Source organism: Marinomonas pontica (assembly GCF_026191375.1).
Classification (GTDB): domain Bacteria; phylum Pseudomonadota; class Gammaproteobacteria; order Pseudomonadales; family Marinomonadaceae; genus Marinomonas; species Marinomonas pontica.
Genome location: NZ_JAODTL010000051.1, coordinates 1 through 87,811, shown reverse-complemented (window position 1 = coordinate 87,811; position 87,811 = coordinate 1). Strand labels below are relative to the sequence as shown.

Below are 87,811 nucleotides of genomic sequence, written 5' to 3'. Positions count from 1 at the left end.
CATAAACTCCCCTTCGCAAGCTCCACCTCTGGCTGACAAGCAGGATACGCAGAACACTTCCTGCCCTCCAAAACACCTGCAGCCACCAACAACTGCGCACCATGACACACCGCCGCCACAGGCTTGTTGGCATCAAAGAAATGCTTAACCATAGCAACGACAGCTTTATTCAAACGAAGATACTCAGGCGCTCGCCCACCGGGAATCACCAAGGCATCGTAATCTTCCGCCTTGATATCCGCAAAAGTCGCATTCAACGCAAAACGATGCCCCGGCTTCTCCGTATAAGTTTGATCGCCTTCAAAATCATGAATCGCCGTCGCCACCGTATCGCCAGACTTCTTATCTGGACACACCGCATGCACCGTATGACCCACACTCATCAACGCCTGAAACGGCACCATAGTTTCGTAATCTTCCGTGAAATCACCCGTGATCATTAAGATTTTTTATTAGACATGACACCTTCTCCTGTTTTGATTAAAACGTCCTATGTTGTAACAGCTAGAGAAAGCAAAAAGGTATTAATGGGTTATTACATTGAACCCTTACCCTTTTGGGAACCAAAAACCGTAGGTCTGATGAGACGAGGAACGAGGCGTGATCTGACGCTGAAAGCGAAGCTTTCATCTTGTAAGTCGTGCTTTGATTCCGCTCGATGGAACAGAGCTAAGTCCCTTCCCCTTTTGTCTTCCAAGGGGAAGGCGGAGGATGGGGTTGTTCTTTAACACCACTCAAACGCTCTGTATTCCCAGTCATTCCCGCGAAGGCGGGAACCTATTTCCTCTTTGGCACCACTCAAACGCTTTGTTATGAGTCCCCTTGAAACACGCACTGAACCTTCTTGACATTAAACCCGATACTTTCGTAAAACTTGTGCGCATCAAGCCTCTTTTCGTCACAACGTACTCTGAACTTACCTAAATTTTTAGCTTGAGCATATTGAACTAATGCTCGACCAACACCGTGACCGCGACTTTCAGGGGAAACAACTAAACCACCAATTTCAAAAAAGTTGTCAGATGCAAGACGTCTAGCATAGAAAAGATGTAGCCAACCAATAATTTGACCTTGCCACTCCGCTACAAATACTTGGTCTTGAGTAGAATGGAGCAATTCTTGGAGTTTTGTGGTGGATTCAGTGGAGGATAACTGAGAATAGCCAAGGTGTTCTGAGACTTTATTGATACCGCTGGCATCCAATTCTGAAGCTGATCTGATGATGTATTCCATTTGACGTTTCCTCATAGATTATAACGCCGCGCTCACCTATAAACTGGGAGCGCAGCGAGTAATTTATCCGCATGCCACGCTTTGTTATCTTTTGAACACTTCCGCACCAAGACTTAATCTCGTATTTTCTTCCAAATCGCTTACAAACAATTCCCAATCTCCCTTTGCCACCCTCTTCTGACAGTATATCGAAGCCATTCGCATAAAACCTTCAGTGACAACTTGAAGGTCTTTAATAAATTGATCCATCTTCTCCTCGTAACTATTACCATACGATAAGAAGATCGAATCTCTATAATTCGCTTTACCCCGATAGCGGAATGCCTGAAAGAGGAAATTTACTTGTCCCCTCCTGAGCTCATTGTCTCGTAGCTCTCTTGCTGCTTTGGTTCTGAAGTTATCAACTTTAAGGTCTTTGAACTGTTTCGAACTCTTAATGCGCTCTTCAGCTTCCCATTTTCTATAGTCGGCTGTGCCACTCAAGTAGCTAATGCAGGCGCCCTTCGCATCGTCTAAGCCTTTAGCATATGTATTTAAATCAATTTTATTGCCTTTGCGTAATTCACTAATTTTTTCGTCTACGTCTTTCTTAACTAGAGTTGAAAGATAAAGATTAAACGGATAGACGAGCAGACTTTTCTCAGCGAAATCGACGTGCCAAGCTTTTGCTGTTGCAGTATGTGTTTCTTGTTTTGATCCTGAAGATGCCGCAACCATAGCACTTGCAGCAAAGTAGGTGGCGTAGTACCAAGAAATAATCGCGGATCGACAGATATCATATTTATGAGTTACATCTGAATCTAGCGCATTTAAGGATGCAAGATTGTGGTATGCCATTAACATATTTTCAAAGACTATGGTGTCCGACAACTCATTCCGAGCACGTCTTTGCACCTTGCCAAAGACTAACTTTATCCCTTCATCTGAAAACTCATTGCTATTAATAATTTCGGCTAATGCCCTCATCCAATTGATAGTACCCTGGATGGCAAAAGTTGGCTTAGGTTGATCCTTTGCCTCGAAAAGCCTACTTAACAACCATTGTGGCATTGCACTTCCTTAAAAATATAACGCCGCGCTCACCGGCGAGTAAGTTGGTGCTGTTTTTCTGCCTTTTCTCTTAGCAAAAACCGCGACAACTGTATCAATTCTGCGTCCAGCAATCTGTTATGTTTTTTATTTAACCCACTAATTTCTTTGACATATTGTAGCCAGAAATCGTAAAGCCAATTTCTTGGTACAGAGCTAATGCTTGTTGATTTTGATAAGCAACTCTAAGCTTAATTTGATTAATATCAGCAGAAACCAAAAGTTTTTCAAGTTGGCTGATAGCTTTTTTTCCATAACCATTACCACGGTATTCGTCTGCAATATAGAAATCGTAAATGAACGTTGATACATCACTCGATTTGATAGAATGCCACAGATAACCAATAACTTTTAAAGAATTAGCCGAATCTATTTCGATACACATTAAATCATGTTCGTTGGTCTCAAGACCATTTGGAAAACGTCTAATTAGATTTTGATGAGCTAAATCAGTGGCGATTTCAATCGAGTGACCATTATTTTGAGCGATTTCTTGGCTATAATCAGCGATAAAATAATCGCAATAAGCAGGATACTCTTCAACTCTCATTTTCCTTAGGTTAATCAATTAAATCTCCAGATTACGTTGAACAGTGATAGAAACATGACGCTTCAAGCAGAGGCACCAGCTTCGCTGGTGTCCTGCTGGCTTGATTTGTTATGTGTTTTGGTTAGACTCCTGCCAATACTCAAAGCTTCCTCGAATATTTTTAGCATTTTTTCAAAGGTATCTAGCGTAGCTCCAGAACTAAAAGCTCCGTCAGGCTTAATATCTTGAACAACTGCGTCGATTAATTGATGGAAAGTGATAATTTCAGACGCTTTGCCATTTATGATGACACCAATATTTTTGCAGTTATCTTGATACACCCTCGAATAGTGAGGAGGAACATCTACAATCAAAGTGCATAATACGCCTTCTGGCTGTGTTCTCAGGTAGGTTACTGTCTCTTCAATGGCTAAGAGGTAACCTCTATGATCAATAATTTCTACAAGAGCTTTTATTTCTGCTAGAAGACAATTTTCGATTTGCCTGGAAAAGTTCACATCACGACGTTTTTCCATAATCCAAGTTGGGAAAAATGAGGCTATTGCACCAGCTACCGCACCACCCAGAGCGGCATAAACAGGAAGCCACTCGTTTGGCTTCGAAGCCGTTATTTCATTAATAATTTTTAAAGTTTCAGCTAAAGACTGTACATCTTGAGGCGACACGTTTAACTCCTTACATATAACGCCGCCATAATCCTCGCGAGCGTCAGGCGACCGTAGCGAGCGAATTTAATGGTCTTGTTATAGGTCTTATTATAGGGCGGGTTCACTTCATTGAGGAACTGGCACTGCAGATTCTAATTCTAAAATTTCTGAATACAATGTAATTAAGTGTTCGATAGTCAAATCTAATATCGGTTCATACATGAAAGAGTTAAGGTGAATATTAGAGCTAACAGTAATACTAACCTTCTCAAGGGTTCTGATAGCTTGACTATCAGGCAATTCTTTTGTATAGGATTTTATTAGAGCACCAAACTGATTCATTGATTCACACCAATAAGTATCATCAGATTTTATTTTTCGTATTTCTTCGATAAGAAAAACTTCAGCTCTCATTCTAATAGCTATTGACAAAACCACTTTATCTTCTAAATTAAGCCCCTCATGGTCAGCTCTATCTTTAATTTCATTTGCTTTAACAAACAATAACTCTTTGAAAGAGCTTGCATCGTAAGTCGGGTAATTTGTATTAAATAAGCGATTATAGATTTCATAATAATCACCGATAGTAATTTGATCTGTATCTTCTTTCCAGTGCAATAGACTAGTAAGCTTTAAGTAATCAGGATCAGCCTCACCTTTAATATATTCAATTAGATTTCTTGTAAAAGGTACTGTCGCGCAAAGGATAAAATCACTATTATTTATGTTTCTTTTCCACTTTCCGATAAAGTAGTTTTTAATACCTTCAGCTTGAGAAAACGCTATACCATTTTCAGTTCTGCTAGCCATTAAACATCTTTCACGATGAACAAAATTATTTGCCAAAGTTCTAAAGAAATCAAAATTATGAGTCAGAATTAACTGTGAAAAATGTTCAATTTTAGAGATATCTTCAAGGTATTGAACAATAGCATGCTTATTTTTGTAGTCGAAAGAATCTGCAACGTCGTCAATAATAAAAATGGTCTCTGCTGATTTTCTTTTTCTATCTTCGACTTCAAAGATAAAATTTAGAAGATAAAGTGCGCGTTTCTCCCCTTGACTTAAAGACTTTATTTCGCTTCTAGTACAGTCTATTTGATCATCACCATCTTTGAATGTGAACTTTAATTTTGCTTTATCTCTTCCTAAAGCAGCTTCAACTTGGTTGAATAATGATAAAGTAAATGGCATATCGACAAAGCGATTATTAAAAAGCTCTATAGCTTTAGACCAATTCGGAGCTTCTTTAGCAGCGTCCAATTCAATTTGACGTAACTCAGCTTGATTGACAGAAAAAGCCTCTAGGAATACGTCAGAATCTGGACTGTTTTGAACATAAAAAGCCCATAGACACCTCTTGAACTCTACTTGCTTCTCAGGCTTTGTATTTTGTAAAAGCAAATCAACTTCCGTTGCAGAAATATTTTCCAACAATGTAATTAGCGCTTGCGTTTGTGCGTTCTTAGCTAAGTTGCTTCTTAATTTTTTAAGCTCAGCATCACTGTCGATTGACTCATGTACAATCCTCATTTTTTCTTGGAGCTCTTCATAATCAATTGAAGAATTATCACCTTTTAGATGAACTTTATGCCCACCGGCAAAGTACCCTTGTTTATTTAAGGTATTAAATGAAGTATCAGCTTTTACAGGGTTAAAAATTCCGCGAGTATAAATTGTTCCTGCTTGATCAAAGAGTTCTTGATACCGTTGATTAAACTCATTGGACTTTGATAAAAACTCAGAACTCTCTAATATTGAAATAGCTTTAGGGTCAAATATCTCATTATAAATAAAGCTTTCTAGGTCTTCGCCAATGACAACTCCTTTTGCTAACTCTATTGCCTTTGAGAAATCATCTGTTTGAAAGTCATTTTTCAGTATATTTTCGATATCATCTTTTTTTATTTTTGACTTTTTCTGGAGCGATGTTTCGAGCTTTGATTTCAACTTATTAATATCTGAGACTAATGAGTCATATCTAGCTTTACTTTCCTGATTAATAAGAATGTTCGTTACGGCTTCGTTGTCGGAGCTAATTTCTATTTCAGATTTAAGAACGTATATTTTTTCCTTTTGTATATCGATATTATCAACTTTAACAATACAAGTAGGCTGGCGATTAAAACGTTCTTCATTTGGCTGGTCATCTTTTGATAAAGCTTCAAAAGTTCTAGAGAACGATGTTTTCATCAGTCCATTTGGAGCATAAATTGAGTAAGCTTTAGCTTTTCCTCCGGCACTCGAAAAATCAAAAGTTTCATCTAATGAAGAAATACCATAACAGTTTTTGAGGTATACTTTTAGGCTATCCATAACACATCCTTTTAATTATTCACCAAGACCGAATTTATCACCCAGCCCTATAACACCTAAAGCACGGGCGGTAAAACCAGAGCAAAGCGGCGGTTTTGACGTCAAGTAATTTTACTTGTTAGCTATACGCCGCATACCCTGCGCAAATGCATACAATGAAGAAAGCAACTCTTGAAGTTGATTGTTAATTTCTTCATGGCTTGGTTTCCACTGAAACTTACCATTTTTATCTGTGGTTTGACCTAAAACTAGATCATTAAGGCTTCCCATGCCTCCGCTACCCGAAAGTATAGTCTCAGCACAGCGCTGGTACTCACCACCATCAAATGCAGCCAAAGCCTTTTGAAAGAACTGTGACCAACGACTTTCATCTTTCTCAAGCAACACAATTATCAGAATTAGATCTTTTCTAGTTTTATCGTACATAACTTCCTTCAGGCAGCTAACACCCGCGTAATGAGCTGGTTTGGAGCGCCAGCGGAAAACCAGTCCCAATTGACGCGTTTGCTAGCTTTTGCTCAATAATACTCTTCATAAGGGTTTTCATTTTCCAGTTTGGAAAAGCAATCTTTACACAGAGCCTTATAGCTTTCCCAGCCCTTCATATTACCAAAATCTACTTGCTCAAGGCCTTCCTCAAACTCAAGAGCCTGACAATGCTCACATTCAACAACTGGCTCAGAATGACCACATAAGTAACAAGTATCTGTACCATCGTGAATTACAAATGTATCTTTTTTACAAGCTGGACATTCCCATACCTCATCATCTGGAATTTCTTCAGCGACCATTCGTTCGGAAGCTCTGTTCTCTAGCTCTTCGATATAGCTATCAAGATTTAGCAGCTCTGAATGGAGTTTAGGAGGAAGTAGAGAAACAATATCTGAATCCAAATGATCACGACAAAACGATGTATAAAAACCAACAAGACTCACAAAGTTAGACTTAATTTGCTCTATCGAAAGATCAAACTCAAAATGAACAATTTGATTTCTAAGCTCAGATGCAGTCCTAATGCACTTTACATCAGGTTGCTTTAAATTAACTTTCGATATTTTTTCAAGCCTTTCAATCGCCAGGCCCAGATCTACTGTATGCTTCGGCTTATCTATGTTCGAATAAACAAATATTTCATTGGTTCTTCTCAGGCGCTCTTTTAAGCTAGTTTCGATTGCTTGCACTAATAGCAGTATCGCAAATTTCCATTTGTCTTCGTCTGATTCGGCCTGAATTGCCTTATTCACAGACTCCAAGAAAAAGCTTATTGAGTTTTCTAGAAGTGTCATTTTTAAATTAGGCACTTAATCTCCAAAGAAAGCTAACATCTTAATAGTCCGCACGCATGTTTAAACATATTTAAAACCTTCTTAATATCCTTGTAAGCCTCTGACTTTAAAGCCATTAATAGAGATGCTAGCAAAAATCAAAACCGGAAAAACGAGCATGCGTGTTTTTTCATTTATCCACTGCGCGTTATTTCCTAAAAAAGAGCACACGGTAGATCCTTATTCATTGATATTAGGAAACTTTTTTACTTTCTACCAGTACAAAACGCGCACAACAAGTTTATTTGAAATGGCTAAACTCGCAAAAATGCGTTTATTTCAAAAATAGACTGTATATACAGTCATAATCAGCTGATTGTCGGCCTAAAGGCGCGACCTACATGTGAAAGCTTCGCTTTCAGCGTCAGATCACGCCTCGTGCCTCGTCTCATCAGACCTACGTTCTTTGGTGGCTCACTATGAAGCCCAAAAAAATAACCCCATTCTAATCCCTTGAAGAAAGGGGAAGAAACTCAACCCCGCTTAGCTTTTGCTGAGTTAGAGACTCTAGTCTTTCTTAAGATACCGCCCTCGCGGTTCGTCACTTTCATGCAATACCATTTCTGAATGCAAAAATTCGGCAGCAGCGGCGGAGTCTTTTACCTTGACCGCGCTGCGTTCCAGCATATCCGCTTCATAGGCGGCTAATACACTGTGACGAATGCCCTTTTCACGCCAACCGGACGAAGACCAGCAACCTTTAGTGATCTCTCTGGCCAAGGCTAATGCGTCTAATAAGGCCTGATTCGCGCCCTGCCCTTTGAATGGGCTCATTGGATGTGCCGCATCGCCAATCAAGGTGGCTTTGCCAGCCAGGTTAAAATCCGCCGGTGTTAGCAATGCTCTATCGTACACAGGATAACCTGACACCATGGATGCATGAGTCGCGGTCATTATTTGAGGAATGGGATCATGCCATTGAGTTCTGCGACACGCTTCTTCTTTAAGGGCTTGTGGCCCTTGGGCGTTTAGTTGCTTGGCCTCATCTTCTGACATGGGAAAGCTCAACTGCCACATCACAGAATCTGCGGTGTACGGCATAATGTAGATTCGCTCATTGCCGTTCGCGGTCTGAAATACCGTAGCGGAATCCAATAAATCACTTTCCATACCGTCGAGATCATTCAATGGGCAAATGCCTAAGATAACAATGCAACCCAAATAGCGTAACGGGGTGTTCTGTTCACCAATCAATTGCTTGCGCACTGCGCTACGAATGCCATCGGCACCCACCACCAGATCGGCCTTCGCGTGTTTTCGATCATGGCCAACTTGGAACGTCAGATCCACCGCACCATCCTCCGACTCTGTAAAGTCGATTAACTGATGATTCCATTGAACAAGGTCCTGATCGCCGAGCTGCTCTAGCAGGACAGATCGTAACGCCTGACGAGCAATGTGCACGTTGGTTCGCTTTGCTGCACCGGATTCTGCCGAAGCCAACCATTTCCTCATGCCCCATTCAGCAACCACTTTACCTTGTGTGGTGTGAACAAGATGACGAGTGGAAATAACACCTTCTTTTAAGACAAAAATCCCCAAGCCTTCAATTGCCTTACTCGCCTGTTGCAGGGTTAGACCATAACCTTGGGAGCGCTCATTAAAGCTGCTGTCGCGTTCGTATAATGTGAAAGGAATCCCTCTATGCAAGCACGCCACCGCCAAGGCAACGCCACCTATGCCGCCACCAATAATCGCGACATGAGGGTAATTGTCTGTGTTAGCAACAGGAAATGAAGCGCTGGAAACCAACCCAGACCCAGCACAATGCGAACACGACTCAAGATGCCCTTTGGGGCGGTCAGGAGCCTCACCATCGCCGTTTGATTGTTCAAACGCGTCCAACGCTTTTTGGTAATTCAATCGCACTTTTTTGCGCAACCGGCGGCTTTTTTTACCCCGCCCTTTGCAATCAGGGCACGCTGCCCAGTACGAATTACTCACCAATATGCCAACCATTAGTAATCGGATAACGGCGATCACGCCCAAAGCCGCGCGCTGTAATACGCACACCCGTTGGCGATTGACGACGTTTGTATTCATTTACGTCAACCAGACGAAGTACGCGATACACGGTATCTCGGTCGAATTTATTGGTCGCCAAAATAGCGTCTGCGCTTTGGTCTTCTTCGATGTACATGCGTAAAATTTCGTCGAGCACATCGTAGCTTGGCAAGGAGTCTTCGTCTTTTTGATCTGGCGCCAATTCAGCAGAAGGCGGTCGTGTGATGACGCGTTCAGGAATAACGTAACCCAAGGTATTGCGGTAACGGCAAAGTTTGAAGACCAAGGTTTTGAAGACGTCTTTTAACACGGAATAACCACCAACCATGTCGCCATACAATGTGGCATAACCCACCGCCATTTCACTCTTGTTGCCTGTGGTGAGCACCATGTAGCCTTTCTTGTTAGAAATCGCCATTAGGGTCACGCCACGAGTACGCGCTTGTAGGTTTTCTTCTGTGGTGTCTTTGCCGTAGCCTTCGAATTCTGGGGCTAACACGTCGGTAAAAGCAGACACCATGGATTCAATGGGTAAAACGCTGTATTTCACGCCTAACAAGTTGGCCTCTTCTTCGGCGTCGTGCAAGCTAATGGACGAGGTGTAGGTGTAAGGCATCATTACTGCCTGTACACGATCAGCACCGATGGCATCGACGGCCACCGCCAAAGACAAAGCAGAATCAATACCACCGCTCAAACCCAGCACAATCCCTTTAAATCGGTTCTTAGTAATGTAGTCACGCAAGCCAAGCACCATAGCTTGGTACACGCTGGCTTCCACACCCAAGGCAGGAGCAATCGCGCCAGCGACAGGCTCGACCTTGTTAGGCTGGCTGTCATCAACGATCATATCAATGCAATACAAACCCGCTTCAAACCAAGGCGTTTGCATGATTTTCTCGCCTTTGGCGTTCACCACAAAAGAGCCACCTTCGTACACCAATTCGTCCTGCGCGCCCATGTAGTTCACATAGACAATTGGCAAAGTCACTTCGGTCGCACGCTGGTGAAGCAAGGCTTCACGCTCGCCCATTTTTTCAATGTGATACGGCGAAGCATTCAAGTTAAGAATCAGTTCAGCGCCCGCCGCTTTGGCTTGTGCGATAGGCTCTGGATGCCAAATGTCTTCGCAGATACTGAGGCCGACTTTGACCCCTTTAATGTCGACAAGTCCCGCTTCACGGCCTTCGCTAAAGTAACGTTTATCATCAAATACAAGGAAATTCGGCAGCTTTTGCTTAGCGTATTCCACCAGCAATTGACCTTGATAAATCACACCCGCGCAGTTAAATAATTCGCCATCAATACGTCGCGGGTATCCCACCACAACATAAATGTCACGAACTTCGGCTAATATCTTCGCCAATGCAGATTCAATACGTGGGTCTAAACTGGCGCGCAACAATAAGTCTTCTGGTGGGTAGCCCGTTAAGGTCAACTCAGGAAAAACCACCACATCGGCACGTTCGTGATCGCGGGCTTGATTCGCCGCATCTATAACGGATTGGGTGTTTTTAGTGATGTCACCGACCAGCATATCCAGCTGTGCCATTGCAATTCGTAATGTCATACAGTTGCTATCTCATGAACTCTGTTAGAATATGCCCGTTATTGTCTGGAATAACCCAAGCTAGGTAAAGTGTATGATCGTACGTTTGATCGTTTTTGTTGCTATTTTCTTTATTGGATGGTGGTTATACCGCCAATTTATCGCGTTTAAACGCAGTCAGTCGCCAGCGGAAGCCAAAAAACAGGATTCGACTAAGCAACACGAGAATCAGGAAAATATGGTTCGCTGTGAAGAATGCCAAACCTTTACACCGCGCTCCCATGCCATTCATGACCAAGAAGCGCGTCCATTTTGCAGTGCTGAACATTTGAAAGCCTTTAATCAGAAGCACTGACCAGCCGTTCGAAAGCAAACGATTTTCTTGCCACCACCAGCAGCGATACTGTTGCTGGTTTTGTGTGGCGCAGAGTCGATAAAAAGTGGCCGAACTCTCATCTTCATCTGGCAACGACTCATAACGTTCCCAACGATAACGCAAAGATGCGTCACCACTTTGCCAAGTCTGCTCTGAGAGATGACTTGCAAATCGCAAAACCCAATACATTCGCTAAGCACGGATAATGCAAAACTGGGAGACAAAACCAAGGCTTTTTGAAAATCCGCCCATAGGCTTTGCTCCTCGGTTACCTCCGCTACGTGCCCCTGCCACAGATAAGACGCCAATTGCTTTTCTTGGAAACTGCATAGACAAGCTCGACAGCGCAATAAGCAATGCAATAATAGGCAATGAAATCCAACCCTGCTGTTGCCTTCTTCGCCGCACTCTACCTTGATTCCTCACAGACAATGCCATTCTTCATCGACCTCCCTTTCAAAACCGCTACTGACTTTACAACACAACAATATGATTACCGACGCCCTGACAAGGCGAGGAATAGCGCCATATATCCCCTCTCATGGAACGATACTCTTGTTCAATCAACGTACTCGTTTCGAGCTTGCAATCGTCCATTCGATACAAGTACTCGACCCACAAGCCTCGTAATTGCGTCACTGGAAACGCGCCATATTGAGTGTCCAGCGTATCAACCATGCCATTACCACTGTTGTCCAATAGCGGGAAAAACGACAATCGCTCAATACCATTCCACAACTCCAATGACGTACCGCTCACGTCAGGGGTCCGCCAAAGTGCTTTCCTACCTTGCATTCCTTCTGACAAGTACCAGTAAAAGCCGTCTTCGCTTTCAATAATGCCAGACTGACCAATGACCAGATCGTTTTCCAGTTTGATCACACTTTTTCTGGCGGACGTACTAAATACTTGCCCCTTTACATTCGATTCGCATGACGCAAAGCTAACGTTATCACCCGCGTTCCAATGGCAATCCAGAGTGACATCAAGAGGGTTTTCTCGAACGGTTGTCGTTCCTCTACACAAGCCATAATCCACTCCCATTAACCAGTCTGATGTTTCATCGACATCGCGAGCCGCCAAGCGTGATGGTGCGGACGTCCCTGAACCAATCATCACTAATAGCGTTGCATCAATACGACAACTCGCCGGTCTCAAACGCGCCCACTGCGCCTGAAAATGCGCATCAATTGCCGCCTTAATGGCGCGTTGATCTTGATGTGTTTGCGCTAAAAGGTGTCGCTCTTGCATCTGGGCAAATGCCGTTACCAACAAAGGAAGAAACAGAGCAATTAAAGCACACACCACCAGCAACTCGACCAACAAACTGCCCTGTAATTCACGAATCCGTTTCATTGGCCATCCTCTTCTGCAAGTGCGAAAGCCGTCGAATCTGGAAGAAAATGCAGGGTTGCATAAAACCAGTGTTGCAATTGGCTCCCCGTGCATTGCAGGCAATCTGGGTAGTCAATTTTAACGGACGCTGGTGTCTCCTCTAGCCAAGAGACCGAGCCAACCAATTGCGTCATCGCGGCTTGCTTTAATGTGTTGTCATAACTCTTGCGCCGTTCTTCTGCCCGTTGAACAGACTGCCATTGTCCTTGGGTTTGCTGCTGAGACACTCGCAATACCACGGCAAACAATACCAAACACAACATCACTTCCAGCAGAATCCACCCGCTTTGTCGGGATTTAGAATGAATAGACAATCTATGCAAGAACGTCATTCGCACGCTCCTTCATCTATGGCTTTGGGGTCAGTCAGATAAAAACGGCCGCTTTGATTCAAAATTAAATCCGCCTGCCAGTCACCCAGACAAAGCTCAAAGGTGCCATTTTGATAACTGGATAAGCCGTTAGAGTGAAATTCTATTTGCTGTTTTTTCGCAGGAAAGCCACGCCATGAAACCCTTAATGCTTTATCAAAAGCCATCTGGCGAAACCACTTTTTTACCCTGTCGTCTTCTAGCAAATTCGGGGTAACAGGCTCCGTTTGATAAAGTGAAAACCCTGAAGACCAAACGCCATCACACGTCACACCACCGCACAAAAAACTGGCCTGGCCGCTGATCACCGCCAGCTGTCGCGCTTGAGTTAACGCCTCACCCAAGCGCTTCATCTCGTTTTTGAGCGTTTGCTTGTCTTGACCGGATTGACTCACACTAAGAAACTGCATCGAACCGACGTGCGCTAAGATGCTCAAAATGACGAGCACGCACATCAACTCCAGTAATGAAAAACCGTGAAGACGGTTCATTGACAACCTCCTTGTTGCTTTGTTGAAAATGGGCATCCTTGCCCACTCGTTATTTTTTACAGTATGACTTAATTCGAACGCACGACATAATTCAAACAGGCTACTTAACTGGAACCCTCTATAAACCACTGATTTATATGATTGGCAATTTGTCTGGGCTTTTGAAACGGCAGCGAATGGTCGCAGGCGCTCATGGTTTTATGCTGCCAAGCTGGGTTCTGAACACTCAACAAGTCATAATGTTGCTTTAGAGCATCATGACTTAATTCTCCCGAAAACAAAAACACCTGTTCGGACGCATCAATCATAGCCTGACGACGATGTGGTTCGTTCGCCATCAGAGCAACATGATCCGTCACCGCATCCAACGCATAAGCAAACCCAAACGGTCGATGAGCAAGACGAGACTGCGTGGTGGCTTCTGCCACAGGGTGTTTGCGACGGTTTGGCGACACACCGTCCATAAAACACGCCACACCCAGTTCCACATCTCCCGTGTCACGGATCAATTTAGACGCATTACGATACTTTTGGCGAACATCCATCAGGGTGGACAAGTCTTCACGATCTAACGATGCTGGCTCTAATAAAGCCATTCTTACTGGTTTTTTGCCTTGCAGGCTACGCTGATGATTCAAATTCAACGCCACCAGCCCACCAAGCGAATAGGCGACCAAGTCAAAATCGTCCCATTTGACATGAGCCAGCAATGCTTCCACTTCGCTGGTCAATTCGTCAATCGATACGGCGCCTTCTTCCCCATGATGATGAAACGAGTCCCCCATGCCTTTTAAATCTGGCACAAGCATCCAACGCCATTGCGTAAAATACGGCATCATAGGAGCAAAAGTGATCTCCCCTGCCACCCCCGCACCGTGCAACAAAATACAAACACGATCGGTTTGTGCGTTGGGATTTTCATACAAACGATAGGCAACACGCGCATTGGGCAAAGAAAGAAAAAAACGTCAGACACTTTGTAATTAACCTGTGAGGACCCTTATTAAAAGAATACAATGCTTGCTCTTCGCAAGAATGCATATTTACACCTTTTCACGATGGCGCCAAAAGCACCGCCGAGGAAAGCGATCATATTACTAGGTATTGGAATAAATGTCAGAAATCAAACAGGTTAATCTCCCTTATCAGACATCATTACTGTCCTTCTTTTCTGCGGTACGCGACTTACCTTATCCCGCTTTACTCGACAGCAATCATGAGCATTTCCCTGATACCAACTTCGACATTTTAGTCGCCAACCCACTGGCTCGTATTCATCCTAAACACAGCGGCCAGCCCATAACCTGGTACAGCAAACCACGTTATGAATTGAGCGACACACACAATCCAATGACCTTGCTAAACGAACTCATGAGTCTAATTTGCCAAGAACCTTGGGCGCAATCTGCCCCAAAAGACTTGCCATTTATCGGCGGATTATTGGGGTATTACGGGTACGAAAGTGGTCATTTTGTCGAACAACTTCCTGACACCGTCAACCACGACATTGACTTAGAAACGCTCAATCTTGGCTTGTACTCATGGGCGGTGGTCACAGCCCATCAAACCAAAACCACTCAGCTAATTATTTCCCCTTGGTGCGACCAAACAGAAGTGGCCGACTTAATCAACCGCTTCACCAGCGCGTGTGATGATGTATTGGTAAAACACGAACTCCACCACGCTCATAGCTTCGCATTAAACACGCCCTTTACATCAAATATGACAGAAGCCGACTACGCGCAAAAATTTGCCTCTGTGCAAGCTTACATTCAAGCGGGTGATTGTTATCAAGTGAATTTAGCGCAGCGTTTCTCTAGCACATACCAAGGCGACACCTTCACCGCGTACCTCGCTTTAAGAAACGTCTGCCCAACGCCGTTTTCGGCGTACCTGCAACTGTCGCCAGAGCAAAGCTTGCTGAGCCATTCTCCAGAACGTTTTTTGCTGTGCGATCAAGGCCGAGTGGAATCCAAACCAATCAAAGGCACGGTAGCGCGCGGCCGCACACCGGAAGAGGACAAAGCCAATGCTGATTGGCTATTGGCCTCGGAAAAAGACCGAGCAGAAAATCTCATGATCGTCGACTTACTGCGCAATGATTTGGGTCGTACTTGTTTAACGGGCAGTATCAAGGTGCCTAAAATTTTCGCCTTAGAAAGCTACGCCAACGTGCATCATCTGGTTCTCACAGTTGAGGGGCGCATTGATCGAGCCGATCAAGCCATTCGAGTTTTTCATCAAAGCTTTCCCGGTGGCTCCATTACAGGTGCCCCGAAAATTCGTTCCATGGAAATCATCGATGAGCTAGAGCCACACGAACGCTCAGCGTATTGCGGCTCCATTGCCTACTTCAGTGCCAATGGCCAAATGGACTCCAGCATCACCATTCGCACCTTAGTGGCGGACCATGGCAAGCTGCATTGTTGGGCTGGAGGCGGTTTAGTCGCCGACTCTAAATGCCAAGAAGAATATCAAGAAACCTTTACCAAAGTGGGCAAATTAACCCATACTCTAGAACAAGACTTTTTTGAAATAGGCCGTATCATGTCTGACATAGAGCAGTTTTTAAATGCTCCCCCCATAGATTTAAGTTTGGATGACATTCGTGCAGCATTAGACAAAGAACCGTATGCTCAACAAATTCATAACCCCGACGAGGAAATGTTCCCCAGCGGTTATGACTTGCATTATCGGTCGGCAGCGGTACTTATACCGATTTGGCGCGAACCTGAAAACGGAGAACTGTATGTGCTTCTCACGCAGCGCGCGTTGCACATGCGTAATCACCCAGGGCAAATCGCCTTTCCTGGTGGCAAACACGACCCAGACGATGCCAGCATCCAATACACCGCTTTACGCGAAACCTTAGAAGAAGTTGGATTATCGCCTGACTGTTTTGACCTACTGGGAGAACTCGGTGAGTATTGCACTGTCTCTGGCTACTGCATTAAACCCATCGTTGCCGAAATGACACGCCGGAGCGAACTTAGCCTGTGCGAAGACGAAGTGAAATCCGTACATTGGGTACCATTACGTCACCTACTGACGCCGCAAAACTACCGATTTAGAAAAAAGAAACTCGACACCATTTCACGTGGCTACTTCGAAATAAACTACGAAGAAATCCGCATTTGGGGGGTGACCGCGGGCATTTTATATGGCCTTTACCAAACGCTCGCCAAACACATTCGTTAGGCACGTTTTCAAGCATTATAAGGTTAGTGTTCTTTCGTCTTTTCTTTCAGCGCTGCAAATTGTTATGGTACAGCTAACGTAACTTAGAACAGGGTAAATTATCCTATGTCAGCATTTGATTTAGCGTCTTTTATTGCCAACAACAAAGAAGACGAAGCGCAAAAGATCATCCATAACGCGATGAAAGAATTCGACAACATCGCCATATCCTTTAGTGGCGCAGAAGATGTTGTCCTGATTGACATGGCTGTCAAAGCCAAAAAAGACATTCACGTGTTTTCATTGGATACTGGCCGCCTTCATGCGGAAACGTATCGCTTTATCGAACAAGTTCGCAAACACTACAAAATTAACATCGACATCCTTTCTCCAGACCGTGAAGCTCTAGAAAACTTCACTCGCGAAAAAGGCTTGTTTAGCTTTTTCGAAGACGGTCACAAAGAATGCTGTGGAATTCGTAAAGTGCAGCCGCTCAAGCGCAAATTAGGCACTCTTGATGCGTGGATCACCGGACAACGCAAAGACCAAAGTCCTGGCACACGCAACGTGTTGGCTTTTGCCGAAAAAGACAGCGCGTTTAGCACCAACGAAAAAGACCTATTTAAGTTTAACCCTCTAGCAAACTGGTCTTCAGAAGACGTATGGAACTACATCAAAATGTTTGACGTTCCTTACAATGAATTGCATCTGAAAGGCTTTACCAGCATCGGCTGCGAGCCTTGTACTCGCCCTATCTTACCGAATCAACACGAACGAGAAGGTCGCTGGTGGTGGGAAGAATCTGAACACAAAGAATGTGGCTTACACATTGGAAATCTCATCCCAACAGCGCAGCAATAATTCAATATCCACAAAAAGCGCCTAACGACATGATTTAGGCACTTTTTGTTATTAAAATGTCATCCTCTGTTTTACTGTCTAAATGGTTTTGCCACGATGCCATAAAACCGTCATAACAGGCCTCCAACTCCTTAATATGTTGTAGCAAGACTTCTCCCGCTGGCGTCATATCTGTTGAACGACCATGCCGAATCAATAGCGGTTCACCCAACCCACGCTCTAACTTTTGAATGTGTTGACTCACCGCCGGCTGCGTTAGCCCCAACTGCTTCGCGGTTTTGGTAAAACTGCCCGTTTCAACCAAGGCTTTAAAGGTAATGAGATGTTGTGTGTTAAGCATAAAGATTCCTTATAGTAGACGTCATTATGCCCAAGGCTTTTTCTACGAACATTGACCTATATCGTGTTTTCGTGAAAGACTCAGAATTATTGATATTAGTGGATTATGAGCATGGCAAACGCACAAGACGAGATGTTACCTTGGCACGAAAGACAATCCGGTCATCAAGAATCCCGCGACAACGACTACCGCACCCCTTACCAGCGGGACAGAGCGAGAATCATTCACAGCGCCGCCTTTCGTCGTCTGCAGTCCAAAACCCAAATTCTCGCCATTCGACAAAACGACTACAGCCGTACACGCCTCACTCACTCTTTGGAAGTTGCCCAAATAGGCAATGGTATCGTCCACCAGCTCAAACACAGCTCCCCTGCTGATGCCAGCTTTCAGCCTTGGCTCGCGGAAGACGCCTTGATTGAAACCATCTGCCTAAGCCACGACATCGGGCACCCTCCTTTTGGTCATGGTGGTGAAGTCGCACTCAATTACATGATGCAAAGCAATGGTGGTTTTGAAGGCAACGCACAGTCCCTCAGAATCCTGGGTAAGCGCGGTTCTTATTCGCCTACCTATGGCATGGACGTCACACGCCGTACGTTATTGGGGATTTTAAAAATACCCCGTCTTGCACGCCAATGTTGTGGGTAAATACCCAGAAAAACCCGCAAACTTTCGCCAATTCAAAGCATCAAATTGGGCACCGCCGAAATGCGTTTACCAAGAAGAGCAAGACTTACTAAACTGGATCATCGAGCCTTTTAGCCAAGCCGATAAAAGCTTATTACAAGAAGTAAACCAAACCGAACCAGATGGCCACGCCAAAGCCAAACACGCCAGCTTTGACACCAGCATCATGGACCTAGCGGACGACATCGCCTATGGCGTACACGACCTAGAAGACGCCATTGTCCTAGGCATGGTCACCAAAGACATGTGGCTTGAACACCTAGAGCCCAAACTCGCCGCATTAGCGTCACCCTTTTTAGCCGAAAACCTAAACGACATTCGCACCCAACTGTTCAGCCGCCAAAGCCACCTACGAAAAGAAGCCATTGGCAGCCTAGTCAGCTGGTTCATCACCTCTTGCCAAGTGATCGAAAAAACACAATTTGAACACCCATTGCTGCGTTTCCAAGTTGGTTTACCAGAAGGCCAACGCCAAGCACTCAACCTGCTAAAGCAATTTGAAATGCAACACATCATCCAACGTCCAGAAGTACAAATGCTCGTCTACAAAGGCCAGCAAATGCTACTGGAAATGTTCGAAGCTTACTCCGCCGATCCAAACCGATTGCTACCAAGAGAAATCGCCAACGAATGGAGAAAAAGCCAAGAACGCGAAGAAAACGGACTGCGCATCATCTGCGACTACATGGCCTCCATGACCGACGACTACGCAAGCCGCATGTACAATAAGTTGTTTGTTCCGAGCTTAGGATCCGTGTTTGAGCCAATGTAGTTTTGCCCCTCCCCTTTTGTCTTCCAAGGGGAGGAAATAAAGAACTAAAACTCTCTTCCCATCAAAAGCACGTCTTCTTTAATCTGCTCGTTCTGGGCAATATTCGGCAGCTGTCCCCATTGGTCAAACCCTTGGCGTTTGAAGAAGCCTTGGCTGTTTAGGTTACTGGCGTAGATGTAGGCGACAAGGTGGGTGAACCCTAGTTTCAGTCGGTTATTTTCTAGGTGTTGAAATAGCCGCGCGCCAATGCCTTTTCCTTGTTGGTTTGGTAGGACGTAGAAACTGACTTCGCATGCGGTGTCGAAGGCGGGCAAGCCGTAAAAGGGTTCGACGGAACACCACGCAATGACTTCACTCTGCTCTTCTAGAACAAACAGAGGGTGTTGTTCCGTCGCACTTTCCAACCAGTCGATGACATCCAGCAAGCCAATGTCATGCTGGCGCTTGCCCGTAATGGCAAAAAGGTCACACTGTTGGAATATGTCTAGTATGACAGGGGCGTCGTCTAATTCGGCTAGACGAACGCCCTTGCTAGTGTGAAATGACATGTACGCGTTAGCCTTGCTCTAGCAAACGACGCAGGTCAATGATCGCGGTATTAGCGCGAGAAATATACGACGCCATGACTAAGGAGTGGTTGGCCAAAACCCCAAAACCGCTACCATTCAAGATGAAAGGCGACCAGATGCTGGATTGCGTTGCTTCTAATTCACGAATAATTTGACGCAAACTAACCAGCGCATTTTTGTCTTGTAAGGTGAAGAAAAAGTCGACTTCCACCGCTCGAAGTATGTGAATGAGTGCCCAACTGGTTCCTCGTGCTTCGTAAAAAACATCGTCCACTTTTGACCAAGGCGTGCGCACGTAACGGGTATTTTCATCTGATTCCAGTTGTGGTTTGTCTTCAATGACGCTGGCAGACAAACGCTGAGACAAGCTACCTAAACGCGTGTTCACATCGGACAACCAATCTGACAGGTTATCCGCACGAGCGTAAAATTGCGCTTTATTGTTTGATGGACCCGCTAATCGATCAAGGTATTCCATCAACTCTTTGTTACCGCGACGATATTCGCTTTCACTGGAAGGCAGCGCCCAACTTTTGGTGTCAAAGTTAAACTGCGGTTCAGCAATTTTTAAGTTCACGTCTTCTGTCGACTGGGACTGAGAACGGCTAAATTCTTTACGAAACGCTCTGGCCAAATCGCGGGATTGCACAAGCGCACCAAACTCCCATGCTGGCATGTTGTCCATGAACACGCCCGGCGGAAGAATGTCGTTGCTAATAAAGCCACCCGGTTTATCCAACAGTGTTTCAACAATACTGTGTAAGGTGCTGGCTGTGGTGTAACCCACAACCAATTTTTTACTGTTATTCAAATACCCACGTTCCGCCGCTTTTTCTTTCGCGGTAGCCACTACATCAAATTGATCTGGCTCGTTGCTCCAGTACATACCTAGAAAGCTAAGCAAAACAGCAGCAACGATTACCACAGATGCGGCTATTTTCCCCATGCTGGAGAAATTAATAAAGGACGTTAAAACGCGAAACTTATTCGTTAACCATGACATTATTGAGCCACCTTAATCTTGTTGTAATTCGACCATGTAATCGGCGCGATGATAGGTCATCGCTCGCACACGAAACTCTGTTACTCGGCTGTTAATTATTTGATAAATTAAACGCGCTTCTTTGTCGTTCGGCCAATAAATAGCAAGCGACTGATTGGTCTTTGACACTTCATCTATAATAGGCTGGATCTGCGCAATTATCTCGTCTTCACTTAAGCTAAACAGCATTTCTGGTAACCTGAACTGACCTGCCTTTACGACGCTTTCTTCCGTTGTATCCGTGTCACTGCCTGTTGGTTCGCTGCGTTTTTTAATGGCAATGCGGGCGGCGTTTTCTCGCCTGGCTTTCAAGTCACTAATACGAGAATCCATCTCAACAATGGTTGGGTCTTCTGGGTTTACGGATCGCGCAGAGTCAATATAGCGTGCTGCTTTTGAATATTCTCGTCGCTGCGCGGACTGCCAAGCCCATTGCGTATACACATCAACAATGGCTGAAATTCCTTGAATAGCACGATAGTTACCCGGATCTCGCCCTAACGCCGCTTGAAAATACAAATTGGCGTTGTCTTCCACTGGCGTCAAAAGACGTTCGTCAGTCAGCGCACTTTCGCCTTGCTCAATCAACTGTTGTGTCAAGCGCTGTGCTGGCGTAAGCATTTTTTCTACACGAACTTCTGCTAAAGGTTCGCTCTCCAACTCTGCGGGCGACTCAGCGGGCAAATCTGCTGCTGTCGCATCGTTACCCGATGATGTTGGCTTGTTTGTTTCTGCTTCTTGTATTGGTGGTTCTTGTCGTGGCTGCGTGTCTTTTGCAGTTTTTACCGTTTGCTGACACCCTGTCATGAAAAGCACAAGAATGAGAATTAAGATTCGGTTTTTACTCAATTTTTCCCCTTGAGATTGGCAACTTTAAGGTAGGTTGGTAGTCTACACCCTCACCTTTATCCTAGTGAAATAAGAATTTACGCTTTCTATTTCCTACTCAATACGATTATACATTTATGCGCTTTATTGCTTTTTTGTTGCTACTGACATTTCACAGTGTTTCTCAGGCTTTTACGTTTGGGGCGACCTCGGCGTTTTCCAAGCCCGATTTTTTGCCCGTTGACCAAGCTTTTCAATTGTCCGTATCAGCACCAAAAGACGGTAAATTGATTGCCAGCTGGCAAATCCATGACGGTTACTATTTATATCAAGAACAGTTTGGTTTGTCTGGCATAGGGGCCGATAATCTACACTTTTCACCTTTCCCTTCCGGTGAAACAAAGCAAGATCCTTATTTCGGTACCGTTACCGTTTATCGAAACACATTAACACTTCCCATTTACTATGACATTACCTTGCCAGTTGGGACTCAGGTTAATGCGTTTTTATCGTATCAAGGTTGCGCTGATAAAGGATTATGCTATGCCCCACAAAAAGTGCCCGTTCAGTTTACCGTTCCTGCGCTATCCCCTTCGTTAGAAAAATCATTTGCCGGCCGTTCAGCCTCAAACAAAACAACAGCAGAGAGTTCACTTTCAGGCAGTTTACCTTCAGACAACCAGCCTTCTGACAATTTGTTTTCTGACAACTCATCGACAAGCCGCCAGTCAGCAGGCTTTGACGATGCACAGTCCATCAGCGACAGAATTGTGTCTGGCAGTCTGTTGTCTACCATAGCCCTGCTGTTTGGGCTGGGGCTGCTGTTATCGTTAACACCTTGCGTATTGCCTATGATTCCTATCGTCAGTGCGATAGTGGTCGGAACCCGTCATTCTAGAGTAGGCGCCTTTTATTACAGTGTGGTTTATGTGCTTGCTATGGCATTAACTTACTCAGCCATTGGCGGATTGGTTGGTCTGTTTGGCATCCAGCTTAACCTTCAAGCTCACATGCAAAACCCTGTTTTATTGATTGTCAGTGCCCTCGTTTTTGTTTTGCTCGCGCTGGCGATGTTTGGCGTTTATGAACTGCGACTGCCCAGCGCGTGGCAACAACGCCTGCACACAGCAAGTGCTCCTGCAGCGGGCAAATGGAAATCGACTTTGAGCGTATTTTAGCGGGCGTGTTGTCGACTCTGGTAGTTTCCCCCTGTGTTTCGGCGCCATTAGCGGGCACCTTGCTTTATATCAGCAGTCAGAACGAGGCTTGGTACGGCGCTGCGATGCTGTTTGTTATGGCGATTGGCATGGGAACACCCTTGCTGTTGGTCGGATTATTTGGCCCTAAAGTACTCCCCAAAAATGGTGAATGGCTTCACGATATCAAAATACTGATGGGGTTTGGCTTGCTTGCCATGGCTGTGTGGCTAATCACTCGCTGGCTTGATTCAAGTAGCCACCTTTACTTGTGGAGCTTAGTGGCTCTTGCGTGCAGTGGCTATTTTATACATCGTGCATGCCGAGTGGCTTCGCATCCTGTCCGCTGGTTTTTGGCATTGGTGTTTTTTGTTCTTGGTTGTGTTGAATTTATTGGCGGGGCGGCTGGCAATGATAAGCCTCTACAACCCTTGAAAAATGTATCTTCCCCCTCAACTACATTAGAAGAAGCGGTTGTTTTTGATGCCACTATTACCAGCTTGAGTGAGCTTAACGCGCTAGTGACTCGCCAAGATCCGCGCCCTATCGTATTGGATTTATACGCCGATTGGTGCGTCAGCTGCAAAATATTGGAAGAGATGTTTGCATCGGATGATGTGCGCTCAAGACTCGACAATGTTCAGCTCGTTCGTGTCGATGTCACTGAAAATTCAACCGAGAACCAAGCTTTAATGCAGACATTCCGCCTGTTTGGGCCACCGTCTTTGGTTTTCTTAGACAGCAATGGAAAAGCCCGTGACGCGCTGACGTTAATGGGAGAACCCAGCAAATCGTTACTGCTTAGGCGCTTGGACACTATTTTGCTAGAGAAACCGTAAGACATTGTTAAGAAGTTTACAAGAGATTAAAAAACAATCAGAGCAAACATTTTTCGGTTTTTTTGCCGCATAACTGGACAATATCCTGCTTTTTACCGATAATTTCGCGTTACAAGCTTTTACAATTTCGATTGTACTGAAGCCCTGCTCACACAATACCGTGAGCAGTACACCAAGTTATAATAATCAGTGAATGTCATAATCACTGAACCACTAAATACAGACAGAAGAGAGTAATCATGGACATTCGTAAAATCAAAAAACTAATCGAGCTTTTAGAAGAATCTAACGTCTACGAGATTGAAATCAAAGAAGGCGAAGAAGCTGTTCGTATTAGTCGTGGTGGTGCGCCAGTTCAAGCACCTATGATGACCGCTCCTGTAATGGCTGCACCTGCGGCGGCTCCAGTAGCAGCGTCTACTGCAGCACCAGAAGCGCCAGCGGCTATTTCTGGTCATACAGTTAACTCTCCAATGGTTGGTACTTACTACAAGTCTTCTGCACCAGGTGCTAAGCCTTTCATTGAAGTAGGCCAAAAAGTGAACGTTGGCGATACTATCTGTATCGTTGAAGCGATGAAAATGATGAACCAAATTGAAGCCGATAAGTCTGGCACAATTGGCGCTATCCTTGTAGAAGACGGCGAACCAGTTGAATTCGACCAGCCTCTTATTACTATCATTTAATCCAACGCAAAGGTTTCATCATGCTCGATAAGGTATTGATTGCTAACCGAGGCGAAATCGCGCTACGTATTTTACGTGCGTGTAAAGAACTCGGTATCAAAACCGTTGCGGTTCACTCTAAGATTGACCGTGACTTACTCCATGTGCGCCTTGCAGACGAATCTATCTGCATTGGGCCAAACCCATCTGCTCAAAGTTATTTGAACATTCCAGCCATCATTAGTGCGGCCGAACTGACAGATACTTCAGCGATCCACCCAGGTTACGGCTTCCTTGCTGAAAATGCGGACTTCGCAGAGCAAGTTGAACGTTCTGGCTTTACTTTCATTGGTCCAAAAGCAGAAACCATTCGCCTTATGGGCGACAAAGTGTCTGCTATCAAGGCAATGAAAGAAGCGGGTGTACCTACGGTTCCTGGTTCTAATGGCCCAGTGCCTTCTGATCCAGAAGAATGTATCCGTGTTGCAAACGAAATCGGTTTCCCGGTTATCGTTAAAGCCGCAGCAGGCGGTGGTGGTCGCGGCATGCGCGTTGTTCACAACGAAGGCAGCCTTCTAAAATCGATCAGTATCACGCAATCTGAAGCTGGCTCTTACTTTGGTGACAGCACGGTTTACATGGAAAAATTCCTACAAAACCCACGTCACGTAGAAGTACAAGTGTTGGCCGATGGTCAAGGCAATGCGGTTCATTTATACGATCGCGACTGTTCTTTACAACGTCGTCACCAAAAAGTATTGGAAGAAGCACCAGCACCAATGCTGAACGAAGAATCTCGCCAAGCGTGCTTGAAAGCGTGTGTTGATGCTTGTATCAAGATCAACTACCGTGGTGCGGGCACATTTGAGTTCCTTTACGAAGATGGCAACTTCTACTTCATCGAGATGAACACTCGTGTACAGGTAGAGCACCCAGTGACTGAAATGGTCACAGGCGTAGACATCGTAAAAGAGCAGTTGCGTATTGCCAGCGGCTTGCCTTTGTCTTTGAAACAAGAAGACATCAAGCTAAACGGCCACGCAGTTGAGTCTCGTATCAACGCAGAAGACGCGAAAACTTTCATGCCTTGCCCAGGTAAAGTGGAGTATTTCCACGCACCAGGCGGCATGGGTGTTCGTGTCGATTCACACCTATACAGCGGCTACTCTGTACCACCGACGTACGATTCAATGATTGCAAAAATCATTTGTCATGCGCCTGATCGTACTGCTGCTCTAAAACGCCTTTCTGGCGCTCTAGATGAAACTTTCATCGACGGTATCAAAACCAACATTGAGCTTCAAAAAGAGCTAGTAAATGATGCTAACTTCATTGCTGGCGGCGTTAACATCCATTATTTGGAGAAAAAACTCGGTCTTTAATGTCCGCAGTTTTGCCCCTAGTGAACACATAATTCACTAGGGGCAATCATTTTCCTCTCGCCTCTCGCTCCAAGCTTCGTTATTCTATTCCTGTTTGTTTATTGTTGGACTCCACTTTATGCCTTGGCTTCAAATATGTATCCATACCACGCCTGATCACGTCCCGGCTTTCGAAGACACTCTTTTAGAATGTGGTGCACTGGTTGTCACCTTTGAAGACGTTCATGATGATCCGGTATACGAACCTGACCTGAACACAACACCACTTTGGAAAAACACCAAGGTCACTGGGCTTTTTGAAGCCGATGCCGACATTGAACACATCCGCCCTGTGATTGAGCACAAAGCCGAATCCATCCATGAATCCGATATCGACATGAAAATTGAGATACTCGAAGACAAAGACTGGGAACGAGAATGGATGGACAGCTATCATCCCATTCAGTTTGGTGAGCGCCTTTGGGTATGCCCAAGCTGGCGTGAAGTACCCGATCCAAACGCGGTAACCCTGATGTTGGATCCTGGTTTGGCTTTTGGTACCGGCACTCACCCAACAACGGCCTTGTGTTTACAATGGTTAGACAGCATCGACTGCCAAGACAAAACCATTATCGATTATGGTTGTGGCTCCGGCATTTTAGGCATTGCGGGACTATTGCTTGGCGCCAACAATATGGTGGGAATCGACATTGACCCACAAGCCGTTCAAGCAACAGAAGCCAATGCGCAGCGTAACAACATTGACCCAAAACGCATTGAAGTCAAACTTCCGCCATACGAATCTGAACTACAAGCTGACATCGTTGTCGCCAACATATTGGCAGGCCCACTTGCTCATCTTGCACCGACTATTTCCGCTTTAGTAAAAAACGGTGGTCAATTGGCGCTATCTGGCATACTGGCCAACCAAGCTCAGGAAGTCGTTGAAGCCTATCAAGAATGGTTTACGATTGACTCGATTGCTGAAAAAGAAGAATGGGTACGCATCGTTGCCACAAAGCACGCATAACCCCGTTTAGAGATGTTTTAATAAGGAAGATGACACCCCATGGCCAATAGCTTTATTACTCGCTGCCCCAAATGTTCGACTGCATTTCGTGTAAGTGACGAGGTATTAAGCATGGCCAAGCGCAAAGTCCGATGCGGACAATGCTTCCATATTTTTGATGCTGGAAAACTGACCAACCCGTCGGAAACAGTGCAAAAAAACCAAGAAAGCCGAACTACGGTTTCAGCAACCAAAGAACACGCTCTCGCAAACACCCTAACAGAAACAGAGCGCCCCCTGTCACCGCCTCGTAAGCAAAATACCATCAATGAACAATTTTCCCCTACTGACGATGTCGTGAACCCAGATTGGCTACACACTCTTTTCGATGACGAGGACCTTTACCCACTCGGCGAGAAGAAAAAGACCACCCCAACACCATCCAACAAAGTCGAAGAACCAAACAACGATGACACACGGCCGTTACAGGCAAACAATAAGCCAGCAACAGCCGAGAGCACCGCTGAAGCAGCGCCAAAAATAGAGCAACCAAGACAGGCAGAGACACCAAAACAGAACCAAGCCTCTAACCAAAACGAGCCTGCTCCATGGGAAGTGGAACTGGCTGAAGTGGAAGCCGCGTTAAAATCATTCTCCAATACCTCTAAGACGACACAAACGCCACCAACACCAACAAATCTTACTGCCATGCCTAAAGCGACAGCACCAGTTGAGCCCACAATGCCAGCCCAAGAGCCGGACTACATGGTCGCATTACACTCTTTGGCTCAAACAGCGTCAGAACAAGCGCGCCCGTCTGACATCAAAAGTCAGCATTCAATATTGGAACAGCTGTCAGCGCAACAGAGCTTAGCACCACTACTGGGCGAATCCGAACCCGCATCACACAAAAAGAAGTCACACCCTTGGCTGTGGTTTTTCGCATCATTATTAGGCATCGCCATCCTATCAGCACAAGTTGCTATGCACTTTTTTGACGAAGGTAGCCGCTCATCCAGCTTCCGACCAATCTATCGAACATTGTGCTCCTACACTGGATGCACGCTCCCTGGGTTTGAGGACACAACAGCAATCACTATTCAGCATGTGCGCATCCAAAGTCACCCCACATTGCCAAACACCTTACTGGTCAATGCCATCATCACCAACACCAGTGACTTTTCTCAGCCGATGCCAAAAATCGCACTGGAATTTTTCGACCTTAATGGCCTCCCCGTCGCGGCACGTCTCTTTGCGCCAAACGATTATTTACATAAAGACTTCCTAGATATTACCTATATGCCACCAAACACCCCTATTCATTTGGTGATTCCAATCCAAGATCCGGGCGCCCGCGCCGTCACACATCAGCTAAGAGCCTTCCCTTCAGACACGCGCTCCTACTAGTTTTGCGGACTTTTATCACTAACCGATAAAAAAGAACAAAAAATAGTCAGTTTTTAGTCTGTCAAGACTTCAAAAATGGCGATTGCCTAGGTATTATTCACGCCCGCTCGACACTGTCGACGATCTTTAACATTCAATCCAGTATTCAGGAACATCATGGCATTTGCTATTGGCCCATATTGCGTTGACAAACCTGTTATTCTCGCGCCCATGGCCGGTGTAACAGATCTGCCTTTTCGCCGCCTTTGCCATGACCAAGGTGCAGGTTTAGTCGTATCAGAGATGGTTACTTCTGATGTTCGCCTGTGGAACTCGACTAAAAGCCGCCATCGTTTAATACACGACGCTGAAGTCTCACCGAGATCCGTTCAAATCGCTGGTGGTGACCCAAAAATGATGGCTGAAGCCGCTCAACAAAATGTTGAACTCGGCGCGCAAATCATCGATATCAACATGGGTTGTCCCGCAAAAAAAGTATGCAATAAAGCCGCAGGCTCAGCATTACTAAAAGATGAAGCCTTGGTTCGTGACATACTGGAATCGGTTGTAAATAGTGTTTCTGTTCCTGTCACTCTAAAAATCCGCACTGGATGGAGTCTGGATCAGAAAAATGGCCTTACTATTGCCAAGATGGCCGAAGATATCGGCATTAAAGCTCTAGCAATTCATGGACGAACGCGTGAATGCAAATTCCAAGGCCAAGTTGAATACGACACGATTGCAGAGATTAAGCATCATTTGAGCATTCCCATTTTTGCCAATGGGGACATCAAAGACGCCGAGTCTGCTAAATTTGTGAAAGATTACACCAATGCCGATGGCATTATGGTCGGTCGAGCCGCGCAAGGAAGACCATGGATTTTTCGCGAAATAAATCACTATCTACAAACAAACGAATTGTTAGCACCTCCATCTTTATCTGAGGTGAGACAGCTGGTTATCAACCATGTGAACGCCTTACACCAATTTTATGGTGATTATTTAGGCGTGCGTATTGCGCGCAAACACGTTGGTTGGTACCTGCAAACGTTAGCGGATAAAACACAATTTCGCAGCTTGTTTAACCGTATTGATAATACGCAAGAACAACTTGATAAATTGGAAGAGTTCTTTGTTTGTCAGTAGACAAACGAACCTTACACTTAATGTGATGAACATCAAAAATGAAGATTTAGATCACTCTTCCCTATGATAATCAATGCTCATTAATAAATGGTTAGCTTTAAAAATAGAAGGTCATTCTGTGGTAGAACAAACTCATACACATACGTTTCAAGCCGCTTCTTCAGAGCAGTCACAAACCCTACGTGACAATGTTGAAAAAGCCCTACAAAACTATTTCGCTCATCTTGATGGGCAGCCAATAACAGACTTATACCAGTTAGTCTTAGCCGAGGTTGAGGCGCCTTTGCTAGAGTCTGTCATGAGCTACACAAAGGATAACCAAACAAAAGCATCCACCATCCTTGGTTTAAACCGAGGAACACTTCGTAAGAAGTTGAAGCAATACGGCATGCTATAAGCACAAAGAAAAAAGGGCGAATTCGCCCTTTTTTTCGTCTTACCTTCCCCTTGTTTATTTAGTGTTAAATTAATTGCGAGAACCATGATGGCAAATCAAAATACAGTAACTCCTATCAAAAGAGCGTTGATCAGTGTTTCCGACAAAACAGGCATTGTCGAATTCGCGCGCGAATTAACCGCTCACGGTGTTGAAATTCTTTCAACTGGTGGAACTTACCGCCTTTTACTTGACAACAATGTCGCCGCAACCGAAGTTTCTGACTACACAGGCTTCCCTGAAATGATGGACGGCCGCGTTAAAACATTACATCCGAAAGTGCACGGTGGCATTCTTGGTCGTCGTGACATCGACGGCGCCATCATGAAAGAACACGGCATCGAAGAAATCGATATGGTCGTCGTGAACCTTTACCCATTCGAAGCGACCATCGAGCGCCCTGATTGCGACCTACCAATGGCGATTGAAAACATTGACATCGGCGGCCCGACCATGGTTCGTTCCGCAGCGAAAAACCACAAAGACGTAGCCATCGTTGTGTCTCCGTCCAACTACGAAGGCATCTTGGCCTCTCTTAAAGCCGATGGCGGTTTGACGTTCGAACAGCGTTTTGACCTTGCGGTGAAAGCATTCGAACACACGTCTCACTATGATGGCGCTATTGCCAACTTCCTAGGCAAAAAAGTCGAAGGCGGCAGCGAAGATTTCGCACGCACCTTTAACCTACAATTCAACAAGCAAGAAGAAATGCGCTACGGTGAAAACCCACACCAAAAAGCCGCTTTCTACGTTGAAGCCAACCCTAAAGAAGCGTCTATCAGCACAGCCAAACAAATCCAAGGTAAAGCGTTGTCTTACAACAACATCGCTGACACGGATGCGGCTCTTGAGTGCGTAAAAAGCTTTGATAAGCCAGCGTGCGTGATCGTGAAGCACGCCAACCCTTGTGGTGTGGCAACGGCAGCAACTCAGCTTGAAGCTTACGACCTTGCTTTCCAAACTGACCCAACATCTGCCTTTGGCGGCATCATTGCGTTCAACCAAGAGCTAGACGCTAAAACCGCTCAGGCGATTGTTGATCGTCAATTCGTTGAAGTCATCATTGCGCCAAGCGTTAGCAAAGAAGCCGCTGACATCGTTGCCGCGAAGCAAAACGTTCGTCTTCTTGAGTGCGGCCAATGGTCAAAAGACAAACCAGCCGCACTTGATTACAAGCGCGTTAATGGTGGCTTGTTGGTTCAAGACCGTGATGATGGTGTTATTACGTTGGACGATCTTAAAATCGTTTCTAAACGCCAACCTAGCGAAGAAGAACTAAAAGACCTATTGTTTGCATGGAAAGTGGCTAAATTTGTTAAGTCTAATGCCATTATTTACGCAAAAGCGGAACAAACGATTGGTGTGGGCGCTGGCCAAATGAGTCGCGTTTACAGTGCTAAAATCGCAGGCATTAAAGCCGCTGACGAAAACCTAGAAGTGGTTGGTTCTGTGATGGCGTCTGATGCCTTCTTCCCATTCCGTGACGGTATCGATGCGGCCGCACAAGCAGGCATCACGGCGGTAATTCAGCCAGGTGGTTCTATGCGTGATGATGAAGTCATCGCTGCCGCGGACGAAGCGGGCATGGCAATGGTCTTCACTGGCATGCGTCACTTCCGTCATTAAAAGCATCGTCATTGATAAACCGTGGTTCATTAAGCCAACGTTTTATTAGTTTGTTGTCAGAGGCTTTTTCGGCCTCTGACTTGCAATACAAAGGATTAGATAATGAAAGTTCTTATTATTGGTAACGGCGGACGTGAACATGCTCTCGCATGGAAAACCGCAGAATCTAACCAAGTAGAAAAAGTCTTTGTTGCCCCAGGTAACGCAGGCTCAGCCACTGAAATCAAAGTAGAAAACGTAAACATCGGCGTGACTGACATTGCCGATCTTGTGGCTTTCGCGAAAAAAGAAAGCATCGATCTGACGATTGTTGGTCCAGAAGCGCCTTTGGTTATTGGTGTGGTTGATGCGTTTGAAAAAGAAGGCTTAGCGATTTTTGGCCCAACCGCAGCCGCAGCACAATTAGAAGGCTCGAAAGCGTTTACCAAAGATTTCCTAGCTCGCCACAACATCCCAACCGCAGCTTACGGCAACTTCACTGAGATCGAACCTGCTGTTGCTTACATCAAGCAACACGGCGCTCCGATCGTGGTGAAAGCGGACGGATTGGCGGCAGGTAAAGGCGTTATCTTGGCACAAACCGAAGCCGAAGCCATCGAAGCCGTTGAAGACATGCTACAAGGCAATTCTTTTGGCGACGCGGGCAGCCGTGTTGTTATCGAAGAGTTCCTAGTTGGCGAAGAAGCCAGCTTCATCTGCATGGTAGACGGCGAGACTGTTTTGCCGATGGCAACGAGCCAAGATCACAAAGCGCGCGACAATGGCGATAAAGGCCCGAACACAGGCGGCATGGGTGCTTACTCTCCTGCCCCTGTTGTAACGCCAGAAATTCATGATCGCATCATGAATGAAGTCATCATGCCAACAGTTAAAGGCATGAACGCGGAAGGCAACCGTTACCGTGGTTTCTTGTACGCTGGTGTGATGATTGCCCCCGATGGCACGCCAAAGACTCTAGAATACAACTGTCGTTTTGGTGACCCTGAAACACAACCTATCATGATGCGTTTACGCTCTGATTTGGCGCAAATGTGTCTTGCTGCAGTCAATGGCAAGCTAGACACCGTTGAGCAGACTGGGACCCTCGCGCTAGTTTAGGCGTGGTTCTTGCGGCTGGCGGCTACCCAGCGGATTACCCAAAAGGGGATGTTATCTCTGGTTTGGATACGGTACTTCCTGAAGGCCAAAAAGTTTTTCAAGCAGGTACAGCATTAAAAGACGGCCAAGTTGTGACTAATGGCGGGCGTGTCCTTTGCGCTGTTGCTCTTGGTGATAGCGTTGCCGAAGCACAAGCAGCGGCTTACGATGTTGTGAACACATTGTCTTGGGACAAGGTGTATTTCCGTACCGACATCGGCCACCGCGCCATTGCTCGCGAACTAGAAGTAATCACTCTATTTCGTAAGATAATGCGGTTGCGCTCAATAGCAAACAGCTAACAAAAAGGCCTCGAATGAGGCCTTTTTTGCATCGCATCGCACGACAATATGCGTTAGTTACTTTTTCAGCTGCGATTCTTTTTTGTCTAACCAAGCTTTAAATAAACGACCTAACTCCAAAACCAACAGCCCAAAAATAACACCAGCAACCCAATCTAACCCCAGCACAAATCCCAAGCTAGCAATCATTCCATAACCATACATGAGATTCGTTCGTGTCGTGGGCTTTGACTGCCTTGCAAACCAAGTGACCCCTAATAGCACTATGCTAAACCAAACATAATACTCCACCAAAATTGGATATAGCATTCGATCCCCTATCTAGTTAATAATGATAGCCTTTCATAGTATTCTCTTAGGCTAATGTTTTGTTTTATCGATTGATTTTACTCTTTATACTCAGTATCGCCAACATAGCATGGGGCTCAAATACGCTCGCCATCATCGATGATACTCACGATACCGCCAACATCAGTCAGAGTGGCACCTACTTTATTGATCCAGAACAAAATCTTTCGTTCGAGACCATCTCCTCCGATCTCTATGCCAAAAAATTCCGCCCCATTAATCGTGATTATCTGCAGTTCGGGATGGTTAAAGGGAACATCTGGATTCGTACCGACATCGCTATTCGAACCACCAACAACCTCCCTGTTCTACTTGAAGTCAATTCACCAAGGCTCCAATACCTAGACCTTTATTTGCCGACCTTGTACGAGGGTCAGGTTCAGGCTGAATTAGGCGGCGCAAGACCTTACAGCAATAAGCCGATTAAATCCCCACATTATGTGTATTCTATTCCCACCAATACTCCTCCGGTGTTTACGGTGTATATGAAGCTGTCCTCTAAATTGCCGATTAACGCCAAGATTGAACTGAAAACCCTGTCAAAGATAAGCCAAGACAATCAGAATGACCTCACGGTCACGGGGATATTGATCGGTATACTGCTGACCTTGTTTATCTGCAATATTTTCTTTTTTATCAAGACCACCCACTTCATGTATTTAATTTACAGCTTTTTGCTTGTGGGCATTGTGGTGCTGCACCTCTCCATTCACGATCAGGTGTCGCAGTTTTTTCCGGATCAAACCAACATCCAAGAACGTATCTATAACCTGTCCGCGCTGTCGTGTTTGTGCGCGATTGTGTTTTTCTCACGCTTATATCTGGATACCCAACTGTATCTTCCGCGTATGGACAAACTCTTAATCGTTATTGGCTCTATCAATGCAGTTTTTGCCATGCTGTTCACGATTATGCCGAGCGACATCAACATCCTGGTACTTTCCATTATTGTGGTCACAACACTGCTATTTTTGACCGTCCATGCGGTGATCGCTTTTCTAAAAGACATCCCATTTTCTGGCTACTATCTCATTGCTCGATTGACATTACTGACAGGGCACTCTGCATGGATCATGTCCGTTTATGGCATCATCCCCAGCTCAACTCTATTCGAATGGGGACTAACCATTACCATCATTCTAGAAGCCATGATTCATTTCTCTGGCATGATAGTGCAGACCACGCCGCTCATACAAAAGCACACTCAGAAAAACAAATACGGTCAAGTCGAAATGATGGATCTTTTATCGGACATATCAAATCGACTGCGTCGCCAGATCAATATTATTGGTGGGGGGCTATCACACCTTGAACAAGCTGCGACATCCAATGACACAAAACTGTTTTTGAACAGCAGCATTACGGCCAACAACAATCTAAAAAATGTCATCGAAAGGATCGACCTTCTTAGCGACATCAAAGACAATACGCCCCCAGATCAGCTCTATCCATTGCAGTTAAACCAGCTCATCGACAACGCCTACAACACGATTCAACGTTTAGACCAAGACAACACCTTGCTGGAAATTAACATGCACAACGTTGAGCAAGTTGAAGTCCTGCAAGATGCGGCGATCCTACAGCACGTTATTGAATGCCTTATCCAAGAGTTTAAACACTTCACCGACCAGACCTTAACGCTCGACATCATTCGTCACGACGCCAATCGTGATGGCATGACATTGTTGGAAATTAGCTGCAGCCCAATCCCCTCGCGGATACAAGAAACACACAGCTTTGATCTTGGTATGCACTACATTTCATTGCTCATTAACTATTTAGAAGGCGAAGTAAACACCAATGAAAATGAGCGTCGCATAACCGTTAAGATTCCAATCAATGTACACATTCGCCCATCGACAAACGACCTAATACAACACCATTTCGATATTATTGTATTTGGCCAGATGGACGATGACCTGCAACGCGCATTGACCATTTTGCAAACTCACGCTAATCGCATTGAACATCTCACTACACTGGAAAACTTGCTGGACTATTTGGAACTACCTGAGAAAAGAACAACAGGATCCATTATCTTAGTCTTTGACAATGGCGGTCACATTCCTCATATCACTCAGCAGAGACTGATGCCACTCATGCGCACAGAAGACCAATGCTTGCTGATCAGTAATAATGTTAAAATGTCGCTAGACTACGCGAGAAAATTGGGCTTCGATGGTCTGCTGCCTTGCTCTGAACTGGATACCCAACTGGAGCAACAGCTGCTTCGACTTATTCAGAAAGGGGATCGTCTAAGAAACACATCCTTGTCAAGGGTCAATCCTTTACGCAAAACACCTTGAAGCCACACAACGAACCCTGAATAATACAAACAAAAGGAGAGGATATGGACTGCTTATTCTGCAAAATAGTAAACAAAGAGATACCCGCAACGGTGCTTTATGAAGACGACGATGTGATCGCTTTCGAAGACATCATGCCGCAAGCACCACATCACTTCCTTGTCATACCTAAACGCCATATTAGCACCTTAAATGACCTAACCGACGCAGACGCGCCCGTTGTTGGCAAATTACAAATCACGGCTGCCAAGATAGCGAAACAAAAAGGCATCAGTGACGCGGGTTATCGCGTCGCAATGAACTGCAATGAAATGGGTGGTCAAACTGTGTATCACATCCATATGCACGTATTGGGTGGCCGCGCTATGACTTGGCCTCCAGGTTAAACAAGAGGAACCACAATGATCTCTTTTCTAGACAAAGCTGTATTACAGTTTGATCGCGCGTTACAAACGTTAGTGCCCCATGCTGCCAACGCATCACGCCCGTCTCCTGCTGTTGCATTTGAAGAAGCGAACTTAACAACACAAGAACGTCGTCATTCTTCTGGCCTTATGCGCATCAACCATACGGGAGAAGTGTGTGCCCAAGCTCTTTACGCAGGGCAAGCCACCACAGCGAAACTGCCCGCTGTTCGTGAAGAAATGGAACACGCCGCCGACGAAGAAATTGATCACCTTGTGTGGTGTGAGCAGCGCCTTTATGACCTTGGTAGTAAACCCAGTATGTTGAACCCTCTGTTCTATGGAGCGTCTTTTCTGATTGGTGCAGGCGCAGGTCTCATTAGCGATAAACTTAGTTTGGGCTTTGTGGCAGCCACCGAAGACCAAGTCTGCCTGCACTTACAGAAGCACATGGCGACCTTGCCCGTAGAAGATGAAAAGAGCAAGGCTGTCTTATCGCAAATGCACATTGATGAAGCCAAACACAAAGCCATGGCACTCGATGCTGGCGGATATGAATTTCCAAAACCCATTATGGCCATCATGACCCAAATATCCAAAGTCATGACCACTTCAACGTATCGGATATAATCATGAACAGAGACCTTCAATCCATTCGCCGCGACTACCAATTCGATGATCTTCTAGAAGAGCATGCAGGCAACGACCCGCTTCCCTTGTTTGACAACTGGCTAGAAAAAGCCATTGAATCGTGCCCTGATGACCCAACCGCGATGATTCTAAGCACCGTTGGAAGCGATGGATGGCCTCATTCTCGCGTGGTGTTGTTAAAGCAACGTAACGACGCTGGCTTTTCTTTTTTCACTAATTACGACAGTGAAAAAGGCCAACAATTAGCACAGAACAACAAAGCCAGCATGACCTTCTTTTGGCCCGCTCTCCTCGCCAAGTTCGCATTGAAGGCACCATTGAAAAAGTATCACGTGGCGTTTCAGAAGCGTATTTCGCAACGCGTCCACGAGGCAGTCAGCTGGCCGCCAGAACGTCAAAACAAAGTGCCGTCATTGCCAGTCGCGATGAGCTACAGCAAGCCTTCCAAAAAGAAGAGCAGGCATTTGACAACCAAGAAGTACCTTGCCCAAGCAATTGGGGCGGCTACATTCTCAAACCGCGTTTCATTGAGTTTTGGCAAGGTCGTCCAAGCCGCCTACATGACCGCATCTGTTTCACACAAGAAAACAACAGCTGGGTGAGATCCCGCAAAGCCCCTTAATCTTAAATCAGTTAACCGCGGGCCATGCTTAACAAGCATCTAAAGCAGGAGCCGAAAAGTCAGGCTTATTCGCTCCTCTTTAATCGCTTTTCTTTTTGGCAAAGCATGCTGCCACAATACCTGAGTAGACGCTGACATCACCAACCAACTGCCGTGCTCTAACTCCACACTATGCTTAATTTTATGGTTCGTTTTCAAACGAAACAGAAAAAGGGCGACTTACTCCCAGACTCAGCATGGCGACAACGGGCGCTGGCCCCAACACTTTTTCATTGTCCGCGTGCCATCCCATATAGTCTTCACCATCTTGATACCAATTGAGCAACACAGAATTAAACGCCTGCTGAGCAACACGCTCCGCCTCCTCTTTTATCGGCAATAACCACTCAGGCCACCCAACACCATCATGATCTTTTCCAGAGTAGCGGTAACACACACCTTTATCCGCGACAAAAGCCACCTTTCTCGGGACGGCAATATCTCGACCAAACATGGGCAATGTTTCTCTTTCCCAGGGGAGTAAAGCCTTTAGCGACAACATAAGAGGCGGCAGACTTGAGCTAGAAAATGAGTATCGGTATGATGGCCGAGCTTTAATCACACTATTTCCTTTGGATTTCAATGCAGTCAATCTCCAACGAACCAAGCAAACGCAGCCTATTTCTCGATGTTTATCGAGGCTCTGCAGTTCTATTGATGATGATATTCCACTTTTGCTGGGATTTACGGAACTTTGGCTTTATGTCATTTTCCATTTACGACCCATTTTGGGTGTCTTTCCGAAGTGTCATTCTGACATTGTTCCTAACGGCCATTGGTTGGTCTACCTATTTAGTGTTGAATAAAGCCAAATCTCCCTCTTTTTGGAAGCGTGATATCAAGCTGTTTGTATCGGCTGGTGTTATTTCTTTGGCGACCTATCTCGCCGTTCCCGACCAATGGATTTATTTTGGCATACTCCACTTTATTTTTATTGCCTCGTTGATGATAAGACCCTTTTGTAAATGGCCTATTTCATCGGCTCTCATAGGCGCTGTTATTGTCTTGATTTACCACTTCACCACTTGGCTGTCTTTTCCAAACGCGTTCTCAACCATGACTCAATATATTTCACTCCCTCAAAGGACGTTAGACATCGTCTTCCCTTTTCCGTGGATTGGCGTTGTGTTGATGGGCCCTTTATTGGGGTATTTGAATTGGCATAAGTTTCCTGTACCAAACTTTTTTGGCACACATGTTTTGGCTTTTATGGGCCGTTACGCACTGCCAATATATCTGCTTCACCAGCTGGTCTTATTTGCACTGGTTGCCACGTTCAAAATGGTGCTCAGTCATTTTTTCTGATCACTTTTCGTGCGTTCGTCTAGGTTAGTTTTTTTCATCAAAAAATAGATAAAAATAGCATTTATGGCCTTGCCAATTGCTGACTTTACGCTTTTTCAGGCAAGTAAAGTAAGTGACCACTTAGCTATTATTTAATTCTCATTTTCGAGTTTTTTTCAAGCCTTGATTTTCACCTTAATGAGCACTATTGTTCGTTACAGATCACCGACAAAACACTACATGTAGTGTGTTAGTTAAAAAACACACACTACATAGAGTAAATCACCTCTTTTTTACAATGCACTAATGGGAAGTTAAGGCATGAGCACTCTCACAGTTACTAAGCGTAACGGGACGACCGAAAACATCAACCTAGAAAAGATTCACAAAGTCATCGCATGGGCTGCTGAAGGGTTAGACAATGTCTCTGTTTCCCAAGTTGAATTAAAAGCACGAATCCAATTCTTCGAAGGCATCCGCACAACCGACATTCACGAAACTTTAATCAAGTCTGCTGCGGATTTAATTTCTGAAAACACACCAGATTATCAATATCTTGCTGCTCGTCTGGCTATTTTTCACTTGCGCAAAAAAGCCTTTGGCGACTTTGAGCCACCACACCTGTATCAGCACGTAAAAAATCTCGTTGAACAAAAACGTTATGACGCTCATCTTCTTGAAGACTATACAGAAGAAGATTTCAACGAATTGAACACGTTTATCGATCACTCTCGTGATATGGATTTTTCATACGCTGCGGTAAAACAGCTCGAAGGCAAATATTTAGTACAAAACCGAGTGACGGGCGACATTTACGAAAGCCCTCAGTTTATCTACATCTTAGTAGCGGCTTGCCTGTTTGCAGGTTACGACAAAAAAGAACGTCTGAACCTAATCCGTCGTTTCTATGATGCCGTTTCTAAATTCAAAATTTCACTGCCTACTCCGATCATGTCTGGCATTCGTACACCGACTCGTCAGTTCAGTAGCTGTGTATTGATTGAATGCGGTGACTCATTAGACTCGATCAACGCCACCTCCAGCGCAATCGTTAAATACGTCAGCCAACGTGCTGGTATTGGTGTAAACGCCGGCGCTATTCGTGCGTTAGGCAGCCCGATTCGTGGTGGCGAAGCCTTCCACACAGGTTGCATCCCTTTCTACAAACACTTCCAAACAGCGGTAAAAAGCTGTTCACAAGGTGGTGTTCGTGGTGGCGCAGCAACGGTTTTCTACCCAATTTGGCACCTTGAAGTTGAAAGCTTGTTGGTTCTTAAGAATAACCGAGGCGTAGAAGAAAACCGCGTTCGTCATTTAGATTATGGCGTGCAGTTTAACCGTTTGATGTACCAGCGTTTGATCAAGGGTGGCAACATTACGTTGTTCAGTCCATCAGACGTACCAGGCTTGTACGATGCCTTCTTTGCTGACCAAGAAGAATTTGATCGCCTGTACACCATGTATGAACAAGATCCTTCTATCCGCAAGCAAACGATCAAAGCAACTGAATTGTTCACTCTGTTTGCTTCAGAGCGTGCAAGCACGGGTCGTATTTATCTACAAAATGTGGATCACTGTAATACACATAGCCCATTTGACCCACAAGTTGCACCAGTAAAACAAAGTAATTTGTGCTTGGAAATTGCGCTTCCCACTAAACCATTAAACAGCATCGATGACAAAGAAGGCGAAATCGCACTATGCACCTTGTCGGCATTCAACCTTGGCGCTCTTGAAAACCTAGACGAGCTTGAAGAGCTAGCAGAGCTTATCGTGCGCGCCTTGGACAGCTTATTGGATTATCAGAACTACCCTATTGCCGCCGCTCAACGCGCAACAGAACTTCGTCGTACATTGGGCGTTGGCGTGATTAACTATGCGTATTACTTAGCGAAAAACGGTGTTAAGTATTCTGACGGTTCAGCCAACGAACTGACGCACAAAACCTTTGAAGCCATTCAATACTTCCTATTGAAAGCATCGAACAAATTGGCGAAAGAGTTTGGCCCATGTTTAGCATTTAACGAAACGACTTATTCCAAAGGCGTTTTGCCAATCGACTCTTACAAGAAAGAAATCGATAATGTGGTTTCTCCAGAGCTTTACTACGATTGGGAAGCATTGCGTTCAGAGATCGTGACTCATGGTCTGCGCAACTCAACACTGACCGCATTGATGCCTTCTGAAACGTCATCGCAAATCAGTAACGCCACCAACGGCATCGAGCCACCTCGTGGTTTCGTGTCTGTGAAAGCCAGTAAAGACGGCATTCTGAAACAGGTTGTGCCTGAGTTTGAACGCCTGAAAGACAGCTATGAATTGCTTTGGACCATCCCATCCAACGATGGCTATTTGCAACTTGTTGGTATTATGCAGAAATTCGTAGACCAAGCGATCTCTGCAAACACCAACTATGACCCAAGCAAGTTTGAGTCTCAAAAAGTCCCTATGAAGGTGATTTTGAAAGATCTACTTACCGCTTACAAATTGGGTGTAAAAACACTTTACTATCACAACACACGTGATGGCGCGGATGATAAGCAGGAAGACATGGACGATTGCGCAGGCGGTGCTTGCAAGATCTAACCTTCTCCCAGTGAGATACTACAAAGCCTCATGACGATGAGGCTTTGTGATGTTGATTGCTTTAACGAATACAATATCTATTAATAACTAAGGCATGTTTATACGATTAATCATGCCTTTCGCTTTTGAGGAATATCCTGAGACATGAGTTACTCGACTTTTAACCGCAAACAGTTCGATAGTACAAAAGAACCAATGTTCTTTGGTGAAAATGTCAACGTTGCTCGCTATGATCAGCAAAAGCATCCCATCTTCGAAAAACTCATAGAAAAGCAATTGTCGTTCTTCTGGCGTCCTGAAGAAGTAGATCTTTCAACCGACCGCAAAGACTTTCAACGCCTAGAAGCCCATGAGCAACACATTTTTCTTAGCAACTTGAAGTACCAGACCCTATTGGACAGTGTTCAAGGTCGATCTCCAAACGTTGCGCTTTTGCCCATCGTATCGCTTCCTGAATTAGAAACATGGATCGAAACCTGGTCTTTCAGTGAAACCATTCACAGCCGCTCTTATACGCATATTATTCGTAACATTGTGAACGATCCGACTAAGATCTTTGATGACATTGTGACGAACGAAGAAATCACCAAGCGCGCAGACAGCGTCTCAATCTACTACGATCGTCTGATTGAAATGGTAAACATCTACAACACCATGGGCATGGGTACGTTCGACATTCCGGGCAAAGGCAGCATCGAAATATCAATGCCTAAGCTAAAGAAAGCCCTTTATCTCACCATCGCCTCTGTTAACGTATTGGAAGCCATTCGCTTCTACGTCAGCTTTGCTTGTAGTTTTGCCTTTGCAGAGCGCACACTGATGGAAGGTAACGCAAAAATCATTAAATTGATTGCTCGCGATGAAGCATTACATCTAACTGGCACACAACACATGCTAAACCTGATGGCCTCAGGAAAAGACGACCCAGAAATGGCAATCATCGCAGCAGAATGCCAAGATGAAGTACGTCAGATCTTCATTGAAGCGGCTGAGCAGGAAAAAGAATGGGCGACGTATTTGTTTAAAGACGGCTCCATGATTGGTCTTAACGCTCAAATTCTAGGCCAGTATGTGGAATACATTACAAATGTTCGCATGCAAACCGTTGGCCTTGACGCTCACTTTGCCACTAAGCACAACCCAATCCCTTGGATCAACGCTTGGTTGGTCAGTGATAACGTTCAAGTAGCACCACAAGAAGCCGAAATCAGCTCCTATCTGGTTGGCCAAACAGACAACAGCTTAGACGATTCAGACTTCGATGACTTCGATCTCTAAAACCGCTACAAGCGATAAAGCAGAGCAAGTACACCGCGTACTATTAGGTAAAAAACAAATTCTGGTGACAGAAGATGAACCTTTGTTAGTACAACTTGAACAAGCGGGTATTCACGTCGAATATCAGTGTCGTGAAGGTTACTGCTCTTCTTGTTCTATCAAGCTTTTATGGGGAAACGTCAGTTATCCGTTTGAGCCACTTGCTTGGGTGCAAAGCGGCTATTTATTAGCCTGCTGCGCCATCGTAAAAAGCGACATTGAAATCGCCTTTTTCGACTGACCCTCGATTAACGAACATCGCCGCCTAACGTACGGTAACCCGCGTAAATTCGTGTTGCCGTTGTTATCCAGCACATCGCAGCAAATACATACGCCAATATTGAAAAGCCATATGGAAAGGCACAAATCAACAGTAAAAAGACAATCGTTTCCGTCCCTTCCGTTAAACCGCCTAAGAAATACAGAGATTTACGACCATACTCCAAGCGCTCAATATTCCGCTTTTCAGCCATGATAGCGAATGCCAAAAAGCTGCTCCCCGTTCCCATAAATGCAAAAATCAAAAAGCTGGCTGCCAACGCATTCTCGGCCGGATCCATTAAAGCAAAACCAAAGATGACCGCCGAATAGAAAATAAAATCCAAGGTAATGTCCAAATACCCCCCTAAGTCGGTGGGCCCTTGCACTCTAGCAACCGCACCATCTAACCCGTCCATTAGCCGGTTGATGACCACCAACGCCAACGCCAACGACATGTCACCAAAGTACAGCGCGGGTATTACCATCATGCCAACCACGAAGCCAAACAGCGTAATCCAATTGGCCTTTACACCCAATTTATCTATCGCTATTGCCGTCAAACGCAGTGGCTGCTTTAGACTCTTAATAAAAAATGTATCTAACATTTAAACAACCCAATTCTATAAAGACGAAAGTTTCAAAGACTTGTTACAATACAAACAATACTCTTTTTGAACGCTAAGGTTTATATGATTCACGCAAAACAATATGGTTCATCTGGACCAAATCTTATTGTTATTCATGGTTTATTCGGTAATGCCGACAACTGGCATTCTATTGCCCAAAGCTTGGCCGAACATTTTACAGTTTACTGCGTAGACCTTCCCAACCATGGGCGATCAGACAGCATGCCTGACGCCACCTACCCTAAAATGGCGCAAGCGATTCTTGATTGGGCAACTGAACAAGGTATCGATACCTACTACTTGCTTGGCCATTCCATGGGCGGAAAAGTGGCCATGCAAATGGCCGCGATGGCTACGGCAGAACAAATAACAAAACTGGTCGTGGCCGACATTGCGCCAGTTGATTATTCGGCAAGCCACACAGACATCTTGGCGGGCTTAAGCAAACTAGAACAGACAGTATTACATTCCAGAAAAGAAGCCGATAGCATACTATCTGACTATGAAAGCAGCGTTCCCGTTCGACAGTTTTTATTGAAAAACTTAGTAAGATCAGACCAAGGTTATGCGCTTGCCCTGTCTGTAAACAACATTGCTGAAAGCTACGAAACCATTTTAAAAAAGCCAATCATTAAAGCGACCATCAATATTCCGACACTGTTTATTAAAGGCGAGCATTCGGACTACATCATCACCGACTACCAAGACGCTATTCTGAGTATCTTTAAACAAGCAAGCGTCAAAATCATCCCGGGAACAGGTCACTGGCTGCATGCTGAAAAACCAGTACCATTTACCGGTTTAGTCGAGACGTTTTTTACAATAATCAGTCACATTGCGCGTCGGAACAAAGGCCATATTTGTCTTTTAGGTAGGATGAAGAAGGCAATACAATACCATGTGACTTAATGAGATAAGGGTTAAAACTTACTCTGAGCTTGTTTGGGTAGGCAGGGGCTAATACCCCCTCACCAGACAACCAAGAAACAATGTGTCCTGCAACCGCGTCTAACTTAACGTCACTATCAGAATAGATGGCAAACAGAGAGCCAGCTCGGACAAAGGCAAACGAAGGGCCTATCATCACCTGCTGCTTATGGAACAGCAGCTTCAAGATATCTTGCGCATTACCCTCTTTATAAAGCTCGGTATCAACCAATGAAAAAATCATGGTAGAACCTTCCAAAATAAAGTTCACCGCCTTTAAAACCGACAAACGATCCACATCCGTTTTTAGAAAACGGAACTCGAATCCGTGCATGGCCGCTTGTGTTTCCATGTCTTGCTGATCAATTAAAAGGTTATCACTGTACAGTACTGCCAAAGGCTTACGGTCAAACCAAACCCCCTCTAACAATGACAAACGCTTTTCTATGGGGGCGCCAGAGAACACGGCGCTATTAGGCACATCACATTGCGACTGAATATTAAGATATTCTTCTTTACCGATAAACACCGCAACCACGGCGCCTTTTGATGTCACCGAACAGACTTGGCGAAAGCTTTCGTCCCCGATAGTTACGACCAGATCGCTTTCTTTTAATGATGCAACGTTTTGTAAAAAGACCGACTGACGAACAGGAGCAATCACGGTATCCATGGGCAACAATTTAGAAAGCTGGAACGTTAGAGATCGTACCGAGCTTTCTTCAGTATTGTGTACCACATAAATCGCCGCAGGTGCATTCATTGCAACCAACAGCAGAACCATCGAAAAAATCCTTTTCACGCTTCCATTAGTCCAAATTAGAAAGTGATATTGGAGAAGACATAGTAAAACGTGTCTTCATCCAAGTTATTGTGCCTATTTACCAAAGCATTACCATCCAAACGTGTTTCCACTCCCAACCCCATTGTCGCTTTGGAGTAGCCGCCCAACGATAATTTACAAGATACCCACGCATTCAGAAACTCATAGTCTCGGCTGTTTAACGCCTCACCATACCAATAATAGCCATTAATAAACCATTGCTCTGTTAATGGTAGACTTGCGAAAAACGACGTCATCACAGGAGACGTTGAATCCAATAACCGTTTATTCTCAGTTTGGGTATCTTGATAAGCATAGGTGAAACGTGTCATTGCGCCAGAACGAAAACGCCAATCTAATTCAAGTTCCGCTCCAGTGATAATCGCATCTTCAGTCACACCCTCTTCTAACGCGCCATCAACGCCAAAGGATAAGTCTCCATCAAAGAAAAAATACTTTTGACTTAACACCATGTCGCTAACATCGTCACGGTACAACTTAACATCCAATGACAAGCCCTGAGTTGGCCAATAATGATAATAGCCCATTTCATAAGACGTGATTTTTTCTTCACTTTCGCCTTCATCAGCATAAGTTGTATAGGAACTTTCGCCAGAAGATAAAACATAGTGCCATTTAAAAAACTGGTCGGACAAATCCGGCGTACGCACCGCCTTTGATGCGTTAAAGCGAATAGACTCTCTCTCTGATAACTTGTAAGTCAGGCCCAGTTTCGGTGATAGAAAGGTTCCTCCCATTTGGGTATGCTCTAACATCGCTCCCGTGTTTAATACCCAACTGTCCCCCATCCGATACTCAATGTTAGAAGAAATACGAAATATTTCATCACTGACCTCACCGGAAAAGTAATGCTCAGACTCCGCTTCGTCCAAACGATACCCAAGTGCTGAGATCACACGCAAATCTTTTGAAGCTTCCCAAGTACTTTGGACTTCTATGTCTTGTCGCGTTTCGACTAAATCCACATCATACGACTTATATACATCACCTGAACTAACCCCCTTAAAGAAATAGTAGTAGAACTCTTTTGAGAGTAAGGCCTCATGATGCTCGTTTTGCTCAGACTGATCGTAATAGTACTGGACCTTTATTTCATGATCGGACGAAACCTGCTTACTGTAACTCAGCTTAATATGCTCACGATCCGTTTCTTGTACTGGATCATTTATATCGTAAGAAGGGTATTCGGTGTGATAAACCTCTGGGTCTGTATTGGCCTTTAAATGACTCGCACCGATGTCCAAATCAAAAAAACTGTTGTACGTTTCTCTCTGAATAAAAACGTTCCCCATAGTGGAACCATGTCCGTCATGGCGATCATCCCCATCCACATCGGTATCAAAGCCGTGCACATTATTGGTAGACGCAGATGCACGATAACTCCAATCGCCATTCAAGCCACTGTGCTGACCATACAACCGATAATCACCACGAGAACCAGAATATGCCGAGATACTGTCTCCTAAGGTTTCTAACGGGGATCGAGTGATAATATTCACCACCGCAAAAAAGGAGTTGATACCATAACTGGCGGCATTGGGGCCTCGATTGACTTCAACCCTCGCCACATCTTCAATATTCAAAGGCAAAGATGTCCATTCAACACGCGCTTTACCAGCACTGTAAACCGAACGGCCATTCACTAACACTTGAATACGACGATACTCTTCTAATTGCGTACCATGGTAAGAAACAATTTTTTGACTGGACGCTTTATAAGGAAACACCGCAAAACCAGGGACAAACTGCAGTAAATCTTCGACATACTGCATATTCAACCGACGGATAAACTCCCCATCCAAAACCGACAAGGTAGAAGACACATCTACCCTTGGCTGAGCAATCTTAGACGGTGTAACCACCATCGGAATACTGTCAAAAAAACCATCGTAAGTGTCCAACTCTGCCCCTGTAAACGAAGACAAGCTGTCTAATTCAGCCAACACAACCGAACTAAACGACACAGAGAACACCAAACAAACCCAACGCATCATAGAGACTTCAACCTGTACCCATCAGCCAAATAAGTCCCTAATATTCGTACTTCTTCCGAAAAAAAACGCAATTCTTCCAGTGCCGATTGCATCGCCGCTGATTGAAAATGCGCCTCCACGTCAACATAAAACTGCGTCGCAGTGAAATTCCCATTCACCATGTAACTTTCTAACTTAAGCATATTTATTCCCTGCGTCGCAAAACCGCCCATTGCCTTATACAAAGCGGCCGGAATATTGCGAACACGGAACATAAAAGACGTAATATAAACGCTGCCTTCTTCAAGAACAGGCATCTTTTGTTGGCGAGCAAACACCAAAAATCGAGTTGTATTCCCCACAGAGTCATTAAAATACGTTTTCAGTACCTTTAACCCATAAAGTTCGGCCGCCAATTCTGACGAAATAACCGCCAAACCAGGTTCATCAAACTCAGCAATGTGCTTTGCAGCTCCGGCCGTGTCATACATGGCCTGACTTTTCGCCCCCAGCGCTTTGATATTATTATCGCATTGCGCCAGTGCCTGAGGATGGCTACCGATTCGAGTAATCTGTTCCAAGCCCATAGAATGCCTGGCGATCAAACAATGGTTAACGGGCTCAAAATGCTCTTTTACCACATACAACTGAGTTCGTTTTAATTCTCTGTAAATTTCTTCTACACGTCCCGCCGTTGAATTTTCCACAGGAATCATCGCGTAATAAGCATCGCCCCGTTCAACCATATGCAAAGCATCGGCAAAGGTGGCGCAATGAACACTGCTCCAGTCAGGAAAAGTGTGTTTACAAGCAAGATGCGAATACGCACCCGGTTCACCTTGGTAAGCAACGACCTGCATTGCATCAAGAGTTAAGTGTTGATCTGGCATAGTGGCATCGTTTCTGTGGTATATTTCGCTAACATTAACAAATAGGCGTCATTATTTACATAAAAATGACACTAACCTGCACGTCAAACAGACAAGAAATCATGAAAAAAGCGTTCATTTTGCTCGTAAAAGGCTATCAATATTTACTCAGCCCATTACTGGGAAACAATTGTCGTTTTTACCCTAGCTGTTCCCACTACATGATCCAAGCAATCGAACGATTTGGCATTGTTAAAGGGGTGTATTTAGGGGGGAAAAGGTTGTTGAAATGCCACCCATGGCACGAAGGCGGAATGGATCCAGTTCCACCTTGTTCATGCACACAAGACAAAACACAAGATCCACATCATTAGACTAAGAAGCTGCGGTCATTTGTAATTTCAAATCACTCGCAACTAACACGGCCTGCGTTCTATTGTTAATTCCAAGTTTGCGAAAGATAGCGGTGATATGTGCTTTGACCGTGGCCTCAGAAATAGACAGCTCATACGCAATTTGCTTATTCAGCAAACCTTCATGCAAATAGCACAACACCTTATATTGTTGAGGCGTTAATTCGGCGACTTTATTTTGCATAGAAAGGTCTGGCTTAGGATGGTCTGCGACCAACTGACTGAAGATCATCAGGTAGCCAAATATCCCCAGCCAAAATAGCGTGAATGGCTTGAACGTAGGTCGCAGGCTCACTGGTTTTGGGAATAAAACCCAGCGCACCAGCATCAATAACCTTGGCCACCATCTCGCTGTCTTCACTGCCCGAAATGACTGCCACTGGCACATCTGGAAAGTCTTTACGAATCCGAATCAAACCATAAAGATCACCACTGCCAGGCATGTTCAAATCCAGCAAGAGCAAATCAAGATCTTCCAAGTGCCCTAAACACTGCAAAGTCGAATCCAAATCATGGGATTCGACTATGGCAATTCCCTGTATTTCAGCCCGTAATGCGCCGCTAAGCGCACTACGGAACAGAGGATGATCATCCGCGATAACAAGTGAAATCACTGCCTATCCTTTTAAACTGTGTGAGCGATCACACATTTAAACGGTTTTCGATTAAATCATCAACCACACTTGGATCTGCTAATGTACTTGTGTCACCAAGCTGATCATGTTCGTTGGCGGCAATTTTACGCAAAATACGGCGCATGATTTTACCTGAGCGCGTTTTTGGTAAGCCTTTGCTTGCCCACTGAATCAGATCTGGTGTTGCGATCGGCCCAATTTCTTGACGAACAAACTGCTTCAACGACTTGGTTAATTCTTCATCTGGGATCACCCCAGCCACCGCACTAACATAGACATAAATCCCTTGCCCTTTTATGTCGTGCGGATAACCCACAATAGCCGCCTCTGCCACCGAAGGGTGAGCCACCAAAGCGCTTTCGATTTCCGCTGTGCCCAATCGATGGCCAGACACGTTTAAAACATCGTCCATTCGGCCAGTAATCCAGTAATGGCCATCCGCATCGCGGGAAGCACCGTCACCCGTGAAATACATGCCATCAAAAGTACTAAAGTAGGTTTGCTCGAAGCGCTCGTGGTCGCCATACACAGTTCTTGCCTGACCCGGCCAAGAATCCGTAATAACCAAACCACCTTCCACTAACACTCCTTGAGCGTCTTGCAAGACGCCCTGAGCGTCAACCAAGGCGGGCTGAACACCAAACAACGGCCCTGTACAAGAACCAGGTTTAACATCACCTTGCACAATTCGTGGTGTCATCATCATGCCACCAGTCTCGGTTTGCCACCAAGTGTCGACAATAGGACAAGAAGAGTTACCAATTTCACTGTAATACCAAGACCATGCTTCTGGGTTAATTGGCTCGCCCACACTGCCCAAAATTCGCAAAGTGTCTCGCTTACTGGATCGTGTTGCTTCATCGCCCTTAGCCATTAGCGCTCGAATAGCCGTTGGTGCGGTATACAAAAGCGTCACACCAAATTTGTCCACTACGCGGCCAATGCGACCTGAATCTGGGTACGTTGGCACGCCTTCAAACAAAATACTCGTGGCACCATTCGCCAACGGACCATAAACCATGTAACTGTGGCCTGTAATCCAGCCCACGTCGGCGGCACACCAGTAAACATCATCGGCTTTAAGATCAAACACCAACTCGTGAGTCAGGGAAGCGTAAACCAAATACCCCCCGTGGTATGCACCACACCTTTTGGTTTGCCTGTTGAACCAGAAGTGTAAAGAATAAACAGTGGATCTTCTGCGTTCATTGGCTCTGCTGGACATTGCGTGCTTTCATTGGCCACTTCTGCAGCCCAATCCAAATCACGCCCTTCAAACCAAGGCACGTCTTTTTGGGTGTAACGATACACAACAACGGATTCAACCGATGGACACGCATTGTTATCTAACGCCATATCAACATTGTGTTTCAGCGGAATAGTGTTTCCCGCACGACGACCTTCGTCTGCGGTAATCACCAGCTTCACTTCACAATCGTTCAAACGATCCGCGATAGCGTGAGCAGAAAACCCACCGAAAATAACAGAATGAATAGCGCCGATGCGAGCACAAGCCAGCATACTGTAAACGGCTTGCGGAATCATTGGCATGTAGATAGCGACACGATCGCCTTTTTTGATGCCTTTACGTTTTAAAAGGTTGGCTAAACGTGCCACTTCGTCATGCAGGGTTTGGTAGGTGATCGCGACTTTTTCATCGCTTTCTTTGTCACCTTCGCAATAGTAAGCGACTTTGTCAGCGGACGTTGCCAAATGACGATCGATACAGTTGTAAGCAACGTTCAATTCGCCATCTTCAAACCATTTAATGCTGACTTCGCCACGTTTAAATGAGGTGTTTTTGACTTTGGTGTAAGGTGTAGTCCAATCCAAAACGCTTACCAACCTCGCCCCAAAACGCATCTGGGTTTTCAATCGATTCTTGATAGCGTTTTTCAAATTCTGCTTGACTCACATTGGCATTTTTTGCCGCCTCATTTGAGGTTGCGCTATATAATGACTTCATAACCCGCTCCATTGTTAAATTTGTTATTCGGATGCTGAACTACTATAACCTGACAGACTTGCCAATCTATTCCACTTTAGTCTTATGACAAAAAAGACCTTAGGAAAACCGTCCGGCCTTTACAAAAAATGGCAGATGTATTTGCTGTTTTTTTGTTGGCTCGGACCACGCTTCTCGGATAATTGGCGACGCATTCAATAAAAAATCATCGCCGTGCTCCTGTATTCGCAACTGAGAAGCTGACCACGTTCGGATAAAATCCAATGTTTGCGTGACAGACCAATGACAATTTAATTCAAACTGCGGCACGTCAATAAGTTCTAATGGAAACTCAATGTCACGGTACTGATTCCACAACAAGCGACTCTGCGGAGGCCAATAAGGCGCAAGATGAGGCAGCACGGTTTCGGCAATGGCTTTGTCTTCGGCATCGCCAACTTGCAACCAGTTATAGCCCCAACAAACAAAAATCCCCCCCGGTTTTAGCACTCGTCTCAGTTCTGCCCAAAACGCATCTAAATCAAACCAATGCAGGGCATGCGCCACACACACCACATCAAAATAATGATCGGGGTAAAGTGTTTTTTCCGCTGGAAACACCTGATAATTCACCTTGCGATGAGGCGTTGCCGCCGTCACTTGCGATTCGCTGATATCAGACGCCTCAACACGGTCGAAATACGCAGCAAGATCAACGGATGCTTGGCCAGTACCGCATGCACAATCCCATACAACACTGGAAGAAGGCACTTGTTGAGACAACCAATAATACAACTCGGCAGGATACATGGGTCGAGTTCGGGAATAACTAATCGAAGATTGTCCGTCAAACGTGCGCATAGAAACCTCTAATTCCAATTGCATTTTCACCTCAACAACGTCATTAAAGGCTTCAAATCATCCAACACCATTGTTTCAGCTAAGCTCACTGGATAACACCCCATATTGATCGAGCACCTGACGAGCCTGCTCAACACCCTTTACCCGATGCGCCTTCATGCCTAATGACAACGCCGTATCGATATTAACCTGATTATCATCAATAAAAAGAATCTGCTCAGGCGCAACACACAAGCTACGAATAACATGAAGGTAAATGGCTTCGTCAGGCTTAACAAACCCCACTTGATGAGATGCATAATAACTGTGAAACTTCCCCGCCAACCCCATTTCGTCCATGAGCCTTGGCCAATGCGCCGCGTTCGTATTCGACAAAATTGCACGATGGTACTCAGGCTTCACTGCATCGACTAAAGCCAATGCTCCAGCAAACAAGCCTTTTGGCCATGCTTTAAACGTCGTTTTAAAAAGCGCTTTGTCGGCATTACTGCCCACTTCTGTTAACAAGTCTTCTGCAAATTGATCAAACGAAATATTGCCCGAATCAAAGGCCGCGACAGACGGTGATTGTAACCATTTCAGCCACACATCGGATTCTTCACCATGCGTATTCAACATAGCATGCATTTCAGAAACATCACCCAAATCCACCAGCACATTGCCTAGATCAAACAGTACAACACGAATTACTTGTTCTTGCTTCATTATTTTCTCACTTTGAACCATCGGCAATATTTTGCTCACACAAAAAAAGAGAAGTGACAAAATAGCATGTTAAACGGTATTTTTACTCGCTTACATCATAAGCAATTTTTTGCCGACAAAGAAACGTCAACAATAAGCAATAATTTGCGCAAAAGTATGTAAAAAAGTAAGAATAGAAACAGACTAAAAATAAAAGCATTAATTTTCAATGAGTTATATCTTTGGCACGATAATCGCTATAGATTAACTTAACCAACCCCACCAATAGGAGAAAAATAATATGAAATTGGGATTCGTTACTAAAGCCATTCTTTCTAGTGCTACTGCTGCAGCAATTGCGTTGTCAGCAACAGGCGCCTCTGCGGCGGACAACCGCAATTACATTCTAGCAACAGCATCCACTGGGGGAACGTATTATCCCGTTGGTGTTGCCATTGCGACACTGAGTAAAGTGAAGCTGGAGCCAAAATTCGGTTTATCCGTGTCTGCGATTAGCTCTGCAGGGTCCGGTGAAAACATCAAATTACTCCGCGAGAACCAAGCTCAATTTGCCATTCTACAAGGCTTATATGGTGCATGGGCATGGGACGGCGAAGGCCCATTTGAAAGCTCAGGCAAACAAACTGAGCTGCGCTCTGTTTCCATGCTGTGGCAAAACGTAGAACACTTTGTTCTAAAGTCCGATCTTGCCAAAACGGGTACGGTTGCGGATCTAAAAGACATCGAAGGTACGAATCACAAATTCTCCATTGGTACCAAAAACTCAGGCACAGAAGGTTCTGGTCGTCAGCAGCTTAAAGGCCTAAACATTGATCCAGACAAATTCGCTTTGGCTTATATGGGTTACGGTGCAAGCGCCGATGCCATGCAAAACGGCAACATTGATGGTATGAATACTCCAGCTGGTGTTCCAGTAAGTGCCGTCACAAGACTCTATGCGTCCATGGGCGATAAAGTGAAAGTTCTGGATTTTACTGACCAACAAATCAAAGAAGCCAATGGCAGCTATGATTTATGGACACGTTATGTGATTCCAGCAAACACTTACTCAGGCCAAACAAAAGACATCAACACCGTCGCTCAGCCTAACTTCCTAGCCGCTCGTGCTGACCTATCGGAAGACGATGTGTATGAGTTGACTAAGTCTTTGTATGAAAACTTGTCTTACCTAAGTGCGATTCATAAAGCAACGTCTGTCATGTCTATCGAAAAAGCCATTGCAGGCCTTCCTGTGCCACTTCATCCAGGTGCAGCACGTTACTACCGTGAACGCGGTATTAACATTCCGGCTCGATTGATCGCAAAATAACACCGCAAAACGGTGTCAACGCGCCGTACCTTGTACGGCGCGCCTCTCTTTCTTTGCACAACTTGTTTTTGTACGCATTTAAGGTAGCTTGTCTATGACTGCTTCGTCGCAACCCACCGCCTCTAAAGAGGTAAACCTTGATGATTTTGAAACCAAATACCGTACCGGGACTTGGTTAAATCGTTTGGTGTTTACCATTTCTATATTTTTAGCTGTTGCTCATATTTACATCAACACCATAGCAACATTGCCGGAACTCTGGGTATCTGCTTTTCACTTTGCTGGATTCGGAGCCTTATGCGCCCTGCTTATTCCTGCCCATCCAACCTGGCAGAATAGCAAAATAGCCATGTTTTTTGACAGTGCCATCGTATTGGCTTTGATCGGCATGGTGCTGTACATCGTTTTTTTCGAAGACGCCCTTTACGCCAGAGGCGTCACATTTAATACGGCCGATTGGATCGTCTCCAGCATTGCCGTGTTGTTATCATTAGAGCTTATCCGTCGCACTAGCGGTTGGTTTATCCCCTTTCTGATCGTCGTCGCATTGACCTACGTTGTGTTATGGGGAAGCTGGCTTGGCGGCATGTTTAACTTCCCTGGATTAAGCATGGAAACGCTGCTGTACCGCAGCTTCTTTAGTACCGACGGCATGTTTGGCTCTATTTCCCGAATCTCATGGAGCTTTGTCTTCATGTTCATTTTATTCGGTGCCTTTTTAGTGAAATCTGGGGCGGGTGACTTCATTATTGATTTGTCTCGCTCTCTCGCCAGCAAAATGATTGGTGGGCCAGGCTTTGTGGCCGTATTGGGATCAGGTCTTATGGGCTCGGTATCTGGCTCTTCGGTTGCTAACACCGTTTCTACTGGCGTTATTACCATCCCATTAATGCGCAAAGCCGGCTTTCCTGCACGTTTTGCGGCAGGTGTAGAAGCCGCCGCGTCAACGGGTGGACAGCTCATGCCGCCAGTCATGGGGGCTGGCGCGTTTATCATGGCGTCTTACACTCAAGTATCTTACGTTACCATCATCAGTGTGGCCGCGATTCCTGCGCTTTTGTACTTCTTGTCTGTCGGCTTTTTCGTCCGAGTTGAGGCTAAGCGCAGCAAAGTCATCGCGACAGAAAGTGATGACGCCGTGAATATGTCACAAGTGCTGAAAGACGGCTGGCATCACATTGTTCCGCTGACTGTACTGGTCACTTTATTGGTACAAGGTTTTACACCGACTTATGCCGCTGGCATCAGTATCTTGGCGGTAATAGCGGCGTCATTCCTTTCTCGCAAGCACCGAATGGGCCCAGCAGAAATTCTTGATGCAATGGCGCAAGGTGCCAAAAACATGTCAACCACTGCCGTTTTATTGGTTGGAATTGGTTTAGTGGTTAACGTCATCAGTACCACTGGTGTGGGCAACACCTTTTCATTATTGATCACCAATTGGGCTGGCGGAAGCCTGTTCTTCACCATTATTTTAGTGGCCATCGCGTCGTTAATTTTGGGAATGGGATTGCCTGTCACGGCGTCTTATATTGTATTAGGTACCTTGTCTGCTCCTGCCTTGTTCAATTTGATTGCCGAAAGCCAGCTTTTAGAAATGATGTCTTCCGGCAATCTACCAGAAGCGGCGAGCGCTATTTTCATGTTGGTGGACCCTTCTGCCATCGCCACTTTGGCGCAAGGCATGCCGATGGAACAAGCCCAAACGTTGTTAGCGCAAGTTCCTAATGACTTTAAAGGCATGTTAATGGATCAGGCATTGGGCGCTCAAAGCGTGGCGATGATTTTGGTCACTGCACACATGATCATCTTTTGGTTGTCCCAAGACAGTAACGTCACACCACCCGTGTGTTTAACCGCGTTTGCGGCCGCTGCTATTGCCAAAACACCGCCAATGCTAACGGGCATGACGGCGTGGAAATTGGCGAAAGGCTTGTACATAGTGCCATTATTAATGGCCTACACGCCTTTGATTGGTGGCGATACCGAAACACTCCTGCGTCTTTCGTTCTTTGCCATCTTTGGAATGTATGCACTTGTGGGCGCGATGGAAGGCTATCTAGAAGACAAAGTGTCTATTCCGACTCGTCTCGTACTGCTGATAGCATCCACTATGATGCTGTGGCCCAACCTTGATTTGTGGATTGAATGTGTTGGTTTGGTGTTGTTCTTAGCGGTCTTTATTAAGGGTAATAAGTCCTACAAAAAGAGCCTATAAAAGCATTCTGATAAAGCACTAATAAAGACACTTATTGAGACACAAAAAGGATTCTAAAACGCAAAACGGCCTACCTTGATTAACAAGATAGGCCGTTTTTTATGCCGATTGTAAACGTCTAAATATTGGCTTAGGTAAGCGCTTATTCCGATACTTCTGACACATCTGAATCAAGGCCATCATCTAATTCTAGCCTCGCATCAGTACCGGAAAACTCCGCCTTTGTACTCGCCATCATGCTGATCCACATAGACACATTCGCATCATAATCACGACGCTGATTCTTTGGAATGGATTGCGTTGTCGGAATGTCCGTGGTCATTGGGTTTACAGGTCTGCCTCGAATGTGAAGCTCATAATGAAGGTGCGCCCCTGTGGTTCGGCCTGTATTACCCGACAATGCAATCACTTGACCACGTTTAACCTGCTGACCTTTTTTCACCAAGATTTTACTTAGGTGCAAAAAGCGCGAGCCATAAGGCCCCGTGTAATCAATAACAATGTATTTACCCGCGTACTTATGTGTCGCCACCCGCGTCACCACACCGTCACCCGTAGCAAGCACCTCTGTACCAGATGGCGTTGCCAAGTCGACACCATTATGTGGCGCTGGGTGCCCCGTGATTGGGTGCAAACGGTTGGCATTAAACGGAGAACTAATACGATATTGTTTGCGGGTTGGCCAACGCAATAAAGCCGGCGTTAGGCTGTTACCTGACTCATCATAAAAACGCCCATCCGAATGCACAAACGCACGATAAGTTTGGCCTTTTACCGTAATTTCCAGTGCTTCTAATTGATCTTCACCGACTTTAACGCCATCGATACTGCCTTTTTTGACAACAAAATCAAACGCATCACCGGCTCTAAGGTCTTTGCGAAAATTCACTCGCCCTTTTAAGACATCGTTAATGATTAATATATTAGTATCAGACAGTCCGGCTTTTTTCGCAGACAAATAAAAGTTGCCGACAATTTTGCTGTGTACGGCTTCATGATTGTAGGTAATTGGCTTAATGTGCTCTTCATAGCTGTAGCCGCCATTATCATGCTGTACATAAGACACGCTTTTACTGATATCCAATCGGCGAGTCAACTCGACCAAGTCGCCATTTTCATCCAATTTGAACGTGAATTTATCATTTGGTAGCAAGGGTTCGAGCACTAAATACTCTTGATCGGCTTCTAATACCGCATACAAAGATTCTCTCGGCAGACCCAATCTTGCAAAAATACGCGCCAACGTATCACCCGATTTGATCACATACTCAATAGACGGTAGTGGCGCAGGAACCGCTTCCACATTTTGCAAGGGGTCTGTGGTGATTAAGGAATCATAATCATTGTCTTCGTCGGTATTCGCGCTTACAGGGGGTAACTCGATTGGCGCTGGGGTCTCTATATCGACACTGGGTAGAACATACTCTTTGGGATTTTCTGTTGGCGACACAAGCGATCGGTAAACAAACAACAGCACAACAAAGGTAGCAAAAATGATCGATAACCAAGCTCGCGGGCCAGATAAAGCCCAACGCGAGAGGCGTGTAATAAACTGCATAAATAAAAAACTCATTAAACAAAAATGGTTCACCAAGAACCTGACTATGCACTACCGCTGTAGGTCGCACACGTTCTCAATATATGACAAAAACAGAACCACACTTTGTCTCATGTGCCATTTCCTTGCCACTGCTGGAGTGCAAATAATCACAGTCCATACTTTTTTCGCCTGCGGTTTTTCGAAACCAATACGAAACAAGCATTGAAGCTAATTTTTTTCGGGCAAGAATACGGTATTTCAAACTCTAAAGAAATACTTAGTCCATTGAAAACCGTCTATGAAGTGCTTCTTTTATAAGCAAACGACATAACGTTCAACGACAGGTCGTTTTCACGCACTTTATTGGAGCAAAATGGATAGACGACCCTATCGTCTCTCCGTACTATAAAGCTCACTTTTTAAGAGCCGAATGCTATAACATGTCTTTTTCGCCCTTCTCATTTCCCTGCTTCCAACCGCGAACATTCGCACGCGGTGATGAGCAAAGCCCCTCTGGTGTTGCTGAGTTAGTGGAAGAAATGCCTTTAGCCATCAGCATAAATGGCATAGCTCACGCCGTGATGATGGTTACTCCCAACCATCTGGATGCGTTTGTGGTAGGCCTTGCCTGCAGCGAAGGCATTATTGAAGACATCAATGATGTCCGAGACATAGAGATTGAAACGACAAAGCTTCAAGCAAATATAAACAGCATGGCTGTCGACCTCATCATTAGTCCTAGGCGTTTTGCGCAATACAAACAAAAGCAACACGCGCACCTAGGCGCAACAGGCTGTGGGATTTGTGGCGTAGAGTCGCTTTCACAGGCTATCCCAACTCTGCCCATGTTAGCGCCATGCGCCCCTATTAAAACGTCAATACTGGCGTCTTTAAAGTCGCATTTATCCACCTACCAAACATTAGGAAACAAAACCGGAGCCGTTCACGCCGCGTTACTGATCGCGCCAAACGGCAACCCCATACGGTGTATGGAAGACATTGGCCGCCACAATGCCCTTGATAAGGTCATTGGCTATGCACTCCAACAGCGTTTAGACTTGCATGATCACAGCGTTTTGATGACAAGCCGATGCAGCACCGAACTGGTTCAAAAAGCCGTCCGAGTCGGCCTATCACGATTGATTCACCTAGCATCGCCAAGCACTCTCGCGGTCAGTTTAGCCCAACATTACGGGCTCAACTTAATCCATTTGCCAAAGCAAGATGTCCCAAGAGTGTTTGCCGCGTCGACCCAATTAAAAGGAACACACCATGAGTAAAAAGACCGATTTTTACACGCCCTACAAAGGCCCAGCCGGTGGTTGGGGGGCCTTACAAAGCACAACAAAACATTGGCTAAAAAGCGAGAACGCCGTACGCAATATTCATACTCTGTTAAAAACGAACCAGCCTCATGGTTTCGATTGTCCAGGCTGTGCTTGGGGTGAAAAACACGATCCAGCTAAAATCCGCTTCTGTGAAAACGGCGCCAAAGCGGTTAACTGGGAAGCGACATCTCGTAAAGTCGATGCGGCTTTCATGGCTGAGCACAGTGTCACTTGGCTAAACTCCCAAAGTGACTATTTCCTTGAATACCAAGGCCGACTCACAGAACCAATGCGTTACAACCGAGAAACAGATCACTACGAAGCGATCTCTTGGGAACAAGCCTACAAGCAAATTGGCGATACGCTTAAAAAACAAGCCAATCCAGACACTGTGGCGTTTTACACGTCTGGACGCGCCAGCAACGAAGCCGCATTCTTGTATCAACTTTTTGCGCGCGCATACGGCACAAATAACTTCCCTGACTGTTCAAACATGTGTCACGAAGCCAGCGGTTATGCCTTAACAAGCAGTATTGGCATTGGCAAAGGCACGGTGGAAATTGACGACTTTGAACACGCGGATGCGGTCTTTGTTTTCGGGCAAAACCCTGGGACAAACCACCCACGTATGCTCGAGACCCTAAAAGAAGTGGTGCAGCGCGGCGCGCAACTATTAAGCTTCAATACCCTACACGAGCGCGGTCTAGAACGCTTCCAGAATCCACAAAACCCGATCGAGATGCTCACCAATGGCTCCAAGCCAACCAATACGGGATACTTCTGCCCTAAAATTGGCGGAGACATGGCGGTGGTGCGTGGCATGGTTAAAGTACTTATCGACCTAGAAGTAGCCGCGCAACAAAAAGGCGAAGCGGTTTTTGATCACGATTTCATCAAAGAACACACCCAAGGTTTAGACGCCTACCTTGAACAAGTAAAACAAACACCTTGGCAAGACATCGTCGATCAATCGGGCCTTAGCAAAGAAGACATTACTCACGCTGCCAACGTCTATGCAAAAGCAAAAAGCGTCATTCTGACATGGGCAATGGGCATTACTCAGCACCATCATTCTGTTGCGACCATCCACGAAATGGTCAACTTGATGGCATTACGTGGCAATTTAGGCAAACCGGGCGCGGGTGTTTGCCCTGTTCGTGGCCACAGTAATGTGCAAGGTGATAGAACCATGGGCATTAACGAACGCCCTTCTCAGGCGTTCCTTGATGCGTTGGAAAAACGCTTCAACTTCACACCACCACAAGAACACGGTTTAGCGGTTGTTGATACTATTCGAGCAATGCGTGATGGCAAAGTCGGTGTCTTTATCGCCCTAGGTGGTAACTTCGCTGCAGCAACCCCCGACACACAAGCCACAGAGCATGCCTTAAAACAATGTGAGTTAACGGTACAAATAAGCACCAAGCTAAACCGCTCTCACCTAATCACTGGCACCGAGGCGATCATATTGCCCTGCTTAGGTCGTACTGATATCGATCATCAAGCAAAAGGACAGCAAAAAGTCACCGTAGAAGATTCTTTCAGCATGATTCACGCGTCTGGTGGCGTATTAGAGCCATTGAGCAAAGAACAGAAATCTGAACCAGCCATCGTTGCAGGAATCGCCGCAGCGACGCTAGGTAACTTCCCTATTGATTGGCACGAAGTGGTCAGTGATTACGACCTTATTCGTGAACACATTGCCGCAGTTGTACCTGGATTCCACGACTTTAACCAACGCATTTTGCAAGATGGTGGGTTCTACCTAGGCAACAGCGCACGGGAAAGAAACTGGAAAACACCAGCAGGTAAAGCGATTTGCCATACACATACGTTACCAGCCTCCATTTTGCCAAAACGTGCGCAAGATCTACTGACAGACAAAACCATGATCATGCAAACATTGCGTTCTCATGACCAATACAACACCACGATTTATGGCATGAACGACCGCTACCGTGGCATTAAAGGTGAACGCAAAGTGGTGTTTATTAACCCCGCAGACATCCAGCGTCTAGGCTTCGAAGAAGGTCAAAGCGTAACACTGCGTTCATTATGGGATGACGGCGTAGTTCGCAAAGTGAGTGGTTTTAAACTGGTGCCGTACAGCATTCCTGCAGGCAACATCGCGGCTTACTATCCAGAGACAAACCCATTAGTGCCGCTAGACAGCCATGGTGAATTCAGCAATACGCCAACCTCAAAAAGTATTGCCATAGAATTAGAAGCGTACGAAGAAGAAAACAACGGCATCGCTGTCGCCGCCGTTTAACCTTCTCTTTAAGTAATACTACCTTGTTTGTACGACACTTCCTCGGAAGAGGTAGTGTCGTTAAAGGCCGACCTACAATATCGACGGCATTCGTTTGGCGACAGCCTCCTTCGGGGGAATGACAAGTTATTTACACTGTAAGCGGCAGAAAATTCACCCTAATAGATGCAAATAAAACACGGGTCAATGACGCCACATCACCGGAAAGAAAAGCACCAACACAGTGAAGTATTCCAAACGCCCTAAGATCATCGCAAAACTCATCAACCAAGTGCCAGTATCGCTTAGCGGCGCGAAGTTACTCCCCAGCTCAGCAAACCCTGGACCCAATACATTGAGGCAAGCGGCGGTCGCACTTAACGACGCCATAAAACTCATGCCCGTCATCATTAGTAATACGGTAAACAAAACCGTCACCATAGCAGCAAGACACATAAAACCCATTACTGAGTGACGCACATCTTCGCTGATGGTTCGCCCCTGAAACTTCATCGCAAACACTCCATTGGGGTGCACCAATCGCTTCACTTCCAGACCAATGGATTTCACAGAAATTATATTGCGGATCACTTTATTACCACCCGCCGTAGACCCAGCACAGCCACCAATATAGCCAACAAAGATCAAGATAATGGACGTGACTGCTGGCCAAGCACCAAAGTCCGTTGCCGCAAACCCTGTGCTGGTAATAAACGAAATGACATGGAAAAAAGACTGGGTTATGGACACCCAAAAACCGTCTTCAGAATCCGTTTGAAAAAGAAACAGTGCCAATAAAAAAGCGATAAATGCCACTATTTTCAAGAAGCCTCGCGTCTCTTCGTCTTGCCAATACAGCGTCAAACGGCGTGCAATATACACCCGATAATGCAGCGCAAAGTTGATGGCACCAAGCAGCATAAACACATTGCATATCCACAAAATAAGCGGGCTATTAAAATAGCCCATACTGGCGTCATGGGTGGAAAATCCACCAGTGGATACCGTTGTAAAGCTGTGTCCAATCGCATCGAACACCGACATTCCGGCAGCGTAATAACTTAACGCGCACAACACCGTAATGGCTAAGTACACCATCCATAAATAGTGTGTGGTACTGGAAACTCGAGGAGACAGTTTCTCGTCTTTAATCGGGCCCGGCGTTTCGGCTTTCAATAATCGCATACCACCAATGTTTAGCATCGGCAGAATCGCCACCACAAAGATCACCACACCCAAACCGCCCATCCATTGCAAAAACTGACGATACATCAAAAAAGTGGGTGGCATGTCATCGAGACCAGACAACACAGTAGCGCCCGTTGTAGTTAAGGCACTGATGGATTCAAACACCCCATCCGTAAACGAAATGTGCGTTACAGAAATAATAGGAATGGCGCCCAACACCCCAACAGCCAACCAGGTCAAACTGGCAAACAGCATGGCTTCGCGGGTATTGACGGAAGGCAGAGCGTACTTTCGAAAACCAAGCAAAATGACCAAAGACACCGAAAAGGTAAGCAAAGCGGGAATCGCAAAGGCACGACCAACATCGTCTTTAAACAACATGAAGGATAACTCGCCGAAGACAAATTGCACCACGCTCATCCACAAGCATGGCATCGTCAACAAACGCATCACTAATAACGGGCGAATCATGCGCCGTCGCCGCTCCTATAAAAAGCCACAGAGGATAAAAAACATCTGAAGTGCCGCCATAACCCAACCACATAAATGGGTTAGAACGCCTTCACACACTATAAAGTAATCAGCGGCAAATTCTAAACGTTTCGTTAGTCCAAACACACTCCTTTTGAAACGGTTGTTTTGTAAACAATATGGACGAATTACGCACCTTGTGCTTTTATTAAACAAAATAACAATAAATCAACATCGCATAAAAGGAACCATCATGGACACAGTATTCATTATCGACGTCTTTCACCTAACAGCGCTGGCCATCACAATCAGCTGCTTCTTATTCATCAGTGGCAAACGCATCATTGAGCTTTGCTCTCAAACCCATTCCAATAAATAAAAAAACCGAGCCTAAAGCTCGGTCAATACCACACCAAGGAAGGTTCGTTTTCCCCGTTACAACTTGCTAGTCATCTCCGGAAGTACCTCAAAAAGGTCCCCTACCAAGCCGTAATCCGCAATTTGAAAAATAGGCGCGTCTTCGTCTTTGTTCACCGCAACAATCACCTTAGAATCTTTCATGCCCGCCAAATGTTGAATTGCGCCAGAAACACCAAACGCCATGTACAAATCTGGCGCGACAATTTTACCTGTCTGCCCGACTTGCAAATCATTGGACACAAAACCTGCGTCCACCGCCGCACGTGACGCACCAACCGCCGCACCGAGTTTATCGGCTAACGCCTCAACCAAAGCAAAGTTCTCGCTACTGCCCACACCGCGACCGCCAGACACAATACGAGCGGCACTCGCAAGATCAGGGCGCGCTGATTCCGTAATGTCATCAGATTGCCAACTCGACAAACCATTACTTGCCACAAAAGCGACCGTCTCCACAGCGCAAGCTTGATCGCTATGTTGAGTGGTTTTATCAAATGACGACGCCCGTACTGTGATGACTTTTTTAGCATCCAATATTGTGACCGTCGCGATCGCATTACCGGCATAAATCGGGCGCTTAAATTGATTTGGGCTCAATACCGCACAAATATCCGATACCTGTCCCACATCCAACAGCGCCGCGACTCTTGGCATAAAGTCTTTCGATTCTGAATTTGATGGCGCAACAATATGCGAATACTGTCCCGCTAAATGCAACACCAACTCGCTCATCGGCTCGGCCAAGGCTCTTTCATAAGCATCAGAACTGGCGCAAAGCACCTTGGTAACGCCCAATAAGTTGGCCGCATCGCTGGCAATCAATTCCACATTGTTGCCCGCTACAAGTACATGTACGTCATTGTTCATCTCATTTGCTGCGGTCAACGCGGATAAAGTTGAAGGCGAAAGCGCACTGGAATTGTGTTCTGCAATTAATAAAGTCGTCATTAGATCACCTTCGCTTCGTCTTTCAATTTACCGATCAATTCGTCCACCGACGTCACCTTTACACCCGTGCTGCGAGTGGTTGGCGCTTCCACCTTGTCTAATTGGCAATGGGATTTTATCGTCACACCCAAATCCGCCAAAGACAGCGTTTCTAACGGCTTACGTTTGGCCTTCATGATATCGGGTAATTTGGCATAGCGCGGTTCATTAAGACGTAAGTCTGTCGTAACAATGGCGGGCAATGTCAGTGCGACCGTACGTAAGCCACCATCAATTTCGCGAGTCACAAACGCTTTATCCCCGTCGATCACCAACTTAGAAGCAAAAGTCCCTTGCGGACGCTTCGTTACCGCCGCCAACATTTGCCCCATTTGATTATTATCCGAATCAATCGATTGCTTCCCCAAAATAACCAACTCCGGTTGTTCTTTATCAACCACCGCCGCAAACGCCTTCGCGACATTTAATGGCTCAACCTCTGCATCAACGTCAACCAAAATGCCACGATCAGCCCCCAACGCCATGGCATTACGAAGTTGCTCTTGGCTTTGTGTTGTACCGACGCTCATGACAATCACTTCTGATGCCAGGCCCGCTTCTTTAAGGCGTACCGCTTCTTCAACCGCAATTTCACAAAATGGATTCATTGCCATTTTTACATTGGTTAAATCCACATTACTTTCATCCGCTTTCACACGCACTTTGACGTTGTAATCAATGACACGTTTAACACCCACTAAAATTTTCACTTTCTCACTGCCCCTTATTTTTAGACTCTTGTTTTTCACTGCGGCGCATCATCTTCATTTTGATCTCATCTGGAATGGGCTTAGCTTTAAGAACACCTTCCGCATTATGGCAAGCCCAAACGCGTTTTTCCGTACACTCTACTGCCAAGCCCCCTTCATTAAACAACCGATGACGAACCCCAAAGCTGGCTCGACCAACCTCAGTAAACTCACTTTCGATCGTCACGTTGTCGCCGTATTTTGACGGCTTAAAAAACTGCGATCGCGTGTCTACCATAGGGAAGCCAACGTCGTTTAATTCGTCACGAATGTGTCGGAGGGTGTACCCCATCGCCTCAAACAAGGCGCCCGTGGAGGCGTCAAAAAACGTAAAATATCGAGGGTAAAACACAATGTCCGCAGGGTCACAATCCCCCCACTCTATGCGCACTGACCGTTCATTTTTAAACATAGTGGCGCCCCTCGTTTATACGCTGATAACCAAATCCGACAGTGGTTCTTGGTACAGTAATTCTATTTGGTCTTCACGATGCGCTTGCACAGCCCGTTGGTTCAATGACCCCTTGTCTGTCACTTCATGGGCATCAATGCTGGGTGGCACCGCTTGCAATAAAATACGCTGCACCACGGTTGAGCTGCCGGTACTGTTCTTAGCAAATTCAACCAGCTTTTGTTGGAAAGCATCACGAACCGCAGAATGCGCGATCATCTGCTCATTTGTTTCCACCAGATCGTGCGGCATAATCGCCTGACAATGCGCCCAATCAGGGAATACCAACGCGGTGATATAGCCTCGGTTGGTTCCACACAACACCACATCTTGAACAAAAGGCGCAAACGAGCTGATCAACTTAGCGCGCAAGGTGCCAGCGCTTACCCAAGTGCCACTGTCTAATTTAAAATCTTCTGAGACACGACCATCAAAACGGAAACCGCGCTGCGGAGCGTTTTCGTCAAGATAGGCAAAGGCATCACCTAAACAGTAGTAACCTTCTTCATCAAACGCCTTCGCCGTCAATTCTGGCTGACGCCAATATCCCGGCATGACGGTTTCGGCTTTCACTCGTGCTTCCAACTTCCCTTCATTAGGAACCAATTTGATCGATACTCCCGGTGCAGGCACACCGATAACACCAGAAGTGGATTCTTCGACAGACGCAAACGTTGCTGATGGCGCGGTTTCAGTACAACCTAACCCAGTCAGCATCGGAATTTTCTTGCCCGTGTACTGAATCGCCAAAGCATCAAGGTCGTCCCAAATATGCTGAGCCAGCCCTGCGGCCGCAAAGAAAGTGAACTGCAAACGTGCAAAAAATTTCTCCGCCAATTCTTGATTGGCTTTTAGATTTTTCACCAATAACTCAAAGCCTTTTGGTACATTGAAATACACGGTTGGCGAAATTTCGGCTAAGTTTTGCAGGGTTTTAGCAAAAAGCTTTTCAGTCGGTTTACCGTCATCTAGATACAAGCTGCCGCCGTTGTACAAGGCAATACCAATGTTGTGGTTGCCACCAAAAGTGTGATTCCAAGGCAACCAGTCCACCATGATCGGCGGCTGATCTTTCAAGAATTGCATCACTTGATGAATCATCACTTGGTTCGCACAAATCATCCGTTGAGTGTTAATAACCCCTTTCGGCATGCCTGTGGTGCCTGACGTGAACAGAATCTTGGCAATGCTGTCACCGCTGACTTTGGCGTTTTCAACGTCCACATCAGAAGATTCTGGAAAGTCCCAAAAAGTGGAAAAAGAAATTGTCGGGTTGGTGATTTTCTGCGCTGTGATGTCGCCTTTGATTACCGCAACAGGCGTCGTCGTATCCTGACACACGGATTGGATCGCGTTTTCATAAGGCGCCAATTCGTCCACCACAATCAAGCCAGGTGTCAAAATTTTAAAGATGTGCTGTAACTTACTATAGTCAGTCGCAATCAAAGAATACGCAGGAGAAACCGGAGCATGCGCAATGCCAACGTACATCCCTGCCAACGCCAACATAAGATGCTCAACACTGTTGCCACACAAAAAGACAATAGGACGTTCAACCGACACAGGTTGAGTTAACAACCAGGAGGCAATCTGGCGAACACGTTTCACTGTCTGCGCGTAGGTAAATTTCTGCCATTCACCTTGCTCATCTCGTTGAGCAACAAACATTTGCTCTGGTGTTTTTTCAGCCCAATATTCAAGTTGATCCGTCCAACAACGAGCGTATTCATGCAACGCTTGTTCGCTGTTAATAATTTGTACACCATCGTTTCGTGTTTCGATGTGTATGGGATGTGCGACCACTTTAATTGGGTGAAATTCACTGGTCATTTCTGCTTTCACTTTCATAGCTTGTCCCTACTCTCATCTTCATGCTCATAAAGAAGCACTTTGATTATTTTTATGTGGTTTGAGTTTTAGGGGAGTGGCGGATAAACCACTGCCGAATTATTGTTATTTTCTCGACTTAGGGTGAATTCACCCTATTCAAAATTCATATTGGCTGAGGCCAGCCCCAGCCTGTTCCACTGTTTTTAACGCCGCCATTGCCGCAGGCAAACGATACGCACCATAAAATACGGTTAATGCATTTACATTCTGCATGTAAGCAACATCATGATGGCCTTGAGCTTTCGTATACGCCAAGACATTGAACAACTGCCAAGCACAACATAAGATTCCCATCGCCTCTAGAAACGGCACAGAAACCGCGTTCAATGCGGTTGGATCACATTCCTCACTCAATAAATGCGAGTTCAACAAAGCCCCTAACGTATTCACCGTTTGCAGCGTGTCTTTGGCCATTGCAGACAACGCATTGTCAGAGACGAATGTTGTCGCCAGATCACGCATTTCATCAAGCAACAATGTCAACGTAACGCCTTTGTCTGCACGTACTTTACGAAACACTAAATCACGAGCCTGAATGCCGGTTGTGCCTTCATAGATGGTCGTGATTCGAGCGTCACGCAGTATTTGCGCCACGCCGGTTTCTTCCACAAAGCCCATCCCACCATAAACTTGCACTACTTGACCCGCCATAACATTGGCGCGCTCTGTGGCAAAGGCTTTAAAAATCGGTGTGAGTAAAGCGACTCTGTTTTTCTTTAGCGTGTCATGAGACGCTTCCGTCGCGTCAATTTGCGCCGCAATTTGGTAGCCCAATGCTCGCAATGCAAAGGTTTCCGAACGCATGTCTAGCAACATGCGTTTTACATCCGCGTGCTCAATAATGGCAACACGTTCACCCTGTTCATTGCTGCCTTGGGTACGCTCTTTGGCGTATTCCACCGCACGTTGATAACCCAGTTCACCCAAGGCGACACCTTGTAAACCACAGCTCAAACGGGCTTCGTTCATCAAAACAAACATCGCCATCAAACCTTGATTTAACTCACCCACCAACTCCCCAACACAGGCGTCATCGTCACCATAACTAATCGAGCAAGTTGGACTGCCGTGTAGTCCCAATTTGTGTTCAATGCCGGTACAACGCACATCGTTGAATTCACCCAGCGTACCGTCATCCGCAACTTGATGTTTAGGCACAATAAATAACGAAATACCGCGACTGCCCGCTGGCGCATCTGGTGTTCTGGCCAGCACCAAATGCGCAATATTATCGGTCAGGTCGTGCTCGCCATAAGTGATAAAAATCTTCTGCCCTTTGATCTTGTAAGTACCGTCCGCTTGCGGAATCGCTTTGGTATTCAACGCGCCTAAGTCTGAGCCTGCATTCGGTTCCGTCAACGCCATCGCAATGGTCCATTCGCCCGTGACGATTTTGGGCAAATAGCGCTGTTGAATCGATTCACTCGCAAAAGCTTGCAAAATTTCAGAGCCGCCCTGTGCCAGAGCTTGAAACATAACGAACGCCAAATTTGCCGACAGCCACATTTCATTGACGGGTTGCGCGATGTACTTTGGCAGGCCTTGGCCGCCATATTCCTCAGGCAAGGCTAAACCTATCCAACCCGATTCGGCAAATTGCTGATAGGCGTCTTTCCAACCATCGGGCGTGATCACTTTTCCCTTATGATCATAGCCATTTTGAAAACGGCAGCCTTGAGTGTCACCAACGCCGTTCAGTGGCGCAAGCACACCAGAGGCAAATTTCGCCGCCTCTTCCATCACCGCGTTGGCCAGTTCAGGGTCAAATCCTTCCAATGCATCGACGTTATTTAGGCCTTGTTGTTGATAAGCTTGCGCCACCAACCACTGCATGTCTTTATAAGGTGCTTGATAATTCATCATCGACTCCCAAATACCGTCATCTGACTATTTCGCTGCCATTCGAATCGCACCGTCCAAGCGAATCACTTCGCCATTCAACATGCTGTTTTCGATGATGTGTTGCGCCAAGGAAGCGTATTCATCTGGCTCACCAAGACGTGGAGGAAATGGCACAGATTCACCCAACGATTTTTGCACGTCTTCTGGAAGCACATCCATCATTGGCGTTTTGAATAAGCCAGGAGCAATGGTCATCACGCGAATACCAAAACGCGCCAATTCACGAGCAATCGGCAGGGTCATAGCGCAAACACCGCCTTTGGAAGCGGCATATCCAGCTTGTCCAATCTGACCATCAAATGCGGCTACCGATGCCGTATTAATAATCACACCGCGCTCTAAATTGGCTTCTTGTTCGTTATGCTGCATCTTGTCAGCCACCAAACGAATCATGTTAAACGTACCAATTAAGTTAACCGATACCGCACGTTGAAAGGATGCCAAACGGTGTGGGCCTTCGCGGCCGACGATACGTTCTGCGCCTGGAATACCCGCGCAATTCACCAATCCACTAATAGGGCCAAACGCCTCAACCGCTTTATCGATCGCACTCTGTACGGATTCTTCGTCGACAATATCGGTCACACAACCCTGTACCCGCTCACCGTGCTCTCCAAGTTTTTCTAAAGACGCTTTCACACGGGCTAAGCCGTCTTCATTGACATCAGCCAATGTCACTTTTGCCCCTAAACCATACAGACGACGCGCCACCGCTTCGCCAATACCGGACGCCGAACCTGTTACCACAAAATGTTTGTCTTGAATTTGCATCTAAATACTCCTTGCCTTACTTATATTGAAAAGGGAAATCAACCTAGCTCTTTTTACGGTTCAAAAACGCATCAATACGCGCTTTTACTTCCTCGCTGGTTTGAGTAATTCCGCAAATCAAAGACTCGGTGTACAGACCTTCTTGAGCAGACATATTGCTGATGCGGCTTAACCCTGTGGTCATTGCCCAATTGGAATATTTCGAGTTCTTGCCAATGCCTTCTGCAATTTCAAAGGCTTTGGCCAAGGCGTCACCATTACCCACAACATAATGCGCCAAACCAATACGCAAGCCTTCATCGGCTCTTACGTCACGGCCAGTCAACATCATTTCTGTCATACGGCTGGCACCAATCACATTTGACACATTCACCGACGCGCCGCCGCCCACAAAAATGCCGTGCTTGCCTTCGGGTAAACGGTAGAAAGTACTCTCTTCGGTCACGCGAACATGAGCACAAATGGCCAGTTCCAGACCACCACCAATCACCGCACCATGCATGGCCGCCACAACCGGAATACCCGACTCACGAATGTGGCCGAAAACGCGATGCCACATATTGGAATGCTTTACCACTTCAAATGGTTCACGGGCTTTATGCTCTAAAAGATCCAAGCCAGAACAAAACTCTGGGCCTGCTCCCGACAGGACGATCACATTGACATCGTCAGTCAAATTCAAAAACACCTGCTCGATTTCAAGACACAAGCTGTCATTGATGGCGTTTTTCTTTTCGGGGCGATTCAGCTGTAAATGCGCTATGCCGTTTTCTACTGAGTAATTAATAAATTGATAAGTCGTCATGGAATTGCCTCTATTCTTATAATTATCTGTCTGAAACCTTGATCACCACCGCCATACCGGTATCGCCTGCGGCGCAACCCGTAAATAAGCCATAGCCACCACCGTTGATGACCAGCTCTTCGATCAGCTCAATAATGGCGCGCATGCCGGTTGGCCCTTGCGGATGCCCCCAAATCAAAGAGCAGCCGTAGTTATTCATGGTCATCACATCAATGTTCATCGCTTTCGCAAAGGCCACATCGTTAACCGCAAACGGATTATGTGTTTTGATCGCTTTTACTTGTTGAATATCAATACCCGCCACGGCAAGCGCCCGTTTCGCCGCTTCGATAGGCGCCGCAGGCATGAAGGCCAAATCATCACGCGCTTGGCCAAAACCTAACACTTCAACTTTGATTTCAGGGCGAGCCGTAAGCGAAGCGACTTCTTCCGAACGACACAAAATCGCAGACGCATTGCCGTCGGCTGGGTGCGTTTGATTCCCAAAGGTGATCACACCGCCTTCTTGAATCGACTTTAGCTTCTGCAACCCTTCTAAAGTGGTTGGAAAAACCCCTTCATCGCCTGTAATAACCGTTTCTTCTTTTTGAAGTTCGCCGTTGGCACTGACAAAGGCAGCGTCATATAACGTTTTTGAAAAGCTTGGTCGTCTTTTAATGCGTCTTGATACTGTTCGTAACGACGGAAAGTGACGGCGTCTAATTCTTCACGCGTAATGTCAAAACGTTTGGCCACGTTTTCACCGGTCTGCATCATCGAATGACCGCCAACGCAATCGTTCATCATGTTGTAAGTGACTTGATCTTCGGACGCCCCTGCTGGGCCTTTAGCATTTGGGTAATAAATATGCGGGCCGTTTGAGCAACGATCGGCTGTCATTAAGAAAGACACATTTGCCATACCGCAGACAATTTCTGATGCAGCGGCAAACAAACCACGCGCACTGGTAGCACAAACTTGGTTAACGGCGTGACCTGCCGTATTCACCGCACCAATGTCGTACAAAGGCCAAGGCGCTCCGTTGAAAGATTGGTATTGGTTGATGGTCATGCCCAACACACCAGAGTCAAACATTAAGGGATCAATATTGCGTTTCGCCAACTCGTCTTTCGCGACATGCGCTGCGAATTTCATCGAGTGCAAATGCTGCAAGGAACCTTGCCATTTGGTAAACGGCGTACTCCAGTAAGCACCGTATGGGATTTCTACATTTTTAATAGACATGCAAATTTACTCGCTTCTTTATTCTTGTTGTTTTATCGATTACTGGTCAGATACCGCCATGATTTCACCTAAACCGCCCCATTGTTCCGCAAAAATAGCGGCGGGCATGGGTTTAAGGTCATCGGCAATAATGGGACGAAACGCCATGGCACTGAGCACGTCTTGCTCTAAATCCAAGCCCGGTGCAATTTCCGTCAACACCATGCCTTCTTGGCGAAGCTCTAACACACAGCGCTCAGTGATAAACACCACTGGCTTATGGTTTTCTCTGGCCACCGCGCCACTGAAAGTAATGTGATCCACCGCTTCGACAAATTTTTGCACCTTGCCTTCTTCCAATACCGTCATCTTGCCGTTTTCAAAGCCCAGCTTCGCACCATTCACTAACGTGCCGCAGAACACCACTTTTTTGGCACTCTGGGAAATATTGATAAAGCCACCCGGGCCAACCACTTTAGGGCCAAACTTACTGACGTTTAAATTACCCTCTTTGTCAGCTTGCGCTAATCCCAGAAAAGCAATGTCCAAACCGCCACCGTCGTAAAAGTCGAACTGCGCTTCGTGCTCAATAATCGCATCCGCATTCCACGCCGCGCCAAAATCACCGCCAGAGGCAGGAATACCGCCGTAAGTACCAAGCTCGGTGGTTAGGGTAAATAAATGGGAGACTTTTTCTTCTGCGGCAATAGCGGCGACGCCGTCTGGCATACCAATACCAAGGTTAACCATAACATTGGCCTTTAGCTCCATGGCCGCACGACGTGCAATCACTTTGCGGTCACTGAATGCCATGGGCGGCAGTGCGTTTAAAGGCACACGGGAATTCCCCGCGAGACCCGGATTGTAAGTCGTAGTAATAGTTTGTTTGTGGTCTTCAGCAGGTGCGACTGTGATGTAATCGACCAAGACACCGGGCACTTTGACGTCTTTTGGATGAATTGAATGACGCTCTGCAATGTATTTCACTTGCGCAATCACAATGCCGCCACTGTTTTTGGCGGCTTGTGCCATTGGTAAAATTTCCGCCAACATGGCTTCTTCTTCAACGGACAAGTTGCCGTCTTCGTCTGCCGTGGTTGCGCGGATCACCACCACATCTAATGGGAATTTTTTAAACAACAACCATTCTTCGTTTTCAATGTCGATGCGTTTAACCAAATCTTCGGTGGTCAAAGAGGTGACTTTCCCGCCGCTTACTAACGGGTCAACGTAGGTTCCCATGCCCACTTTGGTAATCACACCCGGCTTATTGCCAGCGATTTGACGCCACATAGTGGTCAACACACCTTGAGGAAGTAAATACGCTTCGATGGCATTGTCGGTAATCATTTGCGCCATTTTAGGGGCTTGGCCGGTGTGACCCGAAATCAAACGCTTAACCAAATTAGGGTGAGCCATACGGGACATACCCGCGTCTCGACCATCGCCACAGCCACAATCGTGAATCAAGGTTAACTGTTGAGGGTGGCCTGTTGCTGTAAAACGTTGCTCGACGGCTTTGGCAACCGCTTCAGCAAAATAGGACATGCCTACGGTTGACCACGCCACACTGGCGCCATCGGGGATTAATTCAGCGGCTTGCGCTAAGGAAATAACCTTGCTCATTTTATACCCTCATATTGCTTTTATAGTTGTTTGGTTAGCTGGGCTTTGTGTTGTTTTAGAGACTGTCATTCGTCAGAATTAATTATGTTGTACATCACAACTATTTTTTTTACAAACATTTTTAAAGCCCATTATCTTTTTTGAATACCCCGTGTAAAAAATTTATATTTACTATTGTTGAAAAGCACAACAATTTATGTCACAACTAGATTATTCTTGAGTGAGAATGGCAAAAAGGTACCGAGTGACAGTACTCTAAGCGCAATGAAAGGCGGTCGTTGTGGTCATTTGGGAATAAAAAACACTGACATAACAAAAAAAACTAAGGTGAATACAATGAAGAAAATCCAACTAAAAGGTTTGGCATTTGTAATGGGCTCTATGTTGTCTATTAATGCCTTGGCAGCGGATGCGGAATACACTCTTAAGCTGCATCACATGTTGCCACCTATGTCCATGGCGCATACTCAATTCCTAGAACCTTGGGCAAAAAAGTAGAAGCCGATTCCAACGGACGCATCAAAATTGATGTCTATCCAGCCATGCAGCTGGGCGGAAAACCGCCTCAACTTTTTGACCAAACTCGCAAAGGCATTGTGGATCTTTCTTGGACAGTGGCTGGCTACACGCCAGGGCGTTTTCCTAAAATGACGTCATTTGAGTTGCCTTTTGTTCCAGGCTCTGCCAAAGCCACCAGCATGGCATTGCAAGAATACGCTGAAACAGAAATGCAAGATGAGCTAAAAGACATTCACCTTATCGCCGCTCATACCCACGCTCCAGGCTCTTTCCACTCTCGTACTAAAGCGATCAAAAACTTAGAAGACATCCAAGGCATGAAGGTACGCGCGCCGAACAAGGTCATGTCTGAAGCATTCAACATGGTGGGATCGAATACCGTATTTTTACCCGTCACCGAAATGCCAAGCGCACTATCAAAAGGCGTTATCGATGTGGCGGTATTGCCTTTCGAAGTGGTACTGCCGATGAAAATTCATGAGTTGGTTGAGCACCACACTCAATTCAAAGGCGCAGGGCTGTACACCAACACGTTCTTGTTCTCTATGAATAAAAAAGTGTATGACAGCATGCCCGCTGATTTGCAAAAAGTAATCGATGACAACTCAGGTGTTTCGCTAGCGGGTCACATTGGCGACCTGTTTGACAATTATGAAGTGTTTGCTCGTAAGCACGCCGTCGATCGTGGCAACAGCTTTGATTACATCGAAGGCGCTGAACACCAGCGTTGGGAAAAAGCCATGGCGCCAGTTACCGCAAAATGGATCGAAGACATGAACGATGATGGCTACGATGGACAGCGTCTTCTTGATAAAACCAAAGCGCTAATTAATAAATACGAAAACTTCTAAGCCACTAGCTGGATAAGTTAGCATGATCAAATTTAATGCAGATATACATCGATCTCTTGTGGGTCGCTTATCGTCTCTATTTGCGCTAACGGGTGGCTTTATCATGTTAATGCTGGCGGTGACGACCGTCGCCAGCATTATCGGTAGAACAACCATAGGCCAATCAATAGAAGGCGATTACGAAATCACCGAAATGGGTCTGGCAATGGCCGTATTTCTCTTTCTTCCTGAATGTTATTTACGCAAAGGTCACGTCATTGTCGATCTATTTACCGCACACTGCAAACCCAGCACGTTACGTTTTTTAGACACCTTTAGTGATGTGATTTTCACCCTAGTTGCCTTTACTTTTGCTTATCGCATGAGCCTAAGTGGCTTCGAAGCAAAAGAATATTTAGAACAAAGCATGCTGCTTGAATTGCCCACTTGGTGGACATTTATTGTGGGCGTTGTATCCATGACACTGTGTGGACTTTGTGGTCTTTATAAACTGTCCACCTCGTTGTGTGGGGGTAATCATGAGTAATATCGAACTGGCCTTTTTAATGATGGCTGCACTGCTGGTTCTGATGAGTATCCGTATCCCAATTGCGTTAACCATGTTGGTGTGTGGCGCCATTGGTTATTCTCTTATTGGTGGCGTTCCTGCTCTATTAGAATATTTAGGCACCGCGCCTATTTCAAAATTTTCGACCTACGACCTTTCCGTCGTGCCTTTATTTTTATTAATGGGAGAACTCGCAACCCGCTCTGGCATCACCGCCGAGCTCTTCCGTACATGCAATACATGGATTGGCCGTCAACGGGGTGGTATTGCTATGGCTGCCATTGCAGGCTGCGCAGCATTCGGTGCGATTTGTGGCTCTTCTCTCGCCACCGCGTCAACAATGGGCAAGGTCGCACTGCCTGAAATGAAACGCTTAAACTATTCTGGCAGTCTCGCTGCTGGCGCCTTAGCAGCCGGTGGTACGTTGGGTATCTTGATTCCTCCCTCCATGGTGCTGATTATTTTTGCGGTACTCACCGAACAAAACATTTCCAAAATGTTCATCGCCGCTTTTATTCCAGGCTTTTTAGCGGCTGGTGGCTACATTCTTGCCATTGCTATTTATGTGCGAATTTACCCAAACGCGGGCCCTCGTGGTGAAAAAACGACATTTGCCCAGAAGATCAAATCCACAAAAGACGTGTGGCACATTACGACTATTTTCTTGGTGGTATTGGGCGGCATTTATATGGGGATTTTTACGCCTACAGAAGCCGCTTCTGTCGGGGTTATCTTGACCGCGATTCTTGCGATTACTCACGGTAAAATGCGCATGGATGGATTGCTCACGTGTTTAATGCGTACCGCTGTGTCTTCCGCGATGATCTTTTTTATTGTGTTGGGTGCGGATTTATTCAGTGTCTTTATTGCGCTTTCACGGTTACCCGATTTGGGCGTTGAGCTAATACAAAACTCTGGTTTATCGCCTTATACCATCTTGGTCTGCATGCTACTTACCTATTTGGTGATGGGCTGTTTCCTAGACAGTTTAGCAATGATTTTGCTGACGATTCCGATTTATTTCCCCATGATTATGGCAATGGACTTTGGTATTCCAGCAACCGATTTGGGGATTTGGTTCGGTATTTTGGCTCTGATTGTGGTGGAAGTTGGGTTGATCACGCCACCCGTAGGGATGAACGTGTTTATTATCAAATCCTTTGATGACACGCTCAAGTTAAAAGAATGTTTTAAAGGCGTCATACCTTTCTTAATTTCAGACTTTGTCAGAGTTGCATTACTCATACTGTTCCCGAGCATTACGCTAGGACTGGTTCACTTAATTGGCTAACACATCAACGCAGGCCAAGTGCCTGCGTTTCTTGGTATAACGCTCAACAGTTTAGAATTACACCAAACTGATGTTTTATATTACAATGTCCGATTATTCGAATAAGAAATGAGACTAACATGGCTAACGACACAAAAAAAACAGACCAAACCGTAGACTTTGGCATACTTAATAGCTTGGTTGGTTATCGCTTACGCCGCGCTCAAATGAATTTTTTCACTAAGTTTTCTGAGGTTTGTTCAGACCTTGGCATTAGCCCAGGTTTGTTTGCCATTATTGCTATTGTGGAACGCAACCCAGGTTTGACGCAAACTGCCGTTGCTCAAGCACTTGGTAATGACCGCTCCGCCATGGTGGCCGCCGTCGACAAACTGGAAAAAATGGACATTATTGAACGCAGACCCGCCATCAATGACCGTCGATCCTATGCTCTTTTTATGACGCAATATGGCGAAACGTTTTTCACCACCATCAGCGAACGCGTCATGGAACACGAGCAAATCATGGCCGCACGTTTAGAAGGCGACAACGAACTAGAGTGGTTATTGAAAACACTGGATACGCTGTCTTATTGATGACCTATTGATGTCCTAATGTTAATGAGCAAAAAGACAATGAGCGATCAATACATTGATCGCTCATTTTTACAAATTGCTTGAGAACTGTCCTACCGCATCGACCACTCGCTGAGCACCGTCCTGGATCTCAACAATCACTTCGCCAGCTTCATTAGAAAGCGTCAATCCTTGCTCTGCTTGTTCTTTGCCTTTATTTACTAACGATACGGCCTTTTCCGCCAAGATTTGGTTTTTTTCCACCACTCCCACTATTTCTTCTGTGGCGGTACTGGTTCGTGAAGCGAGCAGCCTCACTTCATCCGCCACCACCGCAAAGCCTCGTCCCTGCTCTCCTGCTCGTGCCGCCTCAATTGCGGCATTTAACGCCAATAAGTTGGTTTGATCGGCAATGCCTCGAATGCTTTGGATAATAGACCCCACTAATTGGGATTGTTTGTCCAACTCAGAAATGCCTTCTGCGGCTTCGGCCATTTGTTCTGCTAATTGGCGCATGACCGCCACCGTGTCACGTACGACTCGGCTGCCTTTTTGCACTTGCGTCTGTTTGTTGTGAAATAGTGAAGGCAATATCAGCAGCGTCAGATACCGCCAACTCTCGATTCACCTGATCGGTAATAATGGTGGCAAACTTTACAACCTTGTATAAACGGCCATGTAAATCTGAAATAGGATTATATGTGGCTTCTAACCAAACAATGTTTCCTCGACTATCAATGCGTTTAAAACGATCGGCAACAAATTCCCCTTTATTTAAGCGTGTCCAAAATCCCACATATTCGGAAGATGAAGACTCTTCAGGCGTACAAAATATTTTGTGATGCTTACCTCGGATTTGATCCAGTTTGTAACCCATTCCCTGCAAAAAAGATGGTTCGCAGTCAATATATGACCGCTCATATCAAACTCAATCACAGCGGTTGAGCGCTGCAACGCCGCAATAATATTTTGATCTTCACGAGAAGAAGTAATGGTGCGAGTTAAGTCATTACAATGAAGGGCAAACTCTTTCAATTTTCCCGTTGTGCCGTCTAAGATAGGCTGAACGATGGCTCTTAACCAAGCCTCAGTGCCATCTTCCTTTTCAATTTCTACTGCGCCAACCCAGTGTTTAACGTTTTTTATAGCCCCTAATAAGGCATTGTAATGTTCGGTTTTACGCGAATACGAAGGGGTTAATTCAGACAACGTCTTGCCCACGATGTACTCTTTCGAGCAACCCAATTCTTTTAAGAATTTATCATTGACTGACTTAATCACACCATCAGGGTCAATACCAGCACCAGCATTTCTTGACTCAAACTGTCTCTGACTTGATTTAAAGAGTAAAGCTCGTCTTTCAGTAACTGCAGTTCATTTTTTAAACCAGTATTGAACATTATGCGCTCCTTGAATGTGTCGAATTCCAATAACAATAGCTTGTAAATATTGAGATCGCTAGATTGCTATAAAACTTACTAATAACAAAAAACACAACCGGATCAAGGCTATGAGTTTAGGTCGTTAATAATCACCGTCAATTCAGCGTCTAACATCTCCCGCAGGTTTGACGTTTCTATCGACGAAAGACACGTTTCAACTGCCTCCTCATCGCTGTCAGTGGATTTTAACGTGGCTTCATAACCAGCCAGTTTGCCAGCTAATCTCGGCAGCCCCATCGTAAGTGCCGCTCCCTTCAATGTGTGAAGGCTCTCTATAAGATGAGTCACATCTCGTTGCTCTACGCCTTGAGCGATGTGCGCCAATAAATCATCCGCTTCTACTCTAAAACCTTCGACCACATTTTTGTACAAATCCGCACTACCCGCAAATCGAGACAGGATAGATTGAAGATCTTCGCGCTCCACCACATTACTGCTGTGATCATCTAACTCCCTTCGAGGGGCATGTTCATCCTTTAACGAAGAAACCGTTTCCTCTGCACGTTTTGCATAACGCAAAATACAGCGAGTCATTTGGTCTATGTCTAACGGTTTTGCAATATGATCAATCATTCCAGCTTGGAAACAGGATTGCTTGTCAGCTTGAGACACATTCGCCGTCATGGCAATAATTGGAAGATCCGCAAAACGAGCCTCTTTACGAATGCGTTTGGTCGCTTCTAAGCCATCTACACCGGGCATTTGCATGTCCATCAATACTACGTCAAATGTCCCCACATCATGAGACAGAACCGCACTGACACCTTCCAAGCCACCGTCTGCCACTTCAACCTTCGCACCTTGTGACATCAGTAACTCGGTTGCAACCTGTCGATTAAACGCATTGTCTTCCACCAAAAGCAGCGTAATACCCAACAAACTGTCGGACAAATCGGTTGTGTCTTGCAGACTAAAACGATGGCGTATTTCCCCTGTTAGCGATTCATACACCGTTTCGGATAATTTGCTCAATGTCACAGGCTTGATCAGACGACCAGAAACGCACTCCGTTAACGCGTCTAACTGATCGTCTAAAGCATTCGACATCAACAACACCTTAGGACGCTGCTCAGCCACAACAATCGCAGATTCAATCTGTTTAATACTTTCCGCTCCCGCAAAGTCGCTTGTTTTACAGTCTAATAAAACCGCATCAAAGGGTTGACCTGCGACCGACGCATCACTGACCAAGGGGCCAGCAAGACGAACTGAATCAGCGGTTTCAGACGACCAACCTAAGCTCATCGCCATACGCGAAAAAATCATTTTTGAGGTGTCATTAGAATCAATAATCAACAATCGAATCGGTGCACTTATCACATCGGAAGGCTTTTCAACCTCCACATCCGCCACTGGGAAATCTAAGGTGAAATAGAAGGTACTGCCTTTCTCTGGCTCACTTTCTACTTGAAGGTTACCTCCCATGAGTTCCACAAATCGACGACAAATCACCAACCCCAGACCGGAACCCCCAAAACGTCGTGCCGTTGAAGATTCCGCCTGAGAAAACACATCAAATATAGACTCTAGTTTATCGGCACTAATGCCTATTCCCGTGTCTTTCACACTGATTTTTAATCGCGAAACCGTACTTTCCATAGACAGTTGTTTAATCTCTAAAACAACACAACCTTCTAAAGTGAATTTCATTGCGTTACTGAGCAGATTAATAAGGATTTGCAAAAAGCGCAGTTTATCTCCAACCAAATACGTTGGGATGTCTTTATCAATATCAAAAATTAACTCGACCTTTTTACCCATGGTACTGACAGACAAAACCGTCGCCAATTCGCTCAGCAAAGCCTCTACTTCAAAGGGCGCCTTTTCCAATTCCAGCTTACCAGCGTCCACTTTTGTAAAGTCCAACACATCATTAATCAATCCTAATAGTGTTTTGGCCGAAATCTGGGCTTAAATGTAATCCTCTTGTTGAGACGATAAGGCCGTGCGTTTCACCAAATGCAGCATGCCTAAAATAGCGTTCATTGGCGTGCGTACTTCATGGCTCATGTTCGCCAAAAAGCTCGACTTGGCGACACTGGCTGAAATCGCCTCTTCTTTGGCCTTACGCAACCAACTCTCTAATTCACGCTCTGCTGTCACATCACGAACAATCCCATCATAATGGTTTTATTGCCTTCGGGGTTTTCCTGCAAAGACGCGCTGGCCGATATATAGCGAATCTTGTTATTTGGCAATATGATCCGAAACACCATGTCATAATACCCAGTCCCATCAACAGCGTTTTTTAAGGCTTCAGCGGCCATTTCTCTATCATCAGGGTGCAATCGGCTCAACCAGTCTTCGTAAACAATACCGTCCTTTCTTTTTGACAAAGGATATTGGTAAATATCCAACATCAAATCGTTCCATTCTAGTGTGTTACCCTCTATATCCCAGTTCCAAATGCCTAATTGCGCCACCTCTGCAGCCATCAGCAATTGATCGTGAGCGTATATCAAGGCTTGCTGATTGTTTTTTTGCTCAGTGATGTCCATCGCCATGCCCAAATAGCCAATGATCTCATTGCTACTGTCTTTCACATAGTGGTAACGACTAACGACACTGGGCGCGTACTGCCATCCTTATGAAGATAAGTCCATATTCCTTGCTTTCAAAATCACCTTGCAGCGCCCTATAAACCAACACACCCAAAGACTCCACCACGGTCACTCCTGTGGCATTCAATATTTCCCTTCGGTGTTGCTCTATCTCGGTCACATCATGGAATCCAAGCGGAGTCATTCTGCCAACCACCTCTTCAGCCGAGTAACCCAGCATCCGCTCAGCGCCTTTATTGAACAGTTTAATCACACCATTCAAATCCGTTGCAATAATAGACACTTCAGACGAGGCGCTTAACACGTCATTTAGCATTAAATTCAGCTCTTGAATTTCTGCTGTACGCGCCTTTACCTGATTTTCTAAGTTGGTGTTTAGCTCAAAAATTCTGGCTTCTGCCTTCTTGCGTTCGGAAATATCACGCACGGTATTCGACACACCAAAAACGTTATTATTTGCGTCTAATATAGGAGAAAGTGTGAGGGACACCGGAATTTCCGTGCCATATTTTGTTCGTCTACGCGTTTCAACAGAGTGTGAAGACTTGTCTTTTTTCACCTTTGTAATGATGGTCGCTTCTTCATGCTTGAGGTCTTGAGGCACCAACAATTCATTAACATCGTGGCCGATGGCTTCTTCTTTTGTAAAACCAAAAATACGCTCCGCACCTTGGTTCCAGCTAACAATAATGCCATCCAAATTTTTACTGATAATACCGTCCGCAGAACTTTCTACCACGGCCGTGATTCTGGCTTGATGCGCCATGACCTCACGACGTCGAACAATATTTAATCGAATAGCCATCACAATAATAGTAAGCAAACCACTGATGAGCAGGCCAACCACCAAAAAGGCAATAGGATCGGGCAAACGCAATGCTTCAATGAACGCAGGAGTAATACTCAGTGAACTTTGCCAATGCCGCCCATACACCAGCGTTGTCTGTTCTTTTTTAAACTGTTTTATTCCTGATGTTCCACTGTCATAAAAAAGCACCGGATTATCCAAATCGGTAATATCCACCAATTCATAATGAATTTGCTCCGGATCTATAGGCAGCCCATTTAACACTTCCTCCATCAGCAAAGGGGCATAACTCCAGCCAAACCCTTTTTGAATCCGCTCGGCTTGAGTCAAAGGCGTGCTGCCGCCACGGTAAATTGGCATAAGGATGAGAAAAGATTGCTGCGGCTTCCCGGAGGCTTGAACCAAGGTAATTGGCCCTGTCAGACGCACTTCACCAGTGTATAAAGAGGAAGCCGCCGCTTCACGACGGTTTTTCTCTGATGCGATATCCAAACCGACTGCCTGACGGTTTCGATCAACCGGTTCAATGTATTGGATGACATAACGTTCATTGAAGTTTGGCGCCAGCGTTTTGATCGAAAAATCTGGCCAGCCATCCTGACGAGCCGACTCGACAAACGCATCCTCCTCAGATTGAGGTACTCGACGAATAAAGCCAAAACCACGCGCACCCGGAAATTCATCGTCCACGTCACGCGTCAAACTGTACAAAGTAAAAATATTCCGAGAAATCTCATTTTCACCTGTCGTAAACACCGCACCGCGCGCCCCGCGTAAACCGTATTGATAAAGCTGAATACGAGTCAGAACCTCTTGTTTCAGCGTTTTAGAGGTTTCAAAAACCGCTTGATTAATACGAACTTTATTATCTGTATGAATTTTATAAGAGAGGCCCAAAACAATAGAAACGGTAATCAATAAAGTGACAATCACCCAGCGGTTATAAATCGATTGAGTTGAAATTTTGTACACTTGAGTCTCCATACATTGCCCCATAACATTTTACTGTGACCTAAGATGGGGAAACTTCAGTCACGTTACAATTTTCATAAGTGTAGATGAATTAACAACTTATATTTAGAGAGTGGCGATAAAAAACAAAAGAAATTACGAAACGAAACAGAAAACAATGAACGATGTTAAACAGGCCATTAAGCCAAGCATCCTCCCCAAAATGACTTGCCTTATGTCAGCTTCCTAACGACAAAATCAGCGCAGCACTGAGTTTTGGGTTATAAATACACTATTCCTAATGAACCAAAACGACAGGATCACGTTTTATGAAAGTCGCCGTTTTCTCCTGCAAACCCTACGACAAAAGAACCTTGACGCATTTCGCCGCTACCACAGAATTGAGCATGACCTATTTTGAAAGTCGACTCAGTATGGAAACCATCAGTCTAGTCAAAGGTTTCGATGCTGTATCCTGCTTTGTAAACGACGACATCAACGCGCAGGTAATTCGCTTATTAAAACAACAAGGTGTCACGACCATCGCCTTGCGCTGCGCAGGGTTTAACAATGTCGACCTTGAGGCAGCGAAGGCCGAAGGCATCAAAGTGTTTCATGTTACCGATTACAGCCCGACCTCAGTGGCCGAACACGCCGTTGCCCTTATCATGACTCTAAATCGCAAAACACATCGCGCTTACCACCGCGTAAAAGAAGGCAACTTTGCCCTAGAAGGGCTTATGGGGTTCAACCTAGAAGGAAAAACAGTTGGTTGCATTGGAACAGGACGAATTGGCGCGGCGTTTTGTCGCATCATGAAAGGCTTCGGCTGCCGCGTATTGTGTTATGACCTGCATCCATCTCAAACGCTTATTGAGCAAGGCTGCCAATACATCCCCCTCGATGAACTCTATCAGCAAAGCGACATCATCAGCCTGCATTGCCCGTTAAACCCAGCAACACATCACCTAATCAACAAAGACAGCCTAGACAAAATGAAAGACGGCGTGATGATCATCAACACCAGCCGCGGCGCGCTCGTGCATGCTCAAGAAGCCATCGACGCCCTGTACAGCGGCAAAATTGGCTATTTAGGCTTAGACGTTTACGAACAAGAAAACAAAATTTTCTTTGAAGACATGTCATCTCACATCATCCAAGACAGCGTTTTCCAGCTTATGCTCACCTTCCCCAACGTCGTCGTTACCGGCCACCAAGGCTACTTTACCGACGAAGCCCTCAACCACATCGCCGAAACAACCATCGACAACTTACTTCATCACCAAAGCGACAGCAGCGGCGCAAGGCAATTGGCATAGGGTTGAGTCATAACAAAAAGATCACATAATAATCAAGATACACTAAACCATTCGTCACTCTGATCACGTATAATTTGCGAACTTGGAGAGTACAAAAGGAGTGACGAAAGATGAACCTCGATAAACCAACTCAAGAAAGACTAATAAGCATTGTCCGTAGAGCAGGCCAAGAGATCGTCATGCCAAACTTTCGTCAGCTTAGCGCCGCCGACGTAGAAACCAAAAGCAGCCTAACGGACCTTGTCACCATTGCCGATAAAGCCAGCGAAGCTTTTATTACTAAAGAAATTCAGAACGCATTTCCCGATTGGGATATAGTGGGCGAAGAAGCCGTCGCCGAAGACCCTACAACGACAGACAAAATAGCCACTGCCGACACCTGCGTCATCATCGACCCGATCGACGGCACATGGAACTACGCCCACGGATTATCTGAATTTGGCATGATACTCGCCGTGGTGGTAAAAGGTGTGACACGTTTTGGCTTGCTGTACGACCCAGTAAACGATGACTGGGTTTACGCCAACCTAGGCGAAGGCGCTTTTTTCCAACGCACCGCCATGGATGAAAAAGGCAAACATCAAACACCTAAACAGGCACCATTAGCACTCGCCTTCACCGCAGAGCCAGACCTAGACAAACTCACCGGCATTATGTCTGTGAACTCCTACACCGGCCAGAAAAAACAAGACTTTGCCTTAAAAGCAAGTCGCTTTGTTCGCATTAACAACTTGCCTTCTTGCCCTGCTTACCGACAAATCGCCCAAGGTCACTTTCACTTCAGCCTAACCTACAAAATGCTGCCATGGGATCACGCCGCCGGCGTACTGATTCACACCGAAGCAGGCGGCATCTGCCGCACACTCGACGGCCAAGAATACCGCCCAACCATGCTAGAAGGCGAAATGCTCGCCGCCCAGTCAGAACAACAATGGCAAGATTTGGCGGATTGGTTTAGGAGCTCAAAGAGAGTCTAAATAGGAAATGGTATGTAACAGGCTTAACTTAACGAATTAAGCGAACTTTTTCTTTTGACCACTTTTTGACAACATACTCAACAAGCCAGTAAGGCTGTGTTTCATCAAACGCTTTCGCCTTAATATCTAGATAACCATCCTGCGTAACTTCTGCAATAAAAGTCATCTCAGTGGACGAGTTATCGAACAAAAATCCTCGACGGCAGATAGTCAGCATTTCATGAAGGTTCTCTAAACTACGTAAATAGCGAGAAGCAATTTTGTCCTCTGGTACAGTATGACCGCCTTCCTTTACTCGCTGCTCTACACGCGCCTTGTTCAACTCAACTTCAGAAGTACACACATAGTATAAGTATGGCTTATAACCAACTTTCTTAGCGCCTTCCACGAACTGAATATGGCTCTCGTGACTCATCACTGATTCATAAGTGAACGACAAGCCATCTTTCACCCAGCCATCGCGAAGCCCTACTGAAATGGATTGAGCAAGTTTTGCGGCTAAAAAAGTATTATCTGGTAAAGTATCATCGATTGAAAAAAAGAAATGTGTTTAGCAATATCATCAGGATTAAGATATTGGCCGAGTGGAACAGCATACTCTTCCCTGAGTAACTTAGTTAATGTTGTCTTACCAGAGCCATTAGGACCAGCAATTAATCTTAGGCTTGCCAAACCAGATCCTCAGCATTTAGACGAGGACGATCAGAAAGTGATTTAACTTCTGTAATAGAATGATCTGGGTTACGCATGATCAATTTGCCGTCTTTTACATAAGCCGCAGACACATGCGATTTTTCAGCCTGCTGAACCGCTCGACGAGAAGCTTGAGCAGCCAGCTTTTGTAAGGTTGCTAAATCGTGCAAAGGTTCTTTTCTGGATTTGCGAGAAATCATCCTGACTTTACTCATACAAAACTCCTTCTATATCAGAGTGAAACACATCTATTGATATTAACACTAAGAACCTAAAACTTCACCTCAAAATCAACCATACTGCGACGTCTTCGTATTGAACTAGACGATTTAAACAGCCCATATCTGATCGACTTGGTGGATGAAAACAACCTCACCAACCAAGCCTTGTTAGCACAGATTCGAGAATCAGGAATAATCATTTATACTCGTTAAACACTTGAGCTTCCTTCTTGCCCAACTGAATTTGGCAAAGCCAAAATCAATCTATCGCCAGCAGTTTGATCTCGTGAATAGTGGTGGTTTCCCATACGTTGTGTACGGTGAATGGATCAGAATCCAACCAAGCTTGTAAAGCGGCTAAATCAGGGAACGCTACATGAACGTTGGAGCCAATCATCTTGCCTTGATCATTAACCATGGCACCACCGCTAATAAAAGTCCCTTGCTTTGCCATAGCTCGTAGACCATTCAAATGCGCTTCACGATGCTCTAAACGACGTTCTAAAGCATCTTCATAATCAAACGCAGTAACCACAAATTGCATATCAACCTCTTTTTATTTTTTAGAAAACTTTTGCTTCAGAATGCGCCAGAATGGCGTACTAGAAAGCACAACAAATACAATAATAAGCAACAAAGTAAGTGACAAAGGACTACTGAAAAGATTCGCCCCAAATGCCCCCAAATCATTACGCTCCGCCAAAATGGCACGACGCCAATTCTCATCCATAAGATGACTTAAAATGACCCCTAAAATAATAGGCCCCAGCGGATACCCATGACGACGCATGAAATACCCCATCACACCAAACGCCAACATCCACCAAATATCCGACACACTGTTATGAATCGAATAAGCCCCAACAATCGATAACAAAAAGATAATAGGTATCAAGATACCTTTTGGGCACTGAATAATTTTAGAGAATACCTTGATGCCAGTGAGACCAAAAATCAGCAAAAAGACGTTCGCTAACAATAATGCGCCCACAATAAACCAAAACATATCTGGGCGAGTTTCGATCAATAAGGGACCTGGGTTCACACCATGAATAAACAAGGCACCAATAAACACCGCTGTCACAGCATCGCCCGGAATCCCAAGCGTCAACATAGGAATAAATGCCCCACCCACAGCAGCATTATTAGATGATTCGGCTGCGATTAGACCTTCTTTTGCGCCTTCACCAAAAGGCACCTCAGGCTTTTTCGTTACACGACGAGCATGGTCGTAAGCCATTAAAGAAGCAATTTCACCGCCTGTTCCCGGCAATGCGCCTATCGCCACACCGATAAATGAACTTTGAAGACTCAACGACAGATGTTTCTTAATATCTCTAAATTTAGGGACAATCTTATCCACCTTCTGCTTAATCATCGCCTTATCAAGATGATGCAACTGCACCAAGGCTTCGGTTAAACCGAACAAGCCGATCATCACCACAACAGGACTAATACCACTCCACAACTCAACATAGCCAAATGTGAATCGTTCTTCTGCCGTAAGCGGGTCTAACCCCACTGTGCCGATACCAATGCCTAAAGCACCAGCGAAAATGCCTTTTATTAAACTTCTACCCGATAAAGCCCCAACCAAGGTGATCCCCATAACCCCCAACAGCAAATA

91 protein-coding genes and 3 pseudogenes are annotated in these 87,811 nt (G+C 45.5%); 38 read left to right on the top strand and 56 right to left on the bottom strand.

Annotation, left to right across the window (positions count from 1 at the left end; all coding sequences use genetic code 11):
• From N5P32_RS14580 to N5P32_RS14535, 10 genes are all read right to left on the bottom strand, one after another.
• Window positions 1-440, bottom strand: a 440-nt coding sequence (locus N5P32_RS14580; RefSeq protein ID WP_265729757.1) for a DJ-1/PfpI family protein, incomplete at its 3' end; no start/stop codon positions are given.
• Window positions 441-810: 370 nt separating this feature from the next.
• Entirely contained in the window at window positions 811-1,233 is a 423-nt protein-coding gene (locus N5P32_RS14575; RefSeq protein ID WP_265729756.1) for a GNAT family N-acetyltransferase, read from the bottom strand.
• A gap of 84 nt (window positions 1,234-1,317) precedes the next feature.
• Window positions 1,318-2,283, bottom strand: a complete 966-nt coding sequence (locus tag N5P32_RS14570; RefSeq protein ID WP_265729755.1) for a hypothetical protein — start codon at window positions 2,281-2,283, stop codon at window positions 1,318-1,320.
• 130 nt (window positions 2,284-2,413) lie between these two features.
• Complete coding sequence (locus N5P32_RS14565) at window positions 2,414-2,890, bottom strand: GNAT family N-acetyltransferase (RefSeq protein ID WP_265729754.1); 477 nt, start codon at window positions 2,888-2,890, stop codon at window positions 2,414-2,416.
• Window positions 2,891-2,934: 44 nt separating this feature from the next.
• Complete coding sequence (locus N5P32_RS14560; RefSeq protein ID WP_217494965.1) at window positions 2,935-3,537, bottom strand: hypothetical protein; 603 nt, start codon at window positions 3,535-3,537, stop codon at window positions 2,935-2,937.
• A 108-nt stretch (window positions 3,538-3,645) separates the two neighbouring features.
• Window positions 3,646-5,835, bottom strand: coding sequence for an ATP-binding protein (locus tag N5P32_RS14555; RefSeq protein ID WP_265729753.1), 2,190 nt, complete (start codon window positions 5,833-5,835; stop codon window positions 3,646-3,648).
• 111 nt (window positions 5,836-5,946) lie between these two features.
• Window positions 5,947-6,261: a DUF6966 domain-containing protein gene (locus N5P32_RS14550; RefSeq protein WP_265729752.1), complete on the bottom strand. Its 315-nt coding sequence runs from the start codon at window positions 6,259-6,261 to the stop codon at window positions 5,947-5,949.
• A 92-nt stretch (window positions 6,262-6,353) separates the two neighbouring features.
• On the bottom strand, window positions 6,354-7,136 hold the full coding sequence (locus N5P32_RS14545; protein ID WP_265729751.1) for a hypothetical protein: 783 nt from the start codon (window positions 7,134-7,136) through the stop codon (window positions 6,354-6,356).
• Between the two features lie 531 nt (window positions 7,137-7,667).
• Window positions 7,668-9,203 carry an FAD-dependent monooxygenase gene (locus N5P32_RS14540; protein WP_265729750.1) on the bottom strand — a complete coding sequence of 512 codons (1,536 nt, stop codon included), beginning with the start codon at window positions 9,201-9,203 and terminating at the stop codon, window positions 7,668-7,670.
• Window positions 9,097-10,734 carry an NAD+ synthase gene (locus N5P32_RS14535; RefSeq protein ID WP_265729749.1) on the bottom strand — a complete coding sequence of 546 codons (1,638 nt, stop codon included), beginning with the start codon at window positions 10,732-10,734 and terminating at the stop codon, window positions 9,097-9,099. The genes N5P32_RS14540 and N5P32_RS14535 overlap by 107 nt, the downstream gene beginning before the upstream one ends.
• 73 nt (window positions 10,735-10,807) lie before the next feature.
• Between N5P32_RS14535 and N5P32_RS14530 the strand changes: the two genes are divergently transcribed.
• Complete coding sequence (locus N5P32_RS14530) at window positions 10,808-11,068, top strand: PP0621 family protein (protein WP_265729748.1); 261 nt, start codon at window positions 10,808-10,810, stop codon at window positions 11,066-11,068.
• Here N5P32_RS14530 and N5P32_RS14525 read toward each other — a convergent pair.
• The 5 genes from N5P32_RS14525 to N5P32_RS14505 all read right to left on the bottom strand — a co-directional run bounded on the left by N5P32_RS14525 (window position 11,056) and on the right by N5P32_RS14505 (window position 14,299).
• Entirely contained in the window at window positions 11,056-11,397 is a 342-nt protein-coding gene (locus N5P32_RS14525; RefSeq protein ID WP_265729747.1) for a hypothetical protein, read from the bottom strand. The two genes, N5P32_RS14530 and N5P32_RS14525, sit on opposite strands and share 13 nt — an antisense overlap.
• A gap of 166 nt (window positions 11,398-11,563) precedes the next feature.
• Window positions 11,564-12,445, bottom strand: a complete 882-nt coding sequence (locus N5P32_RS14520; RefSeq protein WP_265729746.1) for a type II secretion system protein — start codon at window positions 12,443-12,445, stop codon at window positions 11,564-11,566.
• Complete coding sequence (locus N5P32_RS14515; protein WP_265729745.1) at window positions 12,442-12,816, bottom strand: hypothetical protein; 375 nt, start codon at window positions 12,814-12,816, stop codon at window positions 12,442-12,444. Before N5P32_RS14515 ends, N5P32_RS14520 begins: the two co-directional genes overlap by 4 nt.
• Window positions 12,813-13,346 (bottom strand): GspH/FimT family pseudopilin, encoded by a 534-nt coding sequence (locus N5P32_RS14510; RefSeq protein ID WP_265729744.1) that lies wholly within the window; start codon window positions 13,344-13,346, stop codon window positions 12,813-12,815. The genes N5P32_RS14515 and N5P32_RS14510 overlap by 4 nt, the downstream gene beginning before the upstream one ends.
• Before the next feature lie 104 nt (window positions 13,347-13,450).
• Window positions 13,451-14,299 (bottom strand): alpha/beta fold hydrolase, encoded by an 849-nt coding sequence (locus tag N5P32_RS14505; protein ID WP_265729743.1) that lies wholly within the window; start codon window positions 14,297-14,299, stop codon window positions 13,451-13,453.
• Window positions 14,300-14,459: 160 nt separating this feature from the next.
• Here N5P32_RS14505 and pabB point away from each other — a divergent pair, with 160 nt between their 5' ends.
• The gene (gene pabB / locus N5P32_RS14500; protein ID WP_265729742.1) at window positions 14,460-16,544 is read left to right on the top strand and encodes an aminodeoxychorismate synthase component I; all 2,085 of its coding nucleotides are present in this window, start codon (window positions 14,460-14,462) and stop codon (window positions 16,542-16,544) included.
• 105 nt (window positions 16,545-16,649) lie between these two features.
• Window positions 16,650-17,384, top strand: coding sequence for a phosphoadenylyl-sulfate reductase (locus tag N5P32_RS14495; RefSeq protein ID WP_265729741.1), 735 nt, complete (start codon window positions 16,650-16,652; stop codon window positions 17,382-17,384).
• Between the two features lie 34 nt (window positions 17,385-17,418).
• On the opposite strand, the gene N5P32_RS14490 is transcribed toward N5P32_RS14495, so the two are convergent.
• Window positions 17,419-17,724 (bottom strand): LysR family transcriptional regulator, encoded by a 306-nt coding sequence (locus tag N5P32_RS14490; RefSeq protein ID WP_265729740.1) that lies wholly within the window; start codon window positions 17,722-17,724, stop codon window positions 17,419-17,421.
• Window positions 17,725-17,835: 111 nt separating this feature from the next.
• Between N5P32_RS14490 and dgt (N5P32_RS14485) the strand changes: the two genes are divergently transcribed.
• Window positions 17,836-18,372, top strand: a complete 537-nt coding sequence (gene dgt, locus N5P32_RS14485) for a dGTP triphosphohydrolase (protein WP_265729739.1) — start codon at window positions 17,836-17,838, stop codon at window positions 18,370-18,372.
• The gene (dgt, locus tag N5P32_RS14480) at window positions 18,350-19,183 is read left to right on the top strand and encodes a dGTP triphosphohydrolase (RefSeq protein WP_265729738.1); all 834 of its coding nucleotides are present in this window, start codon (window positions 18,350-18,352) and stop codon (window positions 19,181-19,183) included. Before dgt (N5P32_RS14485) ends, dgt (N5P32_RS14480) begins: the two co-directional genes overlap by 23 nt.
• Window positions 19,184-19,227: 44 nt before the next feature.
• Here dgt (N5P32_RS14480) and N5P32_RS14475 read toward each other — a convergent pair whose 3' ends face one another.
• The 3 genes from N5P32_RS14475 to N5P32_RS14465 are packed head-to-tail and all read right to left on the bottom strand — an operon-like array spanning window position 19,228 to window position 21,643.
• Window positions 19,228-19,731: a GNAT family N-acetyltransferase gene (locus tag N5P32_RS14475; protein WP_265729737.1), complete on the bottom strand. Its 504-nt coding sequence runs from the start codon at window positions 19,729-19,731 to the stop codon at window positions 19,228-19,230.
• A gap of 7 nt (window positions 19,732-19,738) precedes the next feature.
• Window positions 19,739-20,755, bottom strand: coding sequence for a DUF2333 family protein (locus N5P32_RS14470; protein ID WP_265729736.1), 1,017 nt, complete (start codon window positions 20,753-20,755; stop codon window positions 19,739-19,741).
• 12 nt (window positions 20,756-20,767) lie between these two features.
• Entirely contained in the window at window positions 20,768-21,643 is an 876-nt protein-coding gene (locus N5P32_RS14465; RefSeq protein WP_265729735.1) for a hypothetical protein, read from the bottom strand.
• A 116-nt stretch (window positions 21,644-21,759) separates the two neighbouring features.
• Here N5P32_RS14465 and N5P32_RS14460 point away from each other — a divergent pair, with 116 nt between their 5' ends.
• The 10 genes and pseudogenes from N5P32_RS14460 (at window position 21,760) to purD (ending at window position 32,725) form a co-directional block, all read left to right on the top strand.
• Window positions 21,760-22,800 (top strand): cytochrome c biogenesis protein CcdA, encoded by a 1,041-nt coding sequence (locus tag N5P32_RS14460; protein WP_265729734.1) that lies wholly within the window; start codon window positions 21,760-21,762, stop codon window positions 22,798-22,800.
• The gene (locus tag N5P32_RS14455) at window positions 22,773-23,657 is read left to right on the top strand and encodes a cytochrome c biogenesis protein CcdA (protein ID WP_265729733.1); all 885 of its coding nucleotides are present in this window, start codon (window positions 22,773-22,775) and stop codon (window positions 23,655-23,657) included. The genes N5P32_RS14460 and N5P32_RS14455 overlap by 28 nt, the downstream gene beginning before the upstream one ends.
• A 239-nt stretch (window positions 23,658-23,896) precedes the next feature.
• Window positions 23,897-24,343 carry an acetyl-CoA carboxylase biotin carboxyl carrier protein gene (gene accB, locus N5P32_RS14450; protein ID WP_265729732.1) on the top strand — a complete coding sequence of 149 codons (447 nt, stop codon included), beginning with the start codon at window positions 23,897-23,899 and terminating at the stop codon, window positions 24,341-24,343.
• A 20-nt stretch (window positions 24,344-24,363) separates the two neighbouring features.
• Window positions 24,364-25,704, top strand: coding sequence for an acetyl-CoA carboxylase biotin carboxylase subunit (gene accC, locus N5P32_RS14445; RefSeq protein WP_265729731.1), 1,341 nt, complete (start codon window positions 24,364-24,366; stop codon window positions 25,702-25,704).
• Window positions 25,705-25,822: 118 nt separating this feature from the next.
• Window positions 25,823-26,713 carry a 50S ribosomal protein L11 methyltransferase gene (gene prmA / locus N5P32_RS14440; RefSeq protein WP_265729730.1) on the top strand — a complete coding sequence of 297 codons (891 nt, stop codon included), beginning with the start codon at window positions 25,823-25,825 and terminating at the stop codon, window positions 26,711-26,713.
• 39 nt (window positions 26,714-26,752) lie between these two features.
• The gene (locus tag N5P32_RS14435) at window positions 26,753-28,099 is read left to right on the top strand and encodes a zinc-ribbon and DUF3426 domain-containing protein (protein WP_265729729.1); all 1,347 of its coding nucleotides are present in this window, start codon (window positions 26,753-26,755) and stop codon (window positions 28,097-28,099) included.
• Window positions 28,100-28,255: 156 nt separating this feature from the next.
• Complete coding sequence (gene dusB / locus N5P32_RS14430) at window positions 28,256-29,224, top strand: tRNA dihydrouridine synthase DusB (protein WP_265729728.1); 969 nt, start codon at window positions 28,256-28,258, stop codon at window positions 29,222-29,224.
• Window positions 29,225-29,342: 118 nt separating this feature from the next.
• Window positions 29,343-29,621, top strand: a complete 279-nt coding sequence (gene fis / locus N5P32_RS14425) for a DNA-binding transcriptional regulator Fis (RefSeq protein WP_012070668.1) — start codon at window positions 29,343-29,345, stop codon at window positions 29,619-29,621.
• A gap of 87 nt (window positions 29,622-29,708) precedes the next feature.
• On the top strand, window positions 29,709-31,286 hold the full coding sequence (purH, locus tag N5P32_RS14420) for a bifunctional phosphoribosylaminoimidazolecarboxamide formyltransferase/IMP cyclohydrolase (RefSeq protein ID WP_265729759.1): 1,578 nt from the start codon (window positions 29,709-29,711) through the stop codon (window positions 31,284-31,286).
• 102 nt (window positions 31,287-31,388) lie between these two features.
• Window positions 31,389-32,725 (top strand): annotated as a pseudogene (gene purD, locus N5P32_RS14415) (phosphoribosylamine--glycine ligase).
• Window positions 32,726-32,782: 57 nt separating this feature from the next.
• Here purD and N5P32_RS14410 read toward each other — a convergent pair.
• A complete protein-coding gene (locus tag N5P32_RS14410) occupies window positions 32,783-33,034 on the bottom strand; it encodes a hypothetical protein (RefSeq protein WP_265729727.1) in 252 nt (83 codons plus the stop codon).
• A 59-nt stretch (window positions 33,035-33,093) separates the two neighbouring features.
• Here N5P32_RS14410 and N5P32_RS14405 point away from each other — a divergent pair, with 59 nt between their 5' ends.
• From N5P32_RS14405 to N5P32_RS18075, 5 genes and pseudogenes are all read left to right on the top strand, one after another.
• Window positions 33,094-35,379: a 7TMR-DISM family protein gene (locus N5P32_RS14405; RefSeq protein ID WP_265729726.1), complete on the top strand. Its 2,286-nt coding sequence runs from the start codon at window positions 33,094-33,096 to the stop codon at window positions 35,377-35,379.
• A 44-nt stretch (window positions 35,380-35,423) separates the two neighbouring features.
• A complete protein-coding gene (locus N5P32_RS14400; RefSeq protein WP_265729725.1) occupies window positions 35,424-35,765 on the top strand; it encodes a histidine triad nucleotide-binding protein in 342 nt (113 codons plus the stop codon).
• A 15-nt stretch (window positions 35,766-35,780) separates the two neighbouring features.
• Window positions 35,781-36,413 (top strand): 2-polyprenyl-3-methyl-6-methoxy-1,4-benzoquinone monooxygenase, encoded by a 633-nt coding sequence (coq7, locus tag N5P32_RS14395; protein WP_265729724.1) that lies wholly within the window; start codon window positions 35,781-35,783, stop codon window positions 36,411-36,413.
• A gap of 2 nt (window positions 36,414-36,415) precedes the next feature.
• A pseudogene (locus N5P32_RS18080) lies at window positions 36,416-36,706 on the top strand (pyridoxamine 5'-phosphate oxidase family protein); the annotation flags it as partial.
• Between the two features lie 5 nt (window positions 36,707-36,711).
• On the top strand, window positions 36,712-37,056 hold the full coding sequence (locus tag N5P32_RS18075; protein WP_322783876.1) for a pyridoxal 5'-phosphate synthase: 345 nt from the start codon (window positions 36,712-36,714) through the stop codon (window positions 37,054-37,056).
• A gap of 39 nt (window positions 37,057-37,095) precedes the next feature.
• Here the strand turns inward: N5P32_RS18075 and N5P32_RS14385 are convergent, their stop codons facing one another.
• Together N5P32_RS14385 and N5P32_RS14380 are read right to left on the bottom strand one after the other, a co-directional pair.
• Window positions 37,096-37,224, bottom strand: coding sequence for an alpha-ketoglutarate-dependent dioxygenase AlkB (locus tag N5P32_RS14385; RefSeq protein WP_265729723.1), 129 nt, complete (start codon window positions 37,222-37,224; stop codon window positions 37,096-37,098).
• Window positions 37,225-37,237: 13 nt separating this feature from the next.
• The gene (locus N5P32_RS14380; RefSeq protein ID WP_265729722.1) at window positions 37,238-37,657 is read right to left on the bottom strand and encodes an alpha-ketoglutarate-dependent dioxygenase AlkB family protein; all 420 of its coding nucleotides are present in this window, start codon (window positions 37,655-37,657) and stop codon (window positions 37,238-37,240) included.
• Between the two features lie 20 nt (window positions 37,658-37,677).
• On the opposite strand from N5P32_RS14380, the gene N5P32_RS14375 reads away from it, so the two are divergent.
• From N5P32_RS14375 to yfaE, 4 genes are all read left to right on the top strand, one after another.
• Complete coding sequence (locus N5P32_RS14375; RefSeq protein WP_265729721.1) at window positions 37,678-38,400, top strand: heparan-alpha-glucosaminide N-acetyltransferase; 723 nt, start codon at window positions 37,678-37,680, stop codon at window positions 38,398-38,400.
• Window positions 38,401-38,700: 300 nt separating this feature from the next.
• Entirely contained in the window at window positions 38,701-40,965 is a 2,265-nt protein-coding gene (nrdA, locus tag N5P32_RS14370; protein WP_265729720.1) for a class 1a ribonucleoside-diphosphate reductase subunit alpha, read from the top strand.
• 144 nt (window positions 40,966-41,109) lie between these two features.
• The gene (nrdB, locus tag N5P32_RS14365; protein ID WP_265729719.1) at window positions 41,110-42,243 is read left to right on the top strand and encodes a class Ia ribonucleoside-diphosphate reductase subunit beta; all 1,134 of its coding nucleotides are present in this window, start codon (window positions 41,110-41,112) and stop codon (window positions 42,241-42,243) included.
• Window positions 42,227-42,523 (top strand): class I ribonucleotide reductase maintenance protein YfaE, encoded by a 297-nt coding sequence (yfaE, locus tag N5P32_RS14360; RefSeq protein ID WP_265729718.1) that lies wholly within the window; start codon window positions 42,227-42,229, stop codon window positions 42,521-42,523. Before nrdB ends, yfaE begins: the two co-directional genes overlap by 17 nt.
• 7 nt (window positions 42,524-42,530) lie before the next feature.
• On the opposite strand, the gene N5P32_RS14355 is transcribed toward yfaE, so the two are convergent.
• A complete protein-coding gene (locus tag N5P32_RS14355; protein WP_265729717.1) occupies window positions 42,531-43,148 on the bottom strand; it encodes a CDP-alcohol phosphatidyltransferase family protein in 618 nt (205 codons plus the stop codon).
• An 84-nt stretch (window positions 43,149-43,232) separates the two neighbouring features.
• Here N5P32_RS14355 and N5P32_RS14350 point away from each other — a divergent pair, with 84 nt between their 5' ends.
• A complete protein-coding gene (locus N5P32_RS14350) occupies window positions 43,233-44,078 on the top strand; it encodes an alpha/beta fold hydrolase (RefSeq protein WP_265729716.1) in 846 nt (281 codons plus the stop codon).
• Here N5P32_RS14350 and N5P32_RS14345 read toward each other — a convergent pair.
• From N5P32_RS14345 to N5P32_RS14335, 3 genes are read right to left on the bottom strand one after another with little or no spacing between them, the layout of a single operon-like run.
• A complete protein-coding gene (locus N5P32_RS14345) occupies window positions 43,996-44,880 on the bottom strand; it encodes a hypothetical protein (protein WP_265729715.1) in 885 nt (294 codons plus the stop codon). The genes N5P32_RS14350 and N5P32_RS14345 overlap by 83 nt on opposite strands.
• 35 nt (window positions 44,881-44,915) lie before the next feature.
• Window positions 44,916-46,934 carry a TonB-dependent receptor plug domain-containing protein gene (locus tag N5P32_RS14340; protein WP_265729714.1) on the bottom strand — a complete coding sequence of 673 codons (2,019 nt, stop codon included), beginning with the start codon at window positions 46,932-46,934 and terminating at the stop codon, window positions 44,916-44,918.
• A complete protein-coding gene (locus N5P32_RS14335; RefSeq protein WP_265729713.1) occupies window positions 46,931-47,803 on the bottom strand; it encodes a prephenate dehydratase in 873 nt (290 codons plus the stop codon). The genes N5P32_RS14340 and N5P32_RS14335 overlap by 4 nt, the downstream gene beginning before the upstream one ends.
• A gap of 65 nt (window positions 47,804-47,868) precedes the next feature.
• Here N5P32_RS14335 and yidD point away from each other — a divergent pair, with 65 nt between their 5' ends.
• A complete protein-coding gene (gene yidD, locus N5P32_RS14330; protein ID WP_409371110.1) occupies window positions 47,869-48,156 on the top strand; it encodes a membrane protein insertion efficiency factor YidD in 288 nt (95 codons plus the stop codon).
• 1 nt (window position 48,157) lies between these two features.
• Here the strand turns inward: yidD and N5P32_RS14325 are convergent, their stop codons facing one another.
• From N5P32_RS14325 to N5P32_RS14305, 5 genes and pseudogenes are all read right to left on the bottom strand, one after another.
• On the bottom strand, window positions 48,158-48,427 hold the full coding sequence (locus N5P32_RS14325; protein ID WP_265729711.1) for a response regulator transcription factor: 270 nt from the start codon (window positions 48,425-48,427) through the stop codon (window positions 48,158-48,160).
• Window positions 48,393-48,809 carry a response regulator gene (locus N5P32_RS14320; RefSeq protein WP_265729710.1) on the bottom strand — a complete coding sequence of 139 codons (417 nt, stop codon included), beginning with the start codon at window positions 48,807-48,809 and terminating at the stop codon, window positions 48,393-48,395. Before N5P32_RS14320 ends, N5P32_RS14325 begins: the two co-directional genes overlap by 35 nt.
• A gap of 28 nt (window positions 48,810-48,837) precedes the next feature.
• Window positions 48,838-50,796: pseudogene (gene acs, locus N5P32_RS14315) on the bottom strand (acetate--CoA ligase).
• 99 nt (window positions 50,797-50,895) lie between these two features.
• Complete coding sequence (locus N5P32_RS14310; RefSeq protein WP_265729709.1) at window positions 50,896-51,636, bottom strand: class I SAM-dependent methyltransferase; 741 nt, start codon at window positions 51,634-51,636, stop codon at window positions 50,896-50,898.
• Between the two features lie 75 nt (window positions 51,637-51,711).
• The gene (locus N5P32_RS14305) at window positions 51,712-52,341 is read right to left on the bottom strand and encodes an HAD family hydrolase (RefSeq protein ID WP_265729708.1); all 630 of its coding nucleotides are present in this window, start codon (window positions 52,339-52,341) and stop codon (window positions 51,712-51,714) included.
• 280 nt (window positions 52,342-52,621) lie between these two features.
• Between N5P32_RS14305 and N5P32_RS14300 the strand changes: the two genes are divergently transcribed.
• Window positions 52,622-53,650, top strand: a complete 1,029-nt coding sequence (locus N5P32_RS14300) for a TAXI family TRAP transporter solute-binding subunit (RefSeq protein ID WP_265729707.1) — start codon at window positions 52,622-52,624, stop codon at window positions 53,648-53,650.
• A 94-nt stretch (window positions 53,651-53,744) separates the two neighbouring features.
• The gene (locus tag N5P32_RS14295; RefSeq protein ID WP_265729706.1) at window positions 53,745-55,868 is read left to right on the top strand and encodes a TRAP transporter permease; all 2,124 of its coding nucleotides are present in this window, start codon (window positions 53,745-53,747) and stop codon (window positions 55,866-55,868) included.
• Between the two features lie 142 nt (window positions 55,869-56,010).
• Here the strand turns inward: N5P32_RS14295 and N5P32_RS14290 are convergent, their stop codons facing one another.
• Window positions 56,011-57,426, bottom strand: coding sequence for a peptidoglycan DD-metalloendopeptidase family protein (locus N5P32_RS14290; RefSeq protein WP_265729705.1), 1,416 nt, complete (start codon window positions 57,424-57,426; stop codon window positions 56,011-56,013).
• Window positions 57,427-57,848: 422 nt separating this feature from the next.
• Here N5P32_RS14290 and fdhD point away from each other — a divergent pair, with 422 nt between their 5' ends.
• A complete protein-coding gene (gene fdhD, locus N5P32_RS14285) occupies window positions 57,849-58,688 on the top strand; it encodes a formate dehydrogenase accessory sulfurtransferase FdhD (protein ID WP_265729704.1) in 840 nt (279 codons plus the stop codon).
• Window positions 58,681-61,008, top strand: a complete 2,328-nt coding sequence (locus N5P32_RS14280; RefSeq protein ID WP_265729703.1) for an FdhF/YdeP family oxidoreductase — start codon at window positions 58,681-58,683, stop codon at window positions 61,006-61,008. The genes fdhD and N5P32_RS14280 overlap by 8 nt, the downstream gene beginning before the upstream one ends.
• Before the next feature lie 183 nt (window positions 61,009-61,191).
• On the opposite strand, the gene N5P32_RS14275 is transcribed toward N5P32_RS14280, so the two are convergent.
• Window positions 61,192-62,646, bottom strand: coding sequence for a TrkH family potassium uptake protein (locus tag N5P32_RS14275; RefSeq protein ID WP_265729702.1), 1,455 nt, complete (start codon window positions 62,644-62,646; stop codon window positions 61,192-61,194).
• 253 nt (window positions 62,647-62,899) lie between these two features.
• Here N5P32_RS14275 and N5P32_RS14270 point away from each other — a divergent pair, with 253 nt between their 5' ends.
• Complete coding sequence (locus N5P32_RS14270) at window positions 62,900-63,025, top strand: hypothetical protein (RefSeq protein WP_265729701.1); 126 nt, start codon at window positions 62,900-62,902, stop codon at window positions 63,023-63,025.
• Window positions 63,026-63,081: 56 nt separating this feature from the next.
• Here the strand turns inward: N5P32_RS14270 and N5P32_RS14265 are convergent, their stop codons facing one another.
• The 10 genes from N5P32_RS14265 to N5P32_RS14220 form a co-directional block, all read right to left on the bottom strand.
• Window positions 63,082-64,014 carry an electron transfer flavoprotein subunit alpha/FixB family protein gene (locus N5P32_RS14265; protein WP_265729700.1) on the bottom strand — a complete coding sequence of 311 codons (933 nt, stop codon included), beginning with the start codon at window positions 64,012-64,014 and terminating at the stop codon, window positions 63,082-63,084.
• Window positions 64,014-64,763, bottom strand: a complete 750-nt coding sequence (locus N5P32_RS14260; RefSeq protein ID WP_265729699.1) for an electron transfer flavoprotein subunit beta/FixA family protein — start codon at window positions 64,761-64,763, stop codon at window positions 64,014-64,016. The genes N5P32_RS14265 and N5P32_RS14260 overlap by 1 nt, the downstream gene beginning before the upstream one ends.
• A gap of 4 nt (window positions 64,764-64,767) precedes the next feature.
• Entirely contained in the window at window positions 64,768-65,214 is a 447-nt protein-coding gene (locus N5P32_RS14255) for an acyl-CoA thioesterase (protein WP_265729698.1), read from the bottom strand.
• A gap of 15 nt (window positions 65,215-65,229) precedes the next feature.
• A complete protein-coding gene (locus N5P32_RS14250; protein WP_265729697.1) occupies window positions 65,230-67,101 on the bottom strand; it encodes a feruloyl-CoA synthase in 1,872 nt (623 codons plus the stop codon).
• A 138-nt stretch (window positions 67,102-67,239) separates the two neighbouring features.
• On the bottom strand, window positions 67,240-69,003 hold the full coding sequence (locus N5P32_RS14245) for an acyl-CoA dehydrogenase (RefSeq protein WP_265729696.1): 1,764 nt from the start codon (window positions 69,001-69,003) through the stop codon (window positions 67,240-67,242).
• A gap of 27 nt (window positions 69,004-69,030) precedes the next feature.
• Window positions 69,031-69,816, bottom strand: coding sequence for a 3-hydroxyacyl-CoA dehydrogenase (locus N5P32_RS14240; RefSeq protein ID WP_265729695.1), 786 nt, complete (start codon window positions 69,814-69,816; stop codon window positions 69,031-69,033).
• 43 nt (window positions 69,817-69,859) lie between these two features.
• On the bottom strand, window positions 69,860-70,621 hold the full coding sequence (locus N5P32_RS14235; RefSeq protein WP_265729694.1) for a crotonase/enoyl-CoA hydratase family protein: 762 nt from the start codon (window positions 70,619-70,621) through the stop codon (window positions 69,860-69,862).
• A 22-nt stretch (window positions 70,622-70,643) separates the two neighbouring features.
• Window positions 70,644-71,117, bottom strand: a complete 474-nt coding sequence (locus N5P32_RS14230) for a beta-ketoacyl-[acyl-carrier-protein] synthase family protein (RefSeq protein WP_265729693.1) — start codon at window positions 71,115-71,117, stop codon at window positions 70,644-70,646.
• Between the two features lie 38 nt (window positions 71,118-71,155).
• On the bottom strand, window positions 71,156-71,845 hold the full coding sequence (locus N5P32_RS14225) for a thiolase family protein (RefSeq protein WP_265729692.1): 690 nt from the start codon (window positions 71,843-71,845) through the stop codon (window positions 71,156-71,158).
• A gap of 39 nt (window positions 71,846-71,884) precedes the next feature.
• Window positions 71,885-73,450: an acyl CoA:acetate/3-ketoacid CoA transferase gene (locus tag N5P32_RS14220; protein WP_265729691.1), complete on the bottom strand. Its 1,566-nt coding sequence runs from the start codon at window positions 73,448-73,450 to the stop codon at window positions 71,885-71,887.
• Window positions 73,451-73,786: 336 nt separating this feature from the next.
• On the opposite strand from N5P32_RS14220, the gene N5P32_RS14215 reads away from it, so the two are divergent.
• From N5P32_RS14215 to N5P32_RS14195, 5 genes are all read left to right on the top strand, one after another.
• Complete coding sequence (locus tag N5P32_RS14215) at window positions 73,787-73,948, top strand: hypothetical protein (RefSeq protein WP_265729690.1); 162 nt, start codon at window positions 73,787-73,789, stop codon at window positions 73,946-73,948.
• Window positions 73,933-74,820 carry a TRAP transporter substrate-binding protein gene (locus tag N5P32_RS14210; protein ID WP_265729689.1) on the top strand — a complete coding sequence of 296 codons (888 nt, stop codon included), beginning with the start codon at window positions 73,933-73,935 and terminating at the stop codon, window positions 74,818-74,820. Before N5P32_RS14215 ends, N5P32_RS14210 begins: the two co-directional genes overlap by 16 nt.
• Before the next feature lie 22 nt (window positions 74,821-74,842).
• On the top strand, window positions 74,843-75,346 hold the full coding sequence (locus N5P32_RS14205) for a TRAP transporter small permease (protein ID WP_265729688.1): 504 nt from the start codon (window positions 74,843-74,845) through the stop codon (window positions 75,344-75,346).
• The gene (locus tag N5P32_RS14200) at window positions 75,339-76,658 is read left to right on the top strand and encodes a TRAP transporter large permease (RefSeq protein ID WP_265729687.1); all 1,320 of its coding nucleotides are present in this window, start codon (window positions 75,339-75,341) and stop codon (window positions 76,656-76,658) included. Before N5P32_RS14205 ends, N5P32_RS14200 begins: the two co-directional genes overlap by 8 nt.
• A gap of 119 nt (window positions 76,659-76,777) precedes the next feature.
• The gene (locus N5P32_RS14195; RefSeq protein WP_265729686.1) at window positions 76,778-77,233 is read left to right on the top strand and encodes a MarR family winged helix-turn-helix transcriptional regulator; all 456 of its coding nucleotides are present in this window, start codon (window positions 76,778-76,780) and stop codon (window positions 77,231-77,233) included.
• A 69-nt stretch (window positions 77,234-77,302) separates the two neighbouring features.
• On the opposite strand, the gene N5P32_RS14190 is transcribed toward N5P32_RS14195, so the two are convergent.
• The 8 genes from N5P32_RS14190 to N5P32_RS14155 all read right to left on the bottom strand — a co-directional run bounded on the left by N5P32_RS14190 (window position 77,303) and on the right by N5P32_RS14155 (window position 83,007).
• Window positions 77,303-77,728 carry a methyl-accepting chemotaxis protein gene (locus N5P32_RS14190; RefSeq protein WP_409371111.1) on the bottom strand — a complete coding sequence of 142 codons (426 nt, stop codon included), beginning with the start codon at window positions 77,726-77,728 and terminating at the stop codon, window positions 77,303-77,305.
• Between the two features lie 13 nt (window positions 77,729-77,741).
• Window positions 77,742-78,089, bottom strand: a complete 348-nt coding sequence (locus N5P32_RS14185; protein WP_265729684.1) for a PAS domain-containing protein — start codon at window positions 78,087-78,089, stop codon at window positions 77,742-77,744.
• A complete protein-coding gene (locus N5P32_RS14180; protein ID WP_265729683.1) occupies window positions 77,987-78,493 on the bottom strand; it encodes a PAS domain S-box protein in 507 nt (168 codons plus the stop codon). Before N5P32_RS14180 ends, N5P32_RS14185 begins: the two co-directional genes overlap by 103 nt.
• On the bottom strand, window positions 78,490-78,612 hold the full coding sequence (locus tag N5P32_RS14175; RefSeq protein ID WP_265729682.1) for a hypothetical protein: 123 nt from the start codon (window positions 78,610-78,612) through the stop codon (window positions 78,490-78,492). Before N5P32_RS14175 ends, N5P32_RS14180 begins: the two co-directional genes overlap by 4 nt.
• A 108-nt stretch (window positions 78,613-78,720) precedes the next feature.
• Entirely contained in the window at window positions 78,721-80,523 is a 1,803-nt protein-coding gene (locus N5P32_RS14170) for a response regulator (RefSeq protein WP_265729681.1), read from the bottom strand.
• A gap of 42 nt (window positions 80,524-80,565) precedes the next feature.
• Entirely contained in the window at window positions 80,566-80,757 is a 192-nt protein-coding gene (locus tag N5P32_RS14165) for a histidine kinase dimerization/phospho-acceptor domain-containing protein (RefSeq protein WP_265729680.1), read from the bottom strand.
• Window positions 80,754-81,197, bottom strand: coding sequence for a PAS domain-containing protein (locus tag N5P32_RS14160; protein WP_265729679.1), 444 nt, complete (start codon window positions 81,195-81,197; stop codon window positions 80,754-80,756). The genes N5P32_RS14165 and N5P32_RS14160 overlap by 4 nt, the downstream gene beginning before the upstream one ends.
• Window positions 81,198-81,210: 13 nt before the next feature.
• A complete protein-coding gene (locus N5P32_RS14155) occupies window positions 81,211-83,007 on the bottom strand; it encodes a CHASE domain-containing protein (RefSeq protein WP_265729678.1) in 1,797 nt (598 codons plus the stop codon).
• 296 nt (window positions 83,008-83,303) lie between these two features.
• On the opposite strand from N5P32_RS14155, the gene N5P32_RS14150 reads away from it, so the two are divergent.
• A complete protein-coding gene (locus tag N5P32_RS14150) occupies window positions 83,304-84,293 on the top strand; it encodes a 2-hydroxyacid dehydrogenase (RefSeq protein WP_265729677.1) in 990 nt (329 codons plus the stop codon).
• A 110-nt stretch (window positions 84,294-84,403) separates the two neighbouring features.
• Window positions 84,404-85,270: an inositol monophosphatase family protein gene (locus N5P32_RS14145; RefSeq protein ID WP_265729676.1), complete on the top strand. Its 867-nt coding sequence runs from the start codon at window positions 84,404-84,406 to the stop codon at window positions 85,268-85,270.
• Window positions 85,271-85,298: 28 nt separating this feature from the next.
• Here the strand turns inward: N5P32_RS14145 and N5P32_RS14140 are convergent, their stop codons facing one another.
• From N5P32_RS14140 to N5P32_RS14125, 5 genes are all read right to left on the bottom strand, one after another.
• Entirely contained in the window at window positions 85,299-85,748 is a 450-nt protein-coding gene (locus tag N5P32_RS14140) for a zeta toxin family protein (protein WP_265729758.1), read from the bottom strand.
• Window positions 85,749-85,768: 20 nt separating this feature from the next.
• The gene (locus N5P32_RS18290; RefSeq protein ID WP_409371109.1) at window positions 85,769-85,942 is read right to left on the bottom strand and encodes an ATP-binding cassette domain-containing protein; all 174 of its coding nucleotides are present in this window, start codon (window positions 85,940-85,942) and stop codon (window positions 85,769-85,771) included.
• Entirely contained in the window at window positions 85,930-86,178 is a 249-nt protein-coding gene (locus N5P32_RS14135; RefSeq protein WP_265729675.1) for a hypothetical protein, read from the bottom strand. The genes N5P32_RS18290 and N5P32_RS14135 overlap by 13 nt, the downstream gene beginning before the upstream one ends.
• Window positions 86,179-86,443: 265 nt before the next feature.
• Window positions 86,444-86,728, bottom strand: a complete 285-nt coding sequence (locus tag N5P32_RS14130) for a YciI family protein (RefSeq protein ID WP_265729674.1) — start codon at window positions 86,726-86,728, stop codon at window positions 86,444-86,446.
• Between the two features lie 12 nt (window positions 86,729-86,740).
• Window positions 86,741-87,811: tripartite tricarboxylate transporter permease (locus N5P32_RS14125; protein ID WP_265729673.1), on the bottom strand; the 1,071-nt coding region annotated here is incomplete at its 5' end.

Excerpts from the sequence above, each read along its gene's own strand:
- N5P32_RS14575 (WP_265729756.1), bottom strand. The coding sequence starts at position 1,233 with ATGGAATACATCATCAGATCAGCTTCAGAATTGGATGCCAGCGGTATC.
- N5P32_RS14570 (WP_265729755.1), bottom strand. The coding sequence starts at position 2,283 with ATGCCACAATGGTTGTTAAGTAGGCTTTTCGAGGCAAAGGATCAACCT.
- N5P32_RS14555 (WP_265729753.1), bottom strand. The coding sequence starts at position 5,835 with ATGGATAGCCTAAAAGTATACCTCAAAAACTGTTATGGTATTTCTTCA.
- N5P32_RS14550 (WP_265729752.1), bottom strand. The coding sequence starts at position 6,261 with ATGTACGATAAAACTAGAAAAGATCTAATTCTGATAATTGTGTTGCTT.
- N5P32_RS14540 (WP_265729750.1), bottom strand. The coding sequence starts at position 9,203 with ATGAATACAAACGTCGTCAATCGCCAACGGGTGTGCGTATTACAGCGC.
- N5P32_RS14535 (WP_265729749.1), bottom strand. The coding sequence starts at position 10,734 with ATGACATTACGAATTGCAATGGCACAGCTGGATATGCTGGTCGGTGAC.
- N5P32_RS14530 (WP_265729748.1), top strand. The coding sequence starts at position 10,808 with ATGATCGTACGTTTGATCGTTTTTGTTGCTATTTTCTTTATTGGATGG.
- N5P32_RS14520 (WP_265729746.1), bottom strand. The coding sequence starts at position 12,445 with ATGAAACGGATTCGTGAATTACAGGGCAGTTTGTTGGTCGAGTTGCTG.
- N5P32_RS14515 (WP_265729745.1), bottom strand. The coding sequence starts at position 12,816 with ATGACGTTCTTGCATAGATTGTCTATTCATTCTAAATCCCGACAAAGC.
- N5P32_RS14510 (WP_265729744.1), bottom strand. The coding sequence starts at position 13,346 with ATGAACCGTCTTCACGGTTTTTCATTACTGGAGTTGATGTGCGTGCTC.
- pabB (WP_265729742.1), top strand. The coding sequence starts at position 14,460 with ATGTCAGAAATCAAACAGGTTAATCTCCCTTATCAGACATCATTACTG.
- N5P32_RS14495 (WP_265729741.1), top strand. The coding sequence starts at position 16,650 with ATGTCAGCATTTGATTTAGCGTCTTTTATTGCCAACAACAAAGAAGAC.
- N5P32_RS14490 (WP_265729740.1), bottom strand. The coding sequence starts at position 17,724 with ATGCTTAACACACAACATCTCATTACCTTTAAAGCCTTGGTTGAAACG.
- dgt (WP_265729739.1), top strand. The coding sequence starts at position 17,836 with ATGGCAAACGCACAAGACGAGATGTTACCTTGGCACGAAAGACAATCC.
- N5P32_RS14475 (WP_265729737.1), bottom strand. The coding sequence starts at position 19,731 with ATGTCATTTCACACTAGCAAGGGCGTTCGTCTAGCCGAATTAGACGAC.
- N5P32_RS14470 (WP_265729736.1), bottom strand. The coding sequence starts at position 20,755 with ATGTCATGGTTAACGAATAAGTTTCGCGTTTTAACGTCCTTTATTAAT.
- N5P32_RS14460 (WP_265729734.1), top strand. The coding sequence starts at position 21,760 with ATGCGCTTTATTGCTTTTTTGTTGCTACTGACATTTCACAGTGTTTCT.
- N5P32_RS14455 (WP_265729733.1), top strand. The coding sequence starts at position 22,773 with ATGGAAATCGACTTTGAGCGTATTTTAGCGGGCGTGTTGTCGACTCTG.
- accB (WP_265729732.1), top strand. The coding sequence starts at position 23,897 with ATGGACATTCGTAAAATCAAAAAACTAATCGAGCTTTTAGAAGAATCT.
- accC (WP_265729731.1), top strand. The coding sequence starts at position 24,364 with ATGCTCGATAAGGTATTGATTGCTAACCGAGGCGAAATCGCGCTACGT.
- prmA (WP_265729730.1), top strand. The coding sequence starts at position 25,823 with ATGCCTTGGCTTCAAATATGTATCCATACCACGCCTGATCACGTCCCG.
- N5P32_RS14435 (WP_265729729.1), top strand. The coding sequence starts at position 26,753 with ATGGCCAATAGCTTTATTACTCGCTGCCCCAAATGTTCGACTGCATTT.
- dusB (WP_265729728.1), top strand. The coding sequence starts at position 28,256 with ATGGCATTTGCTATTGGCCCATATTGCGTTGACAAACCTGTTATTCTC.
- purH (WP_265729759.1), top strand. The coding sequence starts at position 29,709 with ATGGCAAATCAAAATACAGTAACTCCTATCAAAAGAGCGTTGATCAGT.
- N5P32_RS14410 (WP_265729727.1), bottom strand. The coding sequence starts at position 33,034 with ATGCTATATCCAATTTTGGTGGAGTATTATGTTTGGTTTAGCATAGTG.
- N5P32_RS14400 (WP_265729725.1), top strand. The coding sequence starts at position 35,424 with ATGGACTGCTTATTCTGCAAAATAGTAAACAAAGAGATACCCGCAACG.
- coq7 (WP_265729724.1), top strand. The coding sequence starts at position 35,781 with ATGATCTCTTTTCTAGACAAAGCTGTATTACAGTTTGATCGCGCGTTA.
- N5P32_RS14375 (WP_265729721.1), top strand. The coding sequence starts at position 37,678 with ATGCAGTCAATCTCCAACGAACCAAGCAAACGCAGCCTATTTCTCGAT.
- nrdA (WP_265729720.1), top strand. The coding sequence starts at position 38,701 with ATGAGCACTCTCACAGTTACTAAGCGTAACGGGACGACCGAAAACATC.
- nrdB (WP_265729719.1), top strand. The coding sequence starts at position 41,110 with ATGAGTTACTCGACTTTTAACCGCAAACAGTTCGATAGTACAAAAGAA.
- yfaE (WP_265729718.1), top strand. The coding sequence starts at position 42,227 with ATGACTTCGATCTCTAAAACCGCTACAAGCGATAAAGCAGAGCAAGTA.
- N5P32_RS14355 (WP_265729717.1), bottom strand. The coding sequence starts at position 43,148 with ATGTTAGATACATTTTTTATTAAGAGTCTAAAGCAGCCACTGCGTTTG.
- N5P32_RS14350 (WP_265729716.1), top strand. The coding sequence starts at position 43,233 with ATGATTCACGCAAAACAATATGGTTCATCTGGACCAAATCTTATTGTT.
- N5P32_RS14345 (WP_265729715.1), bottom strand. The coding sequence starts at position 44,880 with ATGGTTCTGCTGTTGGTTGCAATGAATGCACCTGCGGCGATTTATGTG.
- N5P32_RS14340 (WP_265729714.1), bottom strand. The coding sequence starts at position 46,934 with ATGATGCGTTGGGTTTGTTTGGTGTTCTCTGTGTCGTTTAGTTCGGTT.
- N5P32_RS14335 (WP_265729713.1), bottom strand. The coding sequence starts at position 47,803 with ATGCCAGATCAACACTTAACTCTTGATGCAATGCAGGTCGTTGCTTAC.
- yidD (WP_409371110.1), top strand. The coding sequence starts at position 47,869 with ATGACACTAACCTGCACGTCAAACAGACAAGAAATCATGAAAAAAGCG.
- N5P32_RS14325 (WP_265729711.1), bottom strand. The coding sequence starts at position 48,427 with ATGATCTTCAGTCAGTTGGTCGCAGACCATCCTAAGCCAGACCTTTCT.
- N5P32_RS14310 (WP_265729709.1), bottom strand. The coding sequence starts at position 51,636 with ATGCGCACGTTTGACGGACAATCTTCGATTAGTTATTCCCGAACTCGA.
- N5P32_RS14305 (WP_265729708.1), bottom strand. The coding sequence starts at position 52,341 with ATGAAGCAAGAACAAGTAATTCGTGTTGTACTGTTTGATCTAGGCAAT.
- N5P32_RS14300 (WP_265729707.1), top strand. The coding sequence starts at position 52,622 with ATGAAATTGGGATTCGTTACTAAAGCCATTCTTTCTAGTGCTACTGCT.
- N5P32_RS14295 (WP_265729706.1), top strand. The coding sequence starts at position 53,745 with ATGACTGCTTCGTCGCAACCCACCGCCTCTAAAGAGGTAAACCTTGAT.
- N5P32_RS14290 (WP_265729705.1), bottom strand. The coding sequence starts at position 57,426 with ATGCAGTTTATTACACGCCTCTCGCGTTGGGCTTTATCTGGCCCGCGA.
- fdhD (WP_265729704.1), top strand. The coding sequence starts at position 57,849 with ATGTCTTTTTCGCCCTTCTCATTTCCCTGCTTCCAACCGCGAACATTC.
- N5P32_RS14280 (WP_265729703.1), top strand. The coding sequence starts at position 58,681 with ATGAGTAAAAAGACCGATTTTTACACGCCCTACAAAGGCCCAGCCGGT.
- N5P32_RS14275 (WP_265729702.1), bottom strand. The coding sequence starts at position 62,646 with ATGATTCGCCCGTTATTAGTGATGCGTTTGTTGACGATGCCATGCTTG.
- N5P32_RS14270 (WP_265729701.1), top strand. The coding sequence starts at position 62,900 with ATGGACACAGTATTCATTATCGACGTCTTTCACCTAACAGCGCTGGCC.
- N5P32_RS14265 (WP_265729700.1), bottom strand. The coding sequence starts at position 64,014 with ATGACGACTTTATTAATTGCAGAACACAATTCCAGTGCGCTTTCGCCT.
- N5P32_RS14255 (WP_265729698.1), bottom strand. The coding sequence starts at position 65,214 with ATGTTTAAAAATGAACGGTCAGTGCGCATAGAGTGGGGGGATTGTGAC.
- N5P32_RS14250 (WP_265729697.1), bottom strand. The coding sequence starts at position 67,101 with ATGAAAGTGAAAGCAGAAATGACCAGTGAATTTCACCCAATTAAAGTG.
- N5P32_RS14245 (WP_265729696.1), bottom strand. The coding sequence starts at position 69,003 with ATGAATTATCAAGCACCTTATAAAGACATGCAGTGGTTGGTGGCGCAA.
- N5P32_RS14240 (WP_265729695.1), bottom strand. The coding sequence starts at position 69,816 with ATGCAAATTCAAGACAAACATTTTGTGGTAACAGGTTCGGCGTCCGGT.
- N5P32_RS14235 (WP_265729694.1), bottom strand. The coding sequence starts at position 70,621 with ATGACGACTTATCAATTTATTAATTACTCAGTAGAAAACGGCATAGCG.
- N5P32_RS14225 (WP_265729692.1), bottom strand. The coding sequence starts at position 71,845 with ATGTCTATTAAAAATGTAGAAATCCCATACGGTGCTTACTGGAGTACG.
- N5P32_RS14220 (WP_265729691.1), bottom strand. The coding sequence starts at position 73,450 with ATGAGCAAGGTTATTTCCTTAGCGCAAGCCGCTGAATTAATCCCCGAT.
- N5P32_RS14215 (WP_265729690.1), top strand. The coding sequence starts at position 73,787 with ATGAAGAAAATCCAACTAAAAGGTTTGGCATTTGTAATGGGCTCTATG.
- N5P32_RS14205 (WP_265729688.1), top strand. The coding sequence starts at position 74,843 with ATGATCAAATTTAATGCAGATATACATCGATCTCTTGTGGGTCGCTTA.
- N5P32_RS14200 (WP_265729687.1), top strand. The coding sequence starts at position 75,339 with ATGAGTAATATCGAACTGGCCTTTTTAATGATGGCTGCACTGCTGGTT.
- N5P32_RS14195 (WP_265729686.1), top strand. The coding sequence starts at position 76,778 with ATGGCTAACGACACAAAAAAAACAGACCAAACCGTAGACTTTGGCATA.
- N5P32_RS14190 (WP_409371111.1), bottom strand. The coding sequence starts at position 77,728 with ATGCGCCAATTAGCAGAACAAATGGCCGAAGCCGCAGAAGGCATTTCT.
- N5P32_RS14185 (WP_265729684.1), bottom strand. The coding sequence starts at position 78,089 with ATGGGTTACAAACTGGATCAAATCCGAGGTAAGCATCACAAAATATTT.
- N5P32_RS14175 (WP_265729682.1), bottom strand. The coding sequence starts at position 78,612 with ATGTTCAATACTGGTTTAAAAAATGAACTGCAGTTACTGAAAGACGAG.
- N5P32_RS14155 (WP_265729678.1), bottom strand. The coding sequence starts at position 83,007 with ATGGAGACTCAAGTGTACAAAATTTCAACTCAATCGATTTATAACCGC.
- N5P32_RS14150 (WP_265729677.1), top strand. The coding sequence starts at position 83,304 with ATGAAAGTCGCCGTTTTCTCCTGCAAACCCTACGACAAAAGAACCTTG.
- N5P32_RS14145 (WP_265729676.1), top strand. The coding sequence starts at position 84,404 with ATGAACCTCGATAAACCAACTCAAGAAAGACTAATAAGCATTGTCCGT.
- N5P32_RS14135 (WP_265729675.1), bottom strand. The coding sequence starts at position 86,178 with ATGAGTAAAGTCAGGATGATTTCTCGCAAATCCAGAAAAGAACCTTTG.
- N5P32_RS14130 (WP_265729674.1), bottom strand. The coding sequence starts at position 86,728 with ATGCAATTTGTGGTTACTGCGTTTGATTATGAAGATGCTTTAGAACGT.